Source organism: Streptomyces sp. AC1-42W (assembly GCF_003248355.1).
Lineage (GTDB): Bacteria > Actinomycetota > Actinomycetes > Streptomycetales > Streptomycetaceae > Streptomyces.
Map to the genome: position 1 here is coordinate 2394298 of NZ_QKWY01000002.1, position 115343 is coordinate 2509640.

Annotated in this window: 91 protein-coding genes, 3 pseudogenes, 1 CRISPR repeat array and 1 riboswitch (2 of these 96 only partly in view); of the genes and pseudogenes, 46 read left to right on the forward strand and 48 right to left on the reverse strand. The window is 71.9% G+C overall.

Features of this window, described 5'->3' with window-relative positions; genetic code table 11:
• The 3 genes and pseudogenes from DNK56_RS28755 to DNK56_RS28765 form a co-directional block, all read left to right on the forward strand.
• Positions 1-335, forward strand: the end of a protein-coding gene (locus DNK56_RS28755) for an IS1182 family transposase (protein ID WP_111335593.1). It extends 1321 nt beyond the left edge of the window; only the last 335 of its 1656 coding nucleotides appear in the window; its start codon lies off the left edge, out of view; it ends in the stop codon at positions 333-335.
• 49 nt (positions 336-384) lie between these two features.
• Positions 385-1089 (forward strand): annotated as a pseudogene (locus DNK56_RS28760) (cellulose binding domain-containing protein); the annotation flags it as partial.
• A gap of 94 nt (positions 1090-1183) precedes the next feature.
• Entirely contained in the window at positions 1184-1708 is a 525-nt protein-coding gene (locus DNK56_RS28765) for a hypothetical protein (RefSeq protein ID WP_111338690.1), read from the forward strand.
• 58 nt (positions 1709-1766) lie between these two features.
• Here the strand turns inward: DNK56_RS28765 and DNK56_RS28770 are convergent, their stop codons facing one another.
• The gene (locus DNK56_RS28770) at positions 1767-2651 is read right to left on the reverse strand and encodes an SIS domain-containing protein (protein WP_111338691.1); all 885 of its coding nucleotides are present in this window, start codon (positions 2649-2651) and stop codon (positions 1767-1769) included.
• A gap of 185 nt (positions 2652-2836) precedes the next feature.
• Between DNK56_RS28770 and DNK56_RS28775 the strand changes: the two genes are divergently transcribed.
• From DNK56_RS28775 to mmuM, 12 genes are all read left to right on the forward strand, one after another.
• Positions 2837-3628, forward strand: coding sequence for a DeoR/GlpR family DNA-binding transcription regulator (locus tag DNK56_RS28775; RefSeq protein ID WP_111338692.1), 792 nt, complete (start codon positions 2837-2839; stop codon positions 3626-3628).
• A gap of 308 nt (positions 3629-3936) precedes the next feature.
• Complete coding sequence (locus DNK56_RS28780) at positions 3937-4935, forward strand: MBL fold metallo-hydrolase (protein ID WP_111338693.1); 999 nt, start codon at positions 3937-3939, stop codon at positions 4933-4935.
• A gap of 62 nt (positions 4936-4997) precedes the next feature.
• A complete protein-coding gene (locus DNK56_RS28785) occupies positions 4998-6356 on the forward strand; it encodes an ATP-binding protein (protein ID WP_111338694.1) in 1359 nt (452 codons plus the stop codon).
• The gene (locus tag DNK56_RS28790; protein WP_111338695.1) at positions 6353-6778 is read left to right on the forward strand and encodes a roadblock/LC7 domain-containing protein; all 426 of its coding nucleotides are present in this window, start codon (positions 6353-6355) and stop codon (positions 6776-6778) included. The genes DNK56_RS28785 and DNK56_RS28790 overlap by 4 nt, the downstream gene beginning before the upstream one ends.
• Positions 6775-7128 carry a DUF742 domain-containing protein gene (locus DNK56_RS28795; RefSeq protein WP_111338696.1) on the forward strand — a complete coding sequence of 118 codons (354 nt, stop codon included), beginning with the start codon at positions 6775-6777 and terminating at the stop codon, positions 7126-7128. Before DNK56_RS28790 ends, DNK56_RS28795 begins: the two co-directional genes overlap by 4 nt.
• Positions 7106-7720, forward strand: coding sequence for a GTP-binding protein (locus DNK56_RS28800; RefSeq protein WP_111338697.1), 615 nt, complete (start codon positions 7106-7108; stop codon positions 7718-7720). Before DNK56_RS28795 ends, DNK56_RS28800 begins: the two co-directional genes overlap by 23 nt.
• Complete coding sequence (locus DNK56_RS28805) at positions 7717-8994, forward strand: cytochrome P450 (RefSeq protein WP_111338698.1); 1278 nt, start codon at positions 7717-7719, stop codon at positions 8992-8994. The genes DNK56_RS28800 and DNK56_RS28805 overlap by 4 nt, the downstream gene beginning before the upstream one ends.
• An 83-nt stretch (positions 8995-9077) precedes the next feature.
• Entirely contained in the window at positions 9078-9497 is a 420-nt protein-coding gene (locus DNK56_RS28810) for a cell division protein SepF (RefSeq protein WP_199563589.1), read from the forward strand.
• 6 nt (positions 9498-9503) lie between these two features.
• Complete coding sequence (locus DNK56_RS28815) at positions 9504-9875, forward strand: nucleotide pyrophosphohydrolase (protein ID WP_111338700.1); 372 nt, start codon at positions 9504-9506, stop codon at positions 9873-9875.
• Between the two features lie 124 nt (positions 9876-9999).
• Positions 10000-10527: a DUF6099 family protein gene (locus tag DNK56_RS28820; protein ID WP_111338701.1), complete on the forward strand. Its 528-nt coding sequence runs from the start codon at positions 10000-10002 to the stop codon at positions 10525-10527.
• Positions 10528-10558: 31 nt separating this feature from the next.
• Positions 10559-11482: an LLM class F420-dependent oxidoreductase gene (locus DNK56_RS28825; RefSeq protein WP_111338702.1), complete on the forward strand. Its 924-nt coding sequence runs from the start codon at positions 10559-10561 to the stop codon at positions 11480-11482.
• Positions 11483-11492: 10 nt separating this feature from the next.
• The gene (gene mmuM, locus DNK56_RS28830) at positions 11493-12434 is read left to right on the forward strand and encodes a homocysteine S-methyltransferase (protein WP_111338703.1); all 942 of its coding nucleotides are present in this window, start codon (positions 11493-11495) and stop codon (positions 12432-12434) included.
• A 542-nt stretch (positions 12435-12976) separates the two neighbouring features.
• On the opposite strand, the gene DNK56_RS28835 is transcribed toward mmuM, so the two are convergent.
• A complete protein-coding gene (locus DNK56_RS28835) occupies positions 12977-14143 on the reverse strand; it encodes an IS630 family transposase (protein ID WP_241989748.1) in 1167 nt (388 codons plus the stop codon).
• Positions 14144-14230: 87 nt separating this feature from the next.
• On the opposite strand from DNK56_RS28835, the gene DNK56_RS28840 reads away from it, so the two are divergent.
• Complete coding sequence (locus DNK56_RS28840; RefSeq protein WP_111338704.1) at positions 14231-14560, forward strand: hypothetical protein; 330 nt, start codon at positions 14231-14233, stop codon at positions 14558-14560.
• Between the two features lie 214 nt (positions 14561-14774).
• On the opposite strand, the gene DNK56_RS28845 is transcribed toward DNK56_RS28840, so the two are convergent.
• The gene (locus DNK56_RS28845) at positions 14775-15005 is read right to left on the reverse strand and encodes a hypothetical protein (RefSeq protein WP_241990114.1); all 231 of its coding nucleotides are present in this window, start codon (positions 15003-15005) and stop codon (positions 14775-14777) included.
• Positions 15002-15205, reverse strand: a complete 204-nt coding sequence (locus tag DNK56_RS28850; protein WP_111338705.1) for a hypothetical protein — start codon at positions 15203-15205, stop codon at positions 15002-15004. Before DNK56_RS28850 ends, DNK56_RS28845 begins: the two co-directional genes overlap by 4 nt.
• Positions 15206-15378: 173 nt before the next feature.
• On the opposite strand from DNK56_RS28850, the gene DNK56_RS28855 reads away from it, so the two are divergent.
• The 7 genes and pseudogenes from DNK56_RS28855 to argF all read left to right on the forward strand — a co-directional run bounded on the left by DNK56_RS28855 (position 15379) and on the right by argF (position 23577).
• The gene (locus tag DNK56_RS28855; RefSeq protein ID WP_111338706.1) at positions 15379-16113 is read left to right on the forward strand and encodes a DUF6879 family protein; all 735 of its coding nucleotides are present in this window, start codon (positions 15379-15381) and stop codon (positions 16111-16113) included.
• Between the two features lie 10 nt (positions 16114-16123).
• On the forward strand, positions 16124-16975 hold the full coding sequence (locus DNK56_RS28860) for a helix-turn-helix domain-containing protein (RefSeq protein ID WP_111338707.1): 852 nt from the start codon (positions 16124-16126) through the stop codon (positions 16973-16975).
• A gap of 92 nt (positions 16976-17067) precedes the next feature.
• Positions 17068-17271, forward strand: coding sequence for a hypothetical protein (locus DNK56_RS28865; protein ID WP_111338708.1), 204 nt, complete (start codon positions 17068-17070; stop codon positions 17269-17271).
• A 140-nt stretch (positions 17272-17411) separates the two neighbouring features.
• Positions 17412-19178 (forward strand): annotated as a pseudogene (locus tag DNK56_RS36275) (recombinase family protein); the annotation flags it as partial.
• Between the two features lie 135 nt (positions 19179-19313).
• Positions 19314-21149, forward strand: a pseudogene (locus tag DNK56_RS36280) (polynucleotide kinase-phosphatase); the annotation flags it as partial.
• Between the two features lie 79 nt (positions 21150-21228).
• Positions 21229-22461: an arginine deiminase gene (locus tag DNK56_RS28875; RefSeq protein WP_111338710.1), complete on the forward strand. Its 1233-nt coding sequence runs from the start codon at positions 21229-21231 to the stop codon at positions 22459-22461.
• 111 nt (positions 22462-22572) lie between these two features.
• Positions 22573-23577, forward strand: a complete 1005-nt coding sequence (argF, locus tag DNK56_RS28880; RefSeq protein WP_111338711.1) for an ornithine carbamoyltransferase — start codon at positions 22573-22575, stop codon at positions 23575-23577.
• A gap of 22 nt (positions 23578-23599) precedes the next feature.
• On the opposite strand, the gene DNK56_RS28885 is transcribed toward argF, so the two are convergent.
• Positions 23600-24025: an ATP-binding protein gene (locus tag DNK56_RS28885; protein ID WP_111338712.1), complete on the reverse strand. Its 426-nt coding sequence runs from the start codon at positions 24023-24025 to the stop codon at positions 23600-23602.
• Between the two features lie 253 nt (positions 24026-24278).
• Between DNK56_RS28885 and DNK56_RS28890 the strand changes: the two genes are divergently transcribed.
• Together DNK56_RS28890 and DNK56_RS28895 are read left to right on the forward strand one after the other, a co-directional pair.
• Positions 24279-25106, forward strand: a complete 828-nt coding sequence (locus tag DNK56_RS28890) for an enoyl-CoA hydratase family protein (RefSeq protein WP_111338713.1) — start codon at positions 24279-24281, stop codon at positions 25104-25106.
• Entirely contained in the window at positions 25103-27382 is a 2280-nt protein-coding gene (locus DNK56_RS28895; protein ID WP_111338714.1) for a bifunctional salicylyl-CoA 5-hydroxylase/oxidoreductase, read from the forward strand. The genes DNK56_RS28890 and DNK56_RS28895 overlap by 4 nt, the downstream gene beginning before the upstream one ends.
• Before the next feature lie 24 nt (positions 27383-27406).
• On the opposite strand, the gene DNK56_RS28900 is transcribed toward DNK56_RS28895, so the two are convergent.
• Together DNK56_RS28900 and DNK56_RS28905 are read right to left on the reverse strand one after the other, a co-directional pair.
• Positions 27407-28225 (reverse strand): PaaX family transcriptional regulator, encoded by an 819-nt coding sequence (locus DNK56_RS28900; protein ID WP_111339657.1) that lies wholly within the window; start codon positions 28223-28225, stop codon positions 27407-27409.
• Between the two features lie 4 nt (positions 28226-28229).
• Positions 28230-29897, reverse strand: coding sequence for an AMP-binding protein (locus DNK56_RS28905; protein WP_111338715.1), 1668 nt, complete (start codon positions 29895-29897; stop codon positions 28230-28232).
• A 118-nt stretch (positions 29898-30015) separates the two neighbouring features.
• Between DNK56_RS28905 and DNK56_RS28910 the strand changes: the two genes are divergently transcribed.
• Positions 30016-31143 carry an acyl-CoA dehydrogenase family protein gene (locus tag DNK56_RS28910; protein ID WP_111338716.1) on the forward strand — a complete coding sequence of 376 codons (1128 nt, stop codon included), beginning with the start codon at positions 30016-30018 and terminating at the stop codon, positions 31141-31143.
• Positions 31140-31541 carry a RidA family protein gene (locus DNK56_RS28915; RefSeq protein ID WP_111338717.1) on the forward strand — a complete coding sequence of 134 codons (402 nt, stop codon included), beginning with the start codon at positions 31140-31142 and terminating at the stop codon, positions 31539-31541. Before DNK56_RS28910 ends, DNK56_RS28915 begins: the two co-directional genes overlap by 4 nt.
• Before the next feature lie 94 nt (positions 31542-31635).
• Here DNK56_RS28915 and DNK56_RS28920 read toward each other — a convergent pair whose 3' ends face one another.
• Genes DNK56_RS28920 through DNK56_RS28940 form a run of 5 tightly spaced genes read right to left on the reverse strand, consistent with a single transcriptional unit; the run spans position 31636 to position 37103 of the window.
• Complete coding sequence (locus tag DNK56_RS28920) at positions 31636-32769, reverse strand: FAD-dependent monooxygenase (protein WP_111338718.1); 1134 nt, start codon at positions 32767-32769, stop codon at positions 31636-31638.
• Positions 32770-32824: 55 nt separating this feature from the next.
• Complete coding sequence (locus DNK56_RS28925) at positions 32825-33394, reverse strand: GTP-binding protein (protein ID WP_111338719.1); 570 nt, start codon at positions 33392-33394, stop codon at positions 32825-32827.
• A 6-nt stretch (positions 33395-33400) separates the two neighbouring features.
• Positions 33401-33823, reverse strand: coding sequence for a DUF742 domain-containing protein (locus tag DNK56_RS28930; protein ID WP_111338720.1), 423 nt, complete (start codon positions 33821-33823; stop codon positions 33401-33403).
• Positions 33820-34251: a roadblock/LC7 domain-containing protein gene (locus tag DNK56_RS28935; protein ID WP_111338721.1), complete on the reverse strand. Its 432-nt coding sequence runs from the start codon at positions 34249-34251 to the stop codon at positions 33820-33822. The genes DNK56_RS28930 and DNK56_RS28935 overlap by 4 nt, the downstream gene beginning before the upstream one ends.
• Entirely contained in the window at positions 34248-37103 is a 2856-nt protein-coding gene (locus tag DNK56_RS28940; RefSeq protein ID WP_111338722.1) for a sensor histidine kinase, read from the reverse strand. The genes DNK56_RS28935 and DNK56_RS28940 overlap by 4 nt, the downstream gene beginning before the upstream one ends.
• 299 nt (positions 37104-37402) lie before the next feature.
• Here DNK56_RS28940 and DNK56_RS28945 point away from each other — a divergent pair, with 299 nt between their 5' ends.
• The 7 genes from DNK56_RS28945 (at position 37403) to DNK56_RS28975 (ending at position 48309) form a co-directional block, all read left to right on the forward strand.
• Entirely contained in the window at positions 37403-40507 is a 3105-nt protein-coding gene (locus tag DNK56_RS28945; RefSeq protein WP_111338723.1) for a Na+/H+ antiporter subunit A, read from the forward strand.
• Positions 40504-41130 carry a Na(+)/H(+) antiporter subunit C gene (locus tag DNK56_RS28950; protein WP_241990115.1) on the forward strand — a complete coding sequence of 209 codons (627 nt, stop codon included), beginning with the start codon at positions 40504-40506 and terminating at the stop codon, positions 41128-41130. The genes DNK56_RS28945 and DNK56_RS28950 overlap by 4 nt, the downstream gene beginning before the upstream one ends.
• A complete protein-coding gene (locus DNK56_RS28955; protein WP_111338724.1) occupies positions 41127-42782 on the forward strand; it encodes a Na+/H+ antiporter subunit D in 1656 nt (551 codons plus the stop codon). The genes DNK56_RS28950 and DNK56_RS28955 overlap by 4 nt, the downstream gene beginning before the upstream one ends.
• Positions 42779-43420, forward strand: coding sequence for a Na+/H+ antiporter subunit E (locus tag DNK56_RS28960; protein WP_111338725.1), 642 nt, complete (start codon positions 42779-42781; stop codon positions 43418-43420). Before DNK56_RS28955 ends, DNK56_RS28960 begins: the two co-directional genes overlap by 4 nt.
• Complete coding sequence (locus DNK56_RS28965; RefSeq protein ID WP_111338726.1) at positions 43417-43749, forward strand: monovalent cation/H+ antiporter complex subunit F; 333 nt, start codon at positions 43417-43419, stop codon at positions 43747-43749. The genes DNK56_RS28960 and DNK56_RS28965 overlap by 4 nt, the downstream gene beginning before the upstream one ends.
• On the forward strand, positions 43746-44099 hold the full coding sequence (gene mnhG / locus DNK56_RS28970) for a monovalent cation/H(+) antiporter subunit G (RefSeq protein WP_111338727.1): 354 nt from the start codon (positions 43746-43748) through the stop codon (positions 44097-44099). Before DNK56_RS28965 ends, mnhG begins: the two co-directional genes overlap by 4 nt.
• Positions 44100-44310: 211 nt before the next feature.
• Positions 44311-48309: a bifunctional nitrate reductase/sulfite reductase flavoprotein subunit alpha gene (locus DNK56_RS28975; RefSeq protein ID WP_241990195.1), complete on the forward strand. Its 3999-nt coding sequence runs from the start codon at positions 44311-44313 to the stop codon at positions 48307-48309.
• A 30-nt stretch (positions 48310-48339) separates the two neighbouring features.
• Here DNK56_RS28975 and DNK56_RS28980 read toward each other — a convergent pair whose 3' ends face one another.
• The 14 genes from DNK56_RS28980 to DNK56_RS35595 form a co-directional block, all read right to left on the reverse strand.
• Positions 48340-50265, reverse strand: a complete 1926-nt coding sequence (locus DNK56_RS28980; RefSeq protein WP_111338729.1) for an ABC transporter permease — start codon at positions 50263-50265, stop codon at positions 48340-48342.
• A gap of 39 nt (positions 50266-50304) precedes the next feature.
• Positions 50305-51117 carry a molybdate ABC transporter substrate-binding protein gene (modA, locus tag DNK56_RS28985; RefSeq protein ID WP_111338730.1) on the reverse strand — a complete coding sequence of 271 codons (813 nt, stop codon included), beginning with the start codon at positions 51115-51117 and terminating at the stop codon, positions 50305-50307.
• Positions 51118-51427: 310 nt separating this feature from the next.
• Positions 51428-51712, reverse strand: a complete 285-nt coding sequence (locus DNK56_RS28990) for a PqqD family protein (RefSeq protein ID WP_111338731.1) — start codon at positions 51710-51712, stop codon at positions 51428-51430.
• A complete protein-coding gene (locus DNK56_RS28995) occupies positions 51712-52500 on the reverse strand; it encodes a hypothetical protein (RefSeq protein WP_111338732.1) in 789 nt (262 codons plus the stop codon). The genes DNK56_RS28990 and DNK56_RS28995 overlap by 1 nt, the downstream gene beginning before the upstream one ends.
• Positions 52497-53123 (reverse strand): CPBP family glutamic-type intramembrane protease, encoded by a 627-nt coding sequence (locus DNK56_RS29000; protein WP_199564816.1) that lies wholly within the window; start codon positions 53121-53123, stop codon positions 52497-52499. Before DNK56_RS29000 ends, DNK56_RS28995 begins: the two co-directional genes overlap by 4 nt.
• 158 nt (positions 53124-53281) lie before the next feature.
• Positions 53282-55492 carry an asparagine synthase (glutamine-hydrolyzing) gene (asnB, locus tag DNK56_RS29005; RefSeq protein ID WP_111338734.1) on the reverse strand — a complete coding sequence of 737 codons (2211 nt, stop codon included), beginning with the start codon at positions 55490-55492 and terminating at the stop codon, positions 53282-53284.
• Between the two features lie 68 nt (positions 55493-55560).
• Positions 55561-56847: an MFS transporter gene (locus DNK56_RS29010; protein WP_111338735.1), complete on the reverse strand. Its 1287-nt coding sequence runs from the start codon at positions 56845-56847 to the stop codon at positions 55561-55563.
• Positions 56844-57509 carry a dTMP kinase gene (locus DNK56_RS29015; RefSeq protein WP_111338736.1) on the reverse strand — a complete coding sequence of 222 codons (666 nt, stop codon included), beginning with the start codon at positions 57507-57509 and terminating at the stop codon, positions 56844-56846. Before DNK56_RS29015 ends, DNK56_RS29010 begins: the two co-directional genes overlap by 4 nt.
• 351 nt (positions 57510-57860) lie before the next feature.
• Positions 57861-58682 (reverse strand): Sden_1164 family protein, encoded by an 822-nt coding sequence (locus DNK56_RS29020; RefSeq protein WP_111338737.1) that lies wholly within the window; start codon positions 58680-58682, stop codon positions 57861-57863.
• Positions 58679-60955 (reverse strand): FAD/NAD(P)-binding protein, encoded by a 2277-nt coding sequence (locus DNK56_RS29025; RefSeq protein ID WP_241990116.1) that lies wholly within the window; start codon positions 60953-60955, stop codon positions 58679-58681. The genes DNK56_RS29020 and DNK56_RS29025 overlap by 4 nt, the downstream gene beginning before the upstream one ends.
• Positions 60956-61049: 94 nt before the next feature.
• Positions 61050-62729 (reverse strand): Sden_1168 family B12-binding radical SAM P-methyltransferase, encoded by a 1680-nt coding sequence (locus tag DNK56_RS29030; RefSeq protein WP_111338739.1) that lies wholly within the window; start codon positions 62727-62729, stop codon positions 61050-61052.
• The gene (locus tag DNK56_RS29035; protein ID WP_111338740.1) at positions 62726-63883 is read right to left on the reverse strand and encodes a pyridoxal-phosphate-dependent aminotransferase family protein; all 1158 of its coding nucleotides are present in this window, start codon (positions 63881-63883) and stop codon (positions 62726-62728) included. Before DNK56_RS29035 ends, DNK56_RS29030 begins: the two co-directional genes overlap by 4 nt.
• Complete coding sequence (gene aepY / locus DNK56_RS29040) at positions 63880-65010, reverse strand: phosphonopyruvate decarboxylase (RefSeq protein WP_241990117.1); 1131 nt, start codon at positions 65008-65010, stop codon at positions 63880-63882. Before aepY ends, DNK56_RS29035 begins: the two co-directional genes overlap by 4 nt.
• Entirely contained in the window at positions 65007-66629 is a 1623-nt protein-coding gene (locus DNK56_RS35595; protein ID WP_111338741.1) for an isocitrate lyase/phosphoenolpyruvate mutase family protein, read from the reverse strand. The genes aepY and DNK56_RS35595 overlap by 4 nt, the downstream gene beginning before the upstream one ends.
• 464 nt (positions 66630-67093) lie before the next feature.
• Between DNK56_RS35595 and DNK56_RS29050 the strand changes: the two genes are divergently transcribed.
• The 5 genes from DNK56_RS29050 (at position 67094) to cobM (ending at position 72331) form a co-directional block, all read left to right on the forward strand.
• Complete coding sequence (locus DNK56_RS29050; protein ID WP_158558464.1) at positions 67094-67747, forward strand: pyridoxine/pyridoxamine 5'-phosphate oxidase; 654 nt, start codon at positions 67094-67096, stop codon at positions 67745-67747.
• A complete protein-coding gene (locus DNK56_RS29055; protein ID WP_158558463.1) occupies positions 67744-69258 on the forward strand; it encodes a sulfatase-like hydrolase/transferase in 1515 nt (504 codons plus the stop codon). Before DNK56_RS29050 ends, DNK56_RS29055 begins: the two co-directional genes overlap by 4 nt.
• Entirely contained in the window at positions 69255-70103 is an 849-nt protein-coding gene (locus DNK56_RS29060; protein WP_111338744.1) for an amino acid kinase family protein, read from the forward strand. The genes DNK56_RS29055 and DNK56_RS29060 overlap by 4 nt, the downstream gene beginning before the upstream one ends.
• A 207-nt stretch (positions 70104-70310) precedes the next feature.
• Positions 70311-71585, forward strand: coding sequence for a precorrin-6y C5,15-methyltransferase (decarboxylating) subunit CbiE (gene cbiE, locus DNK56_RS29065; protein ID WP_111338745.1), 1275 nt, complete (start codon positions 70311-70313; stop codon positions 71583-71585).
• Positions 71582-72331, forward strand: coding sequence for a precorrin-4 C(11)-methyltransferase (cobM, locus tag DNK56_RS29070; protein ID WP_111338746.1), 750 nt, complete (start codon positions 71582-71584; stop codon positions 72329-72331). Before cbiE ends, cobM begins: the two co-directional genes overlap by 4 nt.
• A 37-nt stretch (positions 72332-72368) precedes the next feature.
• Here cobM and DNK56_RS29075 read toward each other — a convergent pair whose 3' ends face one another.
• Positions 72369-73484, reverse strand: a complete 1116-nt coding sequence (locus tag DNK56_RS29075) for a cobalt-precorrin-5B (C(1))-methyltransferase (protein ID WP_111338747.1) — start codon at positions 73482-73484, stop codon at positions 72369-72371.
• A 14-nt stretch (positions 73485-73498) separates the two neighbouring features.
• Between DNK56_RS29075 and DNK56_RS29080 the strand changes: the two genes are divergently transcribed.
• Complete coding sequence (locus DNK56_RS29080) at positions 73499-74248, forward strand: cobalt-precorrin-6A reductase (RefSeq protein WP_111338748.1); 750 nt, start codon at positions 73499-73501, stop codon at positions 74246-74248.
• Here DNK56_RS29080 and DNK56_RS29085 read toward each other — a convergent pair.
• The 3 genes from DNK56_RS29085 to cobG all read right to left on the reverse strand — a co-directional run bounded on the left by DNK56_RS29085 (position 74233) and on the right by cobG (position 77787).
• On the reverse strand, positions 74233-75741 hold the full coding sequence (locus DNK56_RS29085) for a precorrin-2 C(20)-methyltransferase (RefSeq protein ID WP_111338749.1): 1509 nt from the start codon (positions 75739-75741) through the stop codon (positions 74233-74235). The genes DNK56_RS29080 and DNK56_RS29085 overlap by 16 nt on opposite strands.
• Entirely contained in the window at positions 75738-76364 is a 627-nt protein-coding gene (locus DNK56_RS29090; protein WP_111338750.1) for a precorrin-8X methylmutase, read from the reverse strand. Before DNK56_RS29090 ends, DNK56_RS29085 begins: the two co-directional genes overlap by 4 nt.
• Before the next feature lie 79 nt (positions 76365-76443).
• A complete protein-coding gene (gene cobG / locus DNK56_RS29095; protein ID WP_111338751.1) occupies positions 76444-77787 on the reverse strand; it encodes a precorrin-3B synthase in 1344 nt (447 codons plus the stop codon).
• A 71-nt stretch (positions 77788-77858) separates the two neighbouring features.
• Positions 77859-77960, forward strand: a riboswitch (cobalamin riboswitch).
• 87 nt (positions 77961-78047) lie between these two features.
• Here cobG and cobN point away from each other — a divergent pair.
• Positions 78048-81737 carry a cobaltochelatase subunit CobN gene (gene cobN / locus DNK56_RS29100; RefSeq protein ID WP_111338752.1) on the forward strand — a complete coding sequence of 1230 codons (3690 nt, stop codon included), beginning with the start codon at positions 78048-78050 and terminating at the stop codon, positions 81735-81737.
• Positions 81738-81754: 17 nt separating this feature from the next.
• On the opposite strand, the gene DNK56_RS29105 is transcribed toward cobN, so the two are convergent.
• The 6 genes from DNK56_RS29105 to DNK56_RS29130 form a co-directional block, all read right to left on the reverse strand.
• The gene (locus DNK56_RS29105; protein WP_111338753.1) at positions 81755-82450 is read right to left on the reverse strand and encodes a L,D-transpeptidase family protein; all 696 of its coding nucleotides are present in this window, start codon (positions 82448-82450) and stop codon (positions 81755-81757) included.
• 104 nt (positions 82451-82554) lie between these two features.
• On the reverse strand, positions 82555-86082 hold the full coding sequence (locus DNK56_RS29110) for a SpaA isopeptide-forming pilin-related protein (RefSeq protein WP_111338754.1): 3528 nt from the start codon (positions 86080-86082) through the stop codon (positions 82555-82557).
• Positions 86083-86199: 117 nt separating this feature from the next.
• Positions 86200-87600, reverse strand: coding sequence for a DHA2 family efflux MFS transporter permease subunit (locus DNK56_RS29115; protein ID WP_146610416.1), 1401 nt, complete (start codon positions 87598-87600; stop codon positions 86200-86202).
• Between the two features lies 1 nt (position 87601).
• Entirely contained in the window at positions 87602-88843 is a 1242-nt protein-coding gene (locus tag DNK56_RS29120) for a cytochrome P450, cyclodipeptide synthase-associated (protein WP_111338756.1), read from the reverse strand.
• Positions 88844-88881: 38 nt separating this feature from the next.
• A complete protein-coding gene (locus DNK56_RS29125) occupies positions 88882-89589 on the reverse strand; it encodes a tRNA-dependent cyclodipeptide synthase (RefSeq protein WP_199563587.1) in 708 nt (235 codons plus the stop codon).
• A gap of 113 nt (positions 89590-89702) precedes the next feature.
• A complete protein-coding gene (locus tag DNK56_RS29130; protein ID WP_241990120.1) occupies positions 89703-90158 on the reverse strand; it encodes a MarR family winged helix-turn-helix transcriptional regulator in 456 nt (151 codons plus the stop codon).
• Between the two features lie 224 nt (positions 90159-90382).
• Here DNK56_RS29130 and DNK56_RS29135 point away from each other — a divergent pair, with 224 nt between their 5' ends.
• A complete protein-coding gene (locus DNK56_RS29135; RefSeq protein ID WP_111338758.1) occupies positions 90383-90613 on the forward strand; it encodes a hypothetical protein in 231 nt (76 codons plus the stop codon).
• 61 nt (positions 90614-90674) lie between these two features.
• Here the strand turns inward: DNK56_RS29135 and DNK56_RS29140 are convergent, their stop codons facing one another.
• The 3 genes from DNK56_RS29140 to DNK56_RS29150 form a co-directional block, all read right to left on the reverse strand.
• Complete coding sequence (locus DNK56_RS29140; protein ID WP_111338759.1) at positions 90675-90902, reverse strand: DUF397 domain-containing protein; 228 nt, start codon at positions 90900-90902, stop codon at positions 90675-90677.
• Positions 90903-91030: 128 nt separating this feature from the next.
• Positions 91031-91219 carry a DUF397 domain-containing protein gene (locus DNK56_RS29145; protein WP_111338760.1) on the reverse strand — a complete coding sequence of 63 codons (189 nt, stop codon included), beginning with the start codon at positions 91217-91219 and terminating at the stop codon, positions 91031-91033.
• Positions 91216-92070, reverse strand: a complete 855-nt coding sequence (locus DNK56_RS29150) for a helix-turn-helix domain-containing protein (protein ID WP_111338761.1) — start codon at positions 92068-92070, stop codon at positions 91216-91218. Before DNK56_RS29150 ends, DNK56_RS29145 begins: the two co-directional genes overlap by 4 nt.
• Positions 92071-92193: 123 nt before the next feature.
• On the opposite strand from DNK56_RS29150, the gene DNK56_RS29155 reads away from it, so the two are divergent.
• A complete protein-coding gene (locus tag DNK56_RS29155; RefSeq protein ID WP_199563586.1) occupies positions 92194-92691 on the forward strand; it encodes an ATP-binding protein in 498 nt (165 codons plus the stop codon).
• 42 nt (positions 92692-92733) lie between these two features.
• On the opposite strand, the gene DNK56_RS29160 is transcribed toward DNK56_RS29155, so the two are convergent.
• The 9 genes from DNK56_RS29160 to DNK56_RS29200 all read right to left on the reverse strand — a co-directional run bounded on the left by DNK56_RS29160 (position 92734) and on the right by DNK56_RS29200 (position 103174).
• Positions 92734-93564: an endo alpha-1,4 polygalactosaminidase gene (locus DNK56_RS29160; RefSeq protein WP_111338763.1), complete on the reverse strand. Its 831-nt coding sequence runs from the start codon at positions 93562-93564 to the stop codon at positions 92734-92736.
• Positions 93561-94223, reverse strand: a complete 663-nt coding sequence (locus DNK56_RS29165; RefSeq protein ID WP_111338764.1) for a spherulation-specific family 4 protein — start codon at positions 94221-94223, stop codon at positions 93561-93563. Before DNK56_RS29165 ends, DNK56_RS29160 begins: the two co-directional genes overlap by 4 nt.
• Positions 94220-95161, reverse strand: coding sequence for an NAD-dependent epimerase/dehydratase family protein (locus DNK56_RS29170; protein WP_111338765.1), 942 nt, complete (start codon positions 95159-95161; stop codon positions 94220-94222). Before DNK56_RS29170 ends, DNK56_RS29165 begins: the two co-directional genes overlap by 4 nt.
• A 7-nt stretch (positions 95162-95168) precedes the next feature.
• A complete protein-coding gene (locus tag DNK56_RS29175; RefSeq protein WP_111338766.1) occupies positions 95169-95882 on the reverse strand; it encodes a nucleotidyltransferase family protein in 714 nt (237 codons plus the stop codon).
• A gap of 29 nt (positions 95883-95911) precedes the next feature.
• Positions 95912-96913, reverse strand: coding sequence for an SDR family NAD(P)-dependent oxidoreductase (locus DNK56_RS29180; RefSeq protein WP_111338767.1), 1002 nt, complete (start codon positions 96911-96913; stop codon positions 95912-95914).
• Positions 96914-97000: 87 nt separating this feature from the next.
• A complete protein-coding gene (locus DNK56_RS29185) occupies positions 97001-98467 on the reverse strand; it encodes a hypothetical protein (protein WP_111338768.1) in 1467 nt (488 codons plus the stop codon).
• A complete protein-coding gene (gene pelF, locus DNK56_RS29190) occupies positions 98464-99987 on the reverse strand; it encodes a GT4 family glycosyltransferase PelF (protein WP_111338769.1) in 1524 nt (507 codons plus the stop codon). Before pelF ends, DNK56_RS29185 begins: the two co-directional genes overlap by 4 nt.
• 102 nt (positions 99988-100089) lie before the next feature.
• A complete protein-coding gene (locus DNK56_RS29195) occupies positions 100090-102228 on the reverse strand; it encodes a hypothetical protein (protein ID WP_111338770.1) in 2139 nt (712 codons plus the stop codon).
• Positions 102229-102649: 421 nt separating this feature from the next.
• Positions 102650-103174 carry a hypothetical protein gene (locus tag DNK56_RS29200; protein ID WP_111338771.1) on the reverse strand — a complete coding sequence of 175 codons (525 nt, stop codon included), beginning with the start codon at positions 103172-103174 and terminating at the stop codon, positions 102650-102652.
• A 452-nt stretch (positions 103175-103626) separates the two neighbouring features.
• A CRISPR array of direct repeats spans positions 103627-110182; the repeat unit is 28 nt; unit sequence GAACTACCCCCGCAGGTGCGGGGACGAC.
• Between the two features lie 169 nt (positions 110183-110351).
• Between DNK56_RS29200 and cas3 the strand changes: the two genes are divergently transcribed.
• The 3 genes from cas3 to casB form a co-directional block, all read left to right on the forward strand.
• On the forward strand, positions 110352-113264 hold the full coding sequence (gene cas3 / locus DNK56_RS29205; RefSeq protein ID WP_111339660.1) for a CRISPR-associated helicase Cas3': 2913 nt from the start codon (positions 110352-110354) through the stop codon (positions 113262-113264).
• A gap of 301 nt (positions 113265-113565) precedes the next feature.
• Positions 113566-115254 carry a type I-E CRISPR-associated protein Cse1/CasA gene (casA, locus tag DNK56_RS29210; protein WP_111338772.1) on the forward strand — a complete coding sequence of 563 codons (1689 nt, stop codon included), beginning with the start codon at positions 113566-113568 and terminating at the stop codon, positions 115252-115254.
• A protein-coding gene (gene casB / locus DNK56_RS29215) for a type I-E CRISPR-associated protein Cse2/CasB (protein ID WP_111338773.1) crosses the window boundary here: on the forward strand, positions 115251-115343 show its 5' portion. The gene runs 1068 nt beyond the window's last position; only the first 93 of its 1161 coding nucleotides appear in the window; it begins with the start codon at positions 115251-115253; its stop codon lies beyond the right edge, outside the window. The genes casA and casB overlap by 4 nt, the downstream gene beginning before the upstream one ends.

The following is a 115343-nucleotide window of genomic DNA, read 5'->3' on the forward strand; positions in this document are numbered from 1 at the left end:
AGTGCACCAGGGCGTCGAACGGCAAGTGGGGCCGAAGCCTCACCCTGCTGCCCCGCGAGCAGCAGCAGGTTCTCGACCAGCGCCGCCGGGAACAGCGAACCGAGGAGTGGAAGAAGCGGTACGACATCCGGGCCGGTGTCGAGGGCACGATCTCGCAAGCCGTCCGCCGCACCGGCATCCGCCACACCCGCTACACCGGGCAACGCAAGACCCACCTCGGCAACGTCCTCGCAGCCACCGCCATCAACATCATCCGACTCGACGCCTGGCTGAACGGCACCCCCCTCGGCCCAACACGCACCTCCCACCTCGCCGCACTCACCCTGACAGCCTGACCACCAGCCCCGTTTCTGCATTCCCCAACGGAGTCCTTTAGGGCGGAGAGGATGTCAAGGCCTGTGGCACTCCACCGACTCGGGGGCGACGTTCACCCGGCTGAGCGGGGTCGAGCAGGCGGACTCGGTCGGCTTCGGCAAGGCGGCCGCCGGGGCCTCGTACCAGACGGTCTTCGTCACCGCGAAGATAGACGGGGTGCGCGGAGTCTTCCGGTCCACGGACGCCGGCACCAGCTGGACCCGTATCAACGACGACGCCCACCAGTGGGGCTGGATCGGCGCCGCGATCACCGGTGACCCGCGTGTCTTCGGCCGGGTGTACGTGTCCACCAACGGGCGCGGAATCATGTACGGGGAGCCCTCGGACGGCGACGGCGGCGGCACGGACCTGGGGACCGACCCCGGTACGGACCCCGGGACCGATCCGGGTGACGCCGCCTGCTCGGTGACGTACAAGGTCACCAACCAGTGGTCCGGCGGCTTCCAGGCCGATGTGACGCTCACCAACACCGGGACCGCCGAGCTGGACGGCTGGGAGCTGTCCTGGACCTTCCCGGACGGGCAGAAGGTGGGTCAGATCTGGAACGCGAAGGCCACGCAGGACGGGGCGGAGGTGACCGCGGCCAACGTCGACTGGAACGGCCGGGTCGCTCCCGGCGCGTCGGCGGGCTTCGGCTTCACCGGCACGCTGACCGGCGGCAACACGACACCGGACGCCTTCTCGCTGGGCGACGAGGTCTGCGCCACCGGCTGACCCGCGATCCGGGCGGCACGGCACGGGGGCGGACCGGACCGCCGGCCCGCCCCCTTACTGGCCCCGTACAGGTTCGTCGGCCATACTGCCCGCCGTGGAGCAGCGCATAGATCCGAAGACCCAGCCCGCGTACGCCGCAGGGACCGACCCGGCGTACATCCCCGGTCTCACGGCCCCCGGCCCCGCCGCGACGGTGGCCGAGGAGCCGGAGGACACCGGGGAGCCCGCACCCGCCGACGCCGACGCCGTCGCGGACGCGCCGGCCGACCAGGCGCAGCCCGCGGCGGCCGACGAGGACCATGAGCAGGAGGAGAGCGAAGAGAGCGACGAAGAGGCCGCGGACGGGCCCTCGTTCGAGGTGAGCGACCGGCGCGGCTCGATCGCGGCCGACCGCAAGGGCGTCCGGTTCACGCTGGACGACCAGCGGGCCGAGTTCGGCTGGGACGAGATCGGCGCGGTCGAGGTCAAGCCGGCCCGCTTCGGCCGCCGGTTCACCGTCACCGTCCATCTGTCCACCCGGCGCTGGTTCAACGGCGAGGTGGAGGCGGCGTCCCGCGGCAGCCTCAAGGAGTGGGGCACGGAACTCGACGCCGTCCTGGACGCCTACTTCGAGGACTGAGCCGAGCCCGGCAGGTCCGGGGCATCGCGGCGCCCCGGCCCGCCGGGCCCGTGTCCGGTCAGGACTCCGCCAGGACCACCGAGCGGGTCAGATGGCGCGGGCTGTCCGGGTCCAGGCCGCGCGCCGCCGCGCGCGCGACGGCCAGCCGCTGGACGCGGACCAGGTCCGCCAGCGGGTCCAGGCCGCTCTCCACCCAGCGGGCGCCGGTCGCCAGCAGCTGCTCGCGCAGGCCCTCGGGGGCGGGGCCGAACATCCAGGTCGCGGTGGAGCCGTCCGCGATGCTGATGGGGCCGTGGCGGTACTCCATCGCGGCGTACGCCTCGGTCCAGGAGAGCGACGCCTCCTTCATCTTGAGCGCCGCCTCGTTGGCGAGACCGGCCGTCCAGCCGCTGCCCAGGAACGTGAACTGGTCGCGGTCCACCAGCCCCTCGGGCAGCGGCTCCGCCAGCGCCGTCTCCGCGTCGCGGACCACGGCGTCGGTGTGCAGCCCGAGGTGGGCGCGCAGCAGCGTCAGCAGCGTGGTGGCGAACCGGGTCTGCACGACGGACCGTTCGTCCGCGAAATCGAGGACCACGACCGCGTCGGCGGTCGTCATCACCGGGGTGTCCGGGTCGGCGGTGATCGCCACCGTGGGCGTCGTGCCGCGCAGCCGGGCCAGGAGCTCCAGCACCTCCGTCGTGGTCCCGGAACGGGTGAGCGCGACGACCCGGTCGTAGCGGCGGCGGGCGGGGAACTCGGACGCGGCGAAGGCGTCGGTCTCGCCCTGCCCGGACTCCTCGCGCAGCGAGGCGTACGCCTGGGCCATGTAGTACGAGGTGCCGCAGCCGACCACGGCGACGCGCTCGCCGGCGGCGGGCAGCACGGCCGCGTGACTCCCCGCCAGCTCCGCTGCGCGGCGCCAGCACTCCGGCTGACTGGCGATCTCGATCTCGACGAATGACACTTCTACGCTCCGTACTGGTGAGGGAATGCTCGATTATGCACGTTACTCGCGCCGAACGAGCATTATCAAGCATTCGGGTCGGCGGACGACCGCACCGGTGCGAGCGCTGTGCGACGCTTGCGGCTGTCCGGTGAGCGCGCCCGAGAGGAATCGGCGACCCCGCCCCGGGCGTGAGGAGAACTGCCATGTCCAGGGACGCCCGGTGGAGCGCACTGCTGGAACTCGTGGGCCGGCACGGCCGGGTGGACGTCGAGGACGCGGCGAAGGCGCTGGACGTCTCGGCCGCCACCATCCGGCGGGACCTGGACCAGCTCGCCGAGCAGCAGCTCCTCACCCGTACACGGGGCGGCGCGGTCGCCCACGGCGTCAGCTACGAACTGGCGCTCCGGCACAAGGCGGGGCGCAACGCCCCCGAGAAGCAGGCGATCGGCCGTGCCGTCGCCGACCTGGTCGCGGCCGGTGAGGTCGTCGGCCTCACCGGCGGCACCACCGTCACCGAGGTGGCCCGCTCGCTCGCCGTCCGCCCCGACCTGGCGGACGACGGCCGGGCGGGGCAGCCGGCGCTCACCGTGGTGACCAACGCGCTCAACATCGCCAACGAGCTGGCGATCCGGCCGCAGTTCAAGCTGGTGGTCACCGGCGGGGTCGCCCGGCCCCAGTCGTACGAGCTGACCGGCCCGCTGGCCGCCGGGGTGCTGGGCGAGATCACGCTGGACGTGGCCGTGCTCGGCGTCAACGCGATCGACACCGGTCGCGGCGCGTACGTGCACCACGAGGGCGAGGCCGGCGTGAACCGGCTGCTCGCCCGGCAGGCGCAGCGCGTGGTGGTCGCCGCCGACTCCTCGAAGATCGGCAGGCGCGCCTTCGCCCGCGTCTGCGACCTCTCGCTGGTGGACTTCCTCGTCACGGACCGGGGTATCGACCCCGAGGCGTCCGCCCGTCTCGCGGAGGCCGGAGTCACGGTCGTCGCCGTCTGAGCCGCCCGGCCTCGCCGGGGTGTCCGAAACGTGAGTTCACAGGGTCTGTTTTCGGCCATGCTCAGTGGGTAATCGGCGCCTTCCGGTTTGACGGCGCCCCGTCGCGCATCGATGGCGGGCGCGGACCGCCATGCGCTGTTTCCACCGCTTCACCCCGGAAGATTCCGTACGGTGACGGGTCGGCGTGCTCTCGTACGGTGACGGCCCGCTCGCCGGTGCGACGCACCAAGGTAACTTTTCAGCCAACGGCGTGCCTTTATGGCCGGGTTCGAACGCGCGACCGGAAAGTGGTCGGCATAATCGCGTCCATGTCGATCACGGGTGGGGATGTCGTTGACCTTGGCAGGGGCCTGTACGCCTGGCTCCCGCCGAAGCGTGGCTGGGGGCTGGCCAACTGCGGCCTGCTCGTCTCGCCCCGCGGCGCGCTGTGGATCGACACCCCGTACGACCCGGCGCTCGCCGGGCAGTTCCTCGCCGAGTCCGGCAAGCGGCTGCCCGAGGGCGTCTCCATCGACCGGGTCATCGTCACGCATGCCAACGGCGACCACTTCTGGGGCGCTGGTGTGCTCCCGGACGCCGAGATCATCGTGACGCGCGAGGCCAGGGAGCACATCCACTACGAGCCCACGCCGCAGCAGCAGCACGCCCTGGTCAGCGGCGGCGACCCGGCCACCCCGCTCGGGTCCTACCTCGCACGGCACTTCGGCCCGTTCGACTGGTCGCAGACCGAACCGGTCCGGCCGACCACGTACTTCACCGGCGAGCTCGAACTGACCCTGGGCGACTACCCCGTACAGATCACCTCGCTCGCCCCCGCGCACACCACCGGCGACCTGATGGTCCATCTGCCGGTCCAGTCCACCGTGTTCAGCGGCGACATCATCTTCTCCTCGTCCCCGGAGCAGCCCGGCGACCACCCGTGCCACTGGGAGGGCCCGCTGAGCAACGTCATCGCGGCCTGCGAACAGGTCCTGGCCACCGGCGCCGAGACCGTCGTCCCCGGCCACGGACCCGTGATCGACCGGGCCGGCGTCCGCGAGCACATCGCCTACCTCGAATACGTGCAGGAGCGCGCCCACACCTTCCACGCCGCGGGCGTGCCCGCCATCGACGCGGCCCGCCGGGTCATCGCCGAGGGCCGCCACCCCGCACTCGGCCTGCCCGAACGGCTCGTGGTGACCATCGGCAGCGAGTACCGGCAGCTCGACGGTTCGCAGCGGCCCAGCGTGGTCCAGGTGATCACCGACGTCGCGACGGTCGCACAGGAAGTGGAGCAGGCCAGTGAGACGGCAGGCAGAGCGGGCTGACCGCGCGGTCCCGCGCCGCGCGCGCCGGCGGACCGCCCCGACGAGAGAGACGCGGTAACGGCATGGCATGGATCGTCACGGTGATCGCCTTCGTCGTCGCGGGGGTGGCCTACTCGCGCGCCTACCGGGCCGGCCTCGCCGAGCAGCAGGCCGTCACCCGCGCCGAACTCGCCGACCGCCAGGCCAAGGCCGCCGAGGCCCGCACCGCCGCCCTCCTGGACGAGATCCGGCAGCTCGCGCGCAAGCGCATACCCGCCGCCGCCCTCGCCCTCTCGCACCCCAGCGCCACGGTCCCCGGACTGCGCGAGGCGGCCGAGGTGGACGGCGGCGCCGCCCTCCTGCTCACCGAGGCCGTCCAGGCCGCCCGGACCGCGGTCCTGGAGGAGCGCGGACGCGTGGACGCGGCGGCCCGCGCCGCGATGCGCGGCACCTCCGCCAAGATCCAGTCCCTGCTCAACCAGTCCCAGCAACTGCTCCACGAACTCCAGCACGAGTACGACGACCCGCGCATCCTCCAGCTGGACTTCCGCAACGAACTCGCCCTGCGCCGCACCCAGTCCACCGCGGTGCTCTGCGACGCCTGGCCCGGCCTCGCCCGGCAGAACTCGCCGCTCGTCGAAATCGTCCTCGGCGCCCAGTCGCGCGTCGCCGGCTACGAGCGGATCAAGGTCTCCAACCATCTGCGCGACGAACGCCTCGCGCTCGCCGCACGGGCCGCCGAACCCCTCGCCATCGCCCTCGCCGAACTGCTCGCCAACGCCACCGCGTACTCCCACCCCGACACGGATGTGCAGGTCACCATCCAGCAGAGCGGCGGCCGGGGCGCGTTCCTGGTGGTGGACGACGCCGGCATCGGCATGGACGAGGACGCGCTGGAGCGGGCCCGCGCCCTGCTCGCCGGCCCCGCCGAGGTGCTGCTGACCGAGCTGGGCGACCCGCCGCAGACCGGCTTCGCGGTCGTCGGCCGGCTCGTCGTCCAGTACGGCTTCGACTGCCACATCGAGGCGTCCCCGTTCGGCGGCATGCGCACGATGCTGCGCGTCCCCGCCCATCTGCTGACCGTGCTGGACGAGGACCGCGACCTCTCCGCCCTCGCCCCCGCGCCCGTGTCCGCCGCAGCGGACCGGCCCGCCCCCGCCGCCGCGCCCGGAACGGAATCCGGGTCCGACGGCGCCGAGGACCCCACCGGACTGCCCAGCCGGCGGCGCCGCGCACCGCGCCGCACCCCCGCCGCCCCGGCCGGGGGACGGGCCGCCGAACCGGCCACCGGACAGATGCCCCGTACACCGGAAGCGGCCGGGGCTTCCTGGGCGGCCCTCCAGCAGGGCACCCTCAACGGCAGGAGCGTCACCGGGCGGCCCGCCGCCCCGGACACCGGCGCCCGTGACCACCAGGACGACCAAGGAGACGACGAGAAGTGAGCGCCCCCAGCCCCACATCAGGCGACCTCGCATGGGTGCTGACCCCGCTGCTGGAGCTGCCCGGAGTCCAGCACGCCGTGGTCGCCACCGGTGACGGACTCGTCGAAGGCGCCTCACCCGGCCTCGACCGGGCCTCCGGCGAACGGGTCGCCGCGATGACGGCCACCCTGCACGCCGCCGCCCGCGCCTTCACGACCGCGTTCACCGACGTCGAGGCCCCGCAACTGGCCCAGACCGTCGTCGAATCGGACCTCGGCTTCGCCATCGTCGTACCGGCCGGACGCAACACCACGCTCGCGCTCTTCGCGGAGCCCGGCGCCAAGCTCGGCGACATCGCCTACCAGATGCAGGTCCAGGTCACCGCGCTCACCCGGGCGATGCACGCGCCCAACCGCCAATCGGACACCGCCGCGCGGCCATGACCCCCGGCCCAGCACGCCGACTGATTCCCGCCTATCTGGTCACCGGCGGCCGGTCCCGCCCCGCCGGCCCCGCGCTCGACCGGCTCGCCGTACTCGTACGCACCGACGCGCCCGTGCCCGACGACGCCGGAACCCAGGCCCGCAGACTGTGCGAGCTGCTGGAACCGGGCGCACTCACCGTCGTCGAGTGCGCGGCCCACCTGGACCTGCCGGTCAGCGCCACCGTCTTCCTGGCCACGGACCTCGCGGCCACCGGACTTCTGCTCACCCGACCGCCGATACCCAGTGCCGGGCAGATCGACAGGTCGCTCGTCGAGAGGCTGCTCGATGGACTCCGCTCCCTCCCCTGACCGGACCGGCGTCGGCTATCTGCCGGCCGCCGCCAGGACCCTGATGAAACTCGTCGTCACGGGTCCCTTCGGCGTGGGCAAGACGACCCTGATCCGTACCCTCTCGGAGATCGCCACCCTCCACACCGAGGAGGCGATGACCCAGTCCAGCACCCGCGTGGACTCCACCGCCGGACTGCCGGGGAAGACCACCACCACGGTCGCCATCGACTTCGGCCGCCTCACCGTCCCCGACGACCTCGTCCTCTACATGTTCGGCACGCCCGGCCAGGAGCGCTTCCTGCCGCTGTGGGAGGACATCGCCCGGGGCGCGCTCGGCGCGCTCGTCCTCGTGGACACCCGGCGGCTCGCCGACTCCTTCGCCGTGATGGACATGGTGGAGGAGCAGGGACTGCCGTACGCGGTCGCGGTGAATCGTTTCCCCGACGCGCCCGCCCACAGCGACGAGGTCCTGCGCAAGCACCTCGACCTGGACGACGCCACCCCGCTGGTCCAGTGCGACGCCCGCGAACGCCGGGGCAGCATCGACGCCCTGATCGCACTCGCCGAGCACGTGCTGACCCGCATGCCGCAGCCCGAGGACGCCTCATGACCACGTACGCACCGCCGCCGCAGCCCCTCGCGCTGTTCGGCCCCGCCTTCGCGGCCGACCCGCGGGCCCACTACCGCGCCCTGCGCGAGCACGGCCCGCTCGCACCGGTACGCATCGCCCCCGACATCGACGCGATGCTGGTCACGGACTACCAGGCCGCCATCGACCTGCTGCGCGACACCCACACCTTCAGCAAGGACCCGCGCGCCTGGCAGGCGACCGTCCCGCCGGACTCGCCGGTGCTGCCCGTGCTCGGCCACCGCCCCACAGCCCTGTTCAGCGACGGCGCCGTGCACGCCCGCTACCGGCAGGCCATCAACGACAGCCTGGCGCTGATCGAACCCCACATCCTGCGCGCCGAGGTGGCCCGCGTCGCCCGCCGGCTCATCGGCCGGTTCGCCGCCACCGGCAGCGGCGACCTCATCGCCCAGTACGCCCGCCGCCTCCCCATGCACATCTTCGTCACCTGGTTCGGCGCCGACCCCGAGGACGGCGAGCGCATCGTCGACGGCATCGCCGGAATGATGAACTCCGCCGCCGACGCCGCCGCCGCGTACGCCGACCTCGTGGACGTCGTCACCCGCCTCGTCGCCGACCGGCGCGCCCGGCCGCGCCGCGACCTCACCTCGTACTTCCTCGCCCACCCGGCCGGGCTCGACAACGACGAGACGGTGCGCCAGATCACCCTGGTGATGAGCGCGGGCAACGACCCGATGACCAACCTCATCGGCAACTCCATCCTCCACATGCTCACCGACGAGCGGTACGCGGGCTCCCTGCACGGCGGCGCGATGACCGCCCACGAGGCGATCAACGAGGTGCTGTGGCGCGACCCGCCCATCTCCAACCTGGCCGCCCACTACCCGCGCCACGACACCGAGTTCCACGGCGTACGGCTGCGCGCCGGACAGCTCGTCCTCGTCTCGTACGCCGCCGCCAACGCCCAGTCCGCCCCGCCCGTCTCCGCCGGCGACGGGGTACGGTCCGGGAGCAGCGCCCACCTCGCCTGGTCGGCCGGTCCGCACCGCTGCCCCGCCCGGCAGCCGGCCCTGCTCATCGCGATGACGGCCATCGAACAGCTCACCAGCCTGCTGTGCGACGCCGAACTGGCCGTACCGGCCGGCGAACTGCTCTGGCGGCCCGGACCGTTCCACCGCGCGCTGGTGCACCTGCCGATCCGCTTCACCCCGCTGGACACCGTCGCCGCGCCCCACCGCCCCATCGCGGTCACGGACCCGGCGGAGGTGATTCCGGCCGGTTCGATCGACACCTGAGCCGTGTCGCGCGTAGGCCGAACGGGTGAGGGAGGGGACAATCGCCCGATGAACAGTGAGCACTGCCGGCACGACGCCGACCGATGTGCGGACGGGGTGGTCCGGTGAGCAGGTACGACAGGTACGACGTCACGGACGAGCAGTGGGAGGGGCTGGCCCAGGTCGTACCGCTGCGCAGCCGCAACGAGTGGCCGTCGCGGGTGGACCACCGCTCCGTCCGGGACGAGCCGGAGGCCGCCGAGCAGCGGCGCATGGTGGTGCTGCGGGTCCAGGTGTTCGCCGATGCCCGCGAGGTCGCCGAATACCTGGTGGCCCAGGTGCCGGTACTGCTCGACCTGACCGGCGCGGAGAACGATGTCGCCAAGCGCATCCTGGACTTCACCAGCGGTGTCGTCTTCGGCCTCGGCAGCGGGATGCACCGGGTGGACCGCAACGTCTTCCTGCTGTCGCCCGTGGGCATGGAGGTCGAGGGCGTCACGGCGGCCGGGGTGCCGGGGGCGTAGGGCGCGGTGGACGAACTGGATGTACGGACCCTCCAGCGCCGGCTGGCCGACTTCGCGGCCGCCCGCGACTGGGGGCCGTACCACACCCCGAAGAACCTGGCCTCGGCGCTGAGCGTGGAGGCCGCCGAACTCGTCGAGATCTTCCAGTGGCTGACGCCCGAGCAGTCGGCGCGGGTCATGGAGGACCCGGCGACGGCGCCCAGGGTGGCCGACGAGGTCGCGGACGTGCTCGCGTATCTGCTCCAGTTCTGCGAGGTGCTGGGCATCGACGTACTGGCGGCGCTGGCGGCCAAGATCGAACGGAACGAGACCCGCTTTCCCGTTCCGGAACCGGACGAGGAATCAACGGACGGATCACGCCGTCACTCTTCGGAGTGACGAAGTTGTCCACACTCGATTGAGTGTCCACAGATTTCCGAAATCCTCTGGCCTTTTGGTGCCACCTACCTCACTCTGGGTAATGGAATGGTGAGCAGGTTTCCACGTCGAACGGGGGCAGTCGATGGAAGCGGAGCGGCTGGTATCGGTCATCAGGCAGGCGCTGGCACAGAGCCGGGGCACGCCGGACATCATCGCCGAGGCATGGCAGGCCCAGGCGCTGGCCCAGGCGGTCGGCAGCCGGCTGGCGGCGAGCGGACCGCAGGACTTACGGGGTGAGGCGCGCGCCCTCAGCGAGATCGGCGGCCGGAGCAGTGGCGCGCTGGACCATCCGGCGGCCCGTGCCGGGGTGGCCCGCGCGGCGCGGCTGACCGGGATCGCCGATCCCCGCGTGGCCCTGACGGGGCTGAGCGCGCTGCTGGGGGAGGTCGGCATGGCCCTGGTCGGGGTGGCGTGCGAGACCGATGAGCAGAGCCTGTACTGGCAGTGCATGGAGGCGATCGACGCCGCCGACGAGTCGACGGACCGGGTCCGGGGCATGCTCCGGCTGCTCGACGCGCGGGAGCGCGGGGAGCCCGGGCGCGGCCGGGAGCGCGACGGCCCGCACGGCGCGCCGCACGACGCGGTGAGCCCGGTGACCGGCATCCAGTGACCGGCGGGGTGCGCGGGTGCAGGATGGGGACATGGATCTTCGCATCTTCACCGAGCCCCAGCAGGGCGCCGACTACGACACCCTTCTCACCGTCGCCAGGGCCACCGAGGACCTCGGCTTCGACGCCTTCTACCGGTCGGACCACTATCTCCGGATGGGTCAGGGCGACGGCCTGCCCGGCCCCACGGACGCGTGGATCACCCTGGCCGGACTGGCCCGCGAGACCAAGCGCATCCGCCTCGGCACGCTGATGACCGCGGGTACGTTCCGGCTCCCCGGCGTCCTCGCCATCCAGGTGGCGCAGGTCGACCGGATGTCCGGCGGGCGCGTCGAGCTGGGCCTGGGCGCGGGCTGGTTCGAGGAGGAGCACAAGGCGTACGGCATCCCCTTCCCGAAGGAGAAGTTCGGCCGTCTGGAGGAGCAGCTCGCGATCGTCACGGGGCTGTGGGCCACCGAGGTCGGCAAGACGTTCAGCTACGACGGCGCGTACTACCAGCTGACGGACTCGCCCGCGCTGCCGAAGCCGGCGCAGGCCAAGGTGCCGGTGCTCATCGGCGGGCACGGCGCGAAGCGCACCCCGCGCCTGGCCGCCCAGTACGCCGACGAGTTCAATATCCCGTTCGCCTCGCTGGAGGACAGCGAGAAGCAGTTCGGCCGGGTCCGGGAGGCGGCCGAGGCGGCGGGCCGCGCGCCCGACGACCTGGTGTACTCCAACGCGCTGGTCGTCTGCGTCGGCCGGGACGACGCGGAGGTCGCGCGCCGGGCCGCCGCGATCGGCCGCGAGGTGCCCGAGCTGAAGGCGAACGGGCTGGCCGGCTCGCCCGCCGAGGTGGTGGACAAGATCGGCCGGTACGCGGAGATCGGGGCGTCCCGCGTCTACCTCCAGGTGCTGGACCTCGACGACCTGGACCATTTGGAGCTGATCGCGTCCCAGGTCCAGTCCCAGCTGGTCTGAGGGGCGAGCGGTGACGGCGCCCGGCTCCGGAGGTCCGTCCCGGCCGCTCGCGGAGGCGCTGGCCGGGGGCGTGGTGCTGCTGGACGGCGGGCTGTCCAACCAGCTGGAGGCGCAGGGCTGCGACCTGTCCGGGGAGCTGTGGTCCGCGCGGCTGCTCGCGGACGGTCCCGAGCAGATCGTGGCCGCCCACACGGCGTATGTGCGGGCGGGTGCCCAGGTGCTCATCTCCGCCGGCTACCAGGCGAGCTTCGAGGGGTTCGCGCGGCGCGGGATCGGGCGGGAGGGGGCGGCCGGCCTCTTCGCCCGCAGCGTGGAGCTGGCCCGGCGGGCGGCCGGCGCGGTGGACCGGGACGTCTGGGTGGCGGCCTCGGTCGGCCCGTACGGGGCGGTGCGGGCGGACGGCTCCGAGTACCGGGGCGGGTACGGGCTCACGGTCCGGGAGCTGGAGCGCTTCCACCGCCCCCGGATCGAGGCGCTGGCCGCCGCCGGGCCGGACGTCCTGGCGCTGGAGACCGTGCCGGACGTGGACGAGGCGCGGGCGCTGCTGCGGGTGGCGGCGGGGTGCGGGCTGCCGGTGTGGCTGTCCTACACCGTGGCCGGCGGCAGGACGCGGGCCGGGCAGCCGCTGGACGAGGCGTTCGCCCTGGTCCGGGGCAACGAGCAGGTGATCGCGGCCGGGGCGAACTGCTGCGACCCGGCCGGGGCGGCGGACGCGGTGCGGGCGGCGGCGGAGGTGGCGGGCAAGCCGGTCGTGGTCTACCCGAACAGCGGCGAGCGCTGGGACGCCCCCGCCGGAGCCTGGTCCGGCCCGGCCACGTTCACCCCCGCCCTGGCCGACACCTGGCGGCGGTCGGGCGCCCGCCTCATCGGCGGCTGCTGCCGGGTGGGCCCGGCGGAGATCGCGGAGATCGCGGTGCTGGTGGCGGCGGGAGGCGGCCGGGAGGCCGGGTGACGCGGTGGTGGGAGGCGGCCGGGGGCGGGATCCACGGCTGCCGCTTCGAGCTCGACACCATGCTCGGCGAGCTGGGGTACGTGGACGGCGCCCAGAAGGCACGGAGGGTCCTCCCGGCGCACAGAAGGCCGCCCCGGGCACCCGGAGCGGTTTCCGCGTCGCGCTCGCCCGGCGGAGTCGATCACGTCCGGAACCTGGTCCAGCAGTCCCTTTACTGCAAAAAGCAGCACGGAAGTCACGCCGGCGATGGCGAGAATGATGATGGCGGTGCCGTCCACCGACCCTTACCTTCCCTGTCATGGGTCGGAATCGGTGGCGTAGGCAACCTCGATCCGTCCCTTTCGGTCGGGACCGAGACACCTACGCTGATGCGGCGCGTAAATGTTCTCGGGTGGGCCGACGCGCGGCCCGGGTTGTGCAGTCGTGCGGTCTTGCCCTACCCACCAACCCGGAGTCATGACTGACATCATCGACACGGCGGCTGCGAAATACACCGTGCCCAGTCACTTAGTGGTCGGCTCCGTAAGTCCTTCGGGGGTTGATCATGGTGCCGGGGCGGCGGAGGATTCTTCGTGTCGGCCGGCGGGGTGCTGGTCGAGTCTGGCCAGCAGATCGTCCAGGTCGGAGGTGGTGAACTTCCACTGGAACGGCTGTGCCGTGGCGTTGTAGCGGTCTTCGAATTCTCGGAGCCGGTCTGTGACCTGGGTGAGGTCGGTGAAGTCGTTGGGCGAGACGACCTTGCGCTGGACGACGGAGAAGTAGATTTCCACTTGGTTCAGCCAGGAGGCGTGCACCGGGGTGTGGACCAGGACCGCGTTCGGGAACGCGTCCGACAGTCGGTCGGCGGCCTTCTTGCCGCGGTGGGAGGAGCCGTTGTCGACGATCCAGAACACGCGTTTCGCGCTGGCGTAGGGCTCGCGGGTCATGACCTGGGTGACCAGGTTCATGAACGGGGTGATGCCGGTGGTCGGCTCGCAGCGGCCGGACACTTTCGCGGAGTGGACGTCGTAGGCGGCCAGGTAGGCCAGGGCGCCGCCGCGCCGGTAGGTGTGGTTCACGCGCATCGCGCGGGCCCGGCCGGGCGGCAGGGTCGGATGACAGCGGCAGCGGGCCTGGATGGAGGTCTTCTCGTCCGCGCTGATGACGTACTCGTCGTCGCCGAGCGGGACGCCCCGCCAGGTACGGGCATACAGGTCCAGTACACGCTCGGCCTTCGGGCGGAAGTCCGGGTCGGTGACGAAGATCCAGGATTGGTACTGCCACGGTTTGATCGCGTCGTCGCCCAGCCAGCGACGGACAGTGGAGGCGGAGATCGAGCTGGCGATGGACCGGGCGACGACTTCGCGGGCAAGCTCCGGGCACGACCAACGCGCCAGCGGCACCCCTGTCTCGGCGGGCAGCCGGCAGGCCAGAGCCTTGACCTGGGCGGCCTGGAGCGCGGTGAACGAGGGGGGCCTGCCCGACCGGTCGAGGTCGCCCAGCCCGGCGAGCCCGTGCTCGGCGAACCGGCCGCGCCAGCGGCGGACCGTGTCCAGATGCAGACCCGTCTCCCGGGCGATGCGCGCGTTGGCGCGTCCGCGCGCCGCGTGCAGCACCACCTGCGCGCGCATCCGCAGCCGGTACTCGGTCTTGTGGCCGTAGGCCATCAGCTTCAGTCGCTCGCGCTCGGCGGCGCGCAGGGTGATCGTGCGGGCGACGGCAACAGGCAATGCAGGCGGGCCAATCCGGAGAAGTGGATCACAACAGGCCGAAGCTTGCCGTATCCGGTCCGTGGCCCCTCGGGCAGGATGGGCGCCATGCCCACGCCCTCGGAACACACCCGCCTCTCGCTGGAAGCCCGCCTCGGCGAGCAGGCCCGCGCCGTCTGGCCCCAGATTGCGCAGTTGCATGTCCGACACCGCGGAGCGTTCGCCTACGTGGAGGCCGAACTGGCCGACGGCGAACGGGTCAAGCTGATGCAACTGCGCTACACCGGCACCGTCAGCAAGAGGTGGGGCTTCGCCCCCTACTACGCCAGTGGCGACCGCTACGAAGACTCCCTGCTGCCCACCGGCAGCCCCACCGGCACCCCCGCGGAGGCGCTCGACTGCGCCTGCGAGCTCCACATCGCTGCAGTCGACATCTGACCCACTACCAGGCACAACGCCGGATCCGAAGTCAACCCCCGAAGGACTTACGGAGCCGACCACTTAGGCTGGTTAGTCCTGCCCTCCCGTTGCCAACCCGGGGCGCACAGGTGCGCGGAGCGAATTGCCCACTGCTGCTGATAGTAGCGCACGACATGCGCAAGCGCCCCGAAGTCAACTCGCCGACTTCGGGGCGCTGTTGCGTACGGCTGAACTACCTGACCAGCTTGATGCGCTCCAGCGGCACGTCCCACTCGATGCCGCCACCCTCCGGACGCATGAACGCCTGTCGGCTGACCACCTTGTTGCCCTCCTTGGTGCGCTCCTCGATCACGCCGATCAGGTGGCCCGTGCGCCCCGAGATGGTGTCCATCATCAACGTGCCAGCCGGGTACGGCAGTTTGCCGTGGCTGAGCATCGTCGGTGGCTTCTCGAAGGTGTTCACTCCTGGCCTCCTTGTTGCAGAGCCACCGCGAGGCGAGCGGCCACGTCGGCGTGCACCCGCCCCAGCTCCACCAGCCGCAGCTGCGGGGAAGCAGCGTCAACGGCAAGGGAGGGGAAGACGATTCCGGCATCGGCCAGCGCTGACCTCAGGGACTCCATCGCCGTGAACGGATCGATGTCCTGCTGTTCTTTGGTCGCCATGAACCGGACGCTAGAAGTTGGTAGTTGTTCGGCGGTACGCCGTTTTCTCGAATTTGCTCCACGCTGCGTCAATCTTGCTGATATTTTCTCCTGGACCCTGCCTGACCCCGTAGAACCGCGTACCGCCCCCGGTTCATGCTGTTGGATCAAGACCCCTGGAAGGGAGAGCGTCCATGGCTCGTCAGCTTCGCTTTACCGGCACAGACAGCAAGGTCGACGGCTGCCCCGCCCTGCACACGGACGAGGGAACCGGCGAGATCATCGTTCAAGGCACGCCCGTCACTGATCCCGCAGACCTCGCGCAGCTCAGGCACTTCGGGCCGGACGATGCAGCGGTGGTCGTGCCGCGCGAACTGCTCGTGAACTGGGGGCCGAAAGAGATGGAGCGGGTGCCCGAGATCGTCGACCGGGCCACCTTCCGCCGCCTATTCGAGACCTTCAAGCACACCGCCTGGCGGCTGGAGACCCGACGCGGCTACGCCTCGGACCGGGAGGACCCTGACTTTCAGGCTTTCCTCGCCACCGGCTCCTCGCCCTGCGACCTCAACGAGCCCTGGTTCGTCAACATCAAGGCCCAGGCCGAGACGGGCAAGCGCGTCGGACGTGTGCGCCTGGCCGACCGCCCGATGACCACCGAACAGCGGTTCTTGCTCGACTACGCCCGGCACAACGCGGCGGTCGGCGAGGACATCCGTTATCTGTGGCGCGAGGACGCCGCCGACCTGCCCGCCGAAGACTTCTGGATCTTCGACTCACGGATCGTCGCCGTCCTGCACTTCGATGACGCCGACAACATCACGGACATCGAGCTGATCACAGAACCGGCCGAAGTCGTTCGGTACGCCATCGTGCGTGACGCGGCAATGCACCACGCTGTGCCGTTCGACCAGTTCGCCGCGACCGAATGACGCGCCACCGGTGAGTACCGATTATCAGCAAGCCAGGGTGGCCTTGGGCTCGCGACTGCGCGAACTGCGGTTCACCTGTCCTGGTGGTCGGCTCACCGGTCAGCAGCTCGCCCAGCGGCTGGGCTGGCAGGGCTCCAAGGTCAGTAAGCTGGAGAATGGCAAGCAGACCGCCAGCCCCGAGGACCTGCGGGCGTGGGCCGACGCTACCGAGCAGCCGGGCGTGTACGCCGAGCTTGCCGCCCGGCTGGCGGGGTTCGAGTCCCACATCCGGTCATGGCGTCGAGCGCTGGCGAACGGCTTCAAGCCGCAGCACGAGGGGTTGAGCGCGGAGATCGACCGCACCTCGGAAATGTGGATCTGGGAGGAGTCGGTGATCCCCGGTCTGTTGCAGACCCCCGAGTACGCGCGCCACGTCATCCAGCGCTATTCCGAGCTGCTGGGCGGAGTCAGCGACGTTGAGGCCGCCGTGCGCTCCCGGGCGCAGCGGCAAGAGTGGCTGTACCGTCCTGGCCGCAAGCTGCACGTCCTGGTGTGGGAAGCCGCGTTGAGGTCTCTGATCTGCCCGCCCTCCGTGCTGGCCGCCCAGCTTGACCGCCTTACCGGGATGCTCGGCATGGACACGGTGGAGCTGGGCGTCATCCCGTTCACGGCCTCTGTCAAGATCGTGCCCGCCAACGGCTTCTGGGTCCTCGATGACCACCTGGTGGTCGCGGAGGACTGGCACGCCGAGATGTGGTTGGACGACGCCGACAACATCGGCTTGTACTCGAAGGTCTGGGCCACCCTGCGCGAGTCGGCCGTGTACGGGGCCGACGCCCACAACGTCATCAATGCCGCTCGCCGTGTGCTGAGCCTGCGTTGACGGGGTGGCTGGGGTGAGTCACAGCACGCCGAGCGAACTCATTATCAACAGGCACAACGTCAGTGACCGCACGGCTTCCCTGAGGAGCCCACATGTACCGCATCGACTGGCGCACCGCGGCCGGCCACGCGGCGATGGCCAAGACCTACGACGCCGACACCGTCCGTCAGCTCGTCAGCAACGCGATCACGATCGAGGCCAACCCCGAGATTCACAACCTGAGGGTCCGCCAGCTCGTTGCCTGTCCGATCATCCTGGATCACATCTGGGCCGACGTGACCGCCGAATTCGTCTGACGCGAATGAGCCCGGTCGAGGTGGCACCCCCGACCGGGCCGAAGTGCTGAGAGAAAGCGAAACCCAGCGTGAACAAGCAAAACACAGCCATCACCACGGGTGTAATCGAGCGGGTGACGTCCGGCGGTCAGCTCCGAGCGGTGGCCTATGCCCGCGTCTCGACCGAGGACCAGACTACGGGCTACGGCGTCCGGTACTCGACCAAGAAGATCCTGCGCCATATCGAGCGCAAGGGCTGGCGGCACGTCGGCACCTTCTGTGACGAGGGCATCAGCGGCAGCTTTGAGGCGCACCAGCGCGAAGACCTCAACAAGCTGATGGAGCTGGCCCGGGAGAAGCCCAAGCCGTTCGATATCGTCGTCGTGAACGAGGGCCGCGCCATCGGGCGGACCGGTCGCGCCTTCTGGCGGTGGGTCTGGGAACTCGAAGACATGGGCATCTACGTCGGCGTTGTCCAGGACGACTACGACAACACCACGGTCGAGGGCCGCAAGAAGATGCGCCGTGACGCCGACTACGCCGAGACCGAGTGGGAGACCATCCGGCAGCGCACCCAAGGCGGGTTGCAGGAGAAGGCCGAGGAGGGTGGTTGGGTCGGCGGTCCGCCTCCGTACGGCTATGGGATCGAGGACCAGGGCAAGAAGGGTCTTTCCCGGCTCATCCAGTGCGCGGCTGAGGTCAAGGTGCTGCGCCGTGCCCATGAGTTGCTGGTCGGGTTCCGGCTGACCATGCGCCAGACCGCCGCGCGTCTGAACGCCGAGGGTCTGTTCACCCGCTCCGGCAAGCCCTGGTCGCATCAGAACCTGCGCGCCCGGCTGATGTCCACCGCAGTCCTCGAAGCGGTCTTCATCTTCCGCAACACCAAGGTGAAGAACGGCCGGGGGCCGAAGCTCGACCGGAACGGCCAGCCGCTCTACGGCGAAACCGTCCGCATCGAGCTTGACCCGGTCTTCACGCCGGGAGAGGTGGCCGACCTGAAGGCCGCCGTGGGCGAACCCTCGGGCAAGTCCAAGGGGCAAGCCGGGGTCTACCCACTGTCGCGTCGGGTGCACGCCCAGTGCGGCAAGCACTACATCGGCGGCAAGCGTCACAAGGGGCCCGGTCGCTGGTATCGCTGCAAGGGCCGACAGGAGGAGTACGCTCACGCGTCGACGTGCGACGATCCGCAGATTCCCGCCAACGAGCTTGAGGCCGCAGTCTGGGCCGAGGTTGTCAGCCTTCTCGGTGACCCTGACCAGCTCCGGGTGATGGCGGCTGAGTGGGTGGGGATGGCCGACACGGACCAGGATGCGCAGCGCGCCCGGGTGGCCGACCTGAATCAGCAGGTGGCCGACCGTGAGAAGGCCATGACCGAGACCCTGACCACGTATGCCCGGCTGAACGTGCCCGCCTCCACGATCAAGGAGGTCGTCACAACGCTGACCGGGGAACTGGAGCAGCTCAAGGAGATGCGCGACGAGGCGCAGCGTTGGATGGACGAGACCCAGGCCGCCGAGCAGCGCGCGAACGACCTCGCAGCGCTGGCCGAGCTGGCGCGCACTCGGCTGGCCGACATGACGCCCGAGGAACAGGGCAGGATCCTCGCGTTGCTGGACGTGCACGTCACGGTCACGGGGCCGATGCCCAAGCGCCAGACCAACAAGGGGTGCACGCTCACCAAGTGGTTCGCCGAGTCGGGGCGGTTGGTGCCACCGCCGCTGACCGACGAGGTGTGGGCCCTGGTAGAGCCAGTCGTAAAGGCGTGGGAGCCGCCGAACCATCGGCTGATCGACGGCCGCGTGGTGGTCGACGGCATCCTGTTCAAGGCGCGCACCGGGTGCGGGTGGTATGGCATCGAGGTCTCGGGCGATGTCCTCTGGAAGACCGTGCACACCCGGTTCAACCGCTGGCTCCGCGCTGGCGTCTGGGACGAGATCATGAAGGCGATCCCGAACGAGGGCACGCTCCCGGCGGGGATGCCTGTGCTGCCGCCGTTCAAGATTGAGGGCCGGATGGACCCGCGCATCCTGCCCATTCGGCACGAGGAGCCGACCCCGGACACTTCCAGGGTGGCGGACGGGAACGCGCTGTGCGTGCCCGGCAACCACGAGAACAAGCTCGGCCGCTACCTCAAGGGCCGCAAGGTCCAGCTCACCCACGGCCTCGCCGAGACCGTCGAGCAGCTGGAGCGGGAGGACGAGAGGGACCCGGCGTTCCGCGGGCGGGTCGCGGAGTTCATCGACGGGCTCGTCAGCCACTACGTGCTGGACGGCGGCCGGCTCGTCGTCTGCCACGCCGGGCTGCCCGAGAAGTACCACGGCCGCACCTCCGGCCGGGTCCGCTCGCACGCGCTGTACGGGGAGACCACCGGCGAGACCGACGAGTTCGGGCTGCCCGTGCGCTACCCGTGGGCGGAGGACTACCGGGGCCGCGCCGCCGTGGTCTACGGCCACACCCCGGTGCCCAACACCTCCTGGATCAACAACACCATCTGCCTGGACACAGGTGCCGTCTTCGGCGGGAAGATGACCGCGCTGCGCTGGCCGGAGCGCGAACTGGTCGACGTACCGGCGGAGCGGGTCTGGTACGAGCCGGTGAAGCCGCTGGAGCCCGAGGCGCCGGGAGGCCGGGAGGGCCGGCCGCTGGACCTCGACGACGTCCGGGGCCACCGCATCGTGGAGACCGGGCAGATGGGCCGCCTCGCCGTCCGCGAGGAGAACGCGGCCGCTGCCCTGGAGGTCATGAGCCGGTTCGCGGTCGACCCCCGGCTGCTGCCGTACCTGCCGCCGACCATGGCGCCCACCGCCACCTCGGGCCAGGAGGGCTACCTGGAGCACCCGGCCGAGGCGTTCGGCGAGTACCGGGCGGCCGGCGTGACCCGGGTGGTGTGCGAGGAGAAGCACATGGGCTCGCGCGCCGTGGCCCTCGTCTGCAAGGACGCCGAAGCGGCCCGCGCACGCTTCGGCACCGGCGGCGTGGAGGGCGCGGCCGGTCCCACCGGAGCGCTCTACACCCGTACCGGCCGCCCCTTCCTGGACGACTCCGCGCTCACCGAGGCCGTCCTCGGACGGCTGCGCGCGGCCGTCACCGGGGCCGGGCTGTGGGAGGAGTGGGGCACCGACTGGGTGCTGCTCGACGCCGAGCTGATGCCCTGGTCCCTCAAGGCCCGCGGCCTGCTGCGCTCGCAGTACGCGGCGGTGGGCGCCGCCTCCGGCGCGGTGTTCCCGGCCGCCACCGGGGCGCTCGCCGCGGCCGCCGCGCGCGGCGTCGACGTGGGCGCGCTCGCCGACCGGCAGCGGGAACGGGCCGCGGACGCCGCCGCGTTCACCGAGGCGTACCGGCGCTACTGCTGGGACACCGAGGGGCTGGACGGCGTGCGCCTGGCACCGTTCCAGGTCCTCGCCGTGCAGGGCCGCTCGCTGGCCGCCGTACCGCACGACCGGCAGCTGGCCTGGCTGGACCGGCTGGTGGAGCACGACCCCACCGGGCTGCTCCAGGTCACCCGGCGGCTCGTCGTGGACACCGGCGACGAGGCGTCGGTGCGCGCGGGCGTCGACTGGTGGCTGGAGATGACCGGCCGGGGCGGCGAGGGCATGGTCGTCAAGCCGCTCGGCGCACTCGTCCGGGACGGCAAGCGGCGGCTGGTGCAGCCCGGTATCAAGGTGCGCGGCAGGGAGTACCTGCGGATCATCTACGGCCCCGAGTACACCCGCCCGGACAACCTGGACCGGCTGCGCGGCCGCTTCCTCGGTCACAAGCGCTCGCTGGCCCTGCGCGAGTACGCCCTCGGGCTGGAGGCCCTGGACCGGCTCGCGGCGGGGGAGCCGCTGTGGCGGGTCCACGAGGCGGTGTTCGCCGTCCTGGCCCTGGAGTCGGAGCCGGTCGACCCCCGGCTCTGAGCGCCGGGGAAGCACACTCCGGGCGAACAGGCGGGCGATTCGCCGGGTGAACGGCGCGCCGCGCGGTGAGGATGAGGGCATGGGATTCCATGTCGACTCCGAGGCCGGGCGGCTGCGCCGCGTCATCCTGCACCGCCCCGATCTGGAACTGAAACGGCTCACGCCGACCAACAAGGACACACTGCTCTTCGACGACGTGCTCTGGGTGCGCCGGGCCCGCCAGGAGCACGACGGCTTCGCGGACGTGCTGCGCGACCGGGGCGTCGAGGTGCATCTCTTCGGCGATCTGCTCCGCGAGGCGCTGGAGATCCCGGTCGCCCGGCGGCTCGTGCTGGACCGGGTCTTCGCCGAGAAGGAGTACGGTCCGCTCGCCACCGAGCATCTGCGGGCCGCCTTCGAGGAGTTGCCCGCGGCCGACCTGTGCGGGGCGCTGGTCGGCGGCATGACCAAGCGGGAGTTCCTGGAGCGCCACCGGGAGCCGGTCTCGGTGCGCTTCCACGTCATGGACCTGGACGACTTCCTGCTCGGGCCGCTGCCCAACCACCTCTTCACGCGCGACACCTCGGCGTGGATCTACGACGGGGTGTCCATCAACGCGATGCGCTGGCCGGCCCGGCAGCGCGAGACGGTCCACTTCGAGGCGATCTACCGTCACCACCCGCTGTTCACCGGGCCGGAGGCGGGCGCCTTCCACCACTGGTCCCAGGGGCAGGACGACTACCCGTCCACCATCGAGGGCGGCGACGTCCTCGTCATCGGCAACGGCGCCGTGCTCATCGGGATGAGCGAGCGCACCACCCCGCAGGCCGTGGAGATGCTGGCCCGCGGCCTGTTCGACGCGGGTTCGGCCCGGACCATCGTGGCGCTCGACATGCCCAAGCGGCGGGCGTTCATGCATCTGGACACCGTGATGACCATGGTCGACGGGGATGCCTTCACCAAGTACGCGGGCCTCGGCATGCTCCGCTCGTACACCATCGAGCCCGGTGACGGGCCGCGCGACCTCAAGGTCACCGATCATCCGCCCGAGCAGATGCACACCGCCATCGCCCACGCGCTCGGGCTGGACTCGATCCGGGTGCTGACCGCCACCCAGGACGTGCACGCGGCGGAGCGGGAGCAGTGGGACGACGGCTGCAATGTGCTGGCCGTCGAGCCCGGCGTCGTCGTCGCCTACGAGCGCAACTCCACCACCAACACGCATCTGCGCCGGGAGGGCATCGAGGTCATAGAGATCCTCGGCAGCGAGCTGGGCCGGGGCCGGGGCGGTCCGCGCTGCATGAGCTGCCCGGTGGTCCGGGACCCCGTGTGACCGGCTGCGGGGCGTCCGTACCGCGAGACGTCTCTGTATAGCGATGCATTGCGTCGTATACAGTTCCAGAGTTACCGTATGCGTCCGCAGCCCGACCCAGGAGCAGTCACCATGGCCATAGAACTCGCAGGCCGCCACTTCCTCAAGGAGCTGGACTTCACGGCCGCGGAGTTCCGCGGTCTGCTCGATCTGGCCGCCGAGCTGAAGGCCGCCAAGCGGGCGGGGACGGAGACGCGGCGGCTGACCGGCCGGAACATCGCGCTGATCTTCGAGAAGACGTCCACCCGCACCCGGTGCGCGTTCGAGGTCGCCGCGGCCGACCAGGGCGCCGCGACCACGTACCTCGACCCCTCCGGGTCGCAGATGGGGCACAAGGAGTCCGTCAAGGACACCGCGCGCGTCCTCGGCCGGATGTTCGACGGGATCGAGTACCGGGGCGACAGCCAGGCGGTCGTGGAGGAGCTGGCCGCGTACGCCGGAGTGCCGGTGTTCAACGGGCTCACCGACGACTGGCACCCCACCCAGATGCTGGCCGACGTGCTGACGATGACCGAGCACAGCGACAAGCCGCTGACGGAGATCGCCTTCGCCTACCTCGGCGACGCCCGCTTCAACATGGGCAACTCCTACCTGATCACCGGCGCCCTGCTCGGCATGGACGTGCGCATCGTCGCGCCCAAGGCGTTCTGGCCCGCCGAGACGGTCGTCGCCGAGGCCCGCGCGCTCGCCGAGGAGTCCGGGGCGCGGGTCACCCTCACGGAGGACGTGGCCGCGGGCGTGCGGGGCGCGGACTTCGTCGCCACCGACGTCTGGGTCTCCATGGGTGAGCCCAAGGAGGTCTGGGACAGCCGCATCGCCGCCCTCGCGCCGTACTCCGTCACCATGGACGTACTGCGGGCCACCGGCAACGCCGGGGTGAAGTTCATGCACTGCCTGCCCGCGTTCCACGACCTCGGCACCGGGGTCGGGCGTGAGATCCACGAGCGGCACGGGCTGAGCGAGCTGGAGGTCAGCGACGAGGTGTTCGAGTCCGCGCACTCCGTCGTCTTCGACGAGGCGGAGAACCGCATGCACACGATCAAGGCCGTCCTGGTGGCGACCATGGCCGGCGCGTGACCCCGGACCTCCGGGGCGCGTTCTAGGACGCCACGGGCGGCAGGCGGAACCACACCGCCTTGCCGCGCTCCGTCGGGCGGTGGCCGCACGACGAGCTGAGCGTGCGGATCAGCAGCAGCCCCCGGCCGTGCTCCTGCCACGGGTCGGGCACGTCCTCCGGCTCCGGGCGGGACAGATCGCCGGGCGGGGCCGGGTCTCCGTCGTGCACCTCCACCTGGCAGCCGGCCGGCAGCAGCTCCACCACCAGCTCTATGGGCTCGTCGCCGGGCGTGTGCTCCACCGCGTTGGCGACCAGCTCGGCCGTCAGCAGTTCGGCGGTGTCGCTGTCGGCCGGTGCGTCGATGTCCGTCAGCACCGAGCGGATCAGCGCACGGGCGATCGGCACGGCGGCCGTGGAATGCGGCAGGGAGATGCGCCAGGAGGGGGGTGGCGGTCCGTCGGGCGGCACGAGGGGTTTCCGTTCGGGTGAGCGCGGGTCCTGGGCTCAGACGTTTCCGCGCTCAAGACTTTGTGCTCCCCACCTTACGAAGCCCGGCGTCCCGGACAAGAGCTCGCCGCCCGGTACGAAGAGGACGTTCGTCACGGGACCGGCACAAGGGACCCGACCGGCGCTCCCGGTATCGTGCACTCGTGACGGAAGTCACGCAACGGTGATAAATTCGAGGCCGGGAAGCAGCGACGGCCGAAGGGGACACCCCGCCATGAGTCCGTTCACCGGCTCCGCACCACGTACGCGGCACTGGCGCCATCTGCGGGTCACCGAGGCGGACGGCGTCGCCACCGTCACCCTCGCCCGCCCCGAGAAACTCAACGCCCTCACCTTCGGCGCCTACGCCGACCTGCGCGATCTGCTGGCCGAGCTGGCGCGGGAACGCGCCGTCCGGGCCCTGGTGCTGGCCGGCGAGGGGCGCGGCTTCTGCTCCGGCGGCGACGTCGACGAGATCATCGGTGCCACCCTCGCGATGGACACCGCCGAACTGCTGGACTTCAACCGGATGACCGGCCAGGTGGTACGCGCGCTGCGCGAGTGCCCGTTCCCCGTCGTCGCCGCGGTGCACGGGGTGGCCGCCGGGGCCGGCGCCGTGCTCGCCCTGGCCGCGGACTTCCGCGTCGCCGACCCCACCGCCCGGTTCGCCTTCCTGTTCACCCGCGTCGGGCTCTCCGGCGGCGACATGGGCGCCGCCTATCTGCTGCCCCGCGTCGTCGGCCTCGGCCACGCCACCCGCCTCCTGATGCTCGGCGAACCCGTCCGCGCCCCCGAGGCCGAACGGATCGGCCTCATCAGCGAGCTCACCGACGAGGGCCGTGCCGACGAGGCGGCCGGCGCGCTCGCCCGCCGCCTCGCGGACGGGCCCTCGCTCGCCCTCGCCCAGACCAAGGCGCTGCTCACCGCCGAACTGGACATGCCGCTGGCCGCCGCCGTCGAGATGGACGCCGCGACCCAGGCCCTCCTCATGCACGGCGAGGACTACACCGAGTTCCACGCCGCGTTCACCGGGAAGCGGCCGCCCGCCTGGCGCGGAAAATGACCGGCCCGCAGCGGATCGCGGTCATCGGCGGCGGCCCCGGCGGCCTCTACGCCGCCGCGCTGCTCAAACGCCTCGGCCCGGACCGCCGGATCACCCTCTGGGAACGCAACGCCCCCGACGACACCTTCGGCTTCGGCGTCGTCCTCTCCGACGAGACCATCGGCGGCATCGAACACGCCGACCCGGTCGTCCACCGCGCGCTGCGGAACGAGTTCGTCCGCTGGGACGGCATCGACATCGTGCACCGGGGCCACACCCAGACCTCCGGCGGCCACGGCTTCGCCGCGCTCGGCCGCCGCCGGCTCCTGGAGATCCTGCACGAGCGCTGCGCCGGGCTCGGCGTGGACCTCCGCTTCCGCACCCCCGCCCCGCCCGCCGCCGAACTCGCCGCCACCCACGACCTGGTCGTCGCCGCCGACGGGGTGCACAGCGCCACCCGCCAGGCCCACGCGGACGTCTTCCGCCCCCGGATCACCGGACACCGCTGCCGCTACATCTGGCTCGCCGCCGACTTCGCCCTGGACGCCTTCCGTTTCGAGATCGCCGAGACCCCGTACGGCGTGATGCAGCTCCACGCCTACCCGTTCTCGCCGCACGCCTCCACCGTCATCGTCGAGATGCGCGAGGAGGTCTGGCGGGCGGCCGGCTTCGACGTGCCCGACCCGGCCGCGTCGATCCGCGCGTGCGCCAGGATCTTCGCCGGCGCCCTCGGCCACCGCCCGCTGCGCTCCAACAACTCCGGCTGGCTCACCTTCCGCACCGTCGTCAACGCCCACTGGTCGCACGGCCCCACCGTCCTGATCGGCGACGCCGCGCACACCGCGCACTTCTCGATCGGCTCCGGCACCAAGCTCGCCGTGGAGGACGCCCTCGCGCTCGCCGCCTGCGTCGAGGAGCACCCCTCGCTGCCGGCCGCGCTCGCCGCGTACGAGAGCGAGCGCCGGCCCGTCGTGGAATCCACCCAGCGCGCGGCGGCGGCCAGCCTGCGCTGGTTCGAGGAGCTGGGCACGTACGTGGACCAGCCGCCCCGCCAGTTCGCGTTCAACCTCCTCACCCGCAGCCGCCGCGTCACCCACGACAACCTGCGGCTGCGCGACGCCGCGTTCACGGCCGGAGCGGAGGAGGAGTACGGCTGCCCGTCCGGCACCCCGCCGATGTTCACCCCGCTGCGGCTGCGCGGCCTGGAGCTGCGCAACCGCGTCGTCGTCTCGCCGATGGACATGTACGTGGCCGAGGACGGTGTCCCCGGCGACTTCCACCTCGTCCACCTCGGCGCCAGGGCGCTCGGCGGCGCCGGACTCGTCATGACGGAGATGGTCTGCGTCAGCGCCGAGGGCCGCATCACCCCCGGCTGCACCGGCCTCTACACCGACGAACAGGCCGCCGCCTGGGCCCGGATCGCCGGCTTCGTGCACCACGCGTCCCCCGGCACCGCCCTCGGCGTCCAGCTCGGGCACTCCGGCCGCAAGGGCTCCACCAAGCTCATGTGGGAGGGCATCGACCAGCCCCTCGACCACGGCAACTGGCCGGTCGCCGCCGCCTCCCCGCTCCCGTACACCGCCGGCGTCAGCCAGGTCCCGCACGCCCTGGACCGGGCCGGGCTCGACGAGATCCGCGAGCAGTTCGCCGCCGCCGCCCGGCGCGCCGCCCGCTGCGGGTTCGACCTTCTCGAACTGCACTGCGCGCACGGCTATCTGCTCTCCGGCTTCCTCTCGCCGCTCACCAACCGGCGCACCGACGCCTACGGCGGGCCGCTCGCCCACCGGCTCCGCTTCCCGCTGGAGGTCTTCGACGCCGTCCGCGCCGAGTGGCCCGACGACCGCCCGATGACCGTCCGGATCTCCGCCACCGACTGGGCCGAGGGCGGCACCACCGCCGAGGACGCCGTGGAGATCGCCCGCGCCTTCGTCGCGCACGGGGCCGACGCCCTCGACGTCTCCACCGGCCAGGTCGTCCCCGACGAGCGGCCCGAGTACGGGCGCTCCTACCAGACCCCGTACGCCGACCGCATCCGCAACACCCTGTGCGTGCCGGTGATCGCGGTCGGCGCGATCTCCTCCTGGGACGACGTGAACTCGCTGCTGCTGGCCGGCCGCGCCGACCTCTGCGCCCTGGCCCGGCCCCATCTGTACGACCCGCACTGGACGCTCCACGCGGCGGCCGAACAGGGCTACGGCGGACCGGGCGCGCCCTGGCCCCTGCCGTACCGCGCGGGCAGCCGCCGCCCGCCGACCGGCCGCACCGACGCCCCCGGGCCCCGCCTCACCCTGGACTGAGCCGGGCGCGCCGCCGCCACGGGGTCACTTCCGGTGCGCGAACTCCGCCCCCGCGTCCCGCAGCCGGTCGTGCAGCAGCCGGAAGACCGTGGCCGAGCGGGCGCCCGGCCAGTCGGCGGGCAGCAGCGCCGGGGGCAGGCCCGGATCGGCGTACGGCACCCGGCGCCAGGAGTCCAGCGCCGTCAGGTAGTCCCGGTACGCCGCCTCCGGGTCCGCCGCCCCGTCCCCGCGCGCCTCCCAGGCCCGCAGCACCGGTTCGTGACGGTCCAGGAAGCCGTGGTGCAGCCGGGCCACCGCGTCCAGGTCCCACCAGCGGGCCACCGCCTCGCGGGTCGGGGTGAAGCCCAGATGGTCGCCCCGGAACAGGTCCACGTACGGGTCGAGCCCCAGGCGCTCCAGGGTGTGCCGGGTCTCGTCGCGCAGCCCGGCCGGGGCGATCCAGACACCGGGGGCGGCCGTGCCGAACCCCAGCCGGGACAGGCGCGAGCGCAGCAGATGCCGCTTGTGGCGCTCCGCCTCCGGCACCGAGAACACGACCAGCACCCAGCCGTCCGCGAGAGGCGGCTCCGGATGCCGGTAGATGCGCCGGTCGCCGTCGTCCAGGAGCTGGCGGGCGTCCGCCGAGAGCGCGTAGCCGGCCGCCCCGTCCGCCGTGCGCGCGGCCACGAGCAGCCCGCGCCGCTTCAGCCGGGAGACCGCCGAGCGTACGGCGGGCGCGTCCACGCCGACCGCGCCCAGCAGCCGGACGAGCCCGGCCACCGGCATCGGCTCGTCACCGGGGGTGCGCCCGTACGCCCCGTAGAGCGTGACGATCAGTGAACGGGGGGTGTGCGGTTCGACCATGTGATCATTGTCGGTCCCGCGCGGCCCCGTCCGCACCGGCTTCCCCCGCACCGGCCCCGTCCGCACCCGCTTCCTCCGTGCGGAGCCTGAACCGTTGCAGTTTCCCGGTGCCGGTACGGGGGAGGGCCGGCAGGAACGTGATCCGGCGCGGGCACTTGTGCGGGGCCAGCTCCGCCCGCATGAACGTCCGCAGCGCGTCCGCCGTCAGCGCGGACCCCTCGCGCCGCACCACGTACGCCGCCACGATCCGCCCGCGCAGCTCGTCCGCCTGCCCCACCACGGCGGCCTCCGCGACCTCGGGATGGCGCAGCAGGGCCTCCTCCACCTCGGGCCCCGCGATGTTGTACCCGGAGGAGATGATCATGTCGTCGGCGCGGGCGACATAGCGGAAGTAGCCGTCCGGGTCGCGCACATAGGTGTCGCCGGTGATGTTCCAGCCGTGCCGTACGTACTCCCGCTGCCGGTCGTCCGCCAGGTAGCGGCAGCCGACCGGGCCGCGCACGGCCAGCAGCCCCGGCTCGCCATCGGGCACCGGCTCCCCTTCGCCGTCCACCACGCGCGCCTGCCAGCCGGGGACCGGGACGCCCGTGGTGCCGGGGCGGATGGCGTCGTCGGCGGCGGAGACGAAGATGTGCAGCAGCTCGGTGGCGCCGATGCCGTTGATGATTCGCAGCCCGGTCCGCTCGTGCCAGGCGTGCCAGGTCGCCTCGGGCAGGTTCTCGCCCGCCGAGACGCACCGCCGCAGCGCGGACAGGTCGTGTCCGTCGAGTCGGTCGAGCATCAGCCGGTACGCGGTCGGCGCGGTGAACAGCACGGAGACGCGGTGTTCCGCCAGCGCGGGCAGCAACTGCTTGGGCCCGGCCTGTTCGAGGAGCAGCGCCGACGCGCCCGCCCGCAGCGGGAAGACCACCAGCCCGCCCAGGCCGAAGGTGAACCCGAGCGGCGGACTGCCCGCGAACACGTCGTCGGGTGCCGGCCGCAGGATGTGCCGCGCGAATGTGTCGGCGATCGCCAGCACATCGCGGTGCAGATGCATACAGCCCTTGGGCCGTCCGGTGGTGCCCGAGGTGAAGGCGATCAGCGCCACGTCGTCGCAGGCGGTGTCCACGGCCCGGTAGCGGCCCGGCCGGCCGGCGGCCAGCCGCAGCAGGTCGTCCGGCCCCTCGCCCCCGTACGCCGTGATCCGCAGCCCCGGCACCCGGGCCAGCGCCAGGTCGTCGACCGACCGCGCGTCGCACAGGGCGTGGCTGATCCGGGCGAGGGAGCAGATGGCGGCCAGCTCGGCGGCCCGCTGCTGCGCCAGTACGGTGACGGCGACCGCGCCCGCCTTCAGGACCGCCAGCCAGCAGGCGGCCAGCCGGGGGGTGGTGGGGCCGCGCAGCATGACCCGGTTGCCGGGGACGACCCCCAGGTCCTCGGTGAGGACGTGGGCGATCCGGTCCACGAGGTCCCGCAGCTCCCCGTAGCTCAGCACGCCGCCGTCCGGTGTGCGGAAGGCGGGGCGGTCGGGGCCCAGGCGGTCGGCCGTGCGGTCCAGGAGTTCGGCGGCGCAGTTGAGCCGGTCCGGGTAGTGCAGCTCGGGCAGGTCGAAGAGCAGCTCCGGCCACTGCTCCGCGGGTGGCAGATGCTTCCCGGCGAAGCCGTCGATGTGCGCTGAGGTTCTCGGGTCCATGAAGGATCGCCCCCTTGTAGCCCCCTGCTCGCTCCTGGAGCGTATCGTTTGGGTGACGGTAGTCAACGGTCCGCGATAAAGATGCTGAGGCAATCGATTCGACCAGAGAGGCGCCGGTATGACGGCATTCTCGCTCGATCCGGCACAGACCGCCTGGTGCGAGGAGCTGCGCACCCTGGCCCGTGACCGGCTGGCCCCGCTCGCCGCGCGCGGCCGGCCGGGGCACGTCAACCGCCCGCTGCTCACCGCCCTCGGCGAGCTGGGCCTGCTCGACCGGCTGTTCGGCTCGGGCGCCCTCGACCTGTGCCTGCTGCGCGAATCGCTCGCCCGGGGCTGTACGGAGGCCGAGACCGCCCTCGCGCTCCAGGGCCTCGGCGGCTTCCCGGTGCTCCGGGCGGGCACCGCGGCCCAGCGCGAGCGGTGGCTCCCCGAGGTCCGGGCCGGCCGCGCGGTCGCCGCGTTCGCGCTCAGTGAGCCGGGCGCCGGCTCCGACGCCGCCGCCCTGGCGCTCGACGCCGCCCCGGACTCCGGCGGCTGGCGGCTGACCGGCGAGAAGTGCTGGATCTCCAACGCGCCGGAGGCCGACTTCTACACGGTCTTCGCCCGCACCACACCGGGCGCCCGCGCCCGCGGCGTCACCGCCTTCCTGGTTCCCGCCGACCGCCCCGGCCTGACCGGCACCCCCCTGGAGATGCTCTCCCCGCACCCCATCGGGGCCCTGGCGTTCGACGGCGTCCGGGTCGCCCCCGACGACGTGCTGGGCGCGCCGGACCGGGGCTTCGGGGTGGCCATGGACACCCTCAACCTCTTCCGCCCCAGCGTCGGCGCCTTCGCGCTCGGCATGGCACGGGCCGCCCTGGACGCCACCGTGGAGCACACCGCCACCCGTACCGCCTTCGGCGGGCCGCTCGCCGGGCTCCAGGCCGTCTCCCACCAGGTCGCCGAGATGGCCACCCGCACCGAGGCCGCCCGGCTGCTGGTCTACGCGGCCGCCGCCGCCCACGACGCCGGGGAGCCCGGGGTGCCGCGCCGGGCCGCCATGGCGAAGCTGTACGCCACCGAGACCGCGCAGTACGTCGTGGACACCGCCGTCCAGCTGCACGGCGCGCGGGCCCTGCGCCGCGGCCATCTGCTCGAACACCTCTACCGGGAGGTCCGCGCCCCGCGCATCTACGAGGGCGCCAGCGAGGTCCAGCGCACCATCATCGCCAAGGAGCTGTACGCGAACCGGGAGCCGACCGCATGAGCCCCATCCACCGCATCAACCCGCACGAACTCTCGCCCGCCGCCGGCTTCTCGCACGCGGTCACCGCCACCGGCGGCCGGCTCGTCTTCCTGGCCGGGCAGACCGCCCTGGACCGGCACGGCGGCGTCGTCGGCGAGACCCTGCCCGAGCAGTTCGCCACCGCCCTCGGCAACCTCCTCGCCGCCCTGCGCGCGGCCGGCGGCTCCCCGGCGGACCTGGCCCGGGTCACGGTCTACGCCACCGACGTCGCCGACTACCGCGCCCACGCCCCCGAACTGGGCCGGACCTGGCGCCGGCTGGCCGGGCGCGACTATCCGGCGATGGCCGTCATCGGGGCCGCCCGCCTCTGGGACGAACAGGCCCTGGTCGAGCTGGACGGCATCGCGGTCCTGCCCTGACCCGAGTACCGGCGCGACCGGTCCGCGTACGGAAAACGCCCCGCCGGCCCGGACACCGGGACGGCGGGGCGCTCGCGCACCGAGTGGCGTCTGCTCAGTAGGGCTGCACCAGGACGTGCGCCGCGCCGGGGATGCCGATCTTCAGCAGCTCGTCCTCCTCCGGCGTCGTCTCGCCGCCGGTCTCCTGCTTGAGCACGGCGCGCGACATCGCCTGCACCCACATGGCGCGCGGCCGGCGCCGGGCCTCCCACGCGTCGAGCGCCGCCGCGACATCCGCCTCGGCGTCCAGCGACTCGGCCAGCACCAGCGCGTCCTCCACGGCCATCGCCGCCCCCTGCGCGATGTGCGGGGTGCTGGCGTGCGCGGCGTCGCCGGCCAGGACCACCCGGCCCACGTGCCACGGCTCCTCGACCGTCACCTGCGAGATCCGCGAGTACACCACGCTCTCCGGGCCGGTGACCGCGTCCAGCGCCTGAGCGACCGGACCGGAGAACATCACCAGCCGCTCCTTGAGCTGCTCGTGCGCCCGCTCCGGGTCCGGCCGGAACTCCGCGGCCTCGGCGAAGACCGTGCCCAGGTACATCAGCTCGTCCGTGATCGGGGTGAGCAGCGCCTTGGCGGCCTGCCCCGCGGTGCCCATGACGACGCCCCGCACCTGCTCCTGCCGGGGCACGGTGACCCGCCAGTTGGCGAAGCCGGTGTACTCGGGGACGTAGCGGTCGCCGTACAGCCGGGTGCGCAGCGGCGAGCCGATGCCGTCGAAGCCGACGACGAGGTCCCAGCGGCCGGTCGAGCCGTCGGACAGGGTGACGTCCACGCCCTCGCCGTCGTCGGTGAGGTCGGTGATGGTCGAGCCGAAGCGGATCTTCGCGCCGGCCGCCGAGGCCGCCGCGCCCAGGACCTGCGCGAGCGCCGGGCGGGGGATGCCGTTGTTGGAGGGGGCGTCGCCCATGCGGGGCTGCGGTATCTCGGCCAGGGTGTTGCCGGCCGGGTCCGCGATGGTCAGCACCTCCCACTCGAAGCCGGCCTCCAGGCACGCGTCGAGTACCCCGATCTCACGCATGACGTGCAGGGCGTTGGACGGCTGGATGATGCCGACGCCCAGGGCGTCGAGCCGGTCGCGCAGTTCGGCGACCTCGACGGTGTGGCCGCGCCGGGCCAGGGCGGTGGCGAGCGTCAGCCCGCCGATGCCGCCGCCGTGGATCAGGACGCGCAGGGGTGTTGCCATGGGAAGTCTCTCCAGAGCGGGAAGAAGGGGAGGGGCCGGGGAAACCGGTCCCGGTTCAGCCGGCCGCCACGGGCAGGCTCATGAGGTGGTCCACGAGGGCCAGCAGCACGTCACGGCCGAACGACCGCTCGCGCACGTCGCCGACCAGCAGCGGTACATGCGGGTCGAGGTCGAGGGCGGTGCGGATCTCGTCCGGGGTGCGGGTGTTGTGGCCGTGGAAGCAGTTGATCGCGACGACGAACGGGATGTCCCGGCTCTCGTAGAAGTCGATCGACGCGAAGCTGCTTTCCAGCCGCCGGGTGTCGGCGATCACGACACCGCCGAGGGCGCCGTTGACCAGGTCGTTCCACATGAACCAGAAGCGTTCCTGGCCGGGGGTGCCGAACAGGTAGACGACGAGTTCCGGACTGACCGTGATCCGGCCGAAGTCCAGGGCCACGGTGGTGGTGTCCTTCTGCGCGACGCCGGCCAGGTCGTCGACGCCGACGCTGGCCTGGGTGAGCAGTTCCTCGGTGCGCAGCGGCGTGACCTCGCTGACCGAGCCGACGAGGGTGGTCTTGCCGACGCCGAAGCCGCCGGCTATCAGGATCTTGACGGCGGTGGGCGCCGTCTGACTGGTGGTCATGTTGGCTCAGAGTCTCCGGAGTCCGTCGCGAACAGCGGCCAGTACGGTCATGTCGGCACCGCCGGACGCGCGGGCCACCGACAGGGGGGCCCGCGCGATCAGGAGGCCGGTGGCGACCAGGTCGGCCAGCAGGATCTTGGTCACCGACACCGGCAGATCGATGCCGGCGGCGACCTCGGCGACCGCCGCCGGGTGGCGGCAGCGGTCCAGGATCATCCGGTGCTCGGGCTGGAGCCGGCCCGGCCGGACCGGCGCCCCGTGCGCGTCGCGCGGATCGTGCGCGGTCGTCAGCACCGTGATGAGGGTGAGGTCGTCCCGCTCGGGCGCGGTCCGGCCACGGGTGATGGTGTACGGGCGCACCATGGTGCCCGCCCCGTCCTCCCCGTCGTCGAACTCGTCGCCCTCGCGGTAGGGCCAGCGCCCGATCACGCCCGGGGCCCGGTGCCGAAGGCGTCGAAGTCGCCACGGGCCGGGGTGCTGAGCTTCTGGCCGACCTGGAGGACGAGGTTGTGCATGGCGAGCGACATGACCTCGGCGTCCACCTCCTGCGAGGCGACGACGGCCAGATGCGTGCCCTGGCCGGCCGAGATGATGAAGAGCCACAGGTCGGCCAGCTCGACGATCACCTGGTGTACCGCGCCGCCCCCGAAGAGCTGGCCCACACCTCGGGCCAGGCTCTGCTGGCCGGTGCAGATGGCGGCCAGCCGTTCGGCGTCGGCCCGCTCGACGGTGTGCGAGTGGCTGACCACCAGACCGTCGTCGGAGAGCAGTACGGCGTTGCGGGTCTCGGCCACCGAGTCGACGAGGTTGTCGAGCAGCCAGTCGAGGTCCTGGCGGGTGGCGGTTGTGCGTGTCATGTCCGTTCTTCTCCCGTGAAGAGGGGGGTGGAGGGATCGGGCTTCGACGGCTCCTCGTTCGCGCGGGCGGCGCGGGAACGACGCTGGAAGGCTCCGATGGCGGCGCCGGCCCGGTGGGGTGCCGGCCGGGGCGCCGCATGGTCGGGTCGGCTCGACGGGCGGTCCGTCGCGGCCGGGGCGGCCGGGGCGATCCGCAGTTCGTCGGCGAGGCTGGCCTGACGCACCCGGCGGGGGAGCGGGGGCTCCCCGCCGGGCACCGCCGGCGGGACGGGCTCCACCCGGTGGGCGTCCGGCCCGGCGACGTCCGCGCGCGGGAAGCCGGTGCCGGAGTAGTCCGATCCGGAGTAGCCCGATCCGGAGTAGTCCGCCGCCGGGTAGTCCGTGCCGGAGTGGTCCGCGGGGCCGGGTCCGGCCGGTGCCTGTCCGGGATGTCCGGCAGCCGGTTTCGGCGGGCCGGGCAGCGTCACCGGGAAGCCGTCCGCGTCCAGCTCGTCCGACAGGTAGGTGTCCGGGTAGGACTGCTGCGGAGCGCCGTAGGGCTCGCCGGAGTCCGGGTAGGTCCGGCCCGCCACCGGGTACTGCCCCTCGGTCGTCATGTACGGCTGCCCCCCGTCCGCGTACGCGTTCTGGACGGCGCCGTTGTACGGATCGTCCTGGTGGCCGTAGGCATGCCCGTCCGTACCGCCGTACGGGGCGTCGGCCCCGGCGTACGGCGCCTGCGCCGGCTCGGGTTCGCCGAAGGCGTGGGTGCCGGCCGGTGCGGGCTCCTCCCGGTCGGGGAGGGGCGCGTCCTGCGGCGCGCGCGGCGCGTGCAGGGCGGTCACCCCGGCAAGCGCCCGGCCGCGGCCCCGGCTGGGCAGCGCGTCGGAGTCGCGCAGCGGGGCGGGCTCCGGAGCCGGGGCGGTGTCCTCGGCCACGGGCGACGGGACGGCCACCGGACCGGCGTGCGGGCCGGGCACGGTGAGCGAGTCCGGGACGAGCACGACGACACGGGTACCGCCGAACGCGGAGTTGCGGAACTCCACCCGCAGTCCGTGCTGGTCGGCGAGGCGCGCGATCACGTACAGGCCCAGGCGGATGTCGTCGGCGTGCGCCAGCACGTCCATCCGGGGCGGTCGGCTCATCAGTTCGTTCGCCGCCGCGAGCTGCTCCTTCTCCATGCCGAGCCCGCGGTCCTCGACCTCGATGGCCAGGCCGCGGCTGACCTGCGCGGCCCGGACCTCGACGGGGTTGGGCGGCCGGGAGAAGGCCAGCGCGTTCTCGATCAGCTCGGCCAGGACGTGCGAGACCGGGCCGACGGCCCGCTCGGAGAGCCAGGGGGAGCCGTCCAGGTCCAGCACGACGCGGCGGTAGTCCTGCACCTCGCCCTGGGCGGAGCGCATGACGTCCAGCAGGGCGACGGGCTTGCGCCAGCGCCGGTGCGGGGAACCGCCCGCGAGGATCACGAGGTTCTCCTCGTAGCGCCGCAGGCGGGCGGTGAGGTGGTCGAGGTCGAAGAGGCCGTCCAGCACCTCCGGGTCCTCGTGCTTGCGCTCCAGCTCGTCCAGCTTCTTCAGCTGCTGGCCGATGAGCTGCTGGGTGCGGCGCGCGATGCGCTGGAGCAGCCGTTCGAAGCCGCGGTGCTGGTCGGCCTGTTCGACGGCCGCCCGCAGAGCACTGGTGCGGGCCAGGTCGAGCGCGTTGCCGAGCTGCGCCAGTTCGTCGGACGCGCCGTCGCCCTCGCTGCCGATGGCACGGGCCTCCGCCTCGACGTCGATGCGCTCGCCCTTGCCGAGTCGCTCGATGACCTCGGGCAGCGCCCGCTCCAGCTCCTCGGCCCGCTCCTGGAGTCCGCTGATCCGGCGGCGCAGGTTGCGGGAGAGACGCCAGGTGAACCAGATGACGGCGATGACCGCGATCAGGCCGACGACCGTGGTCAGGACGACCCGGATCAGCAGCGAGATGACACTGTCCTTGCCCACCGCGACCACCGCGTCGGTGCGCTGCTCCATCAGCTTCACCAGCTGCGGTGTGACCTCGTCCATCGCGCCGCGCCAGTCGGCCTCCTCGGCCCCGAGGCGGACGAATCCGTCACCGTCGGGCGAGGCCTGCCGCAGGACCTGGTTCTCCACCCGGGTCTTGGCCTCCCAGGCGGAATCCGCGAAGAGCTTCTCCCACGCGGCCTTCTCTTCCGCCGGAAGGTAGGGGATGACATGGGCCGCGAACTGGAAGGACTGCGCGGAGACGGACTGCCGGACCTCCCGGAGATCGGCGGTGCTCAGCTTTCCGGAGGCCCAGCCGCGGGCGAGCAGGGCATCCGAGCGCGAGATCATCTCCTTGGCCCAGAAGAGGTTGACCAGCGGCTGCGAGGTCGTGGTGACCCGGCCGTCGTCCACATGGCTGAGCGCGGTGAACAGCTTCAGGTCCACGGCGATCAGGTCCGTGTAGTAGCGGTACACGGCCTTCTGCTGGTCGTTGTCGCCCTCGTCGACGAGTGTGCGCTGCGCCGGGAGCTGGGTGATCGCCGTACGGGCTCCCCGGACCGCGTCCCGGACCTCGCCGGGGGCGTCATCGGTGTCGATGTCGGACAGGGACTGGAATCCGGCGATCGCGTCGTCGGTGAGCTTGCGCTGCTCACGCAGGGCGTCGGTGGGACCACCGCCGCGCGCCAGCGCCTCGGCACTGAGCCGGCGCTCCTCCTGAAGGTTGTAATACACGATGTTGGACGGCTGGCCGGCCTTCTGGGCCAACTGCCCCTGGGCCGCTTGCTTCTGGAAGTCGAGCAGAGTCTGACCACTGGTGACGGCCCAGAGGGCGGCCAGGGCTACACCGGGTACGACGGCCAGTACAAGCAGGGCCGTCCGCAGCGACATAGTGGTCGAGCTGCTCCGCCGTGACGCGCGCGTGCGCAGGGCATGCTCCTTGACGTGGTGCCAGTCAACGACTGGTCAAATCCATTGGGTACGAGGACGGCTAGATATTAGTCACAGTGCAAAAACGGAATGAAACTGGGCTCACCTGTGCAACATCGGTCGGGCGCATGATCCCCACCGCTTGCGGCGCGCCGTACGGGTGAGGCGCGGTCGGGGATATATCTGTATTCGGTGCCCCTTGTCCGTTCCGCAGCCCCCCGCACCCCGCCCCCGGCCGACGAGCTCCGCAACCCCGCCGTATGATCGCGCTCATCGCCGCCCACTTCGTCCTCGCGGCCTTCGCGCGCCCGCTGGTGGGACGGCTGGGCGCCCGCGCCTTCCTGGTCCTCGCGCTGCCCCCGGCCGCCACCACCTGCTGGGCGTTCACCCGCTGGGACGCCGCCGCCTCGGGCTCCGCGACCGACTGGACCTGGGCCTGGCTGCCCGCCTACGACGTCTCCGTCTCGCTGCGCCTGGACGCTCTGGCCGAACTGATGGTGCTGCTCGCGGCCGGGGTCGGCACCCTCGTCCTGCTGTACTGCGCCTCCTACTTCAGAGCCTCTGTGCAGACCCGCGCCCGGGTCCGGACGGGGGTCTGCACAGAGGCTCTCAATGACACGACGCCCCGTCTCGCCGGATTCGCCGGGAACCTCCTCGCCTTCGCCGGGGCCATGCTCGCCCTCGTCCTCAGCGACGACCTGATCACCCTTTATGTCTTCTGGGAGCTGACCACCGTCTTCTCGTACCTGCTCATCGGGTACGACAGCGAGCAGCGGCACAGCCGGCGCTCCGCCCTCCAGGCGCTGACCGTCACCACGCTCGGCGGCCTCGCCATGCTGATCGGCTTCCTGATCGTCGGCCGGCAGGCCGGCACCTACCGGATCTCCGCGATCCTCGCCGACCCGCCCCCGGCCGGCACCGCCGTCCAGGTCGCCGTCCTGCTGATCCTGTGCGGGGCCCTGTCCAAATCGGCCGTCTGGCCGTTCAGCCTCTGGCTGCCCAACGCCATGGCCGCGCCCACCCCCGTCAGCGCCTATCTGCACGCCGCCGCGATGGTCAAGGCCGGCGTCTACCTGGTCGCCCGGCTCGCCCCCGCCTTCGCCGACGTGCCCGGCTGGCGGCCCGTCGTGATGGTCCTCGGCGCCGCGACGATGCTCCTCGCCGGCTGGCGGGCCCTGCGCCTGCACGACCTCAAGATCGTCCTCGCCTACGGCACCGTCAGCCAACTCGGCTTCCTCACCCTGCTCGCGGGCGTCGGCAACCGGGACGCCGCGCTCGCCGCCACCGTCATGATCCTCGCCCACGCCCTCTTCAAGGCCCCGCTGTTCCTGGTCACCGGCATCGTCGACCACGCCGCCGGCACCCGTGACCTGCGCAGACTCTCCGGCGTCGGCCGCGCCCTGCCCCATGTGTGCGCCGTCGCCGTGCTCGCCGGGTGCTCCATGGCCGCCCTGCCCCCGCTGCTCGGCTTCGCCGCCAAGGAGTCCGCGTTCGAGGCGCTGCTGCACGGCGACACCGCCGACCGCTGGGCGCTCGGCATCACGGTGGCGGGCTCGGCGCTCACCGTCGCCTACACCGCCCGCTTCCTGTGGGGCGGCTTCCTGCGCAAGCCCGGCGTCCCCGACACCCCCGTGCACCGCGTCGGGCCCGCCTTCCTCGCCGCGCCCGCCGTCCTCGCGCTCTGCGGCCTGGTGCTCGGGCCCGGCGTCGGCCGGACGGACCGGCTGCTGAGCGCCTACGCCGACACCTTCCCGGCCCCCGCCCACCCCTACCACCTCGCGCTCTGGCACGGCTGGGGCACCGCCCTGCTGCTCTCCGCCGCGGCCACGGTGGGCGGCGCCGTGCTCTTCGCCGCCCGGGGCCGGGTCGCGCGGTTCTCCCGGCGCGTCGCCTGGCCCACCGCCGACGCCGTCTTCGGCCATCTGCTGCTGGGCCTGGAACGCCTCTCCCTCCAGGTCACCGGCTTCGTCCAGCGCGGCTCCCTCTCCGTCTACCTGGCCACCACCCTGCTGGTGATGCTCGCCGGACAGCTCTCCGTGCTCATCGCCGACCAGCCCTGGCGGGGCGCCCCGGCGCCCCGGCTCTGGGACGTCCCGCTCCAGGGCGCCGTCGCCGCCCTGACCTGCGCGGCGGCCCTCCTCTGCCTCACCGTGCGGCGGCGTATGAAGGCCGTGGTGCTGGCCGGGCTCACCGGCTACGGGACCGCGCTGCTGTTCGTCGTGCAGGGCGGGCCGGATCTGGCGCTCACCCAGTTCTGCGTGGAAACGGTCTCGATGATCGTGTTCGTCCTGGTCCTGCGGCGGATGCCGGTCCACTTCCAGGAGTCCGTCAGCAGCTGGCGGCGGGCCGTGCGCGTCCCGGTCGCCCTGGCCGCCGCCGCCACCCTCGGCGTGGTGGTCTGGGTGGCCGCCGCCGCGCGCACCGCGCCCCCGGCCGGTGCCGCCATGGTCGAGGAGACCGCGCACCACGGCCTCAAGGACGTCGTCGCGACCATCCTGGTGGACCTGCGCGCCTGGGACACCATGGGGGAGTCCGCCGTGCTCGCCGCCGCCGCGATCGGCGTGACCAGCCTCCTCTATCTGCACCGCCGCGCCGAGGGACCGGTCGCACCCGCCGAGGGACCGGTCGCACCCGCCGAGGGACCGGTCGCGCCCGCCGAGGGACGAGCCGCGCCCGTCGAGGGCCCCGCCGCACCCGCCGACGGGCGCGCCACCCCCGCCGATCGGCCGGCCGTACCCGCCGGGGAACGCCGCCGCACCGCCTGGTCCGTGACCGGCGAACCGCTGGCCGGGGTGCCGCACGGCGACGAGGGCGCGCCCGAACGCGGCTGGCTGGCGGCCGGCGAGACCCTCGCCCCCGAACACCGGTCCGTCGTCTTCGAGGTCATCGCGCGACTGCTGTTCCACCCGATCCTGGTACTCTCCGTCTACCTGCTGTTCTGCGCCGAGAACATGCCGGGCGGCGGCTTCGTCGGCGGCCTGGTCGCGGGCCTCGCCCTGATCACCCGCTACCTCGCGGGCGGCCGGTTCGAACTCGCCGAGGCCGCGCCCCTGCAACCCGGCCTCTTCACCGGCCTCGGCCTCTTCCTCTCCACCGGCGTCGCCCTCCTCGGCCTCCGGGACGGAACGGTCCTGCACGCCTGGACGTACCACGGCCACCTGCCGGTCTTCGGCGACTTCGAGTTCGGCACCCCGGTCCTCTTCGACTGCGGCGTCTATCTGCTGGTCCTCGGCGTCGTCCTGGACATCGTGCGGGCCCTCGGCGCCAAGATCGACCGCCAGATCGAGCGCGCCGCCGCCGAGAAGGCCGCCGCCCGCCGGACCGGACCGCAACCCGGCCCGCAGACCGGGGAGGCGACCCCGTGACCGTCAGCGCCTCGCTCCTGGCCACCGCGGCCGTCCTGTGCGCGGTCGGCGGCATCCTCATGCTGACCCGGCCCCTCACCCGCATCCTGCTCGGCGCGGTCGTCGCCGGCAACGGCATCAACCTGTTCGTCCTGTCCGCCACCGGGACCGCCGGCCGCGAACCGCTGCTCTACGGCGTCGACCTCTCCCTGGTCACCGACCCGCTGCCGCAGGCCATCGCCCTCACCGCGATCGTCATCACCCTGGCCACCACCGCGTTCCTGCTCGCCATGGCCTACCGGGGCCACCAGCTGACCGGCACCGACGAGGTCCACGACGACCTGGAGGACCGGCGCATCGTCCTGCGCGCCGAAGTGCTGGACGAACGCGACGAACTGCGCGCCCGTTTCCGGGCCGACGGCGACCGCAGCGACGAGGCCCGCCGCCGCTACCGCGAGGAGCGCCGCCGGCTGCGGGCCCGGCTGCGCGCCGACCGCGCACTCCAGGCCCGCGGCCGCGACGCCACCGGCGACCTGTGGCACGACATCCTCGGCGCCGACCCGGAGGACCGCCCCGCGACCGGGGACGGCGGCGAAAGCGGAACCACCGACCCCGACGCCCCGAAACCGGGAGACACCGGATGAACGCCCTCGTCCCGCTGCCGGTCCTGCTCCCGCTGTGCGCGACCGGCCTGAGCCTCGCCTTCGGCACCCGGCTCAAATGGTTCCAGCGCTTCGTCAGCGTCGCCGTGCTCACCGCCGTCCTCGGCCTCTCGGTCACGCTGATGATCGCCGCCGACCGGAACGGGCCGCTCTCCGTGCACCTCGGCGACTTCGCGCCGCCGCTCGGCATCACCCTCGTCGCCGACCGGCTCTCCGGGCTGATGCTGACCGTCTCCTCGGCCGTCACCCTGTGCGTCCTCGTCTACTCCCTGGGCCAGGGCATGGCCGACCGGGACGAGGAGACACCGGTCGCCGTCTTCCACCCCGCCTATCTGATCCTGGTCGCCGGGGTCTCCTGCACCTTCCTCGCCGGAGACCTGGTCAACCTCTACGTCGGCTTCGAGATCATGCTCGTCGCCAGCTTCGTCCTGCTCACCCTCGGCGGCACCGGACCCCGCATCCGCGCCGGCTCCACGTACGTGATCATCTCGCTGTTCTCCTCGATGCTGTTCCTCACCGCCATCGCCATGACGTACGCGGCGACCGGCACCGCCAACTTCGCCCAGCTCGCCGAACGCCTCCCCGGCCTCCCGCTCGGCGTCCAGACCCTCATCCAGGCCATGCTGCTCACGGTCTTCGCGATCAAGGCCGCCGTCTTCCCGCTCGCCGCCTGGCTCCCCGACTCCTACCCGACCGCGCCCGCCCCCGTGACCGCCGTCTTCGCCGGACTGCTCACCAAGGTCGGCGTCTACTGCATGCTGCGCACCGAGACCCTCCTCTTCCCCGGCAACCGGCTCGGCGACCTGCTGATGGCGGCGGCGCTCGCCTCGATGGTCATCGGCATCATGGGCGCCGTCGCCCAGACCGACTTCAAACGGCTGCTCTCCTTCACCCTGATCAGCCACATCGGCTACATGGTCTTCGGCATCGGCCTGGCCACCCGTCAGGCGTACGGCGGCGCCATCGTGTACGTCGTCCACCACATCACCGTGCAGACGACGCTGTTCCTGGTCGCCGGGCTCATCGAGCGCCGGGGCGGCACCACCGAACTCACCCGGCTCGGCGGCATCGCCCGCGCCGCCCCCGCGCTCGCCGTCCTCTTCTTCGTCCCCGCGATGAACCTGGCCGGCATCCCCCCGCTGTCCGGCTTCATCGGCAAGCTCGGCCTGATGCGCGCCGGGGTCGCCGAGGGCGGGGTGTGGGCCTGGATTCTCGTCGTCGGCGCGACCGTGACGAGCCTGCTCACGCTGTACGTGATGGCCAAGGTCTGGAACCTCGCCTTCTGGCGGGCCGCCCCGCCGGGCCAGGCCGCCACCGGCACCGTCCTGGAATCCGACGACGACAGCGACGACGACGACGAGGACACCGGCCCCGACCGGATCGCCGGCACCGGCGACGAGGGCGTGCGCCTCCGCCACCAGCCGGCCGGGCTCGCCGTCGCCGCCACCCTCCACGGCCACGCCGTCACCACCACCAGCGTGCTGCCCCGCCCGATGACCTGGGCGACCGGCGCCGCGGTCGCCCTCGGCCTCGCCTTCACCGTGTTCGGCGGCCCGCTCACCTCGTACACCGACCGCGCCGCCGCCGAACTCATCGCCCGCACGCCCTACACCCAGGAGGTGCTCGGACGGTGAGACGCCTGGTCACCTTCTCGTTCCGGAACAAGGACCTGCCGCCCTTCAGCGCCGCGTTCGGCGGCCGCCGCCGGCGCGTCCTGGACCTGCCGCTGATCGCCTGGCTCACCTTCATCTGGGTGCTGCTCTGGTCGAGCCCGAACTGGGCCAACCTGCTGACCGGGGCCCTGGTCGCGGTGGCCGTCTGCCTCGCCTTCCCACTGCCCAGGGTCGACCTCGGGCTGCGGCTGCACCCCTGGGGCATGCTGCGGCTGGCCGGCTACCTCCTCTACGACATGTACACCTCGGGCATGAAGGTCACCCGGCAGATCCACGGCAGCCGCACACGCCGCGCCGCCGTCATCGCCGTACCGCTGCGCTGCCGCTCCGACCTGATGCTCACCGCCGTCGCGGTCGCGGTCTCCAACGTGCCCGACAGCTCGGTCGTCGAGGTGCGCCGCGCCACCGCCACCGTCTTCGTGCACATCCTGGACGGCCGGCCCGCCGAACTGGCGGCGGCCCAGCGGTCCGTCTGGCGCACCGAGGAACTGATCGTACGGGCCTTCGGCACCCGCGACGAGATCGAGCGCGTCGCCGCCCCGCCCCCGCCCGCACCCCACACCGGCCCCCCGCAGGACGACCAGGAGGACAGGCCATGAGCGCGCCCCAGACCGTGGACCGGGTGCTGATCGTCGCAGCCGTCGTCCTCATCGTGATCGCCGGCGCGGCCCTGCTCGCCCGCGTCCGGCGCGGGCCCTCCATGCTGGACCGGGCCATCGCCCTGGACGTCTGCGCCGCCCTGATCATCGCCGGGCTCGGCGCCAAGTCGGCGCTCGCCCGCGACCCGTTCTACTTCCCGATCATGCTGGTGCTCGCCTTCCTCGGCTTCACCGGCTCGGTCGGCATCGCCCGCTTCATCGCCGTACGCGACCGGCCGCCCGGCCATCCGCGCCGCCCCGGCCGGAACGACGGCGGCGGCGCCTCATGAGCGTCTGGCTCCAGATCCTGGACACGGCGGGCGCGGCGCTGGTACTGCTCGGCGCGGCGATCTGCCTGCTCGGGGTGGTCGGCATGCTGCGCCTCAAGGACGTCCTCTCGCGCAGCCACGCCGCGACGAAACCGCAGGCCCTCGGCATGCTCATCGTGCTCGCCGGGGTCGCGCTGCGGCTGCGCAGCGGCATGGACCTCGCCACGCTGGCGCTGATCGGCTTCTTCCAGCTGATGACCGGCCCCGTCGCCGCCCACCTGGTGGCCCGCTCCGCCTACCGGACCGGGCAGGTGGACCACTCCGAGCTGCTCTTCGACGACCTGGACGAGCAGCTCACCGAGGAGACCTGACACCCCAGGGCTTCTCACAGCGGTCACCGGACGAGTGTGCGTCGAGCGTTACCACCCATGATCGGCCGGGGCCACACCCGCGTAACGGCCCCTTCCTACCGTCGAAGGACGATCCGATTCATGGAAGGTCGCCCCGGTGCCCCCACTCAGCTCGTCGGCCGACGCCACTCAGGTCCGTACGGTTTGCTCGTACTGCGGGGTGGGCTGCGGCATGGTCCTCGACGTCGCGTCCGGGCCGGACGGGCGCCGTACCGTCCGCAAGGCGTCGGGGGACCGGGCCCATCCCGCCAACTCCGGCCGCCTGTGCACCAAGGGCGCCACCACCGCCGATCTGCTCGCCGCGCCCGGCCGGCTGACCACCGCGCTGATGCGGCCCGGACGCGGCGCGGAGCCCGTACCGGTCGCCGTGGACGAGGCGATCGCCGCCACCGCGCGGCGGCTGCGCGCCGTCGTCGACACGCACGGGCCGGACGCCGTCGCCTTCTACCTGTCCGGGCAGCTGAGCCTGGAGGCGCAGTACCTCGCCAACAAACTGGCCAAGGGGTTCATCCGGACCAACCGCGTCGAGTCCAACTCGCGGCTGTGCATGGCCGGCGCGGGCAGCGGCTACAAACTCTCCCTCGGCGCGGACGGCCCGCCCGGCTCCTACGACGACCTGGACCGCGCCGACGTCTTCCTGGTCATCGGCTCCAACATGGCCGACTGCCACCCGGTCCTCTTCCTGCGCCTCCTCGACCGGGTCAAGGCCGGCGCCAAGCTGATCGTCGTCGATCCCCGGCGCACCGCCACCGCCGACAAGGCCGACCTCTTCCTGCGCGTCCGCCCCGGCACCGACCTGGCCCTCCTCAACGGCCTGCTCCATCTGCTCCACGCGAACGGGCACACCGACCCCGCGTTCATCGCCGCGCACACCGAGGGCTGGGAGGCGATGCCGGAATTCCTCGCCGACTACCCGCCGGACGCGGTCGCCGCGCTCACCGGCGTCTCCGAGGAGGACCTGCGCCGCGCCGCCCGCTGGATCGGCGAGGCCGGGGAGTGGACGAGCTGCTGGACCATGGGTCTCAACCAGTCCACGCACGGCACCTGGAACACCAACGCGCTGATCAACCTGCACCTGGCGACGGGCGCCATCTGCCGTCCGGGCAGCGGCCCCCTCTCGCTCACCGGCCAGCCCAACGCCATGGGCGGTCGCGAAATGGGCTACATGGGCCCCGGACTGCCCGGTCAGCGATCGCTCCTGGACGACGAGGACCGGGCCTTCACCGAGGAGCTGTGGGGCCTGGCGCCCGGCACCCTGCGCGAGGACGAGTGCGGCCGGGGCACGGTCGAGATGTTCGAACGGATGGCGGCCGGCGACATCAGGGCGTGCTGGATCATCTGCACCAACCCGGTCGCCTCGGTCGCCAACCGGAGCACCGTCGTCGAGGCCCTGGCGGCCGCCGAACTCGTCATCACCCAGGACGCCTTCGCCGAAACGGAGACCAACGCCCACGCCGACATCGTGCTGCCCGGAGCGCTGTGGAGCGAGACGGAGGGCGTACTCGTCAACAGCGAACGCAACCTCACCCTCGCCCGCCCCGCCGTCGACCCGCCCGGCGAAGCCCTCGCGGACTGGCGGATCATCGCCCGGGTCGCCCGCGCGATGGGGTACGAGGACGGCTTCGCCCACGAAAGCGCCGAGGAGGTCTTCGAGGAGATCAAGCGCGCGGCCAACCCCCGCACCGGATACGACCTGCGGGGCGTGACGTACGAACGGCTGCGCACCGCCCCCGTCCAGTGGCCCGCCTCCACCCCGGACGGCCCGGACCGCAACCCGATCCGCTACCTCGCCCCGGACGGCGGCGGACCGGTCTTCCCGACCCCGACCGGCCGCGCCCGCTTCTTCGCCCGCCCCCACCTGCCGCCCGCCGAACTCCCGGACGACGACTACCCCTTCGTGCTGAACACCGGACGCGTGGCGCACCAGTGGCACACCCTCACCAAGACGGGCCGGGTCGCCAAGCTCAACCGGCTGAACCCCGGCCCGTTCGTGGAGGTGCACCCCGAGGACGCGGCCCGCCTGGGCATCGCGGAGGGGGACGCGGTGGAGGTGGCGTCGCGGCGCGGGCGGGCCGTGCTGCCGGCCGCGGTCACCGACCGGGTCGCGCCGGGCTGCTGCTTCGCGCCCTTCCACTGGAACGACCTGTTCGGCAAGGACCTCGCCGTCAACGCGGTGACGGGGGACGCGGTGGACCCGGTCTCCTTCCAGCCGGAGTTCAAGGTGTGCGCGGTGACCCTGACGAAGGCGGCGGTGCCACCCCCGCCGGCGCCCGCGCGGGTGCCCGAGCGGGCGCCCGCCGTCGCCTTCGGCCTGGAGAGCGCCCCGCCCCCGGTCCTCGCCGAGCACGAGCGGCAGTACCTGGTCGGATTCCTCGCCGGCCTTGCGCTGGGCGCCCCCGGCATCCCGGTCCTCCCGCCCGACGCCCCCTTCGCCACCGAACACGCCCGCTGGGTCAACGGCGTCCTGGCCGGCCTGTACTCGCGCGCGACCCCGCCCGCCGAAGCCCCCACGCCCACGCCCGCACCCGAGCCCGCCGGGGCGGCGGGGCGCGAGGTGGTCGTGCTGTGGGCCTCGCAGACCGGCAACGCCGAGGAGTTCGCCGCCGCCACCGCCGACCGGCTCACCGCCACCGGCCACCGCGCCCGCCTCCTCGGCATGGACCGGGCCGACCCGCGCGCCCTGCCCCCGGCCGCCGACCTCCTCCTGATCACCAGCACCTTCGGAGACGGCGACGCGCCCGACAACGGCTCCGGCTTCTGGACCGCCCTGACGGCCGCCGACGCCCCGCCCCTGGACGGCCGGCGGTACGCGGTACTGGCCTTCGGCGACTCCTCGTACGACGACTTCTGCGGGCACGGCCGCCGGCTGGACCGGCGCCTGGACGAGCTGGGGGCCGTCCGGCTCGCCCCGCGCACCGACTGCGAACCCGACTACGAGCCGTCCGCGCTGCACTGGCTCGACCAGGTCCTCGCCGGCCTCGCCACCCCGCCCGCCGCAGGCCCGCCGCCCCCCGCCGGGAGGACCCCGCCGCCGGCCCCCGTCCGCACCTCCAGGCCCGCCCCCGTCGCCGCCCGCCTCGCCGGCAACCGGCTGCTCGGCCGCCCCGGCTCCGGCAAGGAGGTCCGCCGCTTCACCTTCGACACCGCCGGGACCGGCACCGCCCTGGAGTACGCCGCCGGAGACGCGCTCGGCGTCCACGCCGTCAACCCCATGGACCTGGTCGGCGAATGGCTCTCCGTCACCGGCCTCGACGCGGGCGCGGAGATCGAGGTCGCCGGCATCGGCGGCGTCTCCCTCGGCGAGGCCCTGCACCGCCATCTGGACATCACCCGGCTCACCCCGGCCCTGCTCGGCTTCGTCACCGAACGCACCGGGGACCGGGACCTGAAGAAGATGCTGCGGCCCGACAACAAGGGCGAACTCGCCCGCTGGTCCTGGGGCCGCCAGGCCGTCGACCTCCTCGCCGACCATCCCGTGAAGGCGACCCCGGAGGAGTGGGCCGCGGTCCTCCGGCCCCTCCAGCCGCGCCTGTACTCCATATCGTCCAGCCCGCTCACCGACCCCGACCGGCTCTCCCTCACGGTCTCCGTCGTCCGCTACGAGAACCCGGACGGCCGGCCGCGCGCCGGGGTCTGCTCGCCGTTCCTCGCGGACGCCGCCCCCGGCACACGGATACCGGTCTTCGTCCGGCGCGCCCCGCACTTCCGGCCGCCCGCCCGGCCCGACGCCCCCATGGTCATGGTGGGCCCCGGCACCGGAGTCGCCCCCTTCATCGGCTTCCTGGAGGAGCGCCGGGCCCGCCGGGACCCAGGCCCCAACTGGCTGTTCTTCGGCGAACAGCACCGGGCGACCGACTTCTTCCACGAGGAGGAGCTGACCTCCTTCCTCACGGACGGCACCCTGACCCGGCTGGACACCGCCTTCTCCCGCGACCAGCGCGCCAAGGTCTACGTCCAGGACCGGATGCGCGAACACGGCGCCAAGCTGTGGTCCTGGCTGCGCGACGGCGCCCACTTCTACGTGTGCGGCGACGCGGCCCGGATGGCCAAGGACGTGGACCGGGCCCTGCACGACATCGCCGTCGCGCACGGCGGCCTGGAACCGGAGGCGGCGACCCTGTACCTGAAGCAGCTCGCCGCCGACAAACGGTACGTCCGCGACGTGTACTGACCGGCCGCTCGGAGGCCGCCCGCCGGCCGTTCAGAGCGCGACGAGCGTCACCTCGGTCGCCTTGACGCTCGTCCACACCGGCACCCCGTCCGCCAGGCCCAGTTCGGCGGCGGACCGCGGGGTGATCTCCGCGACCAGGTCCGGCGCCTCACCGGACCCCACCAGCACCCGCAGCCGGCTCCCGCCCGACGAGGTGATCTCGCGCACCGTCCCCGGCCACACGTTGCGCGGGCTCCCGGTGGGCCGCTCCCGGTGTACGGAGACGGCCTCGGGCGCGATGACCGCCAGCGCGGGCACCCCGGCCGGCAGCGGATCGGCGGCCACGAGCCGACCGCCGTCCGCCGGTTCCAGGCCCTCGGCGGTGGCGGTGCCGGGCCAGGCGTTGCGGCCCAGCATCCGGGCGACCCAGGGGGAGCGCGGATGGCGGCTCACCTCTGCGGGCGGCGCGTACTGGAGCGCCCGGCCCCCGTCCAGCACCAGCACCCGGTCGGCGAGCGCGACCGCCTCCACGGGGTCGTGGGTGACGATCAGGCAGACCCCGCCGAACCCGTCCAGATGGCGGCGCAGGGTGTGCCGGACGCGGGACCGGGTGGTCTGGTCGAGCGCGGCCAGCGGCTCGTCGAGCAGCAGCAGCCGCGGCCGGGCGGCCAGTGCGCGGGCCAGCGCGACCCGCTGCGCCTGCCCGCCGGAGACCTGCGCGGGCCGCCGCCCGGCGAGGTGGCCGACGCCCAGCCGGTCGAGCCATTCCCGCGCGGCGCGCCGGGCTTCGGCGCGCGGCACCCCTCGGGCGCGCAGCCCGTACGCGGTGTTGGCGAGGACGCTCAGGTGCGGGAACAGAGCGCCGTCCTGCGGCACCCAGGCGACGCCCCGGCGGTGGACGGGCAGCGCGCTGACGTCGGTGTCGCCGAGCCGGAGCCGGGCGTGGGCGCGCGGGGTGAGGCCGAGGAGGGCGCGCAGCAGCGTCGTCTTGCCGGCGCCGTTGGGGCCGACGACCGCGATGGTGGTGCCGGCCTCCGCGTCGAGGGTCAGCTCGTCGAACCCGGTGACGTCGGCGCGCAGCGGCCAGCGCCCGGCGGCGGGCCCTTGCGCGGCGGGCCCCTGCGCGGCGGGCGGCGGCCCGCCCGGCGGGGCGGGCCCGTCGTCCGCCGCCTCCCGCCGGGGCGTACCCGGCCGGGGCGTCCCGGTCCAGCGCCCGCGCAGCGCCAGCAGCACCGCCATGGCGATGACGAGGAGCAGCAGGGAGACCGAGGTCGCGGCCTCCGGGCTGTCCTGGAGCAGCAGATAGACCCGCAGCGGCAGCGTCTGCGTGGTGCCGGGGAGGTTGCCCGCGAACGTGATGGTCGCCCCGAACTCGCCGAGCGCCCGCGCCCAGGTCAGCGCCGCGCCCGCGGCGAGACCGGGGGCGACCATCGGCAGCGTGACCGTGCGGAACACCCGTACCGGCGAGGCTCCCAGGGAGGCCGCCGTCTCCTCGTACCGGGGGCGCAGTCCGCCGAGCGCGCCCTCCAGGCTGATCACCAGGAACGGCATCGCGACGAAGGTCGCCGCGAGCACCGCCCCGGAGGTGTGGAAGGGCAGCGTGATGCCGAACCAGTCCTCCAGCCACGGCCCGAGCAGCCCCCGCCGGCCGAAGGCGAGGAGCAGGGCGACCCCGCCGACTGTGGGCGGCAGCACCATCGGCAGCAGCACCAGCGAGCGGACGACCGCCTTGCCCGGGAAGTCGACCCGGGCCAGCAGCCAGGCCAGCGGCACCCCGAGCAGCAGCGAGAGGAGCAGCGCCCAGCCGGAGACGATCAGCGACAGCGTCAGCGCCTCGACGGTGCCCTCGCCGGTCAGATGCGCGCCCAGCTCGCCCCACGAGGTGCGGGCCAGGACACCGGCCAGCGGCAGCAGCAGAAACGCGACGGCCAGCAGCGCGGGCAGCGCCAGCACCAGCGGCGCGCGGGATCGGTTCATCGAGGTCCCCTGCTGACGTCTCGGGCTTCCGGGTTCACGTTACGGCCGCTGGAAGCCCGCGCCGGTCAGGATCTTCCGTGCCTCGGGCGAGGACAGCCACTTCACGAACGCGGCGGCGGCGTCGCCGTGCTCGCTGCCGTTCAGCGTGGCGGCCGGGTAGGAGGCGACGGCGTTCTGCGCGTCCGGGATGTCCACCGCGTCCACCTTCCCGGCGGCGGACGCGACATCGGTCCGGTAGACCAGCCCGGCGTCCGCCTCGCCCAGTTCGACCTTGCTCAGGACCGCGCGCACATTCGGCTCCTGCGACACCGGCTTCACGGCGATGCCCTGGGCGTCCAGTATCCGCGCGCTGTACCGGCCCACCGGCACCTCGGGCGCGGCCAGCACCACCTTCAGCTTCGGGTCGGCCAGGTCCCGGAGGCCGCCGATCCCCTCCGGGTTGCCGGACGCGGTGGCGATGACGAGACGGTTCCTCGCGATGACGACGGGCGTCCCGGTCTCCGCCCTCAGCACGTCCATGGTCCTGGTGTCGGCGGTGACCAGGGCGTCGGCGGGCGCGCCCTGCTTCACCTGGGCGGCCAGCTCCTGCGACCCGGCGAAGGAGAACGTCACCTCCGTCCCCGGGTGCTCCTTCTCGTACACGGCACCCGCCTTTTCGAACACATCGGTGAGCGAGGACGCGGCGAGGACGGTGAGGTCGGCGGCGGGCGCGCTGGAGGCGGACGCGCTGGAACCGGTGCCCGAATCCTTCGTGTCGTCGTCGCTGCCGCACGCGGTGAGGGGCGTGAGCAGGCCCACGACGACGAGGGCGGCCGCCGCGCGGCGGCGGGTGAGGGCGGGGATGAACGACATGAGGGTCGGGACTCCTTGGAACGCGTCGGGCCGATGCCGCCGGGCCGGCGAGCGGACCGCCCGGGGGCATCGAACAGCATGTGCCAAAGAATAGGCGTCCTGGAGTCGCATTTACATTTTTCCATGGGAAAACACATGGCAGATGCGTATGGGGCTGGAGGAAGGTCCGAGCCTTTCGTTGGGGCGTTGGGGCGTTGGGGCGTTGGGGCGTTGGGGCGTTGGGGCGTTGGGGCGGCCCGGAGAGCACCGGTGCGGGTGCCGGCCGGGGGATCGGTGCCCGGCCGGCACCCGTCGCGAGAACCTGCGAGCGTCAGGCGAGGGTGATGACGCTGCTGGCCGCGAGTTCGGCGATGACCTCGGCCGTGTCCTCGACGGCGGTCTGCTCGTCCACCTCGTACTCCGAAGCAAGCAGACGGCCTATCTGGGCGACCGTGTTGCTTCCGTCGATCTGCTTCCAGATGAACGCGGCCGTCTCGGAGAGTTCGAAGGCCTGGGTGGGGCCGGCGACCATCATCTGCCCCCGGACATTGCGGACCCGGGCGTCGAGCCTGCGGGTGGGGACCGACGTGTGGACGTTCTGCTGGGTGCCGGACATCAGACGGATACCTCCATGGATACGTGCTGGCAGAGGCGGAGTGCCTCCTCGACCCAGGCGCGGGGTGCCGAAGGGTCGAACGATTGCATCGTCTCGATCGCCCAGTACTGGTCGAAGGTGACGATCGTGGGGTCGGCGGTGCGGAAGCGCCTGGCCCGCCACTTCGCGTTCTGGCCGTACTCGCCCTCGAAGGCGAGCAGGGCATCCATCGCGTAGCCGAAGGCGATCTTCACGGAGAGCACGGAGCTCTCCACATCGCCCGCCTCAAGCTGGCCCACCACGTCCTGGGTGTAGGTGTCGACGCTGTTGAGGGCTCGGGCGACCATGACCGACCGGAGTCCGGAGTCGGCCAACTGCTTCTGATGGCTCCCGAGCCAGTCCGCCCCGGCGAGCGGATACGCGTAGGAAAGCCGCTCCAGGAAGTCCAGCTCGTCGGTGGACAGCCGACGGCCGACCTCCTGAGTCCCTTCCAGGACCGACCAGTCGACCTTGGAGATCACCTGCTGGACCTGATCGGCGCGCCAGTACTCGATGTCCCAGCGCCGGCCGTCGACGTACTTGATCTCCACGGGGAGGGTGTCGGGCTCCAACGGCACCTGGACGTACACCGCCGTCTCGCTGCGGTAGTCCTCCTCCGTAATGACGTAGATGTCCACGTCGCTCAGTGCGTTTCCCCAGCCGCGGACCAGTGAGCCGCTGATGTAGACGCTGCGGCAGGCAGCCGGGAGAACCCCCAGTTCCTGCAACTGCTCCAGGGAGGCCAGCGAGGCCCCGGGCAGGTCGGTCATGGTGCTCCTCCTTTGTCGTGCTCCCGCTGGAGCTCGAAGACGATCGACGGCGCGTTGTTGACCACGTGGGCGACCAGCGCGGGAAGGATCGAGCCGGATGCCACGGTGAGGCCCAGCAGCACGGCCGCGGCACTCACCTCGGTCACGGTCGCCCGTGCCGAGCCGCGTCTGTTGGCGCCAGGTGCGATGTGGTGCCGGGCGACGAAGGCCGCGGCGGCGAGGAGCCCCAGCGGCCCGGCGGCGACTGCGGGGGCGGCCAGGTACGCCCCTCGGAACACCACCTCCTCACCGGTCGGCGAAAGGAGACTGGTCGTCACCCGGGCGAGCGCCTGCGGTCGAGGGGTCGGCCCGTACAGGAAGGCCAGATCGCCGGAGACCAGCGCGCGAAGATTCATCCCGCCCAGCAGAACGAGCACCATGCCCGCGGTGGCACCCAACGGGTACCACCACCATGCGGGCGCGTCCCCGAACCAGGACGGGCCGGACACGACGGCGAGGACAGCGGCCCCGACCGGCACCAGCATTCCGGCCGAGGTCTCGGCCCAGAAACTCGGCCCGCTGCGTCGGCGGCGCGGTACCCGCCACGGCAGCCCGACGAGAACGGTCTCGACCCCTACGGCCACGCCGGCCCACCGGAGAGCACCACCCTGGCCCCAGAGCGCCACCGCGTAGGCGAACACGCAGGCCGCAGCCGCGGTTCGCCCGCCGTCCAGCCGCCACGCCTTCCAATCGAATGTCGGATCCGGACCGGCTGCGGCCTCCTGAGCCTGCTGATCTGTCGTCACCGTGCCGCGTCCACCGGCGCGCCGAGCTGGACCAGCCCGGCCAGGAGGGCCTCGTCGAGCGGCTCCAGGACGTCCTCCAGCGAGCAGTCGACTGCCGCGAGGATTTCCTTGAGTGACCGAACTCCGTCGATGGCCCGCAGTACGGCCAGCCAGGATGCGGACTCCTGAGGATCGACCACGTATTCGATGGTCCCGTCGACCAGGATCAGCCACCCGTCGTCGAGCGCCGGGGCGTGCGCGAGAAGCACCTCGGGAGCGAGGGCCGGTATCAGGTCCGGATCGATCGCGGCGCCCGGCGCGGCGCTGAACCTGGCGGCGAGCCCGTCCGCCGACGCGTCCCAGTCCCCGATCGGCAGCGCTGTTGGGACGGTGTGCGAGTACTGGGCGGGAGGGGCCGGCAGGTCGGTGGTCATGGATTCCAGCAGGCCGAGGTTGACCAGCCTGAGCAGGAAGTCGACGTGTGCCGATTCGCAGTCCGCCTCCAGGCGCCGCAGTGTGGCGCGGGCGGCGTCGGCGGAGACATGGGTCCGCGCGCCGGGGGCCGACAGTGCCTCCTCCAGGAGCGCGTCGCCGCTCCGGGCGAGCATGGAGACCATGGTGGTGAAGGCGTGGCGCCGGCCCTCCCCGTAGAAGAAGGGCACCTTGGGCCGGGCCGCCAGGACCGGGTCCACGAGATCTGCCACGGCCAGGCGTAGGATCCGCTTGTCGAGCAGCAGTGCCGGGCGGCGGTGGCGGGGGATGGTGGCGAGCAGCTCGACCAGCCGGTGGTCGAGGAACGGGACCCTGGTCTCGATGCCGCTGCCTGATGCGGTGCGGTCCTCGTGCCAGCAGTTGTACTGCTGCAGGTCGCGGAACTTGCTCGCCGTGTATGCCGCGTACGGGTCGTCGAGCGCATGGTGTCCGCCGGCGGTCAGGGCGCGGTCGGAGAGCAGGGGCAGGTCGGAGTGCTCCCACCAGGCGGCGAGTTCCGGACGGTCGGTCAGCGCGCGGCGCCGGGCCATCTGCCGAAGGCTCTCCTCGTGGTCTGCCCAGTTCCCGCCTCCCAGCCCGACCGAATAGCCGCCATTGAACTCGTCGCTGCCCTGGCCCACCAGGATGACCTTGAGGTCCGGGCGGGCGCTTCGGGCATAGCGGTGCAGACCCGCCTTGTAGAACTGCTCCGGGCCGCACAGCGGTGTTTCCAGCAGCCAGAGCAGCCGCTTCCACTCCTCGGCGGTGGGGATGTCCTGCGGACCGAAGAGAACCTGGTGGTTGGTGAGTCCCAGCGAGGCGGCTGACCGGTGGGCGTGTTCGGCGTCGCCGTTGACGAGGGTGCTCCCGCTGAGGACGGTGAACGTCTGCAGCGAGGCCGTGCGTGCGGCCAGCGCGGCGACCGCCACGGAGTCGATCCCGCCGCTCAGGAACAGGCCCACCTCGACGTCGGCCGCAGTGTGCTCGGCGACCGACGAAGCCAGCAAGTCACGGTAGGCCGCTGCGAACTCGTCGTCGGAGGCGTCCGAGTCACCGCCAGGGGTGGGGAGCTGCCAGTACCGGTGCGTGCGGGTGCGTCCGTTCGCCGAGTCGATCTCCAGAACGGCGCCGGCCGGAACCTGCTCAATGCCCTGGAACCAGCTGGTCGGTGGCGCGTCGGAGAGAGTAGGGGTGGCCGAGAGCATCGGGTCGGCGAGAGCCGCGGGCCAGTCGATCGCGCGTGGAGTGCGGGGATCGGAGAACAGCGCCTTGACCTCGGAGCCGAAGACGGCTCGGGTTCCGTCGCGGTGGAGGTAGAGCGGCTTGATGCCGAAGCGGTCCCGCCCCAGCAGCAAGGTGCCGCGGGTGCGGTCCCAGAGGGCGAAGGCGAACATCCCGCGGACCTCGGCCAGGAAGTCCAGGCCGCGGGCCCGGTAGAGGTGCAGCAGTACCTCGCAGTCGGATCCGGTGCGCGGCCGGACGCCCGGAAGACCTGCCAGCAGTTCCCGGTGGTTGTAGATCTCGCCGTTGGCGATCAGCACGAGTGAGCCGTCCGGGCTGGTCAACGGCTGGGCACCACCGGCCGGGTCGATCACCGACAATCGGCGGTACGCCAGCCCGACCCGGCCGTCCAGCAGAAACTGTTCGTCGTCGGGCCCCCGGTGCGCGACGGCGGCGGCCATCGCGAGCAGCGTGTTCCGGGTCTCTGGCGGTAGGGTTGTCCCGCTGGTGCTGATGACACCGGCCAGGCCGCACATGATGATGACCTCTCTCCGAGCTTGCTGAACTGATGCTGTAGGGCCGAACCGGTTCCCCCCGGAAGGGTTCAGGAGGGTCTGGCGGCTTCCGTGTCGGCTTGGGTGACCGTGCGCATGGGTGTGAGTCCGGCGGCCAGGAAGACGAGCAGGCCGCCGATCGACCCGATCACCAGGGTCAGCTTCGGGGAGGCGGCGCTCGCCAGCGCCCCGCCGGCCAGCGCCCCGAGGGTGGCCCCGCTCCATGCGGTGGTGCGCAGGGCGCTGCGCAGTCGGCCGAGCATTTCGGAAGGGGTGCGGCTCTGGCGCAGCGAGGTCGCGGTGGTGTTGTACACCACGATGCCCATCCCGGTGAACGCGCCGCCGATTCCAGCCAGGAGCCCGGCCACCCATCCGTCACCCCAGGGCAGCAGGAGCCCGCCGAACAGGCAGGCGGTGGGGAAGGCCCACAGGGCGGTGGCGGGGGACCGGTTCGCGAGCCGGCCGGTGAGTGCGGCGCCGATCACGCCGCCGATTCCGGAGACCGCGAAGACGATGCTGACACCGGTGGTGCCCAGGCCCGCCTCGTGGACCAGGTGCGGGACGAGGACGGCCGTCGTGCCGGTGGCGAAGAAGTTGTAGCTCGCCGACACGCCGGCCAGGATCAGCAGCAGTTTCTCGCCCCGCAGGAAGCGCAGGCCTTCGAGGATGTCCTGTCGGATCGGACGCCGCGAGGTACCGGGCTCTGTCGTGCGGCGGGCCTCGGGTATGGGAACCAGGAAGGCGCCCAGCGCGCTGGCGAGATAGCTGACCGCGTCCACGGCCATCGCGTAAGGCGCCGTGAGCGCCCCGATCAGCACGCTGGCGACGGTCGGGCCGGCGACCTGGGCCACCGAATCGGTGCCGTTCAGGCGGGCGTTGCCCCAGTTCAGCCGAGAGCGGCCCAGGACGAGCGGGACGAACGCGAAGAGTGCCAGGTCGAAGAACATCGTCAGGGCGGACACCCCGAACGCGACGACTACGAGCAGGCCGAGCGAAAGCAGATGCAGGGCCGCTGCGATGGGGATCAGTGCGACCAGCACGCACCTCAGCAGGCTCGATGCGATCAGGACCGGGCGCCGTCGCCAGCGGTCGACCCAGGCTCCGGCGTGCAGCCCGAAACCGAGGTAGCAGAATCCCTCCGCGGCGGTCAGCAGGCCGACCTGCCAGGCGGGGGCGTGCAGCACGACCACGGCGATCAGGGGCAGCGCGACATGGCTGATCCGGGTGCCGAAGGCGCTCGCCGCCTCGCCCGCCCACAGCCGGTTGAAGTACCGCTTGGCCTGCCACGGCGTGTCATCGGCGTCGGGTTCGGAGCCTTCTGCTGCGGTGGCGGTCATGCGCGCGAATCTCCGGAGGGGGGAAACTGGTGGTGGTCTTGTTCGGCCCGCTCGACGAGGCCGGCCAGCTCGGCGACGATCAGGGGCACGGGACGGTCGGCGTCGACGGTCGGCCAGTGGTGGCGTTTCGTCCAGCGGTCCAGGTGATCCGAGATCGAGCGTTGGTGGGCGAGGAACGAGTCCTCGGCACAGGCCGGGTCCATCCCGCACTCGTAGGGGACGAGGTCGCCCTGCTTGCGCTGCCAGGCTGTGGCGAGGTCAAGGCTCAGCCGTACGGTCAGATCCGCTGTCGGGACCCCCGCGACCAGCGCTTCGACCCATTCCGGGTCCAGCCCGTAGGCGATTTCGCCGGCCGCGTGCTTCATCCAGTAGCCGTCAACGACCACGACTTCCCCGGGTTCCTCACGGACGCCTTCCAGAGCCATGGCCATCGACCAGATGAGAAACAGGAGACGGGAGGTTCCGGGCATGTCGGCGATGCAAGTGCGAATGTCCCTGATGTCATGGCTCAGGAATCGTGCCGCCGGATACCGGGAATCGGCCACGATATCCCACCGGTCGACTGTGCGGGCTCGGTAGCCGCGCGCGTTCAACTCGGCGACGAATGCACGAGTGACGGTCGATTTGCCGACCCCGTCGGTGCCGGTGAGTGCCAGCAGCACGGATATTCCTTTCGGGCGGCGGCTGCCGGGCCGCCACAGCATGGCGACCCGGCAGCCTTGTGTCACGCGACGTTCGAGAGGACAGAACCGAAGCTGACCTTCTTGACCTGCGGCTTGATGTACTTCTTCATTTTTCTTCACCTCCCTCGAATGGATTCCCCGCTTGATTCGGAATGGCGGATAAGTGGAATTATCTGCTGCCGGATCTGCGGACGTCAGTCATTCTTACAGATCGCTATTGCGGTGCGTCAATAGCTTTCATCGTTCGGCTGCATGTGGGGATTGGGTGGTTTTTGGGAATGCCAAAATCAGGGGTCGGCGCCCGGGGTGATGCGAAGGAAATATGTGGATTCAGCGGGTGAAGGCCATCGCGTCACGTTCCAGGATCGCCGGGAAGAGGACATCTTGGACGTACTGGTAGTCGGCCGGGAAGTCGCATTCGGAGAAGAGCAGGGAGCCGGGGAGCTGGGCAGCCGGCAGCCGCCCCAGCGTGAAGAGGTACTGCCAGACCTCCTCGTGCTCGGAGAGCCTGCCGCCGAAGCCGTAGGGGCGGACGGCCGGGGGCTCGCCGACGATCCACCGGGTCACGTCGGCCGCCGCGACGGTGCCTGCGGCGTCCAGCAGGATCAGGCCGAGACTCTCGCCGAGCAGTTCGAGGCCGTACGTCATACCACTGTTGAGCCCCTTGCCGATCAGGACGGGTTCGTCGGCCGATCGCCCGTAGACCCGCACTTCCTCCCCGTCGCCGTTCACCCGGTCGATGGTCAGTAGCCGTGACCCGCGGAGTGCCCCGGCATGGTCCATCAGCGAGCGTTCGTAGACCACGTCCGCGTCCGTCACCATCGTCCGGGCACCACGCGGGCGCCAGCGCAGCAGGGACTGCAGGCCCGCGAGCATGCTGACGCTGGATCCCGTGCGCTCCTGACCGGGGTCGATCACGACCAGTTCGACGAGGTCGTCCACGACGGCCTCGAACGCCGCCCGGCCGGCTGAGTTCACCACCAGGAAGACCCGCTCGGCACCGATGGCCCGGAAGAGTTCCAGATTGCGGCTCAGGAAGGTCGGCCCCGACGGGTCGTCCGGCCGGAGCGGGAGCAGTGCTTTCGGGCCGGTCACGGCCGTTCCCATCCGGCGGTTCTCACCGGCGGCGAGCACGATGACGCTTTCGATCACGACAGCACCCCTTCAGGTCGGGAATCGGCGGGGCGAGGGTGCGGGCGGACGTGATGCGCCCGGAACGCGGACCGGAAGCCCTTGAGCCAGACCAGCACATCACGCATCACATGGTGGTCCTGGTCCGGTCGCAGGGCACCGAGCTGGAAGAACATCGCGCCTTCGGACGGCGGGCCGAGGGCAGTGATCCGCTGCTCCACCGTTCCGTCGGCCCGGACCGGGTGGAACTCCGGCGACAGGTCGATTCCGCCGGGTTCGAAGCTGCTGCCGTCGGCCGAGTTGTTGCACCAGATCCTGACCAGACCGCGGTCGAGCAGGCTCCGGTAGAGCGGCAGGACGTCCCTGCGGGGGTCGAAGGCGTGGACCCGGGCGTCCACCAGGGTGTCCACCAGCCGCGAGGCGCCCGTGCGCGGACCGGACACCAGGAACCGCCTGCGGCTCTCGTCGGGCGTCACCCTGGCGTCCGGGCCGGTGCCGACGTCCAGCAGACCGTGCCGGACCAGGGCGAGGATCTTCTCCATCACCTCGCGGGCGGCGCCGTTGGCCAACTTGTTGTGGTGACGCATGTACCTCTCCAGGAACAGCCGGTGCGACCGCGCCGTGAGGCCTGCGTCGTCGACGGCGTGGCCCAGGACCTGACGGAGGTCGCGCCAGACACCGTCCGCCGCTGCCTTCGCCGGGTTGTCGAGATTGCCCTGCGCGGCCCACAGGTGGTCCACGGCCATGAACTCCTCGAACCGCCGCCGGTACTCCTCGGGGGTGGCGAACGTGGACGCGCCCAGCGGGTCGGTGAGCCGCGCCCAGTCGAAGCGATTGCCCCGCACGCTCTCTTCCAACCGCCAGGGCGAGCGCAGGCCGGCCGACACGGAAGGCAGCCCGTCGGGGGCGCTGAGCGCGGCGAGAACCTGCCGCCGGCCCTCGGGACCGAAGACGACCTGCGCCCAGCGGGCCAGCGCCTCCTCCAGCGGCCAGTCGACGCCCGCCTGTGTCTCGGCGGTTGTGGTGGAGCCGGAGAGGATCTTCTCCAACAGGGCGGTCAGTTCGTCGACCGCCGCCTCCAGCGGGGCCAGCAGGTCGTTTCGTCCGCCGCCCAGGAACGACCGGTAGCCGGGCGCCACCCGCTCGGCGAGGACAGCCGCCGTGCCCGGGCCGAAAAGCGTCGCGTAGTGCAGGTGCGCCATCTCCAGCAGCACCAGCGGAAGGACATCCGGCTCGAAATCGAGCTGGCGCCTGACCTTGCCGCCCGCGCGGGTCACGGGCGTCCCGACCGTTTCACGCAGCCGGTTCAGAGCCTCGACGGTCAGGAAGACACCCCGGTGCTCCAGCCGCGCCAGGTCCTGCTCCTTGTCGTTGTACGGCCGCGCGTAGGTGAACACTCCGGTCGGGCCGAACGCGACGATGCCGGCCGGCTCGGCACCGCTCGGCCGGTAGGCCAAGGTGCCGTCGGGCCCTTGCTCGAACCGTCCGCCGCGTCCCTCGGTGAGGTGCAGGATCTCGTCGATGGCGGTGAGGCCCATGCCGGCACAGGCCACCACCCGGTCCGGCCCCGAAACGGCCTCGGGCAGGGCCTGGTCCAGGGGATAGGCGTACGGAATGTAGTGGGCGCCGGTGCGGCGGGCGAAGTCGGTGAACTCTGCCGAAGGGCCACCGCTCATCGGGTCGGTGTGCGAGTGGCCGGTGAGTAGCAGGACCTCGTCGCAGTCGTACTCCCCGCCGTCCGCGGTCCTGAGACGCAGGGCCTGTCCCTGCTCGGCCACGTCCACCACTTCGGTGGCGTGCAGCTCCACCACGGTGCCGGGGCGGCTTCGCAGGTCGGCGACGAAGGCCGCGAAGCGGTCGCTCAGCGCCAGACCGTGGACGTACCGCTTGGGCCAGTCGGCAGGCCGGAGGTCGAAGTCCGGATGCCCGGTCTCGGCGAACCTCTGCCGGCACCACTCGTAAAGGGTCGGCCGCTCACCGCGTGGCCGCAGCGGACCTGCGTCGACGACACTCTCGTCGGCCGCGAACCCTATCTGAGCCGTGATCCGGTTCAGGAAGCTGGTGGTCGGCTGGGACCAGCTGTGCACCCGCCCGGCTCCGAACTCCCCGCTGAGGTCGAAGACATGAACCTCAAGCCTGCGGTCTGCCGAGGTCTCGGCGACAGCCGAGAGCCGCTCCATCACGTAGGTCGCGCTGGGCCCGGCGCCGACCAGGGCCAGGCGGTACGGACCGGCCGCGCAGTCCCCCGGGCCGTCTGCCGTCCCTGCGGCCCGGCCTGGTGTAGACGTAGCCAATGGTCACCCCTCTGCTGCGATGGACGTGCTCTGCTCGGCGGAGCACTCCGGTGAAAGCGGACCACCCCCGGTCGACCGGTCCGGTGCCGGGCCGTCAGCCCGGTACCCGGCCGCCCACGTCGATGATCGTGGCGGTGATGGCCGAGGCCGACCCCACACAGATGCGTGCCATCCGCTCCTTGTGCTCGCGGTACTTGCGCTCCCAGGCCACTGGATCGCGCTCGTAGATGCTGCGGTTGTAGCGCGTGAGGAAGTCTTCGACGAGCTCTTCCAGCCGCGCCGCGTCGATGCCGGTGAGCCGCAGCGTGGATCGGGCGGTGTCGATGTGCAACGCGCCCTCGTAGGTGATGGTCCCGTTGCTGACCGCCCGCTCGAAGAGCTCGGAGCCCGGGATCGCCTGCGCGATGAAGACGTTGATGGAGTGGAAGGGGAGCTGCTCGACGTAGGCGAAGCCCTCCTCGACCTGTGCCTCGGTCTCGCCCGGCATGCCGACCACCAGCGTGCCGTGCATCAGCACACCCAGGTTGTCCAGGTAGGCCATCAGCTCCGGCACCCTGGTCAGGTCCACGGGCTTGCGGTGCTGCTCCTTGAGCGTCTCGGCACTGCCGCTGTCGAGGGAAAGGGTGATCTGGTAGAGCCCGGACGCCACCATGCGGTCGACCAGCGGGGCGCTCAGGGTGTTCACCATGATGCCGTTGGGGGTGCACCAAGGCAGTTCGAGGGCCGTCATCCTCTCGAAGAGCTCGGTGGCGCGCTTGCGGTCGAAGGTCAGGTTGTCGTCGGCGAACTGCACCTCGTCCACGCCGAACGCGTCCTTGTAGTGCTGGATCTCAGCGATCACGCTGTCGACCGACCGGGCGATGTACTTCTTCGAGAAGTTCGTGCTGGCGCAGAACGTGCAGCCCACCGGGCAGCCGCGGGAGGTGTAGAGCTGCATCACGCGTTTGCCCCGCGGATACGGGGAGAACGGCACGTTGTGGGCGAAGTACCGCTCCATCGGGACCTTGTGGTACGCGGGGAAGGGCAGCGCGTCGAGATCGGTGACGCGTGCGAACTGCGGGTTCGCGAAGATCTTGCCCTCGTGCCGGCCGGCCAGGCCGTCGGCGTTGATGTCGATCTTCCCGTCGGCGAGGTTGCGCAGGAAGTCGCCGAGCCGGATCTCACCCTCCCCCCGCAGCACGTAGTCGATGAACGGTATGCCGTCCGCAACCGCGTCCTGAAGGAACCGCCGGGCGTAGATGCTGGCGTGCAGACCGCCGGCGATGACCGTCGTCTGCGGCCGGACCTCCTTGACGATCTGCGCGTACCGGTAGAGGTTCTGCAGATCGGAGGAGTAGATCATGGTGAAGCCGACGACCTCGAAGTCGTTCTCGGCGATGTACGCGCGAAACCGTTCCTCGGACATGCCGAGGTTCCAGACGCCTTCGGCGACCGGGACCTCCTCGTCGATTCCCTCGACGATGCAGTCCAGGATGGAGATGTCGATCCCCTCCTGCTCCAGCGCACCGGCGATGTAGCACAGGCCCAGCGGCGGGACGACACGCTTCACCGCGCCCTCGTACACGCACATGGGTGGCAGCACCAGCAGCGTGCGGGGAATCCGGCCGAGCGGCTCGCGGACATCGATCAGCCGGGCGTCCGGGCGGGGCTTGCGGACCCTCGCCGTCTCGTCCTTCTCCGCCAGGTAGAGGCGCAGCGCACTGTCCTGTGGAAGATGGTCGTCCAGCTTGTTCTGACGGACTCGCAGATCCTGGTCGGCACTCGGCTCGGTCACTTGCCCTCCCGGTCGGCTGTCACGTGCTCGGTCCGTGCGGCGGTGGTGCTGTCCAGGAATCGGCCCAGCGCGGTGAGGAAGCCCTCGATGTCCTGCTCGGTCATCCGCCCCATCGTGGACAGCCGGAAGAAGTCGCGCGCCCACTGCTCCTGGGCGGCGTAGATGACGTAGCCCTCGGCCCGCAGGGCCCGGTGGAGTTCCGGGTAGCCAATGCCCTGCGGGAGGCGGACGGCGGTCAGGCCCAGCGATCTGTGTCCGGGAGGCAGCGCAAGGTGCAGGCCGAGATCCTCCAGGCCCTGCCGGAGCCGTTCGGCGAGCGCCCGGTACCGCTTCCCGCGGGCGGCCACCCCCTCCGCCAGCATCAGCTGCAGCGCGGTGTCGAAGGCGTAGAAGGCGGGCACCCCCGGGGTGAACGCCGGTGTCTGGGCGTGCTCCTGGGCGGTGTAGTGCCGGTGCAGGTCCAGCGAGTAGCTGCGGCGCGGCCCGTTGCCGAGCGCGGCGAAGGCATCGTGCCGTGCGCAGACGAAGCTCAGGCCGGGCATACCCTCAAGGCTCTTGTTGGCTGAACCGGCGACCCAGTCGAGGCCGTCGCGGGCGATGTCGAGCGGTTCGGCACCGATGCTGCTGACCGCGTCGACGATCACCTTGCGGCCGTACCGGTGCGCCACCCGGGCGACTGCCGCGACGTCGTTCAGCATGCCGGTACTGGTTTCGTGGTGCACCACCGTGACGAATCCGAGCGACGTGTCGGCTGCCAGCGCCGCTTCCACGGAGCCGAGGTCGATCGGGACGCCCCAGCCGAGCTCCAGGTGGTGGACCGCGATGTCGTGGATCGCGGCGATGTCGTGCATCCGGCGGCCGTAGTGGCCGTTGTCGAGGGCGAGTACGCCGCTGTCCGACGGTGGAACGGACGCGATCAGTGCCTCGACAGCGGACGTTCCGGACCCCGTCAGGACAACGCTGGTGAACTCCGGGGTCCCCCCGCACACCTGGGTGACCCGGCCGCGGACACGGCGCATCAGCTCGGTGAACTCGCTCTCGCGGTGGCACAGGTCGGGCCCGCCCAGAGCGGCGCGGACGCGCTCGTCCGCGAGCACCGGGCCGGGGTTCATGAGTACCAGGCGCTGTGCCACGGGGCCTGTGGGTGACGTCATGACGAAACCGCCTCCCGGAATCTGGATGCCACTTCGGGCGGGGTGAGTGCGGGCCGGCCGAGTGCGGGGTCGGAGCCGGGCCGGATGCGAACGCGGATCAGATGCGGGCCCGCCTGCGTGGCGCCGCGGGTCACAGCGTCGCGCAGCTGCGCGGCCCGGTTCACGTCCGCCGTCGTGCGGTATCCGCAGGCCTGGGCAATCGCGCAGAAGTCCAGCCCGCCGGAGACCGTGGGCTGGCCCCCGGTGGACTCGTACGAGGCGTTGTCGAGCACGATGTGCAGCAGGTTGCCGGGAGCCTGGTGGCCGATGGTGGCCATCGCCTCAAGGCGCATCAGGGCCGCGCCGTCGCCGTCCAGTACGACGACCTCGCGGTCGGGGGCGTTCAGGGCGACCCCGAGCCCGATGCTGGCGGCGCATCCCATCGAGCCGACCACATACAGGTTGCCCGGCCGGTCCCAGTCCCGTTCCAGCTCGCGGGCCGTCTTTCCGGTGGTTGCCACGAGCAGTGCGTCCCGGCCCACCGAGTCGACAGCCAGGCCGATCGTCTCGGCACGCGACATCAGGCGGGGGTCCGGCGCCGGAGCGGGCCCCGCCGGCCGGTGCGGCGCGAGGGCCCCCTTGGGTACGATGAAGGCGTACGGGCTGCCCGTGCGGTCCATGTGTCCGGCGGCTCGGTCGAGTGCGGGCCCCAGCTCCGTCGCATCGGCGGGGAACATCTCGTGGTCGATCTCCATCGAGGAGAGCAGGCCCGGGGTGATCCGGCCCATCAGCTGGTGCTGGGGTTCATCCGGGAATCCGGGTTCGCCGCGCCAGGTTACCAGCAGGAGCACCGGAAGCCGCAGGGTCTGGCAGAGCGAGGTGAGGGGGTTGACCGCGTTGCCGAGGCCCGAGTTCTGCAGGATGACCACCGGTCGTCGGCCCGCGAGACGGGCGCCCGCCGCGATGGCCACCGCCTCGCCCTCGTTGGCCGCGGTGAGGTAGCTGCCGGGGTGCTGCGCCTGGAGGACGCTGATCAGCGGTCCGAGGAAGGAACAGGGAACACCCGTGAACGGGCCGAACCCGGCGTCGAGCATGGTCCGGGCCACGGCGGCCCCGTCGAGCGGGACACGCGTCCTCGTGGTGCTCACCGCGTCTGTCCGGTGAGCAGCAGCTCGGCCCGCCGCACGTCCTCTTGGTTTCTCAGCTCGGCCCAGCCGGAGGCGATCTCGACGGCGTCGACCGTCCAGCCCGCGTCGATCAGGTCGGACAGGAGCACCGCCAGGCCGGGCTCTTCGCCGGCCTCGGCGAGCCGCTTCTCGGCGGCCTCGCGCAGTGCCGCCCAGCCCTTGTCCGAGAAGGCGGCGATTCCGGTGAATTCGCCGTCGCGGGGGCCGGAACCGAATCCGGTGACGCTGTTGCCGCGCGTCCCCTTGAGGCGCCTGCCCTGCACAGCGCCTGCGGCGGTCGTCACCGATGTGCGGCTGTCCCCGGGGTCACCGGATGCGGCGGATACGTCGATCAGTACCGCGATGTCGCGCTCCTCGGCGACGAGCTGGAGCAGCGGCTCCGGGTCGAACAGCAGGTCGGGGGCGGCTACGAGGGTATGGCCGTGGAAGTCCGGTGCGGCGCTCAGAACCACCTCTGCGATGGCCGGCGCCTCCAGACCCGGTGTGTGGACCACGGTTACGCCCGCAGGATGGCCGGCCGTCCCGTCGCGACTGGTGACGACGGTGATGTTGTCGATGCCGGCGCGCCGGAGAGATCCACACTGGAGTTCGGTGATGCTGCGGCCGTCGACGTCGGATCCTCCGGGCAGGTCGCTTCCCGTGGTCAGCACGGCTCGCAGGCGTCGGCCCGCCCTGCTGAGGAAGCGCTCCTCCGCCTGTTGCAGTGCGGCCATTCCCTGGAGGTCGAAGACGGTGGCGAGCGGGGCTATGCGGGTCTCGATGCCACTGGTGCGGCCGTCTCGCAGGATGGCTTCGAACGTCTCGCTCACTGCCGTGATCGAGGCCCGCAGGCCGTGGTTCGCGTAGATCACCAGCTTCGCACCGGCTTCGGAGAGTTCCTCGGCGGTGATGGTGTGATAGGTGGTCGGCACGACGACGACGGGCAGTCGCTGCTGCCATTGGGCCAGGAACTCCAGGACGGGTTCCGCGGACTCACCCTTCGCGTGGATGAGGACCGCGTCCGCGCCGGCCTCGGCGTACGCCTCCGCCCTGCGCAGCGCTTCGTCCAGGCCCCAGCCGGCCACCAGGGCCTCGATCCGGGCGATCACCATGAGGTCCGGCCCCGATTGGGCACTCTTGGCCGCGGCTATCTTGCCGGCGAACTCGGTGACCGGCGCCAACTCCTGGCGGCCGGGGATGAAGCTGTTCATCTTGGGGAATCGCTTGTCCTCGATCGAGACCGCGGCGACCCCGACTGCCTCGTATCGCCTAATCATGTGCATGACGTTGTTGGCGTTGCCGTAGCCGGCGTCGCAATCGGCCACCACCGGGACCGCCACAGCGGCGGCCATTGACCGGGCCACTTCGAGGAGTTCGGTCATGGTGAGGATGTCCGCGTCGGGCAGGGCGTGCGAGGCGGATACCTCCAGCCCGCTCGACCAGACCCCGTCGAACCCGGCGCGTTCGGCGAGCCGTGCGCCGAGCGCGTTGTGCGCCCCCACGATCCTCGCCGGGCCGGGACGTTCGAACAGGGCCCGGAGCTGGGCTGCCCCGCCAAGCCGGTGCCCCGGCGTCCGGGCAGGGATGTTCTCGGCTCGCATCGCTGTAAAACCCCCGGGATCTCAGTCGGTCGACGAATCCCGGAGTCGGTGCCCGGGCGGTGTGGCGACTGCCCCGACGCCATTGTCCTGGGCGAGGTGGACCGGAGCCTTAACGGCCGGTGCCACGCTCAGCAGTTAAGCACAGGAATCTGGCCGTGCGGCCGATGATCAGTACTAGGCCGAAAGGCGTCCAAGCGGCCTCCGTTCGTCCGCGACCAGGCATTCCTCCTTCTCGTTGCAGGTCAATCCATGGATGGACATTGACCATTTATGTAATGAGCGTGCCAAATCGCGCCCTGCGTGCCCTTGTTGCGATGGGTGCGATGTGGGGAAATGTCAACGAAGGTGACCCCTGAATCGGTGGGATCCACCGGCAAGATTCAGTCAGTGCTGATATCAAGTGCGCTGCGGGCCCCGGGAGATGGCTGGTGCTGCTCCGGTTGCGGACGGGTAGCGTGGTCGTCGTGAGCGAGAAGACACGCAACAAGTTCAGGGCGCTCCGGGTGTTCGCGGACCTGGAACCGTCGGGCTTCACCATCGAGGACCTGCGGGCCAATCCGCTGCAGGCTCTGGAGGAGTGGATCCTCTCGGCAGCCGAGGCCGGGCAGGTCGAGCCCCACGCCATGACCCTCTGTACCGTCGGTGCCGACGGGACGCCGTCCAGCAGGGTGCTGCTCTGCAAGGACATCGACGACGAGCGGCTGTACTTCGCCACCCACGCGGACAGCCGCAAGGGCCAGGAGATCGCCCGGAATCCACGCGTCGCCGTCCAGTTCCACTGGCCGAAGGTGGGCCGCCAACTCCGCATTGTCGGCGGCGCCGAGGCGGCCGGGCGAAGCGCCGGCGAACGGGACTTCGCCGAGCGGGGGCGCGGCTCGCGGCTCTCCGCGCACCTGCGCAAGCCCACCCCGCCGGCAGACCGGGACGAGGTCTTGGCCGAGTACACACGGCTGGCCGCTGCGTACCCCGACGAGGTTCCCTGCTCGCCGAGTTGGACCCTCTACGGAATCCGCCCGGACGAAATAGAGTTCTGGGAAGCCAGTCCGGACCGGATTCACACTCGGGTGAGTTTTCGGCGTGAAGAGGGTGGCTGGCAGACCGAGTACCTCTGGCCGTGACGGACCGGACCGTAACACCCCGGCGCCGCAACGTCCTTCTGATCGTCGCCGACCAGCTCCGCCCCGATGCGCTGGGCTGCTACGGCGCCCCCCACGCGCGTACCCCGCACCTGGACGCGCTGGCCACCAGGGGTGCGCGCTTCGAGCGGCACTACTCCGTGACCGCGCCCTGCGGGCCCGCCCGCGAATCCCTGCTGACCGGTGTCTACCAGTCGGTCCACCGAGTGGTGAGCAACCGCACCCGCGCCGACGACACGCGGCCGAACCTGGCGACCGCACTCGCCCTGGCCGGCATCGCCTCCCATGTCGTCGGGTACACCGACACCGTGGCCGACGGGGCTTCGGGCGACGGCGAGACCGTCCCCAGGGGGTTCACCTGGCACACCAGGTTCAATCTCAACCGCGCGGGGCTGCGCTCGTGGCTCGACCACCTGGCCGCGCACGGGCAACCCGTGCCCGACGACCCGATGGACGTCCTGCTCCCCGCCCCGGGCAGCCGCAACCTCGCCCGCTATCCGGCAGAGCTCAGCGACACCGCCTTCGTCGCCGACCGTACTATTGACTGCATGGCCGGGCTGGGGAACCGGCCCTGGCTCATCCTGGCGACGTTCCTGCGCCCCCACCCGCCCTGGGTGGCACCGTTCCCCTACGACCGGCTGCACGACCCGGCCGATATGGCGGCCCCGCTCCGGGCGGCGAGCCGGGCGGAGGAGGGCGGACGCCATCCCTTCCTGCGCCACTGGGTCGGGCGTGACGTACCGGACACCGCGCCCGCAGACCTGACCGCGCAGGCCGTAGCCGCGCACCGGGCGACCTACTTCGGACTGGTCAGCGAGGTCGACCATCATGTCGGACGGATCCTCACCGCCTTGGAGGACCTCGGCCGAGCGCAAGACACTCTCGTCGTGGTCACCGCCGACCACGGCGACACACTCGGCGATCACTGGAGCCTGGGGACGGGAGGCTTCCGGGAGACCGCCTACCGGGTGCCGCTGATCGTAGCCGCCCCGGAACGAAGGGCCGCCGCAACCGTGACCGCTCCCACGGAATCGGTGGACGTCGCGCCCACCGTGCTCGACTGGGCCGGGGCGCCGGCACTGCCGTGGAGCAGCGGGCACTCGCTTCTTCCGTTCCTGTCCGATTCCGCAGGGCACACGCCATGGCCCAGGTCCGAGATCGTCCACGAATTCGACTTCCGCGACCCGGTGCACCGCGTTCCGGAACGGGCGATGGGCCTCAGCCCGCAGGAGTGCAACCTCGCGGTACTGCGTGGGCCACGCTTCACCTACGTACACTTTCCGGGGCAACAACCCCTGCTTTTCGACCAGTTGGACGATCCTGGGGAAGGCAGGAACCTCGCCGGACTGCCGCAGTACGAGCAGGTGCTGGTCGACTGTGCGCGCCGCCTGCTGGACCACCGGATGCGGCACGCGGACCAGGCACGCGCAGATCTCGTCGCAACGACCTCCGGTAACGGCACCGCCCCGAGACCTCCCAGGAGAGCCACATGACCCCGACCACCGCCGGCCAACGGGAGGTGCCGGCTCTCCTGATCCTCAAGATCGGCGGAGGGCTGTTCTCCGTCAAGAGCCGCGACCACGACATCGACCACGACGCCGTCGCGGGCTACGCCAGGCAGGTCGCGGACCTGGCCGCGGCGGCACCCGGCCGGGTGGTACTGGTCTCGGGTGGCGGATCCTACGGCCATGGAGCGGTGCGTCACCTGGACCCGGAGGATCCATGGGCAGCCCTCCCGCTCACCGGTGCCAACGCCGAGTTGCGCTGGATCTGGACCACAGCCCTCCGCCGGGCCGGCGCACTGGCCTTCCCCGTCCAACTGGCCGCCGCCGCCGTACTGGAGGAAGACGGCGCGGTCGTTGGCGTCGGCAGCCTCCCGCGCCTCCTGGCCACCGGAGCGCTCCCCGTACTCACCGGCGACTGCCTTCTCCACCCCGACGGCTCCCTGCGCGTCGTCGGCAGCGACCACGTGCCGGCCGCGCTGCTCGGGCTTTCGGCGGGTCCTGTCCGGGTCGCCATGCTCACCGACGTGGAGGGTGTGCTCGACGACGGGCGGACCATACCGTGGATCGACCCACGCGAGGCCGGGCCCGCTCGCGACGCCCTGCGGGTGGCACCCGAGTGGGACACCACCGGGGCGATGGCCGGCAAGCTGGACGCCGTCCTCGCCTGCGCCCGGCGCGGTGCCGAGTGCCTGATCCTGCGCGGTGACCCGGATCAGCCCGATCTGCGGCACCTGCTCCGCCCGGTCTCGGACTGGCCCGCGGAGCTCCGGCATACCCGGATCGCCGGCAGCGAGCCGACGGCCGGGCAGCAGGTGGACACGGTGCCCGCTTGACGGCGCCGCGGCGGCCGGGGACAGGTGCCGGGGCCGGCACCCGCTCTCCTGCGGGGGGCACGGCGAGGAAGGGTGTACGCGCAATCGTGTCCGTGAGAACGGGGAGCAGCCCCGGTCCGGACCGGGCGCCCGGGACCCGCCCGTGACCGGCCCGTGACCGGCCAGTAGAGTGCGGAGGCGCCCGCCCCCGAACCCGAGGTACCGTCCGTGACCCCCGAGCACCCCCTCCCGCCCGCAGTGACCGTGGTCGGGATCGGCGCCGACGGCTGGACGGGCCTCACCGACCCGTCGCGCACCGCCCTGCGCGACGCCCGGGTCCTCATCGGCGCCGGCCGCCAACTCGGCCTCCTGCCACCGGAGTGCACTGGCGAGCGGGTGCCCTGGCCCTCACCGCTGCGCCCCGCCGTGCCCGGCCTGCTCGCCGCCCACACCGGCCGCCGCATCGCCGTCCTGGCCAGCGGCGACCCGATGTTCTACGGGATCGGCCGCGCCCTCACCGAAGTCCTGGGCGCCGAACGGCTGCGCGTCCTGCCGCACCCCTCGTCCGTGTCCTACGCCTGCGCCCGCCTCGGCTGGCCGCTGGAGGACACCGAGGTCGTCACCCTCGTCGGCCGCCCCGCCGCCCGGCTCGCCGCCGCCCTGCACGACGGCCGCCGGCTGCTCGTCCTCAGCGCCGACGCCACCACCCCGGCCGGCATCGCCGCCCTGCTCCGGGACCGGGGCTTCGGACCCAGCCGCCTGAAGGTCCTCGAACAGCTCGGCGGCGAGGACGAGGCGTGCGCCGAGGGCACCGCCGACACCTGGGACCGGCCGCCGGGCGACCCGCTCAACGTCGTCGCCGTCGAGTGCCGCGCCGCCCCCGGCACCCTGCGCCTGGGCGCCGTGCCCGGTCTGCCCGACGAGGCGTACGAGCACGACGGCCAGCTGACCAAGCGCCATGTCCGGGCCGTCACCCTCGGCGTGCTCGCGCCCGCCCCCGGCGAACTCCTCTGGGACATCGGCGGCGGCTCCGGCTCCATCGCCGTCGAGTGGATGCGCGCCCACCCCTCCTGCCGGGCCGTCGCCGTGGAACGCGACCCGGTGCGCGCGGCGCGCATCGAGGCGAACGCCGCCCGGCTCGGCGTGCCCGGACTGCGCGTCGTCACCGGCCGTGCCCCCGGCTGCCTGGACGGACTCCCCGCCCCGGACGCCGTGTTCATCGGCGGCGGCCTCACCGCGCCCGGCCTCCTCGACGCCTGCCTCGACGCGCTGCCGCCCGGCGGCCGGCTCGTCGCCAACACGGTCACCCTGGAATCCGAGGCCCTGCTCACCGACCGCTACCGGCGCCACGGCGGCGAACTCGTCCGGCTCGCCGTGGCGCACGCTGCCCCGGTCGGCGCCTTCACCGGCTGGCGCCAGGCGATGCCCGTCACCCAATGGTCGGTACGCAAACCCGCCGGCCCCGCCCGTGCCCCCGTACAACCCCCAGGAGACGACAGATGACCGTGTACTTCATCGGAGCGGGACCGGGAGCGGCCGACCTGATCACCGTGCGCGGCGCGCGCGTCCTGGCCTCCTGCCACGTGTGCCTGTACGCGGGCAGCCTGGTGCCCCGCGAACTCCTCGCCGAATGCCCGGACGACGCGCGCCTGGTGGACACCGCGCAGCTCGACATCGACCGCATCACCGCCGAACTCGTCGCCGCGCACCGGGCAGGGCACGACGTGGCGCGGCTGCACTCCGGCGACCCGTCGGTGTTCAGCGCCGTCAACGAGCAGATGCGCCGCCTGGACGAGGCGGGCGTGCCCTACGAAGTGGTGCCCGGCGTCCCCGCGTTCGCGGCTGCCGCCGCCGCGCTCAAGCGGGAACTGACCGTGCCGACCGTGGGCCAGACCGTCATCCTGACCCGGATCGCCCAGCGCGCCACCGCCATGCCGGAGGGCGAGGACCTGGCGACCCTGGGCCGCAGCGGCGCGCTGATCGTGCTGCACCTCGCCGCCCGTTACGTGGACCGCGTCGTCGGGGAACTGCTGCCGCACTACGGGGCCGACTGCCCGGCCGCCGTCGTCGCCATGGCCTCCCGCCCCGACGAGCTGATCCTGCGCGGCACCCTGGACGACATCGCGGACCAGGTGAAGGCGGCCGGCGTCATCCGCACCGCCGTCATCATGGTCGGCCGCACCCTGGGCGCCGAGCAGTTCCACGACAGCCACCTCTACTCGCCCGCCCGCGACCGCCACACCTGCTGACCGCCGGCCGGGCGCACGGGCGTCAGCGCGCGGGACATCAGCGCACCGGGCTGCGCCCCACCACCGTGCCCGCCCGGTCGATGCAGATCACGTCCACCGCCACCGGGGCGCCCCGCAGCACCGACAGCGCCTGGTCCCGCGCGGCCACGGCCACCAGATCACCCAGCGGAACACCGTGCGCCTGGCTCAGCCGCAGGGCGGCCAGGCCGGTGTTGGCGACGGCGATCTCGGCGGCCAGGGCCTCGTCGGCGCCACCGCGCCGGGCCAGCTCGGCGAGCTGCCCCTTGTCCACCTGGGAGCGCCCCGAGTGCAGGTCGAGATGACCGGCGGCCAGCTTCGACAGCTTGGCGAACCCGCCGCAGATCGTGAGCCGTTCCACCGGATGCCGCCGTACGTACTTGAGTACCGCGCCCGCGAAGTCGCCCATGTCCAGCAGCGCGATCTCCGGCAGCCCGTACACGGCGACCACCGTCTTCTCCGAGGTGGAGCCCGTGCACCCGGCGACATGGGTGCGCCCGTCCGCGAGCGCCACGTCCACGCCCCGGCGGATGGAGTCGATCCACGCCGAGCAGGAGTACGGCACCACGATCCCGGTCGTGCCCAGGATCGACAGACCGCCCAGGATGCCCAGGCGCGGATTCCAGGTGGAGCGGGCGATCTCCTCGCCGTCGTCCACCCCGATCGTCACCTCGACGTCCCCCGAGCCGCCGTGCGCCGCCGCCACCCGCGCCAGATGCTCGCCGATCATCCGGCGCGGCACCGGGTTCACGGCCGGCTCGCCCACCTCCAGCGGCAGCCCCGGCAGCGTCACCGTGCCCACACCGGGCCCGGCCCGGAACACCACCCCCGCACCCGGCGGCAGCGCCCGCACACTCACCCGTACCAGCGCGCCGTGCGTCACATCGGGGTCGTCGCCCGCGTCCTTCACCACGCCCGCCGTCGCCCGGTCGCCGGACAGCTCCTCCACGGCCAGCGCGAACGCCGGGGTCTCGCCGCGCGGCAGTGTGACGGTCACCGGGTCCGGGAAGTCGCCGCTCAGCAGCGCCGTGTACGCGGCGGTGGCGGCGGCCGTGGCACAGGCCCCGGTCGTCCAGCCGGGCCGCAGCCCGGTGTGCTTGAGTTGGGCACCGCGCCCGCCCTTCGCCTCATTCAAGGATGGTCCTCCTCGTGCACGTACTGATTCTGGGCGGGACGACGGAGGCGCGTCGGCTCGCCGGACTGCTGGTGGCCGGCCTGCCCGCCGGGAGCAGGGTCACCAGTTCGCTGGCCGGGCGGGTGGCCCGGCCCACGCTGCCGCCGGGCGAGGTCCGCGTCGGCGGCTTCGGCGGCGCCGAAGGGCTCGCGGACTGGCTCCGCGCACACCGGGTGCACGCGCTCATCGACGCCACCCATCCTTTCGCCGGGACGATCACGTTCAACGCGGCGGCCGCGGCCGCCGCCGCCCATGTTCCTCTGCTCATGCTGCGCCGCCCCGGCTGGGTGCCCGGTGACGGCGACGACTGGCACCCGGTCGGCTCCCTGGACGAGGCGGCGGCGGCGCTGCCCGCGCTGGGACGGCGGGTCTTCCTCACCACCGGGCGGATGGGGCTCGCCGCCTTCGCCGGGCTGGACGGCCTGTGGTTCCTCATGCGGTCCGTGGACGCGCCCGAACCGCCGTACCCGGCGCGGATGGAGACCCTGCTCGACCGGGGCCCCTTCACCCTCGAAGGGGAGCGGGAGCTGATCCGCCGCCACCGCGTCGACGTCCTCGTCACCAAGGACAGCGGCGGCGCGGCGACCGCCCCCAAGCTGGCCGCCGCCCGCGAGGCCGGCCTCCCCGTCGTCGTCGTCCGCCGGCCACCGGTCCCGGCGGGGGGCGCGGTGGCCGGCACCCCGGAAGAGGCCCTGGCCTGGCTGACGGATCAGCTCTCCGGGTAGCGGCGCGGGGTCCACACGATCTGCCGCCCCCCGCCGCGCCGCTCCCAGCGGGTCTGCGAGGAACCGACGATCAGGATCGTGCGCATGTCCACATCGGCCGGGTCGAGGTCCGCCAGACGCACGGTCCGTACGCTCTCGGCGGGCCCGCCGACGTCCCGGCCCAGGACCACGGGCGTGTCCGGCGAGCGGTGCTCAAGGAGCAGGTCCCGCGCCTTGCCGACCTGCCAGGTCCGGCTGCGCGAACCGGGGTTGTACAGCGCCAGCACCAGATCGGCCGACGCGGCCGCGGCGAGCCGGCGCGCGATGACGTCCCACGGCTTGAGCCGGTCCGAGAGCGAGATCGCCGCGTAGTCGTGGCCCAGCGGCGCCCCGGCGCGGGCCGCCGCCGCGTTGGCGGCCGTCACCCCCGGCAGCACCCGCACCGGCACGTCCGCGTACGTCTCCTGCGACGCCACCTCCAGCACGGCCGTGGCCATCGCGAAGACCCCCGGATCGCCGCCGGACACGACGGCGACGCGCCGCCCGCGCCGGGCCAGGTCGAGCGCGAACTCGGCCCGCTCCGACTCCACCTTGTTGTCGGAGCCGTGCCGGGTCTGCCCCGGCCGGACCGGCACCCGGTCCAGATACGTGGTGTAGCCGACGAGGTCGTCGGCGGCGGCCAGCGCGCCGCGCGTCTCGGGCGTCAGCCACAGCGGACCGGCCGGACCCGTGCCCACCACGGTCACCCCGCCGCCGTCCGGGGCGGGTTCGGGGCGGGCGTCGACCCGGCTCGGCAGGACGGCGACCGCGAAGTACGGCACGGAACCGGCGTCGGTGTCCGCCAGGTCGCCCAGCCGCTCCCCGGCCATCGTGGCGCGCTCGACGTAACGGGCCTCGGGCAGCCGGCCCGACGCCTCGAACGCGCGGCGCACGGCGGGGAAGGTGCGGCCCAGCTTCATCACCACGGCGGCGTCGGTCGCGGCCAGCCGGGCGGTCAGCTCCTCCTCGGGCAGGGTGCCGGGCAGGATCGTCAGCACCTCCTCGCCCTCCGCGAGCGGGGTGCCGAGCCGGGCGGCGGCGGCGCTGACCGAGGTCACGCCGGGGATGACCTCGGTGGGGTAGCGGTCGGCCAGCCGCTTGTGCATGTGCATGTACGAGCCGTAGAACATCGGGTCGCCCTCGGCGAGCACGGCGACCGTGCGCCCCGCGTCCAGATGGGCGGCGAGCCGGGCCGCCGCCTCCGTGTAGAAGTCCTCGATGGCGCCCCGGTAGCCGCCCGGATGGTCCGTGGTCTCCGTGGTGACCGGGTAGACGAGGGCTTCCTCGATGTGGTCGGCGCGCAGGTGCTCCGCCGCGATGGACCGGGCGATGGACCGGCCGTGCCGGGCGCTGTGGTACGCGACGACGTCCGCCCCGGCGATGGCCCGCACCGCGCGCAGGGTCATCAGCTCCGGGTCGCCGGGGCCGAGCCCGACCCCGTACAGCCGTCCCGTTGTCTGCTGGCTCACGGTCACTCTTCCTCGCTGGCGATGGCGTTGAGCGCGGCGGCGGCGATGGCGCTGCCGCCGCGCCGGCCGCGCACGATCAGGTGGTCGAGCCCGGACGGGTGGGCCGCCAGGGCGTCCTTGGACTCCGCGGCGCCGACGAAGCCGACCGGCACACCGATGACGGCGGCGGGGCGCGGGGCACCCTCCTCGATCATTTCGAGCAGTCGGAACAGGGCCGTCGGGGCGTTGCCCACGGCGACGACCGCGCCGTCGAGCCGGTCCCGCCACAGCTCCAGGGCGGCCGCCGAACGGGTCGTGCCCAGCTCCTTCGCGAGGGCGGGCACGGCCGGGTCGGACAGGGTGCACACCACCTCGTTGTCCGCGGGCAGCCGCTTGCGGGTGACCCCGCTGGCGACCATGGCCACATCGCACAGGATGGGCGCGCCGGCCCGCAGCGCGGCGCGGGCCCGGGCGACCGCGCCGGGCGTGTAGCCGATGTCGCGTACGAGGTCGACCATGCCGCAGGCGTGGATCATCCGGACGGCGACCTGGCTCACGTCCGCGGGCAGGCCGGCGAGGTCCGCCTCCGCCCGGATGGTGGCGAAGGACTGGCGATAGATGGCCGGTCCGTCCTTCTCGTACTGATGCACAGTGGTGTCGCTCTCTTCAGCGGGCGGGTTACGGGCAGGGGGTGGGGCGTTGTACAGGGGGAAGAACTCGGGGCCTGGCTTACGGGCGGCGTGGGTCACGGGCCGCCGCCACGGCGGTGGCCGGCGCGGCCGGGTCGGCGGCGACGCGCACCGCTTCCTCGGGCCGGGCGCCGTCGCGTACGACGGACACCCGGTAGCCGTCCGGGCCGGCGACGACGTCCACCCAGTCCCCGCGCGGATGGCCGCACCGCCGTTCGCACCCGGACCAGTACACGGGCAGCGCGTCCACGGGCGGCGCGTCGGGCAGCGCCGACGCGGCGTCACCCCGCACATCGGCCAGGGACTTGGCGCAGCCGGGGCGGCCGACGCAGGCGCCGGTCCCGGTCCACGGCGAGCGGTCGGCGGTGACCAGGCCGGCGGCGCCCAGCGCGTCGAGCGCCCCCGGCGCCCGCTCCCGCCGGACACCGGGCACGACGACTCCGCGCCAGGGGGTGAGCCGGATTTCACCGGTGCCGTGGTCCCGCGCGAGGTCCGTCAGCGCCCGCCACCGCACCGCGTCCGCCCGCCCCAGCGGCAGCCCGACCGACAGCGCGTCCGTCCCGCCGGGCCCCGCCACCACGCCGAGCGCCGGGGGAGCCCCGGCCGGTACCGGCGCGGTCGCACGGGTGACGGGCAGCCCGGCCGCAGCCAGCTCGCGCACCACCGCGTCGAGCAGTGGCCCGGCACCCCCGGGGAGCTCGGCGACCCGCCAAGCACCCGAACCGGAAGCGTCCGCCAGGGACAGGAACACCGTCGCCGCCAGCAACGCGGCGCGCGGCGCCTCGTCACCCGGAATCCGGGCCACCGACTCCAGCGCCCCGATCCGCAGCTCCGCCACCCCGTCGCCCCGCGCCCGCAGCGTCACGTCCGCGCCCAGCGCGTCCACATCGCCGCGCCCGTCGTCCAGGGCGAACAGGAACCGGCCGGACAGCCCGGCCGCCTCCTCGCTCGCGCACACCAGCGCGTCCAGCGCGACCAGCCAGGGCCGTACGTCCCGCGCCCCGCGACTGTCGAGCCCGGCCAGCGGGGAGGCCACGACGTTGCGGACCCGCTCATGCGACGCGGAGGGCAAAAGCCCCATTCCGCTCATCCGGGAGGCCAGTTCGGACCCGCATCCGGCGTCGAGCCCGCGCAGCTGCACATTGCCGCGCGAAGTGAGATGCAGCTCACCATCACCGAGCCGGCCGGCCAACTCCCGCAGCCCGTCCGCCTGCTCCCAGGTCAGCACACCACCGGGCACGCGGACGCGCGCCAACGCCCCGTCGTCCGCCCGGTGCAGCCGCAGCGCACCGGGGCAGGCGTCGCCGCGGACCCGGAAACGGGCGTCGTCGGGCTGGGCGAAATGGGGGGCTGGGGGAGGCATGGCGGCGAGCATACCGACCATCTCATCCGATCCGATGACCCCATCGTCGCCCCCGGACCCTTACTATGCCTAGCGACGGACCTCCGGGTCCGTCGTCGCCACAGACGGCGACAGGGGAGGAAGCCCGGTGCGAATCCGGCGCGGTCCCGCCACTGTGAGCTTGGTCCCACCAGGGCCGGGCGAGTCAGGAACTCCCTTCCCCGCATACCCGGCAGGTCCGGGCAGGGGAGCCTTCGACACCGCCACGGGGCGTGGACACCCCGAGGAAGGCCAGACGCCGCATGATCCTGCTCCTGTCGACGTCCGACACCGACCTGCTCAGCGCCCGCGCCTCCCACGGACCGGTCGGCTACCGCTACGCCAACCCGTCCCGCCTCCCGCTCCAGGACCTGCCCGCGCTGCTGGACGGCGCCGACCTCGTCGTCGTACGCCTCCTCGGCGGGGTCCGCGCCTGGCAGGACGGCCTCGACCAAGTCCTCGCCACCGGCCGCCCCGTCGTCGTCCTCACCGGGGAACAGGCCCCCGACGCGCAGCTGATGGCCGCCTCCACCGTGCCCATCGGGATCGCCGCCGAGGCCCACGCCTACCTCGCGCACGGCGGGCCCGCCAACCTCGACCAGCTCGCCCGGTTCCTGTCCGACACCGTGCTGCTCACCGGCCACGGCTTCGAACCCCCCGCCGCCGCGCCCTCCTGGGGCCCGCTGGAACGCACCCCCGCCGAGACGGCGCCCGACGCCCCCACCGTCGCGGTGCTCTACTACCGCGCCCACCACATGAGCGGCAACACCGCGTTCATCGAGACCCTGTGCCGGGCCGTCGAGGCCCACGGCGCCCGCGCCCTCCCGCTGTACGTCGCCTCGCTGCGCAGCCCCGAACCCGAACTCATCGAGGCCCTGCGCGCGGCGGACGCGATCGTCACCACCGTCCTCGCGGCCGGCGGCACCCGGCCCGCCGAGGCATCGGCCGGCGGCGACGACGAGTCCTGGGACGCGGGCGCGCTCACCGCGCTCGACGTCCCGATCCTCCAGGCCCTCTGCCTCACCAGCTCCCGCACCGACTGGCAGGACAACGACGAGGGCGTGTCCCCGCTGGACGCCGCCAGCCAGATCGCCGTCCCCGAGTTCGACGGCCGCCTGATCACCGTCCCGTTCTCCTTCAAGGAGATCGACCGGGACGGCCTGCCCGCCTACGTGGCCGACGACGAACGCGCCGCCCGCGTCGCCGGCATCGCCGTCCGCCACGCCCGGCTGCGCCACATCCCGAACGCCGGCAAGCGCGTCGCGCTCGTCCTGTCCGCGTACCCGACCAAGCACTCCCGCATCGGCAACGCGGTCGGCCTCGACACCCCCGCCAGCGCCGTCGCCCTGCTGCGCCGACTGCGCGAGGAGGGCTACGACTTCGGTACGGAGGACGTCCCCGGCCTCGCGTCCGGCGACGGCGACGAGCTGATCTACGCCCTGATCGAGGCCGGCGGCCACGACCAGGCGTGGCTCACCGAAGAGCAGCTGGCCCGCAACCCGGTCCGCATCCCCGCCGCCGACTACCGCCGCTGGTACGCCGAACTCCCCGCCGAACTCCGCGAGGCCGTCGAGGAGCACTGGGGCCCGCCGCCCGGCGAGATGTTCGTGGACCGCTCGCGCAACCCCGAGGGCGACATCGTCCTGGCCGCGCTGCGCCGGGGCAACCTCCTGATCCTCATCCAGCCGCCGCGCGGCTTCGGCGAGAACCCGATCGCGATCTACCACGACCCGGACCTGCCGCCCTCGCACCACTACCTCGCCGCCTACCGCTGGATCGCCGCCCGCGCCGACGACAACGGCTTCGGCGCCGACGCGATGATCCACCTCGGCAAGCACGGCAACCTGGAGTGGCTGCCCGGCAAGAACGCCGGGCTCTCCGCCGCCTGCGGCCCCGACGCCGCGCTCGGCGACCTGCCGCTCGTCTACCCGTTCCTCGTCAACGACCCCGGCGAGGGCACCCAGGCCAAGCGCCGGGCGCACGCCACGCTCGTGGACCACCTGGTCCCGCCGATGGCGCGCGCCGACAGTTACGGGGACATCGCCCGCCTCGAACAGCTCCTGGACGAGCACGCCCAGATCGCCGCGATGGACCCGGCCAAGCTGCCGGCGATCCGCGCCCAGATCTGGACCCTGATCCAGGCCGCGAGGCTCGACCACGACCTGGGGATCGAAGGACGCCCCGAGGACGAGGGCTTCGACGACTTCATCATGCATCTCGACGGCTGGCTCTGCGAGATCAAGGACGTCCAGATCCGCGACGGCCTGCATGTGCTCGGCGCCGCGCCCACGGGCGCCGCCCGCGTCAACCTGGTCCTGGCGATCCTCCGGGCCCGCCAGATCTGGGGCGGCACGCAAGCCCTGCCGGGCCTGCGCGAAGCCCTCGGCCTGGACGAGTCGGCGGCGACCCGCACGGACGCGGACACGGTGGAGGACGAGGCCCGCGCCCTGGTCCAGGCGATGGAGGACGCGGGTTGGGACCCGTCGGCCCTTCAAGCCCCTGCGGCGGGCGATCAGCCCAATCAAGCCCCTGCGGCGATTGAGCAGCGGGGTCCGGGGCAGAGCCCCGAGTCCACGGCCCGCAGCCCGCTCCACGACCTGACCCCGGACGTGGCGGCAATCCTCAGCTTCGCGGCCCAGGAGGTCGCGCCCCGCCTGGCCGGGACCACCGACGAACTCGACCACTGCGTCCGCGCCCTGAACGGCGCGTTCGTCCCCGCCGGCCCCTCCGGCTCCCCGCTCCGGGGCCTCGTCAACGTGCTGCCGACCGGCCGGAACTTCTACTCCGTGGACCCCAAGGCCGTCCCCTCGCGCCTGGCGTGGGAGACGGGCCAGGCCCTCGCGGACTCCCTCCTCACCCGCTTCCGCGCCGACAACGGCGACTGGCCGGTCTCGGTGGGCCTGTCCCTGTGGGGTACGAGCGCCATGCGCACCGCGGGCGACGACGTCGCCGAGGCGCTGGCCCTGCTCGGGGTGCGCCCGGTCTGGGACGACGCGTCCCGCCGTGTCACCGGCCTGGAGGCGATCCCGGCCGAGGAGCTGGGCCGCCCCCGCATCGACGTCACGCTCCGCATCAGCGGCTTCTTCCGCGACGCGTTCCCGCACACCATCGGCCTGCTCGACGACGCGGTACGGCTGGCCGCCTCGCTCGACGAACCGGCCGAGCTGAACCACGTACGGGCGCACGCGCAGGCGGATCTCGCCGCGCACGGCGACGAACGCCGGGCCACCACCCGTATCTTCGGCTCCCGACCCGGCACGTACGGCGCCGGGCTGCTCCAGCTCATCGACTCCCGCGACTGGCGCACCGACGCCGATCTCGCCGAGGTCTACACGACGTGGGGCGGCTACGCCTACGGTCGGGACCTGGACGGCTGTCCGGCCCGCGAGGAGATGGAGACCGCGTACAAGCGCATCGCGGTCGCGGCGAAGAACACCGACACCCGCGAGCACGACATCGCGGACTCGGACGACTACTTCCAGTACCACGGGGGAATGGTCGCGGCGGTCCGCGCGCTGCGGGGGACCGCGCCGGAGGCGTACATCGGGGACTCGACCCGCCCCGAGACCGTCCGCACCCGCACGTTGACCGAGGAGACGTCCCGCGTCTTCCGAGCCCGTGTGGTCAACCCGAAGTGGATCGAGGCGATGCGCCGCCACGGTTACAAGGGGGCCTTCGAGCTGGCCGCGACCGTGGACTACCTCTTCGGCTACGACGCCACGACGGGCGTCGTGGCGGACTGGATGTACGACAAGCTGACCGAGACCTATGTGCTGGACCCGGCCAACCGCGCCTTTCTGGAGCAGGCCAATCCGTGGGCGCTGCACGGGATCGCGGAACGTCTTCTGGAGGCCGAGTCGCGCGGCATGTGGGCCAAGCCCGACCCGGCCGTCCTCGAAGCGCTGCGCCAGGTGTTCCTGGAGACGGAAGGCAACCTGGAGGGCGAGGAGTAGCACCCCGCCACCGGTCGTCAGCCGGCGGTGCCGGGCTTCACGCCCCATACGTAGACGACGTCGTCCAGCGCGAGCAGGTCCCACAGCTTCGCCGCGTCGTCCACGGTGAGGTTGACGCAGCCGGCCGAGCCGCCGCCGTCGTACAGGTCGCCGGGGTGGCCGTGGAGTGCCTGGCCGCCGTCGAAGAACTGGGAGTACGGCATCGGCGCGTTGTCGTAGATGGTGGAGACGTGGTCGCGGTCGCGCCAGTAGATGAGGTGCCGGCCGGGCCGGGTCTCCTGGGCGTCACGGCCGGTCCGGATGGGGACGGGACCGAAGACGACCTTCTTCCCCTTCTGCACCCACAGCAGTTGGCGGTCCATGTCCACGCAGGTGACCCGCCCGCTCTCGACCGGGCAGTTGCCTGCGGCGTTCGGGTTCGGCGTGGCTTCGACGACGAGCATGGCGCGGTAGGTGCCGAGGTCGGCGCGGCCGTCCGGGTGCGGCCGGCCCTGTTCGGTCTGGAAGGCCCGGATGGCCCGGCAGTCCGCGTCGGACTGGCGGCCGTCGACGGGCAGCCCGAGGTGCTTCTCCAGCTGGCGCTGGTACGGGCCGGCCGGCGCGGTGCACGCGGTGTCGGGAAGGGGAGCGGCGGCCGCGGGGGCGGCGGTGCACAGCAGCGCCGCGGCAGCGGCGGCGGCCAGGGAAGCGACGAGGCGGTGGGAACGGGACACGGGCCGGATCTCCTGCGTGATTCGGGTATCGACGTACGTGCTGTCAAGCCGTAGAGCGAGACCGCCCGGCCGTCCACGAGTGGACGGCCGGGCGGGTGACCGGGTCAGCCGCGTGCGGCGGCCTTGTGGTCGTTGTCCTCGCAGTCCTTGCCCTTGTCCTTTCCGCCCTTGCCCTTGCAGGGTTCACCGCGCTCGTTGGTCAGCTCGACGGTGACGCCCTCGGCGCTGTTCTCCTCGGTGACCTCGATCGGCCCGGAGACCGGGTCGTCCGACAGGACGTAGCCCTCCGGAACGGCGATCTCGCGGAGGTAGTACTCCCCGAGCGGCAGGTCGTCGAAGACGCACTGGCCGTCGTCGCCGGTGGAGCAGCCCGCGTCGGTGAGCGTGTCCGGGTTAGCGCCGCCGGTCTGGAGGCCGGGCACGTCGTTGGTCTCGCGCCACAGCTCGAAGACGGCCCCGGCGAGCGGCTCGCCGTTCTTGGCGTCCGTCTTGTCCAGGGTGATCGAGCCGTTCACCGGCGGCACGGGCTCCTGGGTGTTGGCGGCCGTGACCTGGACGCCTTCGGCGGCGTTGTCCTCGGTCAGCGTGAGCGGCCCGAAGACGTTCGGGTCGGGCAGCTCGTAGCCGTCCGGGGCAGCGGTCTCGCGCCAGTAGTAGGTGCCCGGAACCGTGGTGTCCGAGCAGATGCCGCCGGCGGGGGTGGTGCAGTCGCTGACGTGGGTGTCGGGGTTGATGCCGATCGTCTGGAGGCCGGGCGTGTTGTTGCTCTCGCGCCACAGCTCGAAGACGGCCCCGGCGAGCGGGACGCCGGTCTCGGCGTCGGTCTTGAAGACCCGCACCTCACCGGTCACCGGCGGGACGACCGTCTGGTCGTTCAGGGCCTCGGTCTGGACGCCCTGCGCGGCGTTGTCCTCGGTGAGGACGAGCGGGCCGAAGACGTTGGGGTCGGGCAGGTCGTAGCCGTCCGGGGCGGCGGTCTCGCGCCAGTAGTAGGTGCCCACGGTGGTGTTCTCGGAGCAGATCCCGGTGTCGGGGGTGGTGCAGTCCGTGACGTGGGTGTCGGGGTTCGCCCCGTCCACCTGGAGCCCGGCCTCGTCGTTGGTCTCGCGCCACAGTTCGAACTCGGCGCCGGCCAGCGGGTCACCCGTCTCGGAGTCCGCCTTCAGCACACTGACGTCGCCCGTGACGGGCGGCACCACGGTCGGCTCGTTGGTGGCCGTGACCTGGACGCCCTCGGTGGCGTTCGCCTCGGTGAGGGTGAGCGGCCCGAAGACGTTCGGGTCGGGCAGGTCGTAGCCGTCGGGGGCGGCCGTCTCGCGCCAGTAGTACGTACCGAGAATGGTGTTGTCGGAGCAGACGCCGTCGGCGGGGGTGGTGCAGTCGCTGACGTGGGTGTCGGGGTCGGTACCGGTGGTCTGGAGGCCGTCGACGCCGTTGGTCTCGCGCCACAGTTCGAAGTCGGCCCCGGCCAGCGGGTTGCCGGTGTCGGCGTCGGTCTTGAGGACGCTGACGTCACCGGTCACGACGGGCACGTCGGTGGGGTCGTTCAGGGCCTCGACCTGGACGCCGTCCGTGGCGTTGTCGTCGGTGAGGACGAGCGGGCCGAAGACGTTGGGGTCGGGCAGGTCGTAGCCGTCCGGGGCGGCGGTCTCGCGCCAGTAGTAGGTGCCCACGGTGGTGTTCTCGGAGCAGATCCCGTTGATGGGGGTGGTGCAGTCCGTGACGTGGGTGTCCGGGGTTGCCCCGTCGACCTGGAGGCCGTCGACGCCGTTGGTCTCGCGCCACAGATCGAACTCGGCGCCGGCCAGCGGCTCGCTGGTCTCGGCGTCCGTCTTCAGCACGCTGACGTCGCCCGTGACGGGCTGTACGACGGTCGGGGTGTTGGCGGCCTCGGCCCGGACGCCCTCGGAGGCGTTGTCCTCGGTGAGGGTGAGCGGCCCGAAGACGTTGGGGTCGGGCAGGTCGTAGCCGTCCGGGGCGGCCGTCTCGCGCCAGTAGTACGTACCGAGGACGGTGTTGTCGGAGCAGACACCGTCGTCGGGGGTGGTGCAGTCGCTGACGAGGGTGTCGGGTGTGGCGCCGGTGGTCTGGAGTCCGGCCTCGTCGTTGGTTTCGCGCCACAGTTCGAAGTCCGCGCCGGCCAGCGGGTTGCCGGTGTCGGCGTCGGTCTTGACCACGCTGACGTCACCGGTGACGGGTGGCACCACGGTCGGCGTGTTGAGCGCCTCGACCCGGACGCCGTCCGTGGCGTTCTCGTCGGTGAGGACGAGCGGGCCGAAGACGTTGGGGTCGGGGAGGTCGTAGCCGTCCGGGGCCGCGGTCTCGCGCCAGTAGTACTCGCCCAGAGTCGTCGTCTCGGTGCAGATGCCGTCGTCGGGGGTGGTGCAGTCGGTGACGAGGGTGTCGGGTGTGGTGCCGGTGGTCTGGAGGCCGCCGACGCCGTTGGTCTCGCGCCACAGCTCGAACTCCGCCCCGGCCAGCGGGGCGCCCGAGTCCGCGTCCGTCTTGAGGACGCTGACCGCACCGGTCACCGGCTGCGAACCGCACTCCGGGAGGTCGCCGTTGAACGGGTAGGCGTGGAACTCGATACCGGAGGTCTCGCTGGTGTGGGTGAGCGAGCCCGTGGTGAAGAACCTGCCGTTCATACCGGACAGGCTCACGGTGCTCATGGACGCCTGATTGCCCACCAGGACGCTGCCCTGGAACTGCCCGGACCCGATGAACTGCGCCGTGCTCGCGTCGGGCAGGTTCCACAGCAGCCGGTCGCGGTACTGCCCCAGCGTGGCCTCGCCGCTGGTGGTGTTGATGACCCGGTTCTCGCCGATCACGTTGACCAGGATCGTCGCGCCGGCGGGGATGCCCTCGAACGCGATGTCCTGGCCGCCGTTGAGGTTGTTCGGGTTGACCATGTCGAAGTCGACGTTGAACACCTGGAGCAGCGAGGTGTTGTCACCGGTGAAGATCGTCCGGAAGTTTTCGTTGACCGCGGTCCCGGTCGGCTCCCGGAGCTGGTTGCCGTCCGGCCGTGCGTAGCACTGGCTGGCCGCGGTCAGCTCGTCGCGCAGCCCGGTGTACGGGCCTGCCGCGTTGTCGTCCTGGATGGTCGTCCCGGTCACGGTGCCGGTCTGCGTGCCCGCGTGGCGCACGATGCCCTGTTCCTCGACGATGCCGCCCGTCGTGTCCAGGGTCTGGCCGGGCGCGATGGTGACGTCGCCGCCGGTCGTCAGGAAGTCGGACCCGTCCGGCGGCGGGACGCGCGAGCCGACACCGACGATCCCGAGGTTGTACAACCCGCTCGCGTCGGTGTTCTTGTTCTGGTCGAAGTCGTCGAGCACGACGACCCGGCCCTCGGCCTCCGCCGCACGGCCCCGGACGAGGAAGTCGTCGCCCACGAAGATGTTGATCGCGTCGTCCCGGCCGGCGAACGGCCCGTTGCCGACCTCGGGGAACGGGTCGGGGCAGCTGCCCGGTACACACGGTCCGAGCCCGCCGGGGAGGGTCGCGGCGGCGGCCGGGGTGGCACCGACACCGAAGGTGAAGACGGGGATCACGGTCGCCAGGACGGCGCAGGCCGCGCCTGTGCTGCGAGCACGTGACCGCAGCGCCGATAGACGCTTGGGCATGGGTTTCATGGCGGCATCCTGGGGGCCGCCCACCTCCGCTCCGCGCGCGCGACACGACAGGTTGCGCCTTCCAGCGGGACAGGGCCACCCGGACGGACGCTCCGGAGGCGGGACTGCCCCCGGGTTCTACGAGCGTTCCACCTCGCCCCTCGGCAGGAGCAGTGCGGGAAGAGCGGTACAGGCGGTGAGGACCACGAGCCACCAGAAGCTCGCGGTGAACAGGTCCGCTCCAGCTGCCCGGTGGCTGGTGGTCCCGGTGGCGAGGACGGTGGCGACGACCACCGAGCCGAGTGCTCCGCCGAGCTGGGTGGCGATGCGACCGGACGTGCTGGCGTGGGCGATGCCCGTGTGTTCGATGCGGTGGTAGCAGGCCCCCATCGTCAGGATGGTGACCGCACCGACACCGGCCCCCCGCACGACGAGCCCGATTCCCAGGAGCCAGCCGCGGTCCGTGTCCGCCCCGACCGCGAACGGAAGGGTGCCCGCGGCAGCCAGGGCGAGCGCGGCCAGGACAGTGACGCGGGTACCGATGCGCGCGGTCAGCCGGTTGGCCACCGAGCGGGCCGCGAAGGCCCCGATGCCCTGGAGCGCCAGAACCAGGCCCGCCTGGAGAGGCGAGTAGTCCCAGGCACGCTGGTAGTACAGCGGCAGGAGCAGAAGCGCTCCGTAGAAGACAAGGCTGGTCAGGAGCAGCGAGAGCCAGGCGCCGAGGAAGTGGGTTCGGGCGAAGACCCGCACGTCGACCAATGGTGTGGACGCGCGCGGTGCCCACACTACGAAGCCGGCGATCAGGACCGCCCCGGCACCGATCGCCGCGGGTGTCGTCCACCCGTGATCGTTTCCGCCGCCGATGCGGGACAGGCCGAAGACGGCCAGGGCCAGGCCGGGGGAGAGCAGGAGCAGGCCGGTCACATCGAGTTTCCGGTCCGGATCGGCGGGGGAGACGGGTAGCCGGCGGGCGGCGAGGACGATGCCGGCCAGGCAGATCGGCACGTTGACGAAGAAGATCCATCGCCATCCGGCCGAATCCAGTAGCAGCCCGCCCAGGATGGGGCCGAGGATCGGGGCCAGGACGGCCGGTACCCCGACCGCACCCATGGCACGGGTGGCTTGCTGTTTTCCGGCGCTCTGCACCAGAAGGGTCTGCAGAATCGGCATGGACAGTCCGCCGCCGATGCCCTGCACGATCCTGAAAACGATCAGGCTGTCGATGTTCCAGGCCAGGCCGCAGGCCATGGAGCCGATCAGGAACAGGGACAGGGCGGTCATCCAGACGCGCTTGCCCCCGTAGCGGTGGGTGGCCCAGCCGCTGACGGGAATCGTGACGGCCGAGGCCAGGACATAGCCGGTTGCCACCCACTGCACGACGGACACCCTGGCGTCGAACACCTGCGACAGGTCGTCGAGCGCTACGTTGACGATGGTGGTGTCCAGCAGCGGCAGAACCGCCCCGAACAGCAGCACCACCACCATGCTCCGGGTCCGTGCGTCCAGCCGGTTCGGCAATGCGGTGGGGGGGTTGCTCACGTCAGTCACGGCCGGGAGCACCCCCGTTCACCGGAGTGAAGTCGAGGTCCAGCGAGATGGGCCCGCGCGTGTACAGGCCGCTCTCCCGGTACTCGTAGCCGGCTGAGTACCGGGCGTTCCGCAGCACGGGGAGAAGCAACGCGGCGACCGTCTCGATCTCGGTGCGGGCGAAAGCCGCGCCGACACATTGATGCAGGCCGGTCCCGAAGGCCAGGTGCTGGGCCGCGGCGGTGAAGGACCGGGCTACCCCCAGGTCGGCGCGGTGGATGTCGAAGGTGTCGGGGTCGGTGAACGCGGCCGGGTCACGGTTGGCCGCGCCGATCATGCAGAACACGGTTGCCCCGGCCGGTACGGCGGTCCCCGAGAACTCGGTGTCCCGTTCCACCCGGCGGGGGATGAGCTGTACCGGAGGGGTGAAACGCAGTGTCTCCGCGATCGCTGCGGACAGCAGCCCGGGGTTCTCAACGACCTGGTCCATTGTCCCGGGCCGGTCGATGAGGTGGTGGAAAAGCAGTGCGAGGGTCTTGTCCGCCGGTTCGGTCGCGGCGGCCAGGATATTGATGATCAGCGCGGTGACATCCCGCGTGCTCATCGTGATGCCGTCGAACTCGGCCGTGCACAACTGGGAGACCAGATCGTCTCCGGGCTCGTTGCGGCGTTGCTCGATGATCGGCACCAGGTACGCCTCCAACTGCTCGGCGCAGTTCAGGCAGTGACGGCGGCGCTCCTCGGTGAGTGTGATGCTGGTGATGAACTCCGCGACCCCATGGTGCCAGGCGGCGACCTGGCGCCAGTCGTTCTTGTCGAGCCCTAGCACATCGAGCGTCACATGAACGGCTAACGGCTTGCCGAAGTCGTTGACCAGATCGACCTTTCCCCGGTTCAGGAACGGCATGAAGAGTTCGTCGGCGTTGGAGCGGATCGCCCGGATCTGGTCCTTCAGCGCGGCACCGGTGAACCCGCGCACCACGATCTTCCGCTTCGCGGTGTGCTCCGGACCGGTCATCTGGGCGAGTACCGGACCGCGCATCACAGGCTCGGCCCGGACGGCGAGGGTCTTGGTGCTGAACGCCTTGTGCTCGGTCAGTACGCGGTGTACGTCCTGGTAGCGGGAGAGGAAGTAGCTGTCGATGCCCGCCTCGTAATGAACCGGGTCTTCCCGGCGGAGTATGGGGAAGTACGGGTAGGGGTCACGGGCGAAGTCGTCCGACAGGATGCTGAACTTCGGGGCGACGGAAGTCATGGAGGTGCCCTACTTTCTTGTCGTGGGAGAAGTGCCGGTCAGAGCGTTTCGGTGACGGTGAGGTATCCCTGGGCGGGATGGGCGGCGATCGAGAATCTTCCCGCGAAGATCTGTTCGCCCAGTTTCCAGGGCTGGTGGTAGGCGAGGAGGGATTCCTCGACCCCGAGCACGGTGGGAGTCTCCAGAAAGAAGGGAAGCTCGGCCAGTACGTATTCGGCGGCATGCGCGGCCTGGGATTCCGAGACGGGCTCGGTTGATCCGTGCACCGTACGCAGGCGTCCCAGTATCGCCTTCTGCGCCATTTCAAGGCACGAGGACCGGAAGGCGGTATCGGCTCGGAATGCCTCCTCGCCTGCGGCCTTGAACTTTCGGTACGTCGGGTCGTCCGCGAAGTCGGAGATCGAGACGACTCTGGTGTCCGGCGGGGTCGGACCGAGTTGGCGGAGGGCTTCGTCGACCGAGCGACGGTTCCGTCTCACCGCGCGTCTGGCCTTGTATCGAGCCTTGCCCTCCGGTGTTCCGATGGCTTCGAGCTGAAGTGCCGATTCGTCGCCGGCGAGGAGCACGTCGAAGCTCTCGAAGGTGGCGGCTGCCCACCGTATGAGACGGGTGACGTACTCATCCGAGAAACGACTGTTGAACGGACTTATCCCGATGAGGACATGCCTTTTGCGGCTGTATATGGCCGCACAGTTCTTGGTGGCGGGGGTTGCGGATAACCCGCATGCTTCTGCGAGGGGTGCCATGGCTTTCATTCCTGTTTCTCCTGTTCTGGAATTGAGTCTGTTTTGGGCAGCGCTGAACCGCCGGGCGAGACCGGTCTCGTCCGCGGGGAATTCCGCTGTTTACCGTTCGGTGATCAGTCCTGTTGAGAGAAGAGTCCGCATTCGACGAAGTTCCGGAAGATCTTCACGAAGACGGCGACCTCATCGGAAGGCCAATCCGACAGGTGGTTTCCTATGAGGTGGGCGAGGCGCTCGCGCATCGCGCGTACCGCTTCCTGACCCTTCGGGGTCAGCATCAGCAGCGTGCCCCTGCTGTCACGGGGGTCGGGGGCGCGGGCGAGGAGTCCGGCCTTCTGCAACGTGGTCGCCCGGCGACTGACGACGGAACGGTCCAGGCCCACGTCGCTCGCCAACTCGGCTGCGGTGCAGCGCCCCCGGCGGGCCAGGCCGCTTATGACCGGGTAGGAGACCTCGTCGATCCCCTCCGCGACGTCCCGCGTCAGCACGCCGTAGACCTGTACTCGCATCTCGCGCCGCAGAAGCACACCGAGCGCTTCGGCCACCTCGGCGCCGTAATCGTCGTATTCCACGCGGTCAACTTAGCGTGCACGGCGCACGCGTGTCTAGTGCACGCGTTTCGTGTGCGGTTCGTGAGGGAGTGTGGGGCATCTGTGTGGACGGTGAGACGGATTGGTGTCGTTACTGGTCTGGACCTGTGGGTGAAGGAGTGGCTACGCTGCCCCCGGCTGCGGCGGGATGTCTCGCCGGGGCCACTGGTTCGCAGTCAAGTGTTCAACTCATTCAGGGAGTTCACATGAAGCGACGCATTGCCATGATCGCCGCAACCGCTGCGGCGGCGATCGCCATCCCGCTTGCCGGAGCGACCACCGCACAGGCTTCCGCCTGGCACTATCAGGGGGCCTACTACACGCTGGCCGAATGCCAGGCCGCAGGCGAGCAGGGGGCGATCCTGTGGGGCCCGTTGTTCGGCTGCACCCCGATGCCGATGGAGGGGCACACCTGGTACGCCCTGATGGTGCACTGATCCTTCCCGCGTGCGCGGGCCGTCCCCGGTGATGTTCGAGCCGGGGGCGGCCCGGTCGCGGCTACCGAAGGATGCCGCGTGCGAGGCGAGTTGACTCCGGGCCCGTTGCGAACCGGACGAGGCCGGTCCAAGCGTCCGGCGAGACGCGGAGGGCGGGCCCGGAGGCGACTTTGGAATCCCGGACATGGACGGCGTCCAGGCCGGCCGCGACCTCGACGCAGTCGCCGCCCTCGGCTCCGCTGTAGCTGCTCTTGAACCAGAGGAGGGGCGGTGCGGTGATGTTGTTCATGGCTCTCCCAACGACATGGCATGCACAGTGAACTGACTGACCATGACACGGGCAGCCGGGACATGCGAGAGCCCTGCCGGTCGAGGCTCGGACCGGCAGGGCTCTCGCGCGTACAAGCGCCGTCTGTACTACTCCGTCGTGGCGAGCCCGACGAACCCGGCCCAGGCGTCCTGCGACACTCGCAGGACGGGCCCGGCCGTCACCTTGGAGTCACGAACATGCACGGCGTTCGTGGCGGCCGCGACCTCGACGCACTCGCCGCCCTCGGTGTTGCTGTAGCTGCTCTTGAACCAGGCGAGAGGTTCGTTGTTGTTCATAGTTCTCCCAGCAACTTCTCGATGAACTGCAGCGACTCTCGCGGCGTGAGAGCCTGTGACCGGATGATCCCATAGCGTGCGGCGGCGATCGCGGCCTGCTCGGGATCGGTCTCAAGCGAGCTGACGTTCGTCGTCTCGACGTACAGAAACTTCTTGCCGTCCTTGCGTGTGACGACGGTGAACGGCCCGTTCAGGCCCGCGTTGTCCTCGCAGTCGAGGGGAACGACCTGGAGTTCGACGTTCCGCCGCTGGCCCATAAGCAACAGATGTTCCAACTGCGCACGTTGTACATCCCGGCCGCCGTACCGCTGTCGTAGTACCGCCTCGTCCATGACGAAGCTCAGCAGCGGGGCGGGGCGGCGATCGAAGATTACCTGCCTGGCCAGCCGGGCCGTGACTCGTTGGTCGATGGTGTCCTGGTCGAGGAGAGGGCGCCGCATGGCCAAGGTAGCCCTCATGTACTCCTCCGTCTGCAGGAGGCCGCTCACCAGCAGCTTGCTGTACGACACCAACTCGATGGCCTGCTTCTCCAGCTTGGCCATGTCCTGGAAGAACGGCGGGTACTGCGCCTGCTCCACCAGGTCCTTCCACTCGATGAGCAGGCCGTCCGCGTTCAACTCCCGGTCGGACTCGTCGATCGCACGGGGCGGCGTGATGCGGCGCCCCTGCTCGAAGGAGGCGATGGTGGATGCGGAGTACCCGAGGCGACGGCCCAGCTCCTCCCGGTCCATGCCCGCGCGCAGCCGTAAGGTCTTCAGGCTCCGGCCGAACGCCGTGACCACGCCTTGGCCGGCCTTGTCCGCCGCGCGGGCGCCGTCCTCCGCGTCGAGCTCCCTCGGTTCACTCGTCATCGCACCCTGCCTCGCTCTGTCGCGCCGTGCTTCACGTACTCGTGCCGACGACGCGCGTACAAGCGGTTCGCGTCAGTGCGTCACTACTGGTCACGCTACGCCACCGCGAGGACGCTGGGAGCCATGATGAGCAACATCGACACCCCCAGCCGCACCACCCAACCCCCCAGCCACCCCATTCACTTGGGCACCCCGTCGTTCGCGATGCAGTTCACGGCCACGCCCCGGGGAGCCAGGCTCGCCCGCCGCCTGTCCGCCGTGCGGCTCGACGCGTGGGGACTCCCGTACGGAACACAGGCGCACGAGGCGGTCGTACTGATCACCGCCGAGTTGACGGCGAACGCGGTCCAGCACGGGTACGTGTCCGGGCGCGACTTCCACCTGCTGCTGCGCCTGGTCGAGCGACCGGGACCGGCGGCACGGATCGAAGTGACGGACACGCGCGGGGAGAGGGTGCCGCCCCGGCCCGGCAAGCTCGCCCCGGCCGGCCTCGCGGAAGGGGGCCGCGGCCTGCTGGTGGTGGAAGGGCTGGCCACGCGCTGGGGCTGGTGCCCGAGGTCGAACGCACCGGGCAAGACGGTGTGGGCGGAGTACGACATGACTGGCGGAGGCGCGTACTAGCGTGCGGGGAAGGGGAGCGAAGGGTGGCGCGGCCGGCGTCGGTCAGCAGGGCTTGCGCCAGGTCCCCAGGTTCCACTTCTTCCGCATCGAGGAGAGGCCCAGCTTGCGGGAGGTGGCGCAGAAGCGGTCCGTCGACTCCGTGTACTCCACGTGGAAGACGGCCTTGCCCGCCTCGATGAACGGCGTCAGCTTCGCGCACTCGCCGTACTGCGCGCACTGCTCGTTGACCGCGAAGTCGAACGTGTCCACCAGGTCCGGGATCTGCGCCAGGTCGTTCTTCAGGCCCACCGCCAGGCGCCGTTCATGGGCGATGTCGGCGATCATGCGGTTGTACCGCAACTGGTCGCGTGCGGTGAGCGGGAAGCCCGTGTCCGCGGTGTACGCCTCCACGAGGTCGGGCTCGACCGCGTCGAAGCCCTTCTTCCGGCACATGTCGAACCGCCGTTCCATGAGCGGCCGGAGCAGGGAGAGCTGCCGGATGTCGAGCCAGCGCTCGCCCTGCCAGCCGTTCCGCCCGCCCAGCACCGAGTGGGGGAAGGCGTCCTTGTCCGGCCGGTAGTCCTCCCATGCGCCGACGTTGATGTAGCAGATCACCTTGCGGCCGTCCCGGTGGAGCCGGTCGACGTCTGCGGCGTCGTTCTCGAAGCCGTCGATGTCGTAGACCGGCACGTCGGCCGCCGTGGGATCGACCTTCCCGTTGAGCTGCCACTGCCAGGCCAGTCCCGGCCGGGGCCGCCACCGGTCCTCGGCAGGCTTGTTCGCCGTCGTGTCCCGGTCGCCGCCCTGCTCGGTGCAGCCGGACAGCAGGATGGCGGAAGCCGCGACGGTCAGCGCGGCCAGCAGCGTGCCCCACGTCCGGGCCCCGGGCTTCACCGCCCCGCTCCGGACAGCACCGGTGTCAGCCCGGCCCACGGGTTCGGCAGCTCCCCGGTCACCGGGCCCGACACGGCGGCGCCGCGCTCATGGGCGGTGCGCACGGCCAGCGGGGCCAGCGCCTCGGGCACGTCGTACACCAGGTGACAGAGGCGGTCGGGCGAACAGCGCGCCGTCCAGTCGGGTCTGCTGAACGCCGACACGTAGGAGGACCAGGGGCCCTCGAACGTGACCAGCAGATCCGCGATCTTGGCGTAGCCGGGAGCGGGGTGCACGCCCGGATTGAGGACCACGGGCGACGCGCCCCGCCTGCGCAGCGCGCGTACCAGCTTCCGGTAGCCGGGCAGAGCGTCCCCGGAGGCGCTCACCTGGTCCAGGAAGCAACCGTCGGTGCCGTACCACTCGCGGTGCCGGGCGGCATCGGCCACGACATCGGCGGCGGACCGGATGCCGTAGTCGGTGTCCACGTATCCGAGCAGCCGGGCCCCCGCGCCGCGCAGGGCCTCCGCCGCCGAGACGAAGGCGGGATCGGGCGCCTCGCCCGGCCCGTCTGCGGGATTGAGCACGACCGCGTAGGTGCGGTCGGCCGCCTCGATGAGCCGGTGCCAGGCGTCCGGGTCCACGGCCGGATGGACGTACAGAGGGATCAGCAGGCTCACGACGCGCCTCCTTCTTCCCCGTGCGGGGCCGGCGGGCGTGCGGCCTCTTCGACGGCGGCGGACCACAGTGCCGTCAGGGATTCCCGCAGCGCGTACGCGGGACGCCAGCCGAGGGCCGCACCGGCGGCGGAGATGTCCGAACACTGCCAGGACACCTGCCCCGAGCGGGCGGAGCCGGCGCCCTCCTCCTCGACGCGCCCGCCGAAGCCCGCGATGTCCGCCAGGGTGTGGACGAGGTCGCGCACCGCTACGGCGTCCCCGCCGCCGATGTTGAGCACGCGCGGCAGCGGTCCGGGCACGGTCACCGCCCGCTCCACCGCCCGCGCCACATCACGTACGTCGACGAAGTCGCGGTACGCCGACAGGTCCCCGAGCCGGAGCACCGCCTCCGGGTCGCCCGTGCCCGCCTCGCGCAGGAGGCGGGTGACCCGGCCGGGCAGCCCGCCGGGCGGTGCCCCCGGCCCCACCGGGTTGCCGACCCGGAGGACGAGCGCGTCCAGGGCCGAGGTCGCGACGGTGACCGTACCGGCCAGCTTCGTGGCCCCGTAGGCGCCGAGCGGGCGAGTGGCCGCCGACTCCGCCACCGGAACCCGGTCGGACCCCGGACCGTACTCGGCGGCCGAACCGAGATGGACCAGCCGGGCCGAGGGGCAGGCCAGGGCCATCGCCTCGCACAGGACGGCGGGACCGCGGGCGTTGGCCTCCGCCAGTGTCACCGGATCTCCGCCGGTCGCCCCGGCGCAGTTGACCACGGCATCCGGCGCTGCCGCCGCCAGCGTCTTCGCGAGCCGGTCGGCGGAGTCGGTGGCGAGGTCGACCGGCACGTCGGCGGCGGGGGACCGCCCGCCGGTGAGGACGTGCGCGTCCGTGAGGGTGCCCAGCCGCTCGGCGACGTGGGCCCCCAGATACCCGGTGGAACCGAGGACGAGAATGCGCATGTGGTGCTCAGGCTCCCTTGAGCAGCAGGGACTTGCGGCTGGTGAACTCGGCGTTGGCCCGGTCGTAGTCGTCGGGCCGGCCGATGTCCAGCCAGTACCCGGAGAACTCGTAGGCGCTCGGCGGGTTCCCGGCACGCAGCAGGTCCAGGACCAGTTCGTCGAAGCCCAGCGGCAGCCCGGCGGTGTACCCGTCGAGTGTGGCCCGGCTCAGCCCGTACACCCCCATCGAAACGCGGTAGTCCATGCTCGGCTTCTCCGTGAAGCCCACCACCTTGCTCGCGTCGGTGGTCAGCACCCCGAAGTCGATGCGCACCTGGCGCGCGTACGTGGCGATGGTCAGCGGCGCCTTGGAGTCCTGGTGGCTGCGCAGGACATCGGCGTAGTCCAGGTCGGTGAGGATGTCCCCGTTCATCACCAGGAAGTTCTCCGGCAGCCGCTCTCGCATCGTCAGGAGCGGCCCCATGGTCCCCAGCGGGGACGCCTCGGTGGAGTAGTCCACCTTGAGTCCCCACTGCGATCCGTCACCCACGTACGCCCGGATGATCTCCCCGAGATGGCCGATGGCGATGGTGCAGCCGGTGAACCCGGCCGCGGAGAGCTGGCGCAGGACGATTTCGAGGATGGCGTGCTGGTCGCCGATGGGCACCAGCGGCTTGGGCAGGGCCGTGGTGTAGGGCCGTAGCCGGACGCCCTTGCCGCCGGCCATGATCACTGCGTACATGGTCTTCCCTCCCGACGCACCGGATGTGGTCAGATGTTGTAGATGCCGGTCTTGTAGCGGGCGAGGTTGCCCGGCTCGCGGAAGAACTCCACGGTCTGCGCGAGGCCCTCCTCCAGGGTGTGCGCCGGGCTCCAGCCGGTCGCCGCGCGGAGCCGCCCGGCATCCGCGACCAGCCGCATGACCTCGGAGTTCGTGGGCCGCAGCCGCTGCGCGTCCTCCCGGACGTCGAGCGCGGAGTCCATCACCTTGCCGATGAGCGCGACCAGGTCGCCGACGGAGATCTCGCCGCCCGTACCGGCGTTGAACGTCCGGCCCACGACCTGTTCGGCGGGCGCGGTGCCGACCGCCAGGAACGCCTGCGCGGTGTCCTTGACGAAGGTGAAGTCCCGGGTGGGACGCAGGTCGCCGAGGGTGATGGTCCGCTCCCCGGCCGCGACCTGGCCGATGACCGTCGGGATCACCGCGCGCATGGACTGCCGGGGCCCGAAGGTGTTGAACGGCCGCAGCGTCACCACGGGAGTGTCGAAGCTGGCGTGGTAGCTGTCGGCCAGCCGGTCCCCGCCCGCCTTCGAAGCCGCGTAGGGCGACTGGGTGTTGATGGGGTGGTCCTCGGAGATCGGCACGGTCTGCGCGGTGCCGTAGGTCTCGCTGGTGGAGGTGTGCACCAGGCGCGGTGTGCCGGCGGCGCGTACCGCCTCCAGCACGTTCAGGGTGCCCGTGACGTTGGTGTCCACGTAGCTGTGCGGCGCCCGGTAGGAGTAGGGGATGGCGATCAGCGCGGCCAAGTGGTAGACGCAGTCGGCCCCTTCGACGAGATGACGGACCGAACCCGGGTCGCGGACGTCGCCGAGAACGATCTCGACCTGGTCCAGGACGTCGGGGGAGAGGGTTTCGAGCCAGCCGTACGACGAGAAGGAGTTGTACTGCGCCATGGCCCTCACCCGGTACCCGGCGGCGACGAGCGCCTCGGTGAGGTGCGATCCGATGAAGCCCTCGGCTCCGGTGACGGCGGCGAGCGGTGGGGCGGTCACGATGGTTTCCTCCGGTGGTGTGGTGGTGTGGTGGTGTGGTGGTGTGCGGGTTCGGTGGTGTGCGGGTTCGTGGCCGGTGCAGCCGCGTCAGCCGTGTGCGGCGGGCCGGCCCAGCTTCCGTACGGCCACCGCGATGAGACAGAGCAGGGCGGCACCGCAGCTCAGCGGCAACGCGGTGGTGCCGGACGAGGCGTCGGTCAGGATCTCCGCACCGGCGAAGCCCGCCGCGCCGAGACACACGACGGCAGCCGGCCAGGCGGTGCCGAACGCCTGGAGCAGCAGGGAGATCCACAGCGTTCCGGCGAGCAGCAGCAAACTGGCGGGCTCGGCGTTCGCGAGCATCGCCGCCGGCACCAGCGGGCCGAGGTACACCAGCAGACAACCGGCGAGAACGGCGCAGGAGCGGAACCGGAACCCGCCGAGCGTCCTCGCGGACCGCAGCGCCGCCACCGACAGTCCGCGGTAGCGGTAGAGCAGCCACTCGGCCGGTCCCATGCTCAGGGTCAGCACGATCACCGCCCAGGGCTGGTCCCGGCCCGCCAGGAACGCGAGCGAGCCGGCGGCCAGCCCGAACAGGCCGTACGGCAGGGACAGCCACAGCCCCGGACGCGCGGCACCCGACGCGGCCGGGGCGGCGATCGCGGCGCGCAGCGCCCAGCCGGCCGCGGCGACGGCGCCGAGCAGCGACAGCAGCGGCAGCCCGGCGCGCAGCACGTTCCCGGGCTCCCACCACAGCAGCGACGCCCCACCGGCGGCGACCGGCAGGAGGGCCGCCAGCAGCAGCCGCTCGCGGCCCAGTACGAGCAGCACACCGGCCGCCGCGAGGTAGGCCGACTGGACCGTGACGACCAGGGCCGTCACACCCGACCCCGCGAGCGCGGCCCCGGCGGCGGACGCCACCGCGGCACCCAGCGGCGCCCCCTTCGCGAGGGTGCGGCCCGCCTCCCGCCGCCCGGTCGCCAGGCGCAGATACGCTCGGTGGCCCAGCGCCTGGTTCCAGGCCCAGGAGATGAGCCCCGCCACCACCAGCGCCCGCACGGTGCCCTCGGCGGGCAGCAGCCGCCCGACGAGCGCGTACGCCAGGCCGGGGAGCGCGAACAGCAATCCGCGCAAGGCGCAGCGCAGATGGTCCGGCCGCCAGGGGTCCTTGGGGCGGGGCGGCTCGGGGAACGTACGCGGCACGCGCCGGAACACCGCCGTCGCCAGCGAGAACAGGTCGTCGTGCCCGTACTTCTCCCGGATCACGTCCCCGGTCAGGCCCTCGGACTCCAGCAGCGCGGCGACCTCGTAGGAGTGGACCGCGGGCGCGACCCGGTCGGCCAGCGCGGCGGCCAGCTCGTCCACCGCGTCGGCCTGCACCCTGCGGCGGGGCAGCACGGTGGCGCCGGGGTTCAGGTCGGCGAGACGCAGGGCGAGGGTGCGGTCGTCGCCGAGCCGAAGGGCGAGCGTGCGGTCGTCACCGAGGCGCAGAGCGAGCGTGCGATCGTCGGCGAGGCGCAGAGCGAGGGTGTCCTGCTCCGCGCCGCCCGGTTCCAGCGACATGGGCCCGCTCATATGGCCGCGCTCCTCACCGGGAGTGCGTTTGCCGCCGTCTGCGGCTGCTCCCCGCCGGTCGAGGACGTCTTGCGGCCGCTGGGCTCGGACAACTCCTGGTAGATGGCGCGGAAGGTGTCGATGGTCTGCCGGAGGGTGAACTGCTCGATCACCCTGAGCCGGGCCCCCTCGCCCATCCTCCGGCGCCGGGTGGGATCGGCCAGCAGCTCCAGGGCCGCGGCGGCCATCGCGGCCGGATCGCGGGGCGGTACGACGAGACCGGTGTCACCGACCGCCTCCCGGACCCCGCCCACATCCGTGGAGACGGTGGCCCGCCCGCAGGACATGGCCTCGATCAGGGTGAAGGGGAAGCCCTCGCTGATGCTGGAGAGCATGACGACGTTGCCCGCCGCGTAGGCGTCCCTGATGTCTTCGACCCGGCCCTCGAAGGTGACCGCGTCGGCCTGGCCCAGCTCGGCGGCCAGCGCCTCGCACCGGTCCCGGTAGCCCTCACCACCGCGCGGCGTACCGCCGAACAGGCGCAGCCGTGCGGCCGGCACCCGCTCCCGTACGAGGGCGAAGGCGCGGATCAGGGTCTCCAGGTCCTTGATCGGGTCGACCCGGCCGGCCCAGCTCAGCACGGGGTCGGTGGGTTCCGGCCCCGCGGGCGGGAACGCGGCCGGGTCCACGCCGTTGTAGACGGTACGGATCGCGTCGGGCGCGGCGCCGCCGTGCTCCTCCCAGAGCCGGTTGTAGCGGTTGCCCGGAGTGATCAGGGCGGCCTTCCGGTACGTCTCCTCCGCGAGCAGCCGGAAGAACCCCAGGACGAGGGCCTTCACCGGCCACCGGTAGGGAGCGGTGCGGTATCCGAGGTAGCGCTCGCGCAGGTACACGCCGTGCTCGGTGAGCAGCAGCGGCACACCGTGCCGTTCCAGTGCGGCGAGGCCGGGCAGGACCGCCACACCTCCGCTGACCGCGTGCGCCACGCCCGCCGTCGGGTACGGCGCGGCCAGCGGTCGCAGGGCGTGCTCCAGGAGCGCGGTCGCGGTCACCGCGTCGTGCAGGGTCGGCCGGGCCTCGCGCACGGCGAGCCCGGACCGGTTCCAGACGGCCGTCAGGATGCCGAGCGCCTGGTCACCGCGCAGGAACGGGCTGAGCCAGCCGTCCTCGCCGGCCCGCGCCAGCGCGTACAGCGCCGGGGCGAAGCCGCTCTCCGCGCGCGGGTCGAGCAGCGCCGTCACGAACCGCTCGTAGGACTGGGCGAGCCGCCGGCCGTGGCGCCCGTACGGCGCCTGCCCCTTGGGGACGGGGCCCCACATGGGCATGGAGACGATGCGGCCGACGTGGGCGGGGATGTCCCAGACGACCGGTTCGGTGCCGGTGCCGGTGACGGCGAGCACGTCGAACGCGATGTCGGGCATGCCCGTGACGAGTTGGTCGCACCAGACGCTCACACCGCCGTGACTGTGCGGGTAGGTGCCTTCGGTGAGCAGGGTGACGCGCGGCGCGCCGGAGCGTCGCGCGCCGAGGGGAATGTGCATGGAACTGCTCCACGGCCAAGAAGTGAGAGTGTCGGGCCCGGGGGCGCGGGCCCGACCCGGCCGCCGGGGACGGGCGGCCGGGACGGGAGGGCGTAGGCGCTGTCAGCGCCCCGCGTCGTGGGGGACCTGCGCCACGACGCCGGAGGGGACCTTCGTCCGGGGAGCGGGGGCCGTCGGCGTACCGGTCACGGCGGGTGTGCCGGTGACGGCGGATGTACCGGTTCCGGACGTGGGGAGGTCCAGGGTGTACGGCAGGGCGGTGGCCGGGGCCCAGCCGGAGACCCGGCCGGCGTAGGCGGACCCGAAGCCGGTGCCGTCGTGCTGGGTGCCGGCGGGCATGGTGGCCGTGATCGACACGCCCGCGGGCGCCTGAACGGTCACGTCGTCGCCGATGCGGTAGGCGGTGACCTGGCCCGCGTCGAGGGCGGCCCGCCAGGCGGCGCGGCGCTGCGTCTCGACGCCGATGTCCTTCATGCGGAGGTTCACCACGGGGGTGTCGGCGGTGAACAGGTCGTCGTAGCCGCCGAGCACACCGTCGAGCACCGGATAGGCGATGCGGTCCTCGGTGAGGTTCGCCTGGTGGATGAAGTGGGGCTTGGGATCGTTGGACAGGACGTGCCCGAGGGCGATCCGGGTCTCCAGCGGGACGATGTAGTCGGTGTAGCCGGTGGTGACGTCCAGCGGTGCGGCCAGGCAGGTGGTGGTGGCGGGGTTGTCCTCGCAGATCCCGCTGCCGCCCTGGGCGCGGCTGGTGTAGAGCCAGTTGTACTCGTCGACCTGCTCGGCCCTTTGCCCGGCGTTGTAGAAGATGTTCATCGGGTAGCGGGAGATGGTCGTGGCGGGGCCGACTTGGCGCTGCACGGGGTCACGGGAGTTGTCCGAGCCCAGCCACTGGATGCCGGTGTCGGCGAGGGCGAGGGCCAGATTGGGGTTGTCCACCGGCTGCTGCGGGGTCACCTTCAGACCGGAGTGCTCTCCGGTGACCAACTCCTTCTGCGCGAGCGGGAGTCCGTGCGCCACGCCCCAGGCCTCGTTGGTCGCGATCTCGTCGACGATGTCGTTCCGGCCGACCCACCGGGTGGAGCCGTCCGGGTTCGTCGCGCACGTCCACGGCACCACGCTGATGTCCTGCACGCAGCCGAGGAAGGCGTGGGTGTAGGTGTGGTTGATCCAGCGGAACTGGTTCCGGTCGGTGATCAGCTTGTCGGCGAGGAGGTCCTGACCGGCGTTGTCCTCGCGGTGGTCGGCGCTGCCGGAGGCGTTGTAGGCCAGGTCGAAGGTGAAGTCGTGGCTGTTCTGCCAGGCGATGGCGTGGTCGACGTCGGCCGGGACCATGCGGATCGGATTCGGGGTTCCCGTGCCCGGCTGGCAGTCGACGTCGCCGGGGGTGCAGTTGAGGTCGGTGTCCCAGCGGTCGTCGGCGGCGAACACGTCGTCCACGTGGACCGCGAAGTAGTTGCGGTCGGCGCCGAGGTGCACGCCGCCGGTCATCCACTCCACGATGCCCCGGGCCAGCAGCCGGAACTGCTGCTGGTACCGGTTGTAGACGAAGGTGACGACGAGTTCCTGCCGCCCGTCGTGCCGGTACTCGCCGACCAGGGAGCCCTTCGTGGCCCTCCCCGGGATGGTCGCCTGGACGTACGGGGTGAAGTCGGCGCCGGTCACGGGCGTGGAGAGGTAGGCGTAGGACTCGCCCACGGTGGGGGAGTTGTCCTCGAACGGGACCGTGCCCTCCAGGTAGCCGAAGGGTCCGTCCTTGCCGGCCTGCGTCACCTCGGCCCGCATCCCGTCGGCGCTGCCGGCGTAGCCGGTGCCGACCGCCGCGTTGAGCCCGACCTGCGGCCGGGCGTACGTGTAGGCGTCGACCTGGGGGATCGCGTACGCCTGCTCGTAGGCCACGAGGGCCGCCATCTCGGCAGAGCCGGTGGGGAAGGGGTTGTCGTTGGGCAGGACGACGGCCTGGTACTTCGCTCGCGGCCGGCCGTCGACGGTGTCGGCGAGGAAGGCGGCGTCGATCACGGCTCGCCCGGAGTCGTTCAGATCGACTTCGGTGTACGGCGTTCCGGCGTCCTCCAGTTCGGCGGCTATCGCGTCGGTGGAGGGCCCCCCGTCGCTGACGACGAGCACGCGCAGATCGACGCGCGGTGCCGGATCGTCCGCCTGTGCGGTGGCAACGGGTAACCCGATGGTCGCCAACAGCGTGCTCACCAGGAGCGCGGTAGTGCGAATGGTCCGCTTCATGCGGTGGAAATCCCTCCCGAGGGCAGGGGAGGTCGGGCTCCCTCCGGAGCCTGCCCCACCCCATGACCGTGCCGCCGCCTCTCTGAGGGCGACGGTCGTTGACGCATCCGTCGAGTCACAATGATGAGGGCTCACGTGGAGTCCTTGTGTGACTAACGGGAAACTTGACGGAAAAGCATATGTCTCGATCAATCCGACAAGGTGGTGGCCCTGGTTGGCCGCGGTGCGCCCGGCCGCCGGGCGCGCGGGTGAGCAGTGCCAATGGGCTGGACCGGAATGCCGCATCACGGTGGAGCCGGATCAAGTCAACCGGCCGTCGGCATGCCGACGGCGGCCGGTGTGGAGCAGGGGCCGGCCGCCGTCGTTCATGAGATCCCCGCTCAGCGGGGGCGCGCTCCGCCCGGGACGCGCGAGGGTGCGATCACGCGCACAGCACCCGGGTCTCGGGCGTGTAGACGGGGCCGCCGCTGATGTTGGTGCTGTCGCTGAACTCCGCGTAGAAGTAGGAGTAGAAGCCTATGTTGCCGTTGCAGCCGGAGTCGGCGGCGACCTGCAGCGTCAGGGTGACGGTACGGCTCTGACCTGGCGGAATGGTGGTTCCGTAGTTCCCGCCGAGGTCCGCCGGCCCGACACCGGAACACGGGACGGCCCCAGCGGCCGTCGCCAGGCTGCACCCGGTGAAGCTGTACTTGAGGTCGGGGCGCTGGGTGGTCAGCCAGGTGGGGTCGATGGTCTGGTAGACGAACCAGATGTCGTACGTCTGATTGTTCTTGATCGTCATCGACAGGTCCACCGCGCCACCGGGCGTGGTGGTGGCCGCGCTGGTCGTGAACGACAGTTCGGCGGCCGGGCCGGCGGCGCTTGCGGAGGGCGCCATGCCGAAGAGCGAGAGGGCGACGGCGACGATTGCGGCGAGACCGAGGCGTCTCGTACGAGTGAGTTCCATGGCCCGGGAGACTAAGCGCGGCCCGCACACACCGTCTGCACCCCCAGCCGCACGGTGTTCACGATGTGGCTGAAAGTGACCGGACGGTGAAGGTCTTGTGCGATTACCTTCACATGACAGCCAGTGGGCTCGTTCCCGCACGATAACGCCATGATGCGACCCGACAGCAGAGAGTCGCCAACCTCGACCCAGCCGAAGCCCCACCACCCCCCACCAATGGCGGATTTCCCCCGCGCGAGACGGCCGACGGCCGATGCGCGGCTGCGGGGGTGGGCATGGCCGGGGGCGCCGAGACCCCGAGCTGACGAGGAGGACGAGCGAGACGATCTGGGGCCACGAGGCGGCCTGCGGAACCACCCCGCAGGTGCGGGGACGACATCTCCACGAGGGGGAACTACCCCCGCAGGTGCGGGGACGACAGCGTTCCGCCGGCCACGGTGCCGAGCAGCATGGAACTACCCCCGCAGGTGCGGGGACGACAAGTACGAGTCCGACTTGGGGTGCAGGATGACGGAACTACCCCCGCAGGTGCGGGGACGACCTTACCGGGCTTAACCGGCTCGGACGCGGCATAGAACTACCCCCGCAGGTGCGGGGACGACGAGCTGGTGGTGAAGACGAACAGGCGGTCAGCGGAACTACCCCCGCAGGTGCGGGGACGACGAGCCCGGCGATCACCTGGCCGACGGGGACAGGGAACTACCCCCGCAGGTGCGGGGACGACGCGGAGGGGAAGTGGCGGACGATGTAGAGCGGGGAACTACCCCCGCAGGTGCGGGGACGACAGGTCGAGCACGCCGTCGATGGCGTCGGCCTCGGAACTACCCCCGCAGGTGCGGGGACGACTCGCTGGAGGAGTACGAGCGGCGGCGCGCCGAGGAACTACCCCCGCAGGTGCGGGGACGACCAGTAGGTGACGCCGCCGCGCGTGATGACCGGCGAACTACCCCCGCAGGTGCGGGGACGACGACATCGACACGTAGGAGGTTCCGGCCAAGAGGGAACTACCCCCGCAGGTGCGGGGACGACCTGGGCTGCGGTGAACCGCCAAGCGCCCCCGACGAACTACCCCCGCAGGTGCGGGGACGACGTCGTCGGGGTCGAGGTCGGGGTGGGCGGTGGGGAACTACCCCCGCAGGTGCGGGGACGACGGCCGGGGTGTCCAGCCAGACGCGGCCGGCGCGGAACTACCCCCGCAGGTGCGGGGACGACTCTGTGATGTTGCGGCGGATGAGGTGGTCGACGGAACTACCCCCGCAGGTGCGGGGACGACCAGTCACCGGACACCGCCGTCATCGCCCGGCCGGAACTACCCCCGCAGGTGCGGGGACGACCGCGCGCAGCAGCTCGACAATGTCGGGGCGCAGGAACTACCCCCGCAGGTGCGGGGACGACTTCCGCGGCGGGGGATGCGGCGGTGAGGGCGCGGAACTACCCCCGCAGGTGCGGGGACGACACCGAGCAGCCCAGTGCGGACACCCACGTCCGGGAACTACCCCCGCAGGTGCGGGGACGACAGGGACCGGGCGCGGGCCTTCGCGGCGGCGGCCGAACTACCCCCGCAGGTGCGGGGACGACCCGCGGACCCCGGTGACCTCGGTGCACCGCTTGGAACTACCCCCGCAGGTGCGGGGACGACTCCACACCCCCGGCCGTGACAGCGGCGCGGGGGGAACTACCCCCGCAGGTGCGGGGACGACGCGCCGTACTCGCTGTCGACGCTGGCCGACACCGAACTACCCCCGCAGGTGCGGGGACGACGTCGCGCGGGCGACGATGCCGGGGAAAATCACGGAACTACCCCCGCAGGTGCGGGGACGACCACGGCGACCAGCTCTGGCCCGAGCTGTCGGACGAACTACCCCCGCAGGTGCGGGGACGACCAGGCGTCACCGATGCGCCGGGACCTGGCCCCGGAACTACCCCCGCAGGTGCGGGGACGACGCCCTGGCCGGGGGCACCGCCGTGGATGATGCGGAACTACCCCCGCAGGTGCGGGGACGACTCGGGCTCGCGTGTCCTCGGCGGGCGCCGGTGCGAACTACCCCCGCAGGTGCGGGGACGACAGCCGGAACGCCCGGTCGGACAGCAGCGCGACCGAACTACCCCCGCAGGTGCGGGGACGACCTGTCGCCCGCACTGGCCACGATCGGCGCGGCGGAACTACCCCCGCAGGTGCGGGGACGACCCGGCGGCTTCCAGCCTGGCGAGCCAGACCGCGGAACTACCCCCGCAGGTGCGGGGACGACTGGACGCTGCGCCTCGCCTCGACCCAGCGCGGGGAACTACCCCCGCAGGTGCGGGGACGACTGGGCGTACGGCGCGACCAGCTGCAGCAGCGCGGAACTACCCCCGCAGGTGCGGGGACGACGCGACGGGGGCGAGAGTGAGGGGCATCCGCGACGAACTACCCCCGCAGGTGCGGGGACGACACGCCGAGATCCAGGGCCGGGCCGTGCCTGGCCGAACTACCCCCGCAGGTGCGGGGACGACCGGCTCACCCCCAACGGGGCAGCCACCACCACGGAACTACCCCCGCAGGTGCGGGGACGACTCGGCGGCCTCGGTCAGCAGGTCCAGGAGGGTGGAACTACCCCCGCAGGTGCGGGGACGACGCCCACCTCTGTACCCCCAGCGATCTGGAAGAGGAACTACCCCCGCAGGTGCGGGGACGACCTGGTCACGGTGCCCGTCGTGAGCGGGACGCCCGAACTACCCCCGCAGGTGCGGGGACGACGCCCTCCTTGCCGGATACGCAGGCATGGCCGCCGAACTACCCCCGCAGGTGCGGGGACGACGGGGCCGCCGCCCGGTCGTCCGGGCGGCGGCGGGAACTACCCCCGCAGGTGCGGGGACGACAGGAGCGGTGGCACCCGCCACCACCCGTACGGAGAACTACCCCCGCAGGTGCGGGGACGACGTGTCGTGGGCCAGTGCCTTCGGCTCCAGCTCCGAACTACCCCCGCAGGTGCGGGGACGACGCTGTCGCGATTTACGCGGCGTCGCTGGTGCCGGAACTACCCCCGCAGGTGCGGGGACGACCAGCTGACTGCGTACGAGCAGCTGTTCCTCACGGAACTACCCCCGCAGGTGCGGGGACGACGCCCACGGCCCCATCTGCGGCGGCACCGCCGAGGAACTACCCCCGCAGGTGCGGGGACGACCGCGCGGCCCACCTCGGCGATGAGCGGACCGCGGAACTACCCCCGCAGGTGCGGGGACGACGACGGTGGCCCACAGGGCGGCGAGGGCGGCGAGGAACTACCCCCGCAGGTGCGGGGACGACGGGATGACCGCCTGGCTGATCCGGATCGGGGCGGAACTACCCCCGCAGGTGCGGGGACGACTTGCGCGAGCGCGGCCGCCACCGCCGGTCGTGAGAACTACCCCCGCAGGTGCGGGGACGACCGGAAGATGGCAGGCGAGGTGTCCCACTGGGCAGAACTACCCCCGCAGGTGCGGGGACGACACTTGTTGCCGGCCTCCAGCGTGCCCAGGTCGAGAACTACCCCCGCAGGTGCGGGGACGACCCGGAACACGACGATCAGCTGGGCCACGTCGTGGAACTACCCCCGCAGGTGCGGGGACGACATGGCGCGCAGCTCAGCGCGGACGTAGACGAGGGAACTACCCCCGCAGGTGCGGGGACGACGCGGGGCATCGGCGATCACCCCGTCTCCGTGTGGAACTACCCCCGCAGGTGCGGGGACGACCGCCGGGCAGGGTGGTTACCTTCGTGATCGCCTGAACTACCCCCGCAGGTGCGGGGACGACCCACGGCCACGCCGAGGTCAGCCGTCAGCACGAGAACTACCCCCGCAGGTGCGGGGACGACCACTGCCCCGAGCTGATGCCGTACCGGGCTGCCGAACTACCCCCGCAGGTGCGGGGACGACTTGATGGGCGTGAAGACGAACCCGGCCTGGGCCGAACTACCCCCGCAGGTGCGGGGACGACAGTAGGACAGCGTGTACGTGCCGCCGGTCGGGGGAACTACCCCCGCAGGTGCGGGGACGACGTGGGCCTGGGACATGGAGTCCAACGAACGGTCGAACTACCCCCGCAGGTGCGGGGACGACCACTGCCCCGAGCTGATGCCGTACCGGGCTGCCGAACTACCCCCGCAGGTGCGGGGACGACGCTCGGGCCCGCGAGCACGTGGTCCATCGCAGAGAACTACCCCCGCAGGTGCGGGGACGACAGGTCCTCCGCATCCCGCGCGGTCTCCAGCGGCGAACTACCCCCGCAGGTGCGGGGACGACCACTCGTGTCCCGGAGACACGCGCGTGAAGCAGGAACTACCCCCGCAGGTGCGGGGACGACCGGACACGAGGACTCCCCACTGTCGCCGAAGACGAACTACCCCCGCAGGTGCGGGGACGACTGAATGATTCCGTTGCGGAACGGAATCAGGGTGGAACTACCCCCGCAGGTGCGGGGACGACACATCGGGCGCACGGAATCACCGCCGTGCGTCCGAACTACCCCCGCAGGTGCGGGGACGACCGGCCTAGTGGACTAGGTCGCCGGCCACCTCTAGAACTACCCCCGCAGGTGCGGGGACGACCCGGCATGTAGTCGCCTATGAGGCAGGGGTATCGAACTACCCCCGCAGGTGCGGGGACGACATCGGAGTCGAGAAGACCTCGTCCTGGTCCGGCGAACTACCCCCGCAGGTGCGGGGACGACCGGGTCCCACTTCTCGCCGGACCCGCGCTTGGGCGAACTACCCCCGCAGGTGCGGGGACGACTGGCGCCTGCTCCTCACGAAACCGCCGACCACGGAACTACCCCCGCAGGTGCGGGGACGACCGCGTGGCTGTCTACCAGGGCCAAAATCGCCGAGAACTACCCCCGCAGGTGCGGGGACGACACCGGGCCCGAGGCTGGGCGGCACCCGGCCGCGGAACTACCCCCGCAGGTGCGGGGACGACGAGCGGCAGGCGAACGCGGCCAGGCAGAAGGCAGAACTACCCCCGCAGGTGCGGGGACGACGGGCGGCGGGGGGCGGTGTTCTCGGGCTCGGGGGAACTACCCCCGCAGGTGCGGGGACGACCGCGTGGGGGCAGGGTGAAGGCCACGTGATGGAGAACTACCCCCGCAGGTGCGGGGACGACGCCACTAAGAGCCGATCCGTGGCCAAGGCCGAGGAACTACCCCCGCAGGTGCGGGGACGACGCCACTAAGAGCCGATCCGTGGCCAAGGCCGAGGAACTACCCCCGCAGGTGCGGGGACGACTTCCGCGATCAAGCGGACTGTACGCGCCTTGGGGAACTACCCCCGCAGGTGCGGGGACGACGTCCGGAGAAACAGCCCCACCGGCAGGCCCGGTGAACTACCCCCGCAGGTGCGGGGACGACGACACTCCGAGCAAGTTGGTGCCGAAGTAGGACGAACTACCCCCGCAGGTGCGGGGACGACCCGGGCTCGCCGTCGTCCTGGTCGTGCTCGCGGGAACTACCCCCGCAGGTGCGGGGACGACGTCGTCGCAGCGGCAGAAGCCGACCACGCCGACGAACTACCCCCGCAGGTGCGGGGACGACAGGGCCGCATCGTGAATGCGCTGGCGGTCATCGGAACTACCCCCGCAGGTGCGGGGACGACCCGCAGATGGGGCCGTGGGCGGTGACGCCCATCGAACTACCCCCGCAGGTGCGGGGACGACCTGACCGACCCTTGACGACGGCGAGGGCCGTCGGAACTACCCCCGCAGGTGCGGGGACGACCGCGGCCTGCGACACCGTGTAGCCCGCCTCCAGGAACTACCCCCGCAGGTGCGGGGACGACGCCGTGCTCGCGCTGCAGGCGGGCAACCAGGAAGAACTACCCCCGCAGGTGCGGGGACGACGCGACATCGGACCTGGCCCTGGCCGCCAGGGCGGAACTACCCCCGCAGGTGCGGGGACGACGGGCCCAGGAGCGAGGCGTCCTCCTGGACCGCGGAACTACCCCCGCAGGTGCGGGGACGACGAGCACGAAGAGGAGGAAGACGACGCATCCGCCGAACTACCCCCGCAGGTGCGGGGACGACCACAGCGACTACCCCCGTCCCCCCACAGCGGCAGAACTACCCCCGCAGGTGCGGGGACGACCTCCTCGTCCATGTCGTCGTACTGGTAGTCCTCGAACTACCCCCGCAGGTGCGGGGACGACCCCGCCACGACCCGGCCCGCGTCCTGCGCGAAGGAACTACCCCCGCAGGTGCGGGGACGACTTCGGCCTCGGGTACAACGGCGCCCTCGGTCAGGAACTACCCCCGCAGGTGCGGGGACGACCGCTGCTCGAACCCGCCGGTCTTCGTGAGCTCGGAACTACCCCCGCAGGTGCGGGGACGACCCGTTGTACCCGAGGCCGAAGTGGCTCTCCAGGGAACTACCCCCGCAGGTGCGGGGACGACCGGGTCGCCTCCCTGATCTCTGCCGGGGTGGCGGAACTACCCCCGCAGGTGCGGGGACGACGCGGCCAAGACCTCCGGGCTGGTCCCGGAAAAGGAACTACCCCCGCAGGTGCGGGGACGACGCCGAGGGCGAGGGCCCGCTGCGCCTGGAGCGGGAACTACCCCCGCAGGTGCGGGGACGACGGCCTCACGCGCCGCACGCTCGCGGTCCTCACGGAACTACCCCCGCAGGTGCGGGGACGACAGGTTGCTGGTGTAGATCGAGGGGCGGCAGGCGGAACTACCCCCGCAGGTGCGGGGACGACTACACGCTGCACCTGACGCCGCGCGGCCTGGCGGAACTACCCCCGCAGGTGCGGGGACGACACCGTCACCCGCGATCCTGCTCGGGGCTACGTGGAACTACCCCCGCAGGTGCGGGGACGACCGTGCCTCGACGGCGGAGGACCGTGTCGTGGAGGAACTACCCCCGCAGGTGCGGGGACGACGAGGGGTTCGTCGTCCAGCTCGCGACCTCCTGGGAACTACCCCCGCAGGTGCGGGGACGACCCGATCCTGCTGCTCGCGGATCTGCTGCGCCGCGAACTACCCCCGCAGGTGCGGGGACGACACTTCGTGACCTGCGGTGATGCTAGCGCGTGTGGTGGTTTTCCTTTACTTGCATTTCGGGTCTGCTGCGGCTCGCTCAGGGGCGTTGTCAGTGGCACCGCCTAGTGTGCCAGGGCGTGAGGGAAGGAGTGGTTGCTGTGGCAGATCTTAGGTGTTCTGTGGTTCAGCTCATGAGGGGCATGGGGCTGGCGCCCGACGTCGTGGAGCGGGTTTCGCGGCTTTGGGGGAAGTCCGCGGCCAGGAACGGTGGGCGTACGCATCTGCTGATCGGGCATCTGCTGGACACGGCCGCAGTGGCCGGGCTCATGTGGGACCGGTACCTCTCGCCGGCCTTTCGGCGCAGGCTTGATGAGATCAGCGGGGGCCGGGGCCGCCTGTGGTTCATGTGGGTGTGCGGCATCCACGACTGCGGCAAGGCGTGCCCGGCGTTTCAGGCCATGGACCCGATCGAGGCCGCCCCCGTGCAGGCGGCCGGGCTGACGTGGGGGCGGCAGCCGGCCAATCGGGGGAAGCGGTGGCGCCACGATGTCGCCGGGGCTGCCCTGCTCAAGCCTCGGCTGGCCGCCGAATGGGGGAGCGAGGAAGCCGCCGGGTGGGTATGGCCCCTGGTGGCGGGGCACCACGGTACGTTTCCAGCCGTCAAGAGCATCAAGCCGCCGTACCCAGGGGCAGGTGGTCAGGGGCCCGAATGGGCCGAGGCGCAGCGCGCGGTGGTCGACGTGTTCACCCGTGCCATCGGGTTCGAGGACCTGGCGGACGTGCGCCCCGTGGGCGCCCTGCGGAAGGCGGAGCAACTCGCGCTGTCGGGCCTGATCGTGATGGCGGACTGGATCGCGAGCGGCGGCCGCACAGGCCGAGGGTTGGCAGACGCCGGGCAGGTCTCGCTGGACGAAGCCCAGCGCCGCATGGAGTCGTGGTGGGACGAACTGCGCCTGCGCGGCGGCTGGCAGGGCCTTCCACTGCCCCGTACCCGGCTGGCCCCGCTCACCGACCGGCTTGGGGTGGCGCCACGCGCCTCGCAGCGGGAGTTGGTGGAGCGGGCGTGGTCGATGCCGGTACCGGGGCTCATGGTCGCGGAGGCGCCCATGGGGGAGGGGAAGACGAAGGCTGCCCTCGCGGCCGCCGAGGTCCTGGCGGCGCGCTTCGGGCTCGACGGAGTGTTCGTCGCGATGCCCACCCAGGCCACGAGCGACCCGATGTACGAGCAGGTCCTGCAGTGGGTGCGTACGTTTGACCCGGAGCTTGAGTCACAGGTCGCGCTCCTGCACGGACGCCGGCGCTTCAACGCCTGGTGGCGGGCGATCTGGGAAGGGAAGTCCCGCCCGGACACCGACGAGTGCGAATGCGCGGGCGAGGGAGCCGACCCCGAAGTCCTCAACGCGTACGACGACTTCGGAGGCATCGGCGAGGACGCCGACTTCGGCATGGCCCCGGCCGTACCGTTGACCGGAGACGTTGCCTCCTCCGAGGCGGACGGCCCCGCCCACTGGTTCCTCGACAACAAGCGAGGGCTGCTCACCGCGTTCGGTGTCGGCACCGTGGACCACCTGCTGCACGCCGCGACCCGCACTCGCCACGTCATGCTCCGGTTCGCCGGGCTCGCAGGCAAGGTCGTGATCGTCGACGAGGTCCACGCCGCAGACATCTACATGCGGCAGTTCCTGGTGGAGGCGCTGCGCTGGCTGGGGCAGGCGGGGGTTCCGGTCGTGCTGCTCTCGGCGACGCTGCCGCCCGCGCAGCGGCAGCTCTTCGTGGACGCCTACCTGTCCGGCGTCCTGGGTACGGCGGACGTGCACCAGCCGGTTCCGGAGCCCGCCGGGTACCCGTGCGTCACGGTCGCCTACGGCGTGGAGGGCCGAGCCGTCGCCGAGACGTCCCGCGAGGCCGTGCCGTCCTGGCGCGCATCGATGCCCGTGGAGCTCGCCTGGCTGCCCGACACCGATGTCTCCGGTGCGCGGATGGTGCGGGCGGTACGCGAATCCGTCGCGGACGGGGGAGTGGCCCTGGTGGTGGTCAACCAGGTCGCCCGCGCCCAGGCGATCCACGACGGCCTGCGTGAGGCCGGCTTCGGCGGCGAGCTCCACCTGCTGCACGCACGGTTCTGTGCCGCCCACCGCGCCGACCGGACGGCGGAGTGCCTGCGTCTGATGGGGCCGAAGGCAGGTGCGGACCGGCCGGAGCGCATGGTGGTGATCGCCACACAACTCGCGGAGCAGTCCTTCGACGTGGACGCGGACGTGCTGATCACCGACCTGGCCCCCACCGACCTGCTCCTGCAACGCATCGGCCGGCTGCACCGCCACAGCGGTACCCGCCGCCCCGATACCCACCGCGTACCGAGGGTCCTGGTCACGGGCGCGGCGGCGGGACAGGACGGAGTCCCGCGCTTCCTCAAGGCTTCGGAGACGATCTACGGCAGGTGGTCCCTGCTGCGGGCGGCAGCCCTCGTGGAGGAGGCCGCCGGCTCACTTTCGGCCGCCCCGGATGCGCGGAGTGCGCGTACGCAGGGGAACGGGTGGAGCATTCCGGCCGACGTGCCGGAACTGGTGGCCCGAGCCTACGGCGGCGAAGGCATCTGCCCGGCCGACTGGCACGAGACCGAAGCCCTGGAGCACTGGCAGGGGAAGGAGCGGGACCGGGAAGACAAGGCCGGAGAGTTCCTTCTGTGCCGTCAGCGGGAGTGGGCCTTCCCCACGCTTGAGGGCCTGCACTACGCGGGCAGCCGGATCGCCACCCAGGAGCAGCTCGACGCCCTCGTCCGGGACGGCGAACCGACCGTCGAGGCGGTGATCGTCCATCGCGTTCCCGGTGGCTACCGGGCGTACGACGGCACCTGGCTCGGTATCCACGGCGAGGTGGACGACGACGAGGTCACCGACCGGTTGATGGGCGGGACCATCCGCCTCCCCGCTGGGCTCACCGAAGCCGCTCGGGCCGAACTGCGCCCGCTGCCGGCGTGGGTGAACCGCCCGTGGCTCAAGTACCGGCCGGCGCTGGTCCTGGAGGAGGACGGCACGGCGGTCCTGGGCACGCACAAGGTCTCGTACGACGACGTGCTGGGCCTGCTCATCGAGTGGGGGTGAGTGTGGAGCGTCCCGGATTCCCTCGACCCCGCCTGTGCGGGGACCACATGGAGAACTGACAGGGAACACCCCCGGCGCTGCGGGGAGAAGAGACGCTCCTCACGCTCAGGCAAAGAGTACTGGCCTATGGCCTGTAGCTCCGGAAGCTGAAGCAGTCGCTGGAGTCAGTCCGGCAGGTTGCGAGAAGTGACAGTTAGGATAATGTGGTGATCGGCGGGGAGGCGAGGCTCGGGAGGCATCGTTTCCCCGCCGACTCTCCCGTCTGGAGGACGGGGGTACCTCATGGAGAGGAGAAACCGCCATGGACGTCAACGGAGACCTGGTCCACGGCGCGATGCTGGCCGCGGTCGATGTGGACGGCACCACGCGACAAACCGGCGTGCTGAACCTGCTGTTCGAAGCGCATCGGATTCGACGTCTGGAACTCCCGGTGCACACCATGACACCGGTGGTGTTGCGCCAACTGCTGCTACCGGTCGTGTTCGATGCGCTGGGGATGCCGAGGAGCCGGCAGGAATGGGGTGAGCGGTTCCGCCAGGGAAGGTTCTCCGAGGAGGAACGCGCCCGCCTCGGCGCGTACCTGGGCCCCGAGCGGTACGGCGACCGGTTCCGGCTCTTCGACCCGGAGCGCCCCTTCGCACAGGTGGCAGGGCTGACCGCGCTGAACGGGGAGACGAAGTCCACCGCGCAGTTGGTGCCTTCGGTGGCATCCGGGAACAACGTGCCCCTGTTCAGCGCGCTGAACGAGTCGGACGACCTGCTGCTGACACCGGGCGAAGCCGCGCTGTGGCTGCTCCACGTGCACTGCTGGGACACGGCGTCGATCAAGACCGGCGCCGAGGGCGACCCGCAGGCGAGCAAGGGTAAGACGACCGGGAACCCCACCGGTCCGCTCGGCCAGTTCGGTGTCGTCGTTCCCACCGGAGCGACGCTGTACGACACGCTGCTGCTGAACACCCCCATCGTGCCGGACGGCCTCAAGGCCGACGACCGGCCGCAGTGGGCCTGGGACGAGCGACCGGCAAGCCTCGGCTGCGCGTCACCGGCAACCCCGGCCTGGTCCCAGCGCCCGGCGAGCGGGTTGTTGGACCTGCTGACCTTTCAGTCACGCCGGGTGCGCCTGTTCACCTGCGAGACGGAGTCGGGGCTACGGGTGAACCGGGCCATCGTGTCCGCCGGTGACCGGCTGACGCGGACGCCCCAGGACGAGCCGCACACCGCGTGGCAGCACACGGCCAAGCCGAAGAAGGACCAGCCGCACCAGCGGCCCCGCCGGCACGCCTCGGGCCGGGCGGCGTGGCAGGGGCTGAGCACCCTCCTGGCGATGACCCTGCCCGAACAGAGCGACGGCCCCTACACCTCATCGCTGCTGCGGCAGATCGGGGACCTCCAGGCCGATCAGGTGCTGCCCCAGGGATACCCGCTCGGTGCGGAGACATCGGGTCTGGAGTACGGCACGCAGTCCGCCGTGGTGGAGAACGCGATCGGTGACGACGTGCCCCTGCCGGTCAACGCGCTCCTCGCCCAGGACGAGTGGCTGCGCGCGGCCTTGTTGGAGTGCGTCGACCAGGCGGACCAGGTCGCTCGGGCGCTCGATGGTCTCAACAACGATCTGCGGCGCGCCGCAGGCGGTGACCCGCTGCCCAGGGACAAGGGCAGCAGGCCGTCCGCGACGTTCCTCCACTCCCTCGACCGGACCATGCGGCGGCTCCTCGTCGGCCTGCGGACCGTGGGGGACGACGGCGATCTCCTCGAACGAGCCCAGCTGGCCTGGGAGCAGTGCCTGCGGATCGCCGCGGACAGGGAAGCCGGCCTGCTGCTCGCGGCCGTCCCGCCGCGCGCCGTCGTGGGCCGCACGGTCAGGATCGGTGACAAGGAGTTCGTATACCGCAGCGGCAAGGCCGTTGGTCACTTCCGGGCGAAACTCGGCGCGATTCTGGAACGGGTCGCGGCCGAACACCCCGTCGAGGCAGAGGAGGCCGCGGCATGACGTCTACCCGGACACGGCCGTACTTCTGGGAGGAGGCTGCCGAAGAATGGGACGCGAAGCAGCGGGCGGGACAGCCTTCGGAATTCTCC

Bases quoted from the DNA above. Each gene is read 5' to 3' on its own strand.
- DNK56_RS29120 (WP_111338756.1), bottom strand. From the start codon at position 88,843: ATGACTTCCGTCGCCCCGAAGTTCAGCATCCTGTCGGACGACTTCGCC.
- DNK56_RS28910 (WP_111338716.1), top strand. From the start codon at position 30,016: ATGACGGCATTCTCGCTCGATCCGGCACAGACCGCCTGGTGCGAGGAG.
- DNK56_RS28995 (WP_111338732.1), bottom strand. From the start codon at position 52,500: ATGACCGACCTGCCCGGGGCCTCGCTGGCCTCCCTGGAGCAGTTGCAG.
- DNK56_RS28920 (WP_111338718.1), bottom strand. From the start codon at position 32,769: ATGGCAACACCCCTGCGCGTCCTGATCCACGGCGGCGGCATCGGCGGG.
- argF (WP_111338711.1), top strand. From the start codon at position 22,573: ATGGCCATAGAACTCGCAGGCCGCCACTTCCTCAAGGAGCTGGACTTC.
- DNK56_RS28990 (WP_111338731.1), bottom strand. From the start codon at position 51,712: ATGTCCGGCACCCAGCAGAACGTCCACACGTCGGTCCCCACCCGCAGG.
- mnhG (WP_111338727.1), top strand. From the start codon at position 43,746: ATGAGCGTCTGGCTCCAGATCCTGGACACGGCGGGCGCGGCGCTGGTA.
- DNK56_RS28780 (WP_111338693.1), top strand. From the start codon at position 3,937: ATGTCGATCACGGGTGGGGATGTCGTTGACCTTGGCAGGGGCCTGTAC.
- DNK56_RS29170 (WP_111338765.1), bottom strand. From the start codon at position 95,161: ATGCGCATTCTCGTCCTCGGTTCCACCGGGTATCTGGGGGCCCACGTC.
- DNK56_RS28935 (WP_111338721.1), bottom strand. From the start codon at position 34,251: ATGACACGCACAACCGCCACCCGCCAGGACCTCGACTGGCTGCTCGAC.
- modA (WP_111338730.1), bottom strand. From the start codon at position 51,117: ATGTCGTTCATCCCCGCCCTCACCCGCCGCCGCGCGGCGGCCGCCCTC.
- DNK56_RS28855 (WP_111338706.1), top strand. From the start codon at position 15,379: ATGGCTCGTCAGCTTCGCTTTACCGGCACAGACAGCAAGGTCGACGGC.
- DNK56_RS28825 (WP_111338702.1), top strand. From the start codon at position 10,559: ATGGATCTTCGCATCTTCACCGAGCCCCAGCAGGGCGCCGACTACGAC.
- DNK56_RS29145 (WP_111338760.1), bottom strand. From the start codon at position 91,219: ATGAACAACAACGAACCTCTCGCCTGGTTCAAGAGCAGCTACAGCAAC.
- DNK56_RS28785 (WP_111338694.1), top strand. From the start codon at position 4,998: ATGGCATGGATCGTCACGGTGATCGCCTTCGTCGTCGCGGGGGTGGCC.
- DNK56_RS28940 (WP_111338722.1), bottom strand. From the start codon at position 37,103: ATGTCGCTGCGGACGGCCCTGCTTGTACTGGCCGTCGTACCCGGTGTA.
- DNK56_RS29060 (WP_111338744.1), top strand. From the start codon at position 69,255: ATGACCCCGACCACCGCCGGCCAACGGGAGGTGCCGGCTCTCCTGATC.
- DNK56_RS28800 (WP_111338697.1), top strand. From the start codon at position 7,106: ATGGACTCCGCTCCCTCCCCTGACCGGACCGGCGTCGGCTATCTGCCG.
- DNK56_RS29150 (WP_111338761.1), bottom strand. From the start codon at position 92,070: ATGACGAGTGAACCGAGGGAGCTCGACGCGGAGGACGGCGCCCGCGCG.
- DNK56_RS29155 (WP_199563586.1), top strand. From the start codon at position 92,194: ATGATGAGCAACATCGACACCCCCAGCCGCACCACCCAACCCCCCAGC.
- DNK56_RS28975 (WP_241990195.1), top strand. From the start codon at position 44,311: ATGGTCCTCGACGTCGCGTCCGGGCCGGACGGGCGCCGTACCGTCCGC.
- DNK56_RS28965 (WP_111338726.1), top strand. From the start codon at position 43,417: ATGAGCGCGCCCCAGACCGTGGACCGGGTGCTGATCGTCGCAGCCGTC.
- DNK56_RS28955 (WP_111338724.1), top strand. From the start codon at position 41,127: ATGAACGCCCTCGTCCCGCTGCCGGTCCTGCTCCCGCTGTGCGCGACC.
- DNK56_RS29140 (WP_111338759.1), bottom strand. From the start codon at position 90,902: ATGAACAACATCACCGCACCGCCCCTCCTCTGGTTCAAGAGCAGCTAC.
- DNK56_RS28980 (WP_111338729.1), bottom strand. From the start codon at position 50,265: ATGAACCGATCCCGCGCGCCGCTGGTGCTGGCGCTGCCCGCGCTGCTG.
- DNK56_RS28810 (WP_199563589.1), top strand. From the start codon at position 9,078: ATGTGCGGACGGGGTGGTCCGGTGAGCAGGTACGACAGGTACGACGTC.
- DNK56_RS28895 (WP_111338714.1), top strand. From the start codon at position 25,103: ATGACCGGCCCGCAGCGGATCGCGGTCATCGGCGGCGGCCCCGGCGGC.
- DNK56_RS28875 (WP_111338710.1), top strand. From the start codon at position 21,229: ATGGGATTCCATGTCGACTCCGAGGCCGGGCGGCTGCGCCGCGTCATC.
- DNK56_RS28840 (WP_111338704.1), top strand. From the start codon at position 14,231: ATGCCCACGCCCTCGGAACACACCCGCCTCTCGCTGGAAGCCCGCCTC.
- DNK56_RS29200 (WP_111338771.1), bottom strand. From the start codon at position 103,174: ATGGAACTCACTCGTACGAGACGCCTCGGTCTCGCCGCAATCGTCGCC.
- pelF (WP_111338769.1), bottom strand. From the start codon at position 99,987: ATGCACATTCCCCTCGGCGCGCGACGCTCCGGCGCGCCGCGCGTCACC.
- DNK56_RS29135 (WP_111338758.1), top strand. From the start codon at position 90,383: ATGAAGCGACGCATTGCCATGATCGCCGCAACCGCTGCGGCGGCGATC.
- cobM (WP_111338746.1), top strand. From the start codon at position 71,582: ATGACCGTGTACTTCATCGGAGCGGGACCGGGAGCGGCCGACCTGATC.
- DNK56_RS29125 (WP_199563587.1), bottom strand. From the start codon at position 89,589: ATGGCACCCCTCGCAGAAGCATGCGGGTTATCCGCAACCCCCGCCACC.
- casA (WP_111338772.1), top strand. From the start codon at position 113,566: ATGGACGTCAACGGAGACCTGGTCCACGGCGCGATGCTGGCCGCGGTC.
- DNK56_RS28775 (WP_111338692.1), top strand. From the start codon at position 2,837: ATGTCCAGGGACGCCCGGTGGAGCGCACTGCTGGAACTCGTGGGCCGG.
- DNK56_RS28805 (WP_111338698.1), top strand. From the start codon at position 7,717: ATGACCACGTACGCACCGCCGCCGCAGCCCCTCGCGCTGTTCGGCCCC.
- DNK56_RS29185 (WP_111338768.1), bottom strand. From the start codon at position 98,467: ATGAGCGGGCCCATGTCGCTGGAACCGGGCGGCGCGGAGCAGGACACC.
- DNK56_RS28925 (WP_111338719.1), bottom strand. From the start codon at position 33,394: ATGACCACCAGTCAGACGGCGCCCACCGCCGTCAAGATCCTGATAGCC.
- DNK56_RS28820 (WP_111338701.1), top strand. From the start codon at position 10,000: ATGGAAGCGGAGCGGCTGGTATCGGTCATCAGGCAGGCGCTGGCACAG.
- DNK56_RS29035 (WP_111338740.1), bottom strand. From the start codon at position 63,883: ATGACGTCACCCACAGGCCCCGTGGCACAGCGCCTGGTACTCATGAAC.
- DNK56_RS28915 (WP_111338717.1), top strand. From the start codon at position 31,140: ATGAGCCCCATCCACCGCATCAACCCGCACGAACTCTCGCCCGCCGCC.
- DNK56_RS28945 (WP_111338723.1), top strand. From the start codon at position 37,403: ATGATCGCGCTCATCGCCGCCCACTTCGTCCTCGCGGCCTTCGCGCGC.
- cobG (WP_111338751.1), bottom strand. From the start codon at position 77,787: ATGGTCGGTATGCTCGCCGCCATGCCTCCCCCAGCCCCCCATTTCGCC.
- DNK56_RS28795 (WP_111338696.1), top strand. From the start codon at position 6,775: ATGACCCCCGGCCCAGCACGCCGACTGATTCCCGCCTATCTGGTCACC.
- cas3 (WP_111339660.1), top strand. From the start codon at position 110,352: ATGAGGGGCATGGGGCTGGCGCCCGACGTCGTGGAGCGGGTTTCGCGG.
- DNK56_RS28900 (WP_111339657.1), bottom strand. From the start codon at position 28,225: ATGGTCGAACCGCACACCCCCCGTTCACTGATCGTCACGCTCTACGGG.
- asnB (WP_111338734.1), bottom strand. From the start codon at position 55,492: ATGTGCGGCCTGGCCGGTGTCATCAGCACCAGCGGGACAACCCTACCG.
- cobN (WP_111338752.1), top strand. From the start codon at position 78,048: ATGATCCTGCTCCTGTCGACGTCCGACACCGACCTGCTCAGCGCCCGC.
- DNK56_RS28905 (WP_111338715.1), bottom strand. From the start codon at position 29,897: ATGGACCCGAGAACCTCAGCGCACATCGACGGCTTCGCCGGGAAGCAT.
- DNK56_RS29195 (WP_111338770.1), bottom strand. From the start codon at position 102,228: ATGAAGCGGACCATTCGCACTACCGCGCTCCTGGTGAGCACGCTGTTG.
- DNK56_RS29110 (WP_111338754.1), bottom strand. From the start codon at position 86,082: ATGAAACCCATGCCCAAGCGTCTATCGGCGCTGCGGTCACGTGCTCGC.
- DNK56_RS29010 (WP_111338735.1), bottom strand. From the start codon at position 56,847: ATGACCGCCACCGCAGCAGAAGGCTCCGAACCCGACGCCGATGACACG.
- DNK56_RS28850 (WP_111338705.1), bottom strand. From the start codon at position 15,205: ATGGCGACCAAAGAACAGCAGGACATCGATCCGTTCACGGCGATGGAG.
- DNK56_RS28890 (WP_111338713.1), top strand. From the start codon at position 24,279: ATGAGTCCGTTCACCGGCTCCGCACCACGTACGCGGCACTGGCGCCAT.
- DNK56_RS28865 (WP_111338708.1), top strand. From the start codon at position 17,068: ATGTACCGCATCGACTGGCGCACCGCGGCCGGCCACGCGGCGATGGCC.
- DNK56_RS29175 (WP_111338766.1), bottom strand. From the start codon at position 95,882: ATGTACGCAGTGATCATGGCCGGCGGCAAGGGCGTCCGGCTACGGCCC.
- DNK56_RS35595 (WP_111338741.1), bottom strand. From the start codon at position 66,629: ATGCGAGCCGAGAACATCCCTGCCCGGACGCCGGGGCACCGGCTTGGC.